At 71.2% G+C, this 115,343-nt stretch carries 86 protein-coding genes and 8 pseudogenes (1 of these 94 running past the window's edge); 53 read left to right on the plus strand and 41 right to left on the minus strand.

The genetic code is table 11. The features are described 5' to 3' along the window. The first annotated feature begins 266 nt into the window (after window positions 1-266). Together ACZ3IG_RS07690 and ACZ3IG_RS07695 are read left to right on the plus strand one after the other, a co-directional pair. Complete coding sequence (locus ACZ3IG_RS07690) at window positions 267-890, plus strand: hypothetical protein (protein ID WP_467429923.1); 624 nt, start codon at window positions 267-269, stop codon at window positions 888-890. 438 nt (window positions 891-1,328) lie between these two features. Further along, window positions 1,329-1,994, plus strand: a pseudogene (locus tag ACZ3IG_RS07695) (transposase); the annotation flags it as partial. On the opposite strand, the gene ACZ3IG_RS07700 reads toward ACZ3IG_RS07695, so the two are convergent. Continuing rightward, window positions 1,885-3,243 carry a tyrosine-type recombinase/integrase gene (locus ACZ3IG_RS07700; RefSeq protein WP_467430544.1) on the minus strand — a complete coding sequence of 453 codons (1,359 nt, stop codon included), beginning with the start codon at window positions 3,241-3,243 and terminating at the stop codon, window positions 1,885-1,887. The pseudogene ACZ3IG_RS07695 and the gene ACZ3IG_RS07700 sit on opposite strands and share 110 nt — an antisense overlap. Before the next feature lie 301 nt (window positions 3,244-3,544). Between ACZ3IG_RS07700 and ACZ3IG_RS07705 the strand changes: the two are divergent. Beyond that, a pseudogene (locus ACZ3IG_RS07705) lies at window positions 3,545-3,787 on the plus strand (VOC family protein); the annotation flags it as partial. Window positions 3,788-3,820: 33 nt separating this feature from the next. After that, window positions 3,821-5,117 (plus strand): annotated as a pseudogene (locus ACZ3IG_RS07710) (IS256 family transposase). A 96-nt stretch (window positions 5,118-5,213) separates the two neighbouring features. Here ACZ3IG_RS07710 and ACZ3IG_RS07715 read toward each other — a convergent pair. Then, entirely contained in the window at window positions 5,214-6,107 is an 894-nt protein-coding gene (locus ACZ3IG_RS07715) for a helix-turn-helix transcriptional regulator (RefSeq protein WP_123627074.1), read from the minus strand. Window positions 6,108-6,328: 221 nt separating this feature from the next. On the opposite strand from ACZ3IG_RS07715, the gene ACZ3IG_RS07720 reads away from it, so the two are divergent. From ACZ3IG_RS07720 to ACZ3IG_RS07770, 11 genes are all read left to right on the plus strand, one after another. Beyond that, window positions 6,329-7,345, plus strand: a complete 1,017-nt coding sequence (locus tag ACZ3IG_RS07720; protein ID WP_467429925.1) for a zinc-dependent alcohol dehydrogenase family protein — start codon at window positions 6,329-6,331, stop codon at window positions 7,343-7,345. A 39-nt stretch (window positions 7,346-7,384) separates the two neighbouring features. Further along, complete coding sequence (locus ACZ3IG_RS07725) at window positions 7,385-7,795, plus strand: (R)-mandelonitrile lyase (RefSeq protein WP_123627072.1); 411 nt, start codon at window positions 7,385-7,387, stop codon at window positions 7,793-7,795. A gap of 146 nt (window positions 7,796-7,941) precedes the next feature. Continuing rightward, window positions 7,942-8,625 (plus strand): SDR family NAD(P)-dependent oxidoreductase, encoded by a 684-nt coding sequence (locus ACZ3IG_RS07730; RefSeq protein ID WP_136236415.1) that lies wholly within the window; start codon window positions 7,942-7,944, stop codon window positions 8,623-8,625. Between the two features lie 185 nt (window positions 8,626-8,810). Then, a complete protein-coding gene (locus tag ACZ3IG_RS07735) occupies window positions 8,811-9,161 on the plus strand; it encodes a cyclophilin-like fold protein (protein WP_073730451.1) in 351 nt (116 codons plus the stop codon). 60 nt (window positions 9,162-9,221) lie between these two features. Beyond that, window positions 9,222-10,472 carry an MFS transporter gene (locus ACZ3IG_RS07740; RefSeq protein WP_467429927.1) on the plus strand — a complete coding sequence of 417 codons (1,251 nt, stop codon included), beginning with the start codon at window positions 9,222-9,224 and terminating at the stop codon, window positions 10,470-10,472. Between the two features lie 46 nt (window positions 10,473-10,518). Further along, window positions 10,519-11,286: an SDR family NAD(P)-dependent oxidoreductase gene (locus ACZ3IG_RS07745; protein WP_467429928.1), complete on the plus strand. Its 768-nt coding sequence runs from the start codon at window positions 10,519-10,521 to the stop codon at window positions 11,284-11,286. Between the two features lie 58 nt (window positions 11,287-11,344). Further along, window positions 11,345-12,112 carry an SDR family NAD(P)-dependent oxidoreductase gene (locus ACZ3IG_RS07750; protein WP_383274933.1) on the plus strand — a complete coding sequence of 256 codons (768 nt, stop codon included), beginning with the start codon at window positions 11,345-11,347 and terminating at the stop codon, window positions 12,110-12,112. Window positions 12,113-12,274: 162 nt separating this feature from the next. Beyond that, window positions 12,275-12,922, plus strand: a complete 648-nt coding sequence (locus ACZ3IG_RS07755) for a (2Fe-2S)-binding protein (RefSeq protein ID WP_073730447.1) — start codon at window positions 12,275-12,277, stop codon at window positions 12,920-12,922. Window positions 12,923-12,934: 12 nt separating this feature from the next. Beyond that, a complete protein-coding gene (locus ACZ3IG_RS07760) occupies window positions 12,935-13,915 on the plus strand; it encodes an FAD binding domain-containing protein (protein WP_467429932.1) in 981 nt (326 codons plus the stop codon). After that, window positions 13,912-16,110, plus strand: coding sequence for a xanthine dehydrogenase family protein molybdopterin-binding subunit (locus tag ACZ3IG_RS07765; RefSeq protein ID WP_123627068.1), 2,199 nt, complete (start codon window positions 13,912-13,914; stop codon window positions 16,108-16,110). The genes ACZ3IG_RS07760 and ACZ3IG_RS07765 overlap by 4 nt, the downstream gene beginning before the upstream one ends. Window positions 16,111-16,264: 154 nt before the next feature. Then, window positions 16,265-17,593: an XdhC family protein gene (locus ACZ3IG_RS07770; RefSeq protein WP_361208734.1), complete on the plus strand. Its 1,329-nt coding sequence runs from the start codon at window positions 16,265-16,267 to the stop codon at window positions 17,591-17,593. A 70-nt stretch (window positions 17,594-17,663) separates the two neighbouring features. Here the strand turns inward: ACZ3IG_RS07770 and ACZ3IG_RS07775 are convergent, their stop codons facing one another. The 3 genes from ACZ3IG_RS07775 to ACZ3IG_RS07785 all read right to left on the minus strand — a co-directional run bounded on the left by ACZ3IG_RS07775 (window position 17,664) and on the right by ACZ3IG_RS07785 (window position 20,529). Continuing rightward, window positions 17,664-17,975: a transposase gene (locus tag ACZ3IG_RS07775; protein WP_467430546.1), complete on the minus strand. Its 312-nt coding sequence runs from the start codon at window positions 17,973-17,975 to the stop codon at window positions 17,664-17,666. 98 nt (window positions 17,976-18,073) lie between these two features. After that, entirely contained in the window at window positions 18,074-18,763 is a 690-nt protein-coding gene (locus ACZ3IG_RS07780) for an IS110 family transposase (RefSeq protein WP_467429934.1), read from the minus strand. Between the two features lie 488 nt (window positions 18,764-19,251). Next, a complete protein-coding gene (locus ACZ3IG_RS07785; RefSeq protein ID WP_123627067.1) occupies window positions 19,252-20,529 on the minus strand; it encodes a cellulase family glycosylhydrolase in 1,278 nt (425 codons plus the stop codon). 496 nt (window positions 20,530-21,025) lie between these two features. On the opposite strand from ACZ3IG_RS07785, the gene ACZ3IG_RS07790 reads away from it, so the two are divergent. The 3 genes from ACZ3IG_RS07790 to ACZ3IG_RS07800 all read left to right on the plus strand — a co-directional run bounded on the left by ACZ3IG_RS07790 (window position 21,026) and on the right by ACZ3IG_RS07800 (window position 25,036). Continuing rightward, window positions 21,026-22,639: a cellulose binding domain-containing protein gene (locus tag ACZ3IG_RS07790; protein WP_467429936.1), complete on the plus strand. Its 1,614-nt coding sequence runs from the start codon at window positions 21,026-21,028 to the stop codon at window positions 22,637-22,639. Window positions 22,640-22,727: 88 nt separating this feature from the next. Next, window positions 22,728-23,975: a mannose-6-phosphate isomerase, class I gene (gene manA / locus ACZ3IG_RS07795; RefSeq protein WP_467429937.1), complete on the plus strand. Its 1,248-nt coding sequence runs from the start codon at window positions 22,728-22,730 to the stop codon at window positions 23,973-23,975. Between the two features lie 86 nt (window positions 23,976-24,061). Next, window positions 24,062-25,036, plus strand: a complete 975-nt coding sequence (locus ACZ3IG_RS07800; protein ID WP_467429938.1) for an ROK family protein — start codon at window positions 24,062-24,064, stop codon at window positions 25,034-25,036. A gap of 189 nt (window positions 25,037-25,225) precedes the next feature. On the opposite strand, the gene ACZ3IG_RS07805 is transcribed toward ACZ3IG_RS07800, so the two are convergent. Then, window positions 25,226-26,254 (minus strand): LacI family DNA-binding transcriptional regulator, encoded by a 1,029-nt coding sequence (locus tag ACZ3IG_RS07805; RefSeq protein ID WP_467429940.1) that lies wholly within the window; start codon window positions 26,252-26,254, stop codon window positions 25,226-25,228. After that, a complete protein-coding gene (locus ACZ3IG_RS07810) occupies window positions 26,251-28,701 on the minus strand; it encodes a glycoside hydrolase family 2 protein (RefSeq protein WP_467429941.1) in 2,451 nt (816 codons plus the stop codon). The genes ACZ3IG_RS07805 and ACZ3IG_RS07810 overlap by 4 nt, the downstream gene beginning before the upstream one ends. Window positions 28,702-28,972: 271 nt before the next feature. Here ACZ3IG_RS07810 and ACZ3IG_RS07815 point away from each other — a divergent pair, with 271 nt between their 5' ends. The 4 genes and pseudogenes from ACZ3IG_RS07815 to ACZ3IG_RS07830 form a co-directional block, all read left to right on the plus strand. After that, entirely contained in the window at window positions 28,973-30,295 is a 1,323-nt protein-coding gene (locus tag ACZ3IG_RS07815) for an ABC transporter substrate-binding protein (RefSeq protein ID WP_467429943.1), read from the plus strand. Window positions 30,296-30,405: 110 nt separating this feature from the next. Then, window positions 30,406-31,380 (plus strand): carbohydrate ABC transporter permease, encoded by a 975-nt coding sequence (locus ACZ3IG_RS07820; RefSeq protein ID WP_467429944.1) that lies wholly within the window; start codon window positions 30,406-30,408, stop codon window positions 31,378-31,380. Beyond that, the gene (locus ACZ3IG_RS07825; RefSeq protein ID WP_467429946.1) at window positions 31,377-32,249 is read left to right on the plus strand and encodes a carbohydrate ABC transporter permease; all 873 of its coding nucleotides are present in this window, start codon (window positions 31,377-31,379) and stop codon (window positions 32,247-32,249) included. The genes ACZ3IG_RS07820 and ACZ3IG_RS07825 overlap by 4 nt, the downstream gene beginning before the upstream one ends. Window positions 32,250-32,959: 710 nt before the next feature. Then, a pseudogene (locus ACZ3IG_RS07830) lies at window positions 32,960-33,273 on the plus strand (alpha/beta fold hydrolase); the annotation flags it as partial. Between the two features lie 608 nt (window positions 33,274-33,881). Here ACZ3IG_RS07830 and ACZ3IG_RS07835 read toward each other — a convergent pair. The 10 genes from ACZ3IG_RS07835 to ACZ3IG_RS07880 all read right to left on the minus strand — a co-directional run bounded on the left by ACZ3IG_RS07835 (window position 33,882) and on the right by ACZ3IG_RS07880 (window position 53,084). Then, on the minus strand, window positions 33,882-34,955 hold the full coding sequence (locus ACZ3IG_RS07835) for a tyrosine-type recombinase/integrase (RefSeq protein ID WP_467429949.1): 1,074 nt from the start codon (window positions 34,953-34,955) through the stop codon (window positions 33,882-33,884). A gap of 603 nt (window positions 34,956-35,558) precedes the next feature. Further along, entirely contained in the window at window positions 35,559-35,849 is a 291-nt protein-coding gene (locus tag ACZ3IG_RS07840) for an alpha-amylase (protein WP_467429951.1), read from the minus strand. A 461-nt stretch (window positions 35,850-36,310) separates the two neighbouring features. Then, entirely contained in the window at window positions 36,311-41,614 is a 5,304-nt protein-coding gene (pulA, locus tag ACZ3IG_RS07845) for a pullulanase-type alpha-1,6-glucosidase (RefSeq protein ID WP_467430549.1), read from the minus strand. Window positions 41,615-41,715: 101 nt separating this feature from the next. Next, window positions 41,716-44,856 carry an alpha-amylase family glycosyl hydrolase gene (locus tag ACZ3IG_RS07850; RefSeq protein WP_467429952.1) on the minus strand — a complete coding sequence of 1,047 codons (3,141 nt, stop codon included), beginning with the start codon at window positions 44,854-44,856 and terminating at the stop codon, window positions 41,716-41,718. Window positions 44,857-45,006: 150 nt separating this feature from the next. Continuing rightward, complete coding sequence (locus ACZ3IG_RS07855) at window positions 45,007-46,707, minus strand: carbohydrate-binding module family 20 domain-containing protein (protein WP_467429953.1); 1,701 nt, start codon at window positions 46,705-46,707, stop codon at window positions 45,007-45,009. A 413-nt stretch (window positions 46,708-47,120) separates the two neighbouring features. Continuing rightward, window positions 47,121-48,179: a LacI family DNA-binding transcriptional regulator gene (locus ACZ3IG_RS07860; protein WP_467429955.1), complete on the minus strand. Its 1,059-nt coding sequence runs from the start codon at window positions 48,177-48,179 to the stop codon at window positions 47,121-47,123. Then, on the minus strand, window positions 48,167-49,852 hold the full coding sequence (locus ACZ3IG_RS07865) for a glycoside hydrolase family 13 protein (protein ID WP_467429956.1): 1,686 nt from the start codon (window positions 49,850-49,852) through the stop codon (window positions 48,167-48,169). The genes ACZ3IG_RS07860 and ACZ3IG_RS07865 overlap by 13 nt, the downstream gene beginning before the upstream one ends. A gap of 27 nt (window positions 49,853-49,879) precedes the next feature. Continuing rightward, entirely contained in the window at window positions 49,880-50,752 is an 873-nt protein-coding gene (locus ACZ3IG_RS07870; protein WP_467430550.1) for a sugar ABC transporter permease, read from the minus strand. An 8-nt stretch (window positions 50,753-50,760) separates the two neighbouring features. Continuing rightward, window positions 50,761-51,783 (minus strand): carbohydrate ABC transporter permease, encoded by a 1,023-nt coding sequence (locus ACZ3IG_RS07875; RefSeq protein ID WP_467429958.1) that lies wholly within the window; start codon window positions 51,781-51,783, stop codon window positions 50,761-50,763. A 26-nt stretch (window positions 51,784-51,809) separates the two neighbouring features. Next, window positions 51,810-53,084: an extracellular solute-binding protein gene (locus ACZ3IG_RS07880; protein WP_467429960.1), complete on the minus strand. Its 1,275-nt coding sequence runs from the start codon at window positions 53,082-53,084 to the stop codon at window positions 51,810-51,812. Window positions 53,085-53,326: 242 nt separating this feature from the next. Between ACZ3IG_RS07880 and ACZ3IG_RS07885 the strand changes: the two genes are divergently transcribed. Beyond that, complete coding sequence (locus tag ACZ3IG_RS07885; RefSeq protein WP_467429962.1) at window positions 53,327-54,364, plus strand: LacI family DNA-binding transcriptional regulator; 1,038 nt, start codon at window positions 53,327-53,329, stop codon at window positions 54,362-54,364. A 59-nt stretch (window positions 54,365-54,423) separates the two neighbouring features. Here the strand turns inward: ACZ3IG_RS07885 and rfbB are convergent, their stop codons facing one another. After that, on the minus strand, window positions 54,424-55,401 hold the full coding sequence (rfbB, locus tag ACZ3IG_RS07890; protein WP_467429964.1) for a dTDP-glucose 4,6-dehydratase: 978 nt from the start codon (window positions 55,399-55,401) through the stop codon (window positions 54,424-54,426). Next, complete coding sequence (locus ACZ3IG_RS07895) at window positions 55,398-56,465, minus strand: glucose-1-phosphate thymidylyltransferase (protein WP_467429966.1); 1,068 nt, start codon at window positions 56,463-56,465, stop codon at window positions 55,398-55,400. The genes rfbB and ACZ3IG_RS07895 overlap by 4 nt, the downstream gene beginning before the upstream one ends. Window positions 56,466-56,724: 259 nt before the next feature. Here ACZ3IG_RS07895 and ACZ3IG_RS07900 point away from each other — a divergent pair, with 259 nt between their 5' ends. The 15 genes from ACZ3IG_RS07900 to ACZ3IG_RS07970 all read left to right on the plus strand — a co-directional run bounded on the left by ACZ3IG_RS07900 (window position 56,725) and on the right by ACZ3IG_RS07970 (window position 76,189). After that, window positions 56,725-58,017, plus strand: coding sequence for an aspartate aminotransferase family protein (locus ACZ3IG_RS07900; protein ID WP_467429968.1), 1,293 nt, complete (start codon window positions 56,725-56,727; stop codon window positions 58,015-58,017). Next, complete coding sequence (locus ACZ3IG_RS07905; RefSeq protein ID WP_467429970.1) at window positions 58,014-59,060, plus strand: ABC transporter ATP-binding protein; 1,047 nt, start codon at window positions 58,014-58,016, stop codon at window positions 59,058-59,060. Before ACZ3IG_RS07900 ends, ACZ3IG_RS07905 begins: the two co-directional genes overlap by 4 nt. Next, on the plus strand, window positions 59,057-59,866 hold the full coding sequence (locus ACZ3IG_RS07910; RefSeq protein ID WP_467429972.1) for an ABC transporter permease: 810 nt from the start codon (window positions 59,057-59,059) through the stop codon (window positions 59,864-59,866). Before ACZ3IG_RS07905 ends, ACZ3IG_RS07910 begins: the two co-directional genes overlap by 4 nt. Next, window positions 59,863-60,663, plus strand: coding sequence for an ABC transporter permease (locus ACZ3IG_RS07915; protein WP_398791360.1), 801 nt, complete (start codon window positions 59,863-59,865; stop codon window positions 60,661-60,663). The genes ACZ3IG_RS07910 and ACZ3IG_RS07915 overlap by 4 nt, the downstream gene beginning before the upstream one ends. Window positions 60,664-60,673: 10 nt before the next feature. After that, entirely contained in the window at window positions 60,674-62,140 is a 1,467-nt protein-coding gene (locus tag ACZ3IG_RS07920; protein ID WP_467429973.1) for a phosphotransferase, read from the plus strand. Between the two features lie 2 nt (window positions 62,141-62,142). Next, a complete protein-coding gene (locus ACZ3IG_RS07925; protein WP_467429975.1) occupies window positions 62,143-64,236 on the plus strand; it encodes a glycogen/starch synthase in 2,094 nt (697 codons plus the stop codon). Next, on the plus strand, window positions 64,229-65,362 hold the full coding sequence (locus tag ACZ3IG_RS07930) for a sugar phosphate nucleotidyltransferase (protein WP_467429976.1): 1,134 nt from the start codon (window positions 64,229-64,231) through the stop codon (window positions 65,360-65,362). The genes ACZ3IG_RS07925 and ACZ3IG_RS07930 overlap by 8 nt, the downstream gene beginning before the upstream one ends. Continuing rightward, window positions 65,359-66,282, plus strand: coding sequence for a carbohydrate kinase family protein (locus ACZ3IG_RS07935; protein ID WP_467429979.1), 924 nt, complete (start codon window positions 65,359-65,361; stop codon window positions 66,280-66,282). Before ACZ3IG_RS07930 ends, ACZ3IG_RS07935 begins: the two co-directional genes overlap by 4 nt. Window positions 66,283-66,295: 13 nt before the next feature. Continuing rightward, entirely contained in the window at window positions 66,296-69,562 is a 3,267-nt protein-coding gene (locus ACZ3IG_RS07940) for a Cof-type HAD-IIB family hydrolase (RefSeq protein WP_467429980.1), read from the plus strand. Beyond that, entirely contained in the window at window positions 69,559-71,649 is a 2,091-nt protein-coding gene (gene malQ / locus ACZ3IG_RS07945) for a 4-alpha-glucanotransferase (protein WP_467429981.1), read from the plus strand. The genes ACZ3IG_RS07940 and malQ overlap by 4 nt, the downstream gene beginning before the upstream one ends. Next, window positions 71,630-72,796: a sedoheptulose 7-phosphate cyclase gene (locus tag ACZ3IG_RS07950; protein ID WP_467429984.1), complete on the plus strand. Its 1,167-nt coding sequence runs from the start codon at window positions 71,630-71,632 to the stop codon at window positions 72,794-72,796. The genes malQ and ACZ3IG_RS07950 overlap by 20 nt, the downstream gene beginning before the upstream one ends. After that, window positions 72,793-73,167: a cupin domain-containing protein gene (locus ACZ3IG_RS07955; protein ID WP_467429985.1), complete on the plus strand. Its 375-nt coding sequence runs from the start codon at window positions 72,793-72,795 to the stop codon at window positions 73,165-73,167. Before ACZ3IG_RS07950 ends, ACZ3IG_RS07955 begins: the two co-directional genes overlap by 4 nt. After that, window positions 73,148-74,236 (plus strand): ROK family protein, encoded by a 1,089-nt coding sequence (locus ACZ3IG_RS07960; protein WP_467429987.1) that lies wholly within the window; start codon window positions 73,148-73,150, stop codon window positions 74,234-74,236. Before ACZ3IG_RS07955 ends, ACZ3IG_RS07960 begins: the two co-directional genes overlap by 20 nt. After that, window positions 74,233-75,156, plus strand: a complete 924-nt coding sequence (locus tag ACZ3IG_RS07965; protein ID WP_467429988.1) for an SDR family oxidoreductase — start codon at window positions 74,233-74,235, stop codon at window positions 75,154-75,156. Before ACZ3IG_RS07960 ends, ACZ3IG_RS07965 begins: the two co-directional genes overlap by 4 nt. Window positions 75,157-75,556: 400 nt before the next feature. Next, window positions 75,557-76,189, plus strand: coding sequence for a GMC oxidoreductase (locus ACZ3IG_RS07970; protein ID WP_467430551.1), 633 nt, complete (start codon window positions 75,557-75,559; stop codon window positions 76,187-76,189). Between the two features lie 165 nt (window positions 76,190-76,354). On the opposite strand, the gene ACZ3IG_RS07975 is transcribed toward ACZ3IG_RS07970, so the two are convergent. Continuing rightward, on the minus strand, window positions 76,355-77,392 hold the full coding sequence (locus ACZ3IG_RS07975) for an amidohydrolase family protein (RefSeq protein WP_467429990.1): 1,038 nt from the start codon (window positions 77,390-77,392) through the stop codon (window positions 76,355-76,357). A gap of 126 nt (window positions 77,393-77,518) precedes the next feature. Here ACZ3IG_RS07975 and ACZ3IG_RS07980 point away from each other — a divergent pair. Next, window positions 77,519-77,674, plus strand: a pseudogene (locus ACZ3IG_RS07980) (TetR family transcriptional regulator); the annotation flags it as partial. Between the two features lie 200 nt (window positions 77,675-77,874). On the opposite strand, the gene ACZ3IG_RS07985 reads toward ACZ3IG_RS07980, so the two are convergent. Then, on the minus strand, window positions 77,875-78,207 hold the full coding sequence (locus ACZ3IG_RS07985) for a hypothetical protein (RefSeq protein WP_467430586.1): 333 nt from the start codon (window positions 78,205-78,207) through the stop codon (window positions 77,875-77,877). A 232-nt stretch (window positions 78,208-78,439) separates the two neighbouring features. Between ACZ3IG_RS07985 and ACZ3IG_RS07990 the strand changes: the two genes are divergently transcribed. Continuing rightward, window positions 78,440-80,215, plus strand: a complete 1,776-nt coding sequence (locus ACZ3IG_RS07990) for an endo-1,4-beta-xylanase (protein ID WP_467429991.1) — start codon at window positions 78,440-78,442, stop codon at window positions 80,213-80,215. A gap of 75 nt (window positions 80,216-80,290) precedes the next feature. Here the strand turns inward: ACZ3IG_RS07990 and ACZ3IG_RS07995 are convergent. From ACZ3IG_RS07995 to ACZ3IG_RS08005, 3 genes and pseudogenes are all read right to left on the minus strand, one after another. After that, a pseudogene (locus tag ACZ3IG_RS07995) lies at window positions 80,291-80,536 on the minus strand (transposase family protein); the annotation flags it as partial. A gap of 47 nt (window positions 80,537-80,583) precedes the next feature. Beyond that, window positions 80,584-80,778: a hypothetical protein gene (locus ACZ3IG_RS08000; RefSeq protein ID WP_467429993.1), complete on the minus strand. Its 195-nt coding sequence runs from the start codon at window positions 80,776-80,778 to the stop codon at window positions 80,584-80,586. A gap of 29 nt (window positions 80,779-80,807) precedes the next feature. Continuing rightward, a complete protein-coding gene (locus tag ACZ3IG_RS08005) occupies window positions 80,808-81,791 on the minus strand; it encodes a quinone oxidoreductase family protein (protein ID WP_467429995.1) in 984 nt (327 codons plus the stop codon). 112 nt (window positions 81,792-81,903) lie between these two features. On the opposite strand from ACZ3IG_RS08005, the gene ACZ3IG_RS08010 reads away from it, so the two are divergent. Beyond that, window positions 81,904-82,563 (plus strand): TetR/AcrR family transcriptional regulator, encoded by a 660-nt coding sequence (locus ACZ3IG_RS08010; protein WP_467429996.1) that lies wholly within the window; start codon window positions 81,904-81,906, stop codon window positions 82,561-82,563. A 40-nt stretch (window positions 82,564-82,603) separates the two neighbouring features. On the opposite strand, the gene ACZ3IG_RS08015 is transcribed toward ACZ3IG_RS08010, so the two are convergent. The 3 genes from ACZ3IG_RS08015 to ACZ3IG_RS08025 all read right to left on the minus strand — a co-directional run bounded on the left by ACZ3IG_RS08015 (window position 82,604) and on the right by ACZ3IG_RS08025 (window position 85,068). Next, window positions 82,604-82,837, minus strand: a complete 234-nt coding sequence (locus tag ACZ3IG_RS08015) for a hypothetical protein (protein ID WP_467429998.1) — start codon at window positions 82,835-82,837, stop codon at window positions 82,604-82,606. A gap of 1,074 nt (window positions 82,838-83,911) precedes the next feature. Continuing rightward, entirely contained in the window at window positions 83,912-84,355 is a 444-nt protein-coding gene (locus tag ACZ3IG_RS08020; protein WP_467429999.1) for a hypothetical protein, read from the minus strand. A gap of 470 nt (window positions 84,356-84,825) precedes the next feature. Continuing rightward, window positions 84,826-85,068, minus strand: coding sequence for a hypothetical protein (locus tag ACZ3IG_RS08025; protein WP_467430002.1), 243 nt, complete (start codon window positions 85,066-85,068; stop codon window positions 84,826-84,828). A gap of 480 nt (window positions 85,069-85,548) precedes the next feature. Between ACZ3IG_RS08025 and ACZ3IG_RS08030 the strand changes: the two genes are divergently transcribed. Genes ACZ3IG_RS08030 through ACZ3IG_RS08040 form a run of 3 tightly spaced genes read left to right on the plus strand, consistent with a single transcriptional unit; the run spans window position 85,549 to window position 89,313 of the window. After that, the gene (locus ACZ3IG_RS08030; RefSeq protein ID WP_467430003.1) at window positions 85,549-87,042 is read left to right on the plus strand and encodes an ABC1 kinase family protein; all 1,494 of its coding nucleotides are present in this window, start codon (window positions 85,549-85,551) and stop codon (window positions 87,040-87,042) included. Window positions 87,043-87,099: 57 nt separating this feature from the next. Next, window positions 87,100-88,176 (plus strand): polyprenyl synthetase family protein, encoded by a 1,077-nt coding sequence (locus tag ACZ3IG_RS08035; RefSeq protein WP_467430005.1) that lies wholly within the window; start codon window positions 87,100-87,102, stop codon window positions 88,174-88,176. Between the two features lie 51 nt (window positions 88,177-88,227). Next, window positions 88,228-89,313, plus strand: coding sequence for a terpene synthase family protein (locus ACZ3IG_RS08040; RefSeq protein WP_467430007.1), 1,086 nt, complete (start codon window positions 88,228-88,230; stop codon window positions 89,311-89,313). 123 nt (window positions 89,314-89,436) lie between these two features. Here ACZ3IG_RS08040 and ACZ3IG_RS08045 read toward each other — a convergent pair. Then, window positions 89,437-89,700: pseudogene (locus ACZ3IG_RS08045) on the minus strand (SAM-dependent methyltransferase); the annotation flags it as partial. A gap of 163 nt (window positions 89,701-89,863) precedes the next feature. Then, the gene (locus ACZ3IG_RS08050) at window positions 89,864-91,762 is read right to left on the minus strand and encodes a CASTOR/POLLUX-related putative ion channel (protein WP_467430009.1); all 1,899 of its coding nucleotides are present in this window, start codon (window positions 91,760-91,762) and stop codon (window positions 89,864-89,866) included. A gap of 257 nt (window positions 91,763-92,019) precedes the next feature. On the opposite strand from ACZ3IG_RS08050, the gene ACZ3IG_RS08055 reads away from it, so the two are divergent. Next, window positions 92,020-94,029: a flavin monoamine oxidase family protein gene (locus ACZ3IG_RS08055; RefSeq protein ID WP_467430010.1), complete on the plus strand. Its 2,010-nt coding sequence runs from the start codon at window positions 92,020-92,022 to the stop codon at window positions 94,027-94,029. A 289-nt stretch (window positions 94,030-94,318) separates the two neighbouring features. Here the strand turns inward: ACZ3IG_RS08055 and ACZ3IG_RS08060 are convergent. Continuing rightward, window positions 94,319-94,555 (minus strand): annotated as a pseudogene (locus tag ACZ3IG_RS08060) (aa3-type cytochrome oxidase subunit I); the annotation flags it as partial. A 264-nt stretch (window positions 94,556-94,819) separates the two neighbouring features. Between ACZ3IG_RS08060 and ACZ3IG_RS08065 the strand changes: the two are divergent. After that, window positions 94,820-96,109 carry a cytochrome P450 family protein gene (locus ACZ3IG_RS08065; RefSeq protein WP_467430012.1) on the plus strand — a complete coding sequence of 430 codons (1,290 nt, stop codon included), beginning with the start codon at window positions 94,820-94,822 and terminating at the stop codon, window positions 96,107-96,109. Here ACZ3IG_RS08065 and ACZ3IG_RS08070 read toward each other — a convergent pair. Beyond that, on the minus strand, window positions 96,050-97,423 hold the full coding sequence (locus tag ACZ3IG_RS08070; RefSeq protein ID WP_467430014.1) for an MFS transporter: 1,374 nt from the start codon (window positions 97,421-97,423) through the stop codon (window positions 96,050-96,052). The genes ACZ3IG_RS08065 and ACZ3IG_RS08070 overlap by 60 nt on opposite strands. A 97-nt stretch (window positions 97,424-97,520) precedes the next feature. Here ACZ3IG_RS08070 and ACZ3IG_RS08075 point away from each other — a divergent pair, with 97 nt between their 5' ends. After that, a complete protein-coding gene (locus tag ACZ3IG_RS08075) occupies window positions 97,521-98,051 on the plus strand; it encodes a MarR family winged helix-turn-helix transcriptional regulator (protein ID WP_467430015.1) in 531 nt (176 codons plus the stop codon). A gap of 30 nt (window positions 98,052-98,081) precedes the next feature. Here ACZ3IG_RS08075 and ACZ3IG_RS08080 read toward each other — a convergent pair whose 3' ends face one another. From ACZ3IG_RS08080 to ACZ3IG_RS08090, 3 genes are read right to left on the minus strand one after another with little or no spacing between them, the layout of a single operon-like run. Then, a complete protein-coding gene (locus tag ACZ3IG_RS08080; protein WP_467430017.1) occupies window positions 98,082-98,972 on the minus strand; it encodes an alpha/beta fold hydrolase in 891 nt (296 codons plus the stop codon). Window positions 98,973-98,986: 14 nt separating this feature from the next. After that, a complete protein-coding gene (locus ACZ3IG_RS08085; protein ID WP_467430019.1) occupies window positions 98,987-99,949 on the minus strand; it encodes an amidohydrolase family protein in 963 nt (320 codons plus the stop codon). Between the two features lie 11 nt (window positions 99,950-99,960). Beyond that, window positions 99,961-100,521 carry a quercetin 2,3-dioxygenase gene (locus tag ACZ3IG_RS08090; RefSeq protein WP_467430021.1) on the minus strand — a complete coding sequence of 187 codons (561 nt, stop codon included), beginning with the start codon at window positions 100,519-100,521 and terminating at the stop codon, window positions 99,961-99,963. A gap of 88 nt (window positions 100,522-100,609) precedes the next feature. Here ACZ3IG_RS08090 and ACZ3IG_RS08095 point away from each other — a divergent pair, with 88 nt between their 5' ends. Further along, the gene (locus ACZ3IG_RS08095) at window positions 100,610-101,515 is read left to right on the plus strand and encodes a helix-turn-helix transcriptional regulator (RefSeq protein ID WP_467430022.1); all 906 of its coding nucleotides are present in this window, start codon (window positions 100,610-100,612) and stop codon (window positions 101,513-101,515) included. Here ACZ3IG_RS08095 and ACZ3IG_RS08100 read toward each other — a convergent pair. Then, window positions 101,502-103,394 (minus strand): ABC transporter ATP-binding protein, encoded by a 1,893-nt coding sequence (locus ACZ3IG_RS08100; RefSeq protein ID WP_467430553.1) that lies wholly within the window; start codon window positions 103,392-103,394, stop codon window positions 101,502-101,504. The two genes, ACZ3IG_RS08095 and ACZ3IG_RS08100, sit on opposite strands and share 14 nt — an antisense overlap. A 126-nt stretch (window positions 103,395-103,520) precedes the next feature. Between ACZ3IG_RS08100 and ACZ3IG_RS08105 the strand changes: the two genes are divergently transcribed. Then, the gene (locus ACZ3IG_RS08105; protein WP_467430025.1) at window positions 103,521-104,513 is read left to right on the plus strand and encodes a lysylphosphatidylglycerol synthase transmembrane domain-containing protein; all 993 of its coding nucleotides are present in this window, start codon (window positions 103,521-103,523) and stop codon (window positions 104,511-104,513) included. A gap of 32 nt (window positions 104,514-104,545) precedes the next feature. On the opposite strand, the gene ACZ3IG_RS08110 is transcribed toward ACZ3IG_RS08105, so the two are convergent. After that, window positions 104,546-106,165, minus strand: a complete 1,620-nt coding sequence (locus ACZ3IG_RS08110; protein ID WP_467430026.1) for a VWA domain-containing protein — start codon at window positions 106,163-106,165, stop codon at window positions 104,546-104,548. A gap of 23 nt (window positions 106,166-106,188) precedes the next feature. Then, window positions 106,189-107,331, minus strand: coding sequence for an AAA family ATPase (locus ACZ3IG_RS08115; protein WP_467430554.1), 1,143 nt, complete (start codon window positions 107,329-107,331; stop codon window positions 106,189-106,191). Between the two features lie 557 nt (window positions 107,332-107,888). Between ACZ3IG_RS08115 and ACZ3IG_RS08120 the strand changes: the two genes are divergently transcribed. Further along, complete coding sequence (locus ACZ3IG_RS08120; RefSeq protein WP_467430027.1) at window positions 107,889-108,974, plus strand: mechanosensitive ion channel family protein; 1,086 nt, start codon at window positions 107,889-107,891, stop codon at window positions 108,972-108,974. Window positions 108,975-109,147: 173 nt separating this feature from the next. After that, window positions 109,148-111,367 carry an NADP-dependent isocitrate dehydrogenase gene (locus ACZ3IG_RS08125; protein WP_467430028.1) on the plus strand — a complete coding sequence of 740 codons (2,220 nt, stop codon included), beginning with the start codon at window positions 109,148-109,150 and terminating at the stop codon, window positions 111,365-111,367. A 67-nt stretch (window positions 111,368-111,434) separates the two neighbouring features. Here ACZ3IG_RS08125 and ACZ3IG_RS08130 read toward each other — a convergent pair whose 3' ends face one another. Then, window positions 111,435-111,776: a DUF5713 family protein gene (locus tag ACZ3IG_RS08130; protein WP_467430029.1), complete on the minus strand. Its 342-nt coding sequence runs from the start codon at window positions 111,774-111,776 to the stop codon at window positions 111,435-111,437. A gap of 83 nt (window positions 111,777-111,859) precedes the next feature. Here ACZ3IG_RS08130 and ACZ3IG_RS08135 point away from each other — a divergent pair, with 83 nt between their 5' ends. Together ACZ3IG_RS08135 and ACZ3IG_RS08140 are read left to right on the plus strand one after the other, a co-directional pair. Beyond that, complete coding sequence (locus tag ACZ3IG_RS08135; protein ID WP_467430030.1) at window positions 111,860-112,657, plus strand: N-formylglutamate amidohydrolase; 798 nt, start codon at window positions 111,860-111,862, stop codon at window positions 112,655-112,657. Window positions 112,658-112,742: 85 nt separating this feature from the next. Further along, on the plus strand, window positions 112,743-113,966 hold the full coding sequence (locus ACZ3IG_RS08140; protein WP_467430032.1) for a cytochrome P450: 1,224 nt from the start codon (window positions 112,743-112,745) through the stop codon (window positions 113,964-113,966). A gap of 77 nt (window positions 113,967-114,043) precedes the next feature. On the opposite strand, the gene ACZ3IG_RS08145 is transcribed toward ACZ3IG_RS08140, so the two are convergent. The 3 genes in view from ACZ3IG_RS08145 to ACZ3IG_RS08155 are tightly spaced (at most 59 nt apart) and all read right to left on the minus strand, a layout consistent with a single transcriptional unit that may run on beyond the window. Continuing rightward, window positions 114,044-114,511 (minus strand): hypothetical protein, encoded by a 468-nt coding sequence (locus ACZ3IG_RS08145; RefSeq protein ID WP_467430033.1) that lies wholly within the window; start codon window positions 114,509-114,511, stop codon window positions 114,044-114,046. Then, the gene (locus ACZ3IG_RS08150) at window positions 114,508-115,083 is read right to left on the minus strand and encodes an RNA polymerase sigma factor (RefSeq protein ID WP_467430034.1); all 576 of its coding nucleotides are present in this window, start codon (window positions 115,081-115,083) and stop codon (window positions 114,508-114,510) included. The genes ACZ3IG_RS08145 and ACZ3IG_RS08150 overlap by 4 nt, the downstream gene beginning before the upstream one ends. Window positions 115,084-115,142: 59 nt before the next feature. Then, a protein-coding gene (locus ACZ3IG_RS08155; protein WP_467430036.1) for a S8/S53 family peptidase crosses the window boundary here: on the minus strand, window positions 115,143-115,343 show its final stretch. It continues 1,233 nt past the right edge of the window; only the last 201 of its 1,434 coding nucleotides appear in the window; the start codon falls outside the window, past its right edge; it ends in the stop codon at window positions 115,143-115,145.

The raw sequence follows: 115,343 nt of genomic DNA on the forward strand, positions 1-115,343 counted from the left end.
TCCGTTCTGGTGCGCGGGTTTTTGTTTCTGGCCCCCCCCCGCGCGCGTTTCCGTTATTATTTTTTTTTTTGAAACCGCCCCCGCGGGCGTTAAACACACGACATGGCAACCCAGCAAGCCAGCGGCCCGCGATCTGTCAGCTGCACTGCGACAGGACAGCAACGAAGGCTTCGCCGCACCACACGGCATGAACGACCGGCCTGTGGGCCTGAGGTGCGCCCCGGCCGTGTGGAACCGGGCGCTCGAGGCCGCACGTCCCCCCGTACATGCTGATCGTCCTAGGGGTACTCTTCGCCGTCGCGCCAGCCGTCGTCTGGACGACGATCGCCCGCACCCGCCGTGTCGGCTTCGCGATCGGCGGCACGCTGCTTGCCGGAGCCAGTCTGCTGATCAGTGTCCAGCAGGGCTGGATCGACGCCCCCAGGCCCGATGCGCATCTCGTGTTCACGGCCCTGGCGCCTGTGCTCATCGCCTGCGGCGCAGGACTGGAGGGCCGGCACGAGAACTCCCCTCCCCTGGAATGGATTCCCCGCCGCAACGGAGCGATCGGCTTCCTGGGGATGCAGTTCACCCTCACCCTCGTGGCCGGCCTCCTGTACGCGCTGATCATCAGCGACGGCTCGGAAGCCCCGCCGTCCAGGGCCCTCCCCTCATTGCCGCCGGGCATCAGCCTGGTCAACGAAGGCACCAGCTGCGGCTCCGGCGGCTGCTGGCGCGTCGCGACGGTCACCAGCCGGGACGGCCTGTCCCGCCCGGAGATCATCCGCGAACTGGGTCTCCAGCAGGAGAGCTGCCGCTCCAACGGCTGGCTGCTCGACCGGCGTGACCTGTGCGTCGGAGCCAGGGACAACGGCAAGAACGTCACCATCTACGCCGGCTTGGGATACTGAGAGGCCGTTCCCGGTCGGGTCACGGTGGTCCTCAACGAGGACCTGTGACAAACAGCGTGCCTCACTGGTGACAACCAGGCTGCTTCGACCGGTCTCCTACATCAGCTCGACCAGCTCCGCCTGTGACAACTGCCGTGCTTCGGCTCATCGCGTCTGGTTACCTCAGCTGGGCGCCGTGCAGAGAGTCCGTAGCCGCTGATTCTCGGGTCGGCTGTGTTGTCAGCGGCTCAAGATACGATCGCGGCTCGATGGGCCGGACGGAGATCGTGAGGGACTCGCGGCCATGGGGGGGTGGGTCGCACAGGCCCCGGCATCCAGCTCGGGACTGGAGGTACCTTGCCGTAACCCCGCCCCCTTTCTCTCCCTGCAACGTCCGGGCCGTATCGGGAAGGCAGTCTGCCGACGGATGCAGGAAGCCACCGATGACATGATCTTGATGTGACTGGTGTGATCACGGCGTCGGAGCCCTCCTGGATAGCCCCGTTCACCGGGCTGAGCCCGCGACAGTTCGCCAAGCTGGTCACCGCACTGCGGCGCGAGGGTGCCGACCCAGTCCGGAAGGGCCGGCCCTGGAGCCTGCCGCTGGAGGACCGGGTCCTGCTGGTCGCCGCGTATTGGCGCACGAACCTCACCCTGCGACAGTTGGCACCGCTGCTCGGGGTGTCGAAGTCGGCCGCGGACCGCATCATCGACCACCTCGGCCCGAGGCTCGCGCTCCAGCAACGCAGGCGGTTCCGGAAGGACGCCGTGCTGATCGTGGACGGCACCCTGGTCCCCACTCGCGACCACACCGTCGCCGAGCAGTCGAAAAACTACCGGTACTCCACCAACCACCAGGTCGTCATCGATGCCGACACCCGGCGCGTCGTCGCCGTCGGTCGGCCGGTCACCGGCAATCGCAACGACTGCAAGGCATGGGAAATCTCGGGCGCGAAGGACGCCGTCGGCCGCACCACCGTGATCGCCGACGGCGGCTACAGGGGCACCGGCCTGATCATTCCGCACCGCCGCGCACCCGGCCAGGCTGGCCTTCCAGCGTGGAAAGAGGAACACAACCGCTCTCACCGCAAGGTCCGCGCCCGCGTCGAGCACGCCTTCGCCCAACGGGGGCGGAGCCACTCGCCAGACCTCCCCATGCGTCCGCAGCCGGCCGCAGATCGTCCACATCCGGCTTCACGTACCAGCGCTTCGTGGTCCGGACGTCAGAGTGGCCGGCCCACCGGGCGAGGAGGTGGTCCGGGACCCCGTGGTTCGCCAGGTACGTCAGGCAGCTCGCACGGGCGTCGTACAGACGGACCCGACGCAGCCCGCTGCGGTCTATGACCTTGTAGGCCCGCTCACGCAGCTGGCGTCCGTTGAGCGCCCTGCCCCGGGCGTCTACGAGAACGTAGCCGCTGCCTTCGTACCCCTGCCCGGCCGCCGCCCTCTCGTCTGCCTGAGCATCCCGGAACGCGCTCAAGGCAGCCGCAACCGGACCTGGCAGAGGAAGTTTCCGCTCACCGGCGGGCGACTTGGTGGCCTTCTCCACCACGATGTCGTTCCCCATGACCGTCCGGGTGTTGGTGATGGACACGGTGGCTTCGTCCAGGTCGACGTCTGCCCAGCGCATGCCACAGATCTCCGCCGGCCGAAGACCCATCAGAGCAAGAAGGAACGGTGCCTGCAGGCGGTCACCTGCAATCGCACGAACGAAAGCGCGCACTTCCGCGACGCTCCACGGCGGCACTGCGGCCCTGGCCCTGCGCTCTGCCTTGCGTGCCTTACGGGGAACGGCCACCTCCCGAACAACGTTGACCCGGACCAGGCCCCGTGTCACTGCCCGGTCAAGCGCCTCCTTCAGCCGGGCCAACGACATCTCGACCGAGGTTGCCCCCAGGCCGGTGCCCGGCTTCCCTCCCCGCCCACGCCCTTCCTGGAGCGCCCATCGCATCCATGCCTCGACGTGGTCCTCGGTGAGGTCCTGGAGCCTGATGTGCCCGAGCCTTCCGCGGACGCGGGCCAGGATCATGGTGTAGCTGTAGGCAGTGCTCTCTTCCAGATCCTCGGCCTTCATGGCCAGCCACTGATCGAGCCACTCGTCCACCGTGACCTGACTGAAAGGTGCCCGCTCTGCCTCGTAGCGACGATGCACGATGCTCGCGTACTCCGCCTTCGCCTCCCTCAGCGTGGCGAAGGTACGTGTCAGCTGCTTACGCTTCCCCGTGACCGGGTCGGGGCCTGCGTCGACCACGAACCGGTACCGGACCTTCCCCTTGGCATTGGGGGCAAGCTTCTTGATCGGATAAGACAGGACTACTCGCTTTCCTTGGAGTGTGGGAGCCCCAGCGCAGCCTTCTGTGTTCATGTCGAACACCAAGCCCGGGGGGCTGACGAGCTCCTCCAAGGATTGCCGTGATCGCCGGTTTGGCCAACCGGCGATCACGGTCTATGTTTCGCTCGTCGCCAACCAGGGCCGGGCCTCAGTAGCCTCATGAGAGTGGCCATCCCATCGATGCTGTGCGGGTACGGCCCCTCCCGGGAGACCGGTGTCCACCCGCCATCTCGGCTGGGACGGCCACGTCGCTGTGAAAGTCCCGCGCGGCGAGGTGGGGCCGATGGGTTCACCCTTCCCGGACGGTCTACCCAGCAACGTGACCGTTCGCGACAGGAGCAACATGTCCACTGTCCAGCCAGTGATCCTGACAGCCGACCAGAAGGCTCTGGCCGACTCTTACACACAGTTGTGCGGTGCCGAGGAGATTCTTTCGGGTACCCGAAGAAGGCCCGGTCTTCTACCTCGGCCTGCGCATCGGCGACACCGACCTCGGTCTAGTGGCCAAAGCAGACGCGGAACCGAGGCAGCGCCGCGGATCCTGCTGAGCATCGACGTCGACAGCGTCGACGGGACTGTAAATCGTTCGGTGTAACTCCCGATCATGGAAGATGCATCGATGACCAGTGAGAACGTAGCCGAGCAGGACGCTGCCGAGTCGGCAGCGGCTGTGTCGGCGAAGGCCGTGGACGACCAGCTGATCGACGATTTGGTGAGCCGGGCCCAGGCCGAGGGCCTGCAGCTGACCGGCGAGGGCGGGCTGCTGCAGCAGCTGACCAAGCGATTGCTGGAGTCCGCCCTGTAAGGCGAGATCACCGACCACCTCGGCTATGACAAGCACGATGCGACGGGCAAGAACGGCGGCAACTCCCGCAACGGCAAACGCTCCAAGACGGTGCTGACCGATGTCGGCCCGGTGGAGATCGTCGTGTCCCGCGACCGCGACGGCTCCTTCGAGCCGAAGATCGTCAAGAAGCGGCAGAAGCGCCTGACCGGGGTCGACGAGATGGTCATCTCGCTGGCCGCGAAGGGCCTGACCACCGGCGAGGTGCAGGCCCACCTGGCCGAGGTCTATGGCGCCGACGTCTCCCGCCAGATCTCCACCATCACCGACAAGGTCCTCGAGGGCATGGCCGAATGGCAGAGCAGGCCCCTCGACCCGGTCTATCCGGTCGTCTTCATCGACGCCATCCACGTGAAGATCCGAGATCCGCGACGGCGCGGTCGCCAACCGGCCGATCTACGTGGCCCTCGCGGTCACGGTCGAGGGCCGGCGGGAGATCCTGGGCTTGTGGGCCGGCGACGGTGGCGAGGGTGCCAAGCACTGGCTGCACATCCTCACCGAGATCAAGAATCGCGGCGTCAGCGACGTACTCATGCTGGTCTGCGGCGGGCTCAAGGGGCTGCCCGAGGCGGTGGAGACCGTATGGCCGAGGACGATCGTGCAGACCTGCGTGGTGCACCTGCTGCGGAGCTCCTTCCGCTATGCCGCCCGCCAGGACTGGGACAAGATCGCCCGCCTCCTCAAGCCCGTCCACACGGCTCCGACGGTGGAGGCCGCCCTGGAGCGGTTCGCGGAGTTCGCCGGCGCCTGGGGCCGGAAGTATCCGGCGATCGTGAAGCTGTGGGAGAACGCCTGGGAAGAGTTCACCCCCTTCCTGCGGTTCGACACCGTGATCCGCCGGATCGTCTGCACAACGAACGCGATCGAGTCGGTGAACGCGCGGATCCGCCGTGCGGTCAAGGCCCGCGGCCACTTCCCCAACGAGCAGGCCGCCCTCAAGTGCGTCTACATGGCGATCACGTCCCTCGACCCCACCGGCAAGGGCCAGACCCGCTGGACCATGCGCTGGAAGACCGCACTGAACGCCTTCGACATCACCTTCGACGGCCGCCTGTCAGCCGCCCGCCAGTAACCCCAACCACCCTAGTTACACCGCTCGTTTGACAGACCCGCAGCAGGCTGCACACCCGAGATTACCGAGCCCCCATGGGGCCAGCCCAGTCGACGGTCAGCTAGTCGCCGACCGTTTCGTGTCCGGGGCGGCTTCCTGGGTGGCGGCCCAGGTGGCGAGCAGACGCAGTCCCTCCTCGGAAGGTGAGCCGGGCTCGGCGGTGTAGATGGTGAGGGTGAGACCGGGGGCGGCGGCCATCTCCAGGCCCTCGAAAGCGAGCGAGAGGGCGCCGACGGCGTGGTGGTGGAAGTGCTTGGTGCCGGTGCCATGATGGCGGACGTTGTGCGCACCCCACCGGGTACGGAACTCATCACTGCGGGTACACAGCTCACCGACCAGATCGTGCAGCTCCTTGTCGTGCGGGTTACGGCCGGCTTCCGCACGCACGATGGCGACGGTGATGTCGGCGAAGGCGTCCCAGTCCGGATAGAAGCGGCGGGCGGCGGGATCGAGGAAGGTGAAGCGGGCCAGGTTCTGCTGGTTGCCGGACGTGGCGTAGACGTCGGTGTAGAAGGCGCGGAAGAGCTGGTTGGCGGCGAGGATGTCCATGCGGCCGTTGCGGACAAAGGCGGGTCCGGCGGTGATCGCGTCCAGGGTCCATTGCAGGCTGCGGTGCGGCTTCCACTGCTCCTTGGTACGCCGGCGGCGGGGGCGGGTGAGCGCGTCGGAGCCGTCGGCGGCCTGGGCAAGGTTCACCAGGTGGGCGCGCTCGGCGTCATCGAGCTGGAGGGCGCGGGCGAGGGCTTCGAGGACGGCCGGGGAGACTCCGGCGAGGTTGCCGCGTTCCAGTTTGGAGTAGTACTCGACGCTCATGTCGGAGAGGGCCGCGACCTCGCTGCGGCGTAGGCCCGGCACCCGGCGGCGGGATCCGGAGGGCAGTCCGGCCTGGTCGGGGGTGATCTTCGCGCGCCGCGAGGTGAGGAACTCGCGGACCTCCTCACGGTTGTCCATGTCTTCGACGGTACGTCCCGCACGCCGCCATAGGGATGTACTGCCGGTACACCCCTTGTCAGTGACTCGCTGCGCGCGTGAAGAGGGGGTTACCTGGAAGGCGTGGTGCATCTCCTTGGGGCCACCAAGGCAGCGAAGACGCAGCTCCACGCCCCTCTCGGGCGGTCCGCCGCCCGAGGCTCCGGGGCCGCACCTGCAACCCGTAGGCAAAGGAACCTCTCATGCGCGGCGCAGTGATCCACTCCCCTGGCGACATCCGCTTCGAGACTCTGGAGGACCCGAAGATCGAGCATCCGACCGACGCGGTCATCCGCACGGCGGTGACCTGTGTCTGCGGGTCGGATCTGTGGCCGTACCGGGGGGCAGAGCCGACCGAGCAGGCACATCCGATGGGCCACGAGTACGTCGGCTTCGTGGAGGAGGTCGGCTCCGAGGTCACCTCGGTCCGGCCCGGCCAGTTCGTCGTCGGCTCGTTCGCCACCTCGGACAACACCTGTGCGAACTGCCGCAACGGTTTCCAGTCGAACTGCCTGAACCGCGAGTTCATGTCCACCTGCCAGGCAGACTACGTCCGGATCCCCAACGCGCAGGGCACTCTCGTGGCCACCGACGGTGTGCCGGACGAGCGGTTCTGGCCGGGGCTTCTGGCCGTCTCGGACGTGCTGGGCACCGGCTGGTGGGCCGCCGACGCCGCCGAGGTCAAGCCCGGTGCGACCGCCGTTGTGGTCGGCGACGGCGCGGTCGGCCTGTGCGGCGTGATCGCGGCCAAGGAGATGGGTGCGGAGCGCATCATCGCCATGTCCCGCCACGAGTCCCGGCAGAAGCTCGCCCGTGCGTTCGGCGCCACCGACATCGTCACTGAGCGCGGCGAGGAAGGTGTCGCCCGGATCAAGGAGATGACCGGCGGGATCGGCGTGGACTCCGTGCTGGAGTGCGTCGGCACCGCCCAGGCCATGCAGCAGGCCCTGCACTCCGCCCGCCCCGGCGGCAACGTCGGCTTCGTCGGCGTCCCGCACGAGGTGGCCGTCGACGGCCAGGAGCTGTTCTTCTCCCACGTCGGCCTGCGCGGCGGGCCCGCCCCGGTACGCCGCTACCTGCCCGACCTGATCGATCGCGTCCTGTCGGGTCGGATCGACCCGGGCAAGGTCTTCGACCTCACTCTACCCCTGGACCAGGTCGCCGAAGGCTACAAGGCCATGGACGAGCGCCGCGCCATCAAGACGCTCCTCAAGCCCTGATCCCCCTGTCCCCCGTACCCCCCGTACAAGGAGCTTTCCGTGCAGATCACCCGCAGCTCGATCGACACCGTCAAGGGTCCGGCGGACTGGTTCACCGGCGACGTCTACATCGACGCCGTGGCCGCGGCCCCCTCACCGTCCCGGGTCACCGCGTCGCTGGTGCACTTCATGCCCGGTGCCCGCACCCACTGGCACCGCCACCCGCTGGGCCAGACCGTCTTCGTCACCGAAGGCGTCGGCCTGTGCCAGCGCCGTGGCGGACCGGTGGAAGTCATCCGGCCTGGCGACCGCGTCCTGTTCGAGGCCGATGAGGAGCACTGGCACGGTGCCGCGCCGAACCGGCTGATGGTCCACCTGGCCATCAACGAGGGCGACGACGATCACGATGTCGTGCACTGGCTGAACCCTGTCACCGACGAGGAGTACGCCGCAGCTCCGGCCACCGGCTGAACACGGGCCCCTGGTTCAGGTCGTCAAGGGCTGCGCGGCGTCGACGAACGCGCGCCATCCAGAACCACCCCTCGCGAATCGCACCGCTCTTTCCGCGGGCTCCCTGATGCGGCCCGCCCGCCCCCACGTTGTTGAGGAGAACTACCGTGACCACCTTCGCCCTCGTCGGTGCCGGCCCCGGCCTGGGGCTGGCTGCCGCCCGTCGCTTCGGCAAAGCGGGCCACAGCGTCGCCCTCCTCTCGCGCAGCGCCCAGCACCAGGACAACCTGGCAGCCGAACTGGCGAGGGAGAACGTCCACGCCCGCGGCTTCACCGCCGACGTCCTCGACCCCGCCTCCCTCACCGCTGCCCTGCGTGAAGCTGCGGACACGCTGGGCACCGTCGAGATCCTGCAGTTCAGCCCGGTGCCCCGGGGCGACTTCATGAAGCCGGTCCTGGAGACCACCGCGGCCGACCTGGACGACCCGTTGGCCTTCTCCGTCAAGGGCCCGCTCACCTGCGTGAACACGGTCCTGCCCGGCATGCGGGAGCTCGGGCGGGGCACGCTGCTGTTCGTCAACGGCGGCAGCGCGGTACGCCCGCACCCCGACCGGGCCGGCACCTCGATCGCGTTCGCCGCCGAGAGCGCCTACGCGGCGATGCTCCACACCGCGCTCGCCCCGGAGAACATTCACGCCGCGCAGCTCATCGTCCCCGGCGCGATCAGCCCCGACTCCGCGACCTCCAGCCCCGAGGCGCTTGCCGAGCTGCTGTACGGCCTGCACACCGACCGCAAGGGTTTTCGCCACTACGCCGAGCCCATGCCCGACCCGCAGGCCAGCACCCCATGACCCACACCTTTCGCCAGGCCCTGACCACCACCGCCATCACCGGCGTTCTACTGCTGGCCGCGACCGCCTGCTCCGACGACCCACCTGCAGGGTCGACCCCCGCCACAACAACCTCCGCCGCGTCGTCCGGGCAGCCCCCGACCTCGGCGTCAGCAGCCGCGTCCGGATCGGACAGGAGCACTGCGATGGATATCCGCCTCACCATCGACGGCCGACCCGTCGACGCCACCCTGAACGACAGCCCTCCCGCCCGCGACTTCGCCGAGCTACTCCCGCTCACCCTGGAACTGGAGGACTTCCATCAGGCCGAGAAAATCGTCGACCTTCCTCGTCGGCTGTCCACCTCCGGTGTCCCGGAGGGAGCCGCCCCGAAGGCCGGTGACCTCGGCTACTACGCACCCTGGGGCCAGCTGGTCCTCTACTACCGCGATGTCCCCTACGCCGACGGCATCGTCATCCTCGGCCATCTCGCCGACGACGGTGACATCGGCCGGCTGGCCACCGCCTCCAAAGTGACCGTCGACGTGGTCCGCTGACCGGCCCGTACCGCCGCTGCCTCGCCCGCCCCCCCCCGTATCTCGAACAAGGACCCCCGCATGCCCCCCGCCTCCGGTACCGCAGCCGGCAAGCTGCCCTTCGTCGTCTGGGTGCTCGCCGCCGGCACGTTCCTGATGGGTACCACCGAGTTCGTCATCGCCGGATTGCTGCCCGAGATGGCCGCCGACCTGAACGTGAGCGTGTCGCACGCCGGCCTGCTGATCACCGCGTTCGCCGTCGGCATGATCGTCGGCGGGCCCGCGATGGCCATGGCCACCCTGCGCCTGCCGCAGCGCCACACCCTCATCGGTGCCCTCGCCGTCTTCGCCCTCGGGCACGCCGTCGCCGCCCTGAGTATCTCATTCACCGTCGTGCTCACCGCCCGCGTGGTGACCGCCCTGGCCACCGGAGCGTTCTGGGCCGTCGGCTTCGTCATCGCCACCACCACCGCCGGGCCCGCCGGTGCCACGCGCGCGGTCGGGGTCATGATGGGCGGCCTCACGCTGGCCAACGTGATCGGTGTGCCGATCGGCTCGTTCGTCGGCCACTACACCGGGTGGCGGGGCCCGTTCTGGGCGCTGGCCGTCCTCGCCGCGCTGGCCGCCGCGTTCGTCGGCCGGTTCATCCCCCGCACCGAGCAGCGGGCCGAGGTGTCGGTGCGGGCCGAGGTCCGGGCCCTCAAGCAGGGGCGGCTGTGGCTGGCGCTCGGCGCAGCCGTGCTGATCATGGGCGGAGTCCTGGCGACGTACACCTACATCACCCCGCTGCTGACCGACCGGGCGGGCATCCCGGCCGGGGCCGTGCCGCTGGTGCTGATCGCCTTCGGTATCGGGGCGCTGGGCGGCACCGCCATCGGAGGACGTCTCGGGGACCGCCGCCCGATGGTCACGACGATCACCGCGTCGGCGGCCACCGCCCTCATCCTCCTGGCTCTGATCCCGGCCTCCAGCAGCCCGGTGGCCGCCGTGGTCCTGGTCTTCGGCATGGCCGCGGCCGGGTTCACCGTCAACCCGGTCGTCACCTCCCTGGCCGTCCGCTTCGCCGGGGATGCCCCCACCCTCACCTCGGCGCTGACCACCTCCGGCTACAACACCGGCATTGCCGCCGGCTCCCTCGTCGCGGGCCGGGCCCTGGACTCCTCACTCGGCCTGACCGGGCCGGCCCTTGTCGGCGCTGTCTTCGCCGCGCTCACCCTGCTGCCGCTCATCGCGCTCGCGCTCAGCGGCACCGGCCACCGCACACGGATTGTCGCCCAGCGCGCTGCTGCGGACCCCGTGCGGGACGACGCGTCCACACCGGCACACCACTGACATCCGCCCGACGAGCCACCGTTCCGCCATCGAGGGAGAGACTCCCATGACCGTCACCTACGACTTTCGCGGCAAGAGCGCGTTCGTCACCGGCGCAGCCTCAGGCATCGGCCGCACGACCGCCCTGGCCTTCGCCCGCGCCGGCGCGCAGGTCGCCCTCGTCGACCGGTCCGCCGAGGGCCTGCGCGAGACCGCCCGCCTCATCGAGGCCGACGGCGGCAAGGCAATCGCCCTGACCTGTGATGTCACCAGCGAGACAGACGTCCAGACTGCTGTCGAGCGGACAGTCGAACGTTTCGGGAGCCTGGACGCCGCGTTCAACAACGCCGGGGTAGAGCAGCCCGTCCAGACGGCCGCCGATACCGCCAAGGACGACTGGGACCGCATCCTCGCTGTCAGCCTCACCGGTGCGTTCCTGTGCACCCGGGCGCAGGTCCGCCAGATGCTCCGGCAGGACGGCGGCGGGGCGATCGTCAACGTCTCCTCCGGAGCCGGCGTCAAGGGGTTCAAGGGCCAGGCCGCCTACGCCGCCGCCAAACACGGGATCATCGGCTTCACCCGCTCCGCGGCCCTCGACCACGCCGCCGAGGGCATCCGCATCAACGCTGTCTGCCCCGGCATCATCGACACCGAGATGATCCGCCGCTTCGGCGACACCCGACCCGGCGGGCGCGAAGGACTCATCGCCGACGAACCCGTCGGCCGCCTGGGCAAACCCGAGGAGATCGCCTCCGCCGTGCTGTGGCTGTGCTCCGACGACGCCGCCTTCACCACCGGCACCGCCCTCGTCGTCGACGGCGGCCAGACCGTCTGACCCGCCGGAACCCCCAGGGAACACCAGTCGCCGAAACCCGACGTGAGGAGTCCACTCCATGAACCCCACCTACGACTTCACCGGCCAGGTCGCCTTCATCACCGGCGCCTCCTCCGGCATGGGCCTGGCCACCGCCCGCGCCTTCGCCGCCTCGGGAGCCGCCGTCGCCCTCGCCGACATCAACGAAGACGCCGTCAACGATGCTGCCAAGCAGCTCGCCGAGGAGGGCCACCGAATCCTCGCGCTGGTCTGCGATGTCACCGACGAGGACCAGGTCGCCGCCGCCGTCGACCGCACGGTCGAAGCCTTCGGCCGGCTCGACATGGCCTACAACAACGCCGGGATCATGCCCCCGCCCACCGACGCCGCAGACGAGAGCGCCGAGCAGTTCGACCGTGTCCAAGGCATCAACCTGCGGGGCATCTGGGCGAGCGTGAAGCACGAACTGCGCCACATGCGGGCCCAGGGCAGCGGCGCGATCGTCAACTGCTCCTCCCTCGGCGGTCTCGTCGGCAACCCCGGCCGCGCCGCCTACCACGCCACCAAGCACGGCGTGATCGGTCTGACCAAAAGCGCCGCCCTCGAATACGGCTCCCGCGGCGTCCGGATCAACGCCGTCTGCCCCGGCACGATCAGCACCCCGATGGTCGACGCCATGGTCGAAGGCGGAGAACTCGACCGTAGCCAGGCCGAAGCGGGCCAGGCCATCGACCGGCTCGGCACCGCCGACGAGATCGCCCAGGCCGTCCTGTGGCTGTGCAGCGACGGCGCCAGCTACGTCACCGGCATCGCCCTGCCCGTCGACGGCGGCTACACCGCCCAGTAACCCGCTCCCGGGCCGGATACGACACGACGTCCGGACCCAGCTCTCCTACGAACCGAACCCGCGTGAGCCTCCTTGCCGCCAGGAGGCCATCGGGCCATGCCCTCCCGCACGGGCGCCACCGCTGTGCTGTTGACCCTGTCCACGACGCGAAGGTCTCCCCACATGCCCACCGAACCCGTACCGCAAGAACCCGTCGCCATACCCGCCGACCCGCAGTCGCGCATAGCGCCGACCCGGCGCGCCTTCATCGCCACCGGCACGGCCGTCGGGACCGCCGTGGTCGCCGGTACCGTCCTCGGCACCGACCTGCTGTCCGAGTCCGAAGCGGCAGCCGTCCCCTCGGCGCCCTCCAGCCGCCTCACCGTGACCGTCAATGGCACCCGCCACACGGTCACGGTCGACAACCGCACCTCCCTGCTGGACCTGCTGCGCGAGCACCTCGATCTGACCGGGGCGAAGAAGGGCTGCGACGCCGGTGCCTGCGGGGCCTGCACCGTCCTGGTCGACGGACACCGGCAGAACGCCTGCCTGACCCTCGCGGTCCGTCTGGAGGGGGCCGAGGTCACCACGGTCGAGGGCCTGGCCGACGGCGACCAACTCCACCCCTTGCAGCAGGCGTTCATCGACGAGGATGCCTTCCAGTGCGGCTACTGCACCCCCGGCCAGATCCTCTCCGGCGTCGGCTGCATCAAGGAGGGCCATACCGACTCCCCGGAGGAGATCCGGGAATGGATGAGCGGCAACATCTGCCGCTGCGGCTGCTACGTCAAGATCGTGCGCGCGGTGGAACACGCCGCGGGCCGGAAGTGAGGGCCCCGCATCATGTATCCCTTTGACTACACCCGTGTCTCCGACACGGAAGAGGCCCTCGCCGCGGGCCGTCGCGGAGGCCGCTACATCGCCGGCGGCACCACCCTGGTCGACCTGATGCGCGAGACCGTCGAGCGCCCCGAGATGCTGGTTGACATACGCGGCCTGCCGCTGGACGAGGTCACCGCCACCGAACGCGGCGGCCTGCGCATCGGCGCCCTGGTCACCATGTCCGCAGCGGCCGCCCACCCCAAGGTGCGCAGCCTCTTCCCGGTCGTCTCCCAGGCGCTGGAGCTGAGCGCGTCGGCGCAGCTGCGGAACATGGCCACCATCGGCGGGAACATCATGCAGCGCACCCGCTGCACCTACTTCCGAGACGTGACCGCCAACTGCAACAAGCGCGACCCGGCTTCGGGCTGCGCCGCCCGCGAGGGCTACAACCGCTCCCATGCCATCCTCGGCACCTCGGATGCCTGCGTGGCGACCCATCCCTCCGACGTGGCGGTGGCGTTCGCCGCCCTGGAAGCCCAGGTTCATGTGCTGGGCGCTGACGGGCAACGGCAGATCCCGTTCGCCGACTTCCTGCTGCGCCCCGGCTCGACCCCGAACCGGGAACAGGCACTCGAGAGCGGCGAGTTGATCACCGCAGTGGAGATACCCGCTCTGCCCCGCCCGCTCAGGTCCGGGTATCTGAAGGTCCGTGACCGGCAGTCCTACGAGTTCGCCCTGACGTCGGCCGCCGTCGCCCTGCACGTGCGCGGCGGAGTGATCCGCGAGGCCAAGGTCGCGGCCGGCGGCGTGGGCACCGTCCCATGGAAACTGCCCGCCGTCGAACAGCACCTCCTCGGCGAACGCCCCTCCCCCTCACTGTGGGCCGCCGCCGCCGAGAAGGCCGCGGACGGGGCCCGCCCACTGGCCCACAACCGGTTCAAGACCGACCTGCTGAAGCGGACCGTCGAACGCCAGCTGCGCATCGTAGGAGGTACGAAGTGAGCCCCCAGCCACAGGCAGCCGTCGGCGCCCCGCTCTCCCGCGTGGAGGGACGGCTCAAGGTCACCGGCAAAGCCCCCTACGCCGCCGAGCACGACATCAAGGGCGTCGTCCACGCGGTCATCGTCGACGCGAGCATCGGCCGTGGCCGCATCACCTCCATCGACACCCGTGACGCCCTGGCCCAGCCGGGCATGCTGGCGGTGATCCACCACGGCAACGCGCCGAAACTCCCCTACAAGGACAACCCCGCCTCGAACAACCCGCCCGGCGGGCGCAGACTGCGGGTCTTCCAGGACGACAAGGTCCTCTTCCACGGCCAGCCCATCGCCGTCGTCGTCGCCACCACCCTGGAGGCCGCGCAGCACGGCGCAAGCCTGGTCAAGGTCGCCTACGACGCCCAGAAGCCGTCCACCGACCTGACGAAGGCGAAGGCGGACAAGCCGACCAAGTACGCACGCGGTGACGCGGCGGCGGCCCTGCGCTCGGCGCCCGTGCGGATCGATGCGACCTATCAGATGGCGCGCAACCACCACAACGCGATGGAGCCGCACGCAACCATCGCCCACTGGAGCGGCAACAATCTGACCGTGTGGGACAAGACCCAGTGGGTGGTCGGCACGCAGACCGAACTGTCCACCGTCTTCGGCCTGCCCGCCGACTCCGTGCGCGTGATCTCCCCGTACGTCGGCGGCGCGTTCGGCAGCGGACTGCGCTGCTGGCCCCACACCATCATCGCCGCCCTGGCCGCCCGGGAAACACGACGCCCGGTCAAACTCGTCCTCAAGCGCAAGCAGCAGTACTTCAACACCGGCTTCCGCCCCTCCTACGAATACCGGCTGAAGCTGGGCAGCAACCGGCAGGGCCGCCTGACAGCGATGGCCCACGAGATGGACGCCGAGACCTCCTCGTACGAGACGTTCACCGAATCCATCCTGATGCCAGGACAGATGCTCTACAGCACCCCGAACGTCAGCCAGGCGTACCGGACGGTGCCGCTGGATGTGAACACCCCGCTCTACATGCGCGGCCCCGGCTTCGCCACCGCCTCGTTCGTCATCGAATCGGCCATGGACGAACTCGCCGCCAAGCTCGGCATCGACCCGATCGAGCTGCGCCGCCGCAACGAACCATCCGAGGACGAGTCCAAGAACCTGCCCTTCTCCACCCGCCGGCTGCGCGAGTGCTACACCACCGGCGCCCGCCAGTTCGGCTGGGACCAGCGCCGAGCCAAGCCCCGCTCGCGCCGCGAGGGTGACTGGCTGATCGGCATGGGCATGGCCGCCGGCGTCTACGACACCGCCCGCATGCCCGCCCAGGCCCGCATCCGTCTGAACGCGGACGGCACCGCGGTGGTCGACGCCGCCGCCAGCGACATGGGACCGGGCACCTACACCTCCCAGACCCAGGTCGCCGCCGACGCCCTCGGCCTGACCATGCGCACCGTCACCTTCCGCCTCGGCGACTCCCTCTTCCCGCCGACCCCACCGCACGGCGGATCGATGACCATGGCGAGCGTCGGTTCCGCCGTCCTCGACGGCTGCAACCAGGTCCGCCGCCAGGCCATCAAACTGGCCGTCGAAGACCGCCAGTCACCCCTCTACGGAGTGGATGCCGAGGACATCGTCGTACGGGGCGGGCGGCTGCACACCAAGGACAACCCGGCGCGCGGCGAGACGTACAAGAGTCTGCTGACCCGGAACAGGCGTTCCCACCTGGAAGCAGACGGCGCGTACGCCGGGCCCGCGGCGAAGGAGCGGCACTCCTTCTACGCCTACAACGCCACCTTCGCCGAAGTCGCCGTCGACGCCACCCTCGGACTGGTGCGGGTGCGGCGCATGCTCGGCGTGTACGACGCGGGCCGCATCATCAGCCCCAAGCTCGCCGAGAGCCAGGCGATCGGTGGCATCACCGGTGGCATCGGCACCGCCCTGCTGGAACACACCGTCACCGACCACCGCGATGGCCGGATCGTGAACGCGAACCTGGCCGACTACCTCGTGCCCGTCAACGCCGACGTCCCCGACATCCAAGCCATCTACCTCGACGGCGAGGACCGCGAAGCCGACCCGCTCGGCGTCAAGGGCCTCGGCGAAGTCGTCCACGTCGGCGTCGCGCCTGCCATCGCCAACGCCGTTTTCAACGCCACCGGCCACCGTGTACGCCAACTCCCCATCACCGCCGAAGCACTCCTGTAACCCGTGCACCCCGCGGTGCACGCCGATCCGTCCGGCAGACACCCAGTCACACAGCGTCTGCCGGATCGCCGGGCGCCGCCGCTCCGTCCCCCGTCGGACGGCGGCGGCCTACCCACCTCGTCCAATCACCGTGCTTCACCTGCGGAGAGAGCCCATGCTGAACATCGCGGCCCCACTGCACCACTGGTGCCGTGAGCACCGCCCCTTCGCCCTGGCCACGATCGTCGGTGTCACCGGCAGCGCGCCCCTGCCCGTCGGAACCTCGGTCGCGGTCGGCGAAGACGGCACGGCCGTCGGCAGCATCTCCGGCGGATGCGTCGAAGGCGCCGTGTACGAGCTGTGCCGACAGATCCTCGAGGACCGCACGGCTCCGCAGCAGGCCCGGTTCGGCTACTCCGACGAGGACGCCTTCGCCGTCGGCCTGACCTGCGGCGGTCAACTCGACGTCCACGTGCAGCGCATCGACCCGGCCGCACAGCCGTACCTAGCCACCGCCCTCGCCGACGCGGCGAACGGTGGACCCACCGCCGTGGCACAGGTCGTGAACGGCCCCGCGCACATCCTCGGCGGCCTCCTCGTTCTGGACAGCGACGGCCGCCTGACCGGCACCGACCTGGACGCGGACACCAGCCGCGTCGTGACCGACCACGCCCGGGCGCTGCTGCGGGCCGGGCGTACGGCTGCCGACCGTCTCGGCGGTGACGCCGCGACCTGCCCCGAGCAGCTGACCGTCCTGGTGCACGTGGCGGCCGCCCGGCCGCGCCTGCTCATCTTCGGCGCCGTCGACTTCGCCGCCGCCCTCGCCCAGGCCGGCCGTTTCCTCGGATACCGGGTCACCGTTTGCGATGCCCGGCCCATGTTCGCCACTGCCGCCCGGTTCCCGCACGCGGACGAGGTCGTCGTCGACTGGCCCCACCGCTACCTGGCGCAGACCGCCGTCGACACCCGCACCGCCATCTGCGTCCTCACCCACGACGCCAAGTTCGACATCCCCCTGCTGCGACTGGCTCTCGCCCTGCCCGCCGGCTACGTCGGCGCCATGGGCTCCCGCCACACCCACAGCGAGCGCCTGCGCCTCCTGGACGAGGCTGGCATCACGGCAGAACAGCTGACCGCACTCCACTCGCCGATCGGTCTCGACCTCGGGGCGCGTACCCCCGAGGAGACCGCCGTGTCCATCACCGCGGAGATCATCGCCCACACCAACGGCACCAGCGGCCTGCCCCTGTCCCAACGCCCCGGCCCCATCCACCGGACTGCACCACACCACGGACCCGACAATCGGCCCACCCGACACGACGCGGCGGCCCGAGCAGTCGCCTACCGCTCCGCCTCATTGCCCACGCCACTCCCCGCAGGGCGCGCCGCCACTGCAGCGCCCCATTCTCGACGCGGAGCGCCTAGTGGCGCCAACTCCGAGGTAGACCACTACGGTTTGGCATCCGACCTAGTCGGCCCAGGTCAGAAGGCCACACACGACTAACTTCGCTGTCAAAGGACACGAACTACGGCGGCCCACCCCTGTTGTGGGATCTCAAGTTTCACGGACGCCCCTATAACGCAGGGGTGTAGGAAACCGGTCTGACCAGGTTGAAGTCCTCTCGGGCTGTATATCGCTTGAGGCATCGGATGATCTCACGTCGGGTCTTGCCCTCCTGGGTGCGGCGTTCGTAATACGCCTGGGTGCGCGGGTCGTGGCGCAGGCGGGTGAAGACGATGCGGTGCAGGGCGGCGTTGGCCTGCCGGTCGCCGCCGTAGTTGAGCCGGCGCGTTCTCCGACGCCCGGAGGAGTACTCGATGGGGCTGACTCCGCAAAGGGCAGCAAAGGACGCCTCCGTGTTCAGCCGCTCGGGATTGTCCCCCAGTGATCAGGAGAGTGACGGCGCTGTCCGGACCGATGCCTACCGGCACGAGCAGCTGTGGGGCGTGACGTTCGACGAGCCGGGTCAGGCGTTGGTTGAGCTCATTGATCTGGCCGGTGAGCTGTTCGATGCGTTCGGCGAGCATGCGCAGCGTCATGTGGGTGGCCTGGGCTACCGCGTCCTCGTCTCCCCCTCCGGCGGTCGCGCCGAGGGTCGCGCAGGTGCGGAACAGCTCGGCGTTGCCCAGGCTGGACAGCCGTTCCCGGAGGGTGGGGGTCGGCGATGACCAGGACGGCCTTGAGCTGGTTGATCGCCTGGGTGCGGGCCTTGACCGCGGAGTCCTTGGCAAGTTTGTAGATCCGGGCGCTGTGCACCGGACCGTCGCCGGATTTCGCCCAGGCCCGGGCGCGACCACTGAGCACGGCCCGTGCGGCAGCCTGCGCATCGAGCGGGTTCGACTTCCCCAGCAGACGGCGGGCTGTGCGGTCGGGCCGATTCACTTCAAACACCTGGACGTGCTGGGCCAGCAGGTAGCGGGACAGACCCGCACCGAAGGTGCCGGTGCCCTCCACGCCGGCCCGGCGCACCGTGCCCCGCTTGCGGGCCCAGACGAGCAGCTGACGGTAGCCGGCCGCCGTCGCCGGGAAGGACTCGGTGCCCAGGATCGTGGCAGCGTCAAGGTCGATGTCCGGCCACCGCAGGCAGCAGACCCCCGCCGGACGGAGCCCCATCACGGACAGCAGCAGCGCGATCAGGCGGTCGCCCTTCATCGCAGCTTCGAAGGCACCCACCTCCGAGGCGTTCCAACTGAATGGCGTCTGAGGCGGACAGCCTGGCCGTGGTGCAGTGGCTAAGAGGCGCCGGCGGACCGCACGGCCCCACATGCGCCGTCCATGCACCCGTCGCCGCGAAGGCGCTCCGCTCGCCCGAGCCCGGTTCGGGTGCTCACGTCGGACTGCGAGGACTGGTTGAAACCGTGCGGCGCCCCCATGCAGGCGGAGATGTCTGAGCAAGATGTTCACGCGCCGGAGGGTGTCGGCCCGCGCATCGCGCACCATCCCCGACGCTCTGCGCTGAGTGAAGGTAGACGACGAGATCACTGCCGGAGTCGTCACCTGACTCAAGGGATGCCGAGGCTCCTGGTCGCGCTGGACGAAGCGACACCCAGGCGGCCCGAATTCGGATCCTCACGTCCGTGGCCAACGCCTGGCGTCGCCGTACGGCCGAATGCCCCGCCCCCTGGGACTTCCCCTGGGCGGGGCACTACCGCATCCGCCGGTCAGCGATCCGCCGCGCCGCCCCGGACGACACAGGACCGGTTGTTCTCCCAGCCCCACCCGTCACCGTCGGGGTCCGAGGCGCTGCCGTTGGCGCAGTACGAGTACCCGTTGGGCGCGAGCCCGCCCGGGACCACGCACGAGCGGCTGTTCTCCCAGCCCCACCCGTCACCGTCCGGGTCGGAGGCGCTGCCGTTCACGCAGTACGGGTAGCCGTTGGGAGCGGTGCCGCCCGTGCTGCCGTCGTCACCGCCACCGTCGTCACCACCGCCGTAGACGGTGGCCGTCTTGGACGTGGCAGTGATGCCGTTGCTGCCGTTGAAGAAGCGGTCGCCCCAGCCGGTCAGCGAGTTCGGGTCGAAGCCGTTGACCATGTCGAGGTACTCGACCCCGCTGCCGTTGCCGCTCCAGGACCAGCCGATGTAGCCGACGCCGAGGGACTGGGCCGTCGCCATGATGGCGTCCTCGTCGGGGTTGCCGTCGCTGTGCTGGTCGCCGAACTCGCCGACGACGATGGGCAGTCCGTTGCCGACGAAGGCGTTGAGATAGTCCTGCACCTCGGCGGCGGTGTCGTAGACCCCGTACATGTGGATGGAGAAGATGGTGTTGCGGTCGGGGTCGGAGGCGAAGACCGAGGCCGCGTTGGACCGCATCGTGCCGGACCAGTCCTGGCCCCAGTTGGGTGCGTCGACCATGAGGGCGTGGTCGATGCCGGCGCCGCGGAGCTTGGTGATGGCCGCCTTGGTGGCGTCGGTCCACGCGGTGTAGTTGGTGTTGCCGAAGGGTTCGTTGCCGATGTTGACGACGACGTAGTCCTCCTGGCCCTCAAGGGCGCTCTTCACGCTGATCCAGTAGTCGGCCGCCTGGTCCAGGCTGGTCGCGGCACCGTCCTCGCCGTAGCCGGTGGTGTCGTGCACCTCCAAGACGCAGATGACCTTGTTCGCCTTGCACTGCTCGATGAGCGTGGAGACCTGGGACGCGTTCGTCTTCGTCCAGCGGCCGCCACTGCCGAGCACGACGCGGACGGTGTTGGCACCCTTGGCCGCGATGTCGGCGATGGAGCTGGTCTGCTCGGGGTACCAGGTGTAGGCGTGGTTGACGCCGCGCATGACGAATGCGTTGCCGTTGCCCTCGACGACGCGTCCGTCGCTGACGTGGATACCGCCGTCCGCCGCCTCCGCCTTGCCGGTTGACGGCCCGGCGAGTGAGAGCAGCAGGCCGAGGACGGCGGCGAACGCCATCCCCGCCGTCGTGATGAGTGTGCTTCCTGGCTTTCGCATGTGTCTCCTCGGGGGTGAGTGGGACGGGGTGACGGCACCTGACCGGGTGCGCTGAACGCGCGGTGCCGGCGCATGCGGATGACAACGATGTCAGACGGCGGGAGGGGCCGCCCGACACAGGCCCTCACAGGCGTCGGGGGTTGCGGAGCAGGCGCCGGACTAGCGGTGTGACGGGGACGACGAGGCAGCCGGAGGGGCTGCGGACCACCCAGCGCCACACCATGAGGCACCGGATGTTCCATCCATGTCAATAGACGGTTCAAGATTCGCCTCAGCAAGTCCAGAAGCCCTGGCGTACTAAACCGCTAAACGCGCTGCCCAGCACCAAGAGACGGTCACGAGTGGGCAGTTACCAGCAAGAACGCACTCTGCGCGATTGATTGACAGTCGAAGTAGACGCCCCTACGTTCCTCCCCGGTTAACCGGTACATGCAAGTCACCTCCGAACGAGAGAGCCGCTATGCATGCTCGCCCCCTCCCCTCATCCAGACGGTATGTGACGCCTCTGGTGCTCCTGCTCGTGGCCGCATTGGCGGGCGCGTGTCTGTCGCTCATGCGCCCGCCCCCGGCCTCGGCCGCAGCCGAGGACTCCTTCGTCACGCGCTGCGGGATCCGCTTCTGCCTCGACGGCGAGGAGTACTACGTCGCCGGCGCCAACGCCTACGACCTGTTCACCTTCGGCTCGGGCTCCGGCGACACCGAGACGCAGTACATGGACAAGGAACGCATCGACGCCCACATGGCACGCATGCGCGACGACGGTGTCGACGTCGTCAGGCTGTGGATGTTCAGCCACGAGAGCTGGCACGGCTTCGAGAAGTCCGAAGGCGTCTACGACGAGCAGCAGTTCGCGCTCTTCGACTACGTCATCGAGTCCGCCAGGACGCACGGGCTGCGCCTCATGCCGGTCTTCGAGAACTACTGGGAGGCATACGGCGGCATCGACACGCGCCTGGGCTGGGAGGGACTGTCCGGTGGGCAGCCCGCCCGTGCCGCGTTCTTCGACAAGGACCGCTGCCCGGGATGCTTCACGTCCTACAAGAACTACGTGAGCCACGCCCTCAACCGGACGAACCACTACAGCGGTGTCAAGTACAAGGACGACCCGACCATCTTCGCCTGGGACCTGATGAACGAGCCGCGTTACGAAGGCCAGAGCGACGAGGAGAACGTCGAGGGGACCACACTGCGAGCCTGGGTCGACGAGATGGGGGCCTTCGTCAAGGAGATCGACCCCAACCACCTGCTCGGCGCCGGCATCGAGGGACACGGCACGCAGTACGGCTTCGGCGGCGACGAGGGCAACCCCTTCGTCCACCTCCAGCAGTCGCCCTACCTGGACTTCACCTCGGCGCATCCCTACCCGACCGAATACTGGGCCGACCTGACCCTGGACGACACGAAGGAACTGGTCCGGGCCTGGATCACCGACTCGCACGAGAAGGTCGGCAAGCCCTTCTTCATGGGTGAGTTCAACGTCCACAACGTCGACCGGGCGGCCTGGTGGAGCGAGATCTACGCCGACTTCGAGGCGGCCGGCGGTGACGGCAGCGCCTTCTGGTGGTACCAGGACCGCGAGATCGACGGGAAGTTCGGCGTCACCCAGGGCGATCCGGAACTCGACGTGTTCCGTGCCCACTCCGCCCGCATGGCCGCCAAGAGCGGTCACACCTCCCCGACCGGCACCCCGACCTCCTCGCCCTCCACCGGAGAGCCGACGACGACCCCCGAGCCGACCACCACACCGGACCCGACCGGCACACCCACCGCGTCCCCCACGGCCGGTACACCGTGCCGGGTCGACTACCGGCTGTCGGACTGGGGAACCACCTTCAACGCGGACGTCACGATCCACAACACCGGCAGCACGGCGGTCGACCGGTGGGAGCTGTCGTTCACCTTCCCCGGCGGCCAGTCGGTCACGCAGATCTGGAACGCCACCCGCGTCCAGGACGGTCGCAGCGTGACCGTGACCCACCCCTCGGGCTACAACACGTCCATCGCCCCCGGAGCGACTGTGAACTTCGGGTTCAGCGGCGCCTCGCAAGTCGGCACGAACGGCGTTCCGGACTCCTTCACGCTGAATGGAACATCCTGCTCGTCAGCGTGACGGAAAGCGAACCGTACTGACTATACCGGTTCAATAACGGGACCCAGGCAGCTCACGGAATCTGTTCAGACACGGTTAACGTACGACCGTGGATCTACTTCAACCGATCATCAAGCCATACGCATGGGGTTCACGCGACGCGCTGGCCCGGCTGCAGGGGAGGGACACCCCGTCGGCCGGGCCGGAGGCAGAGTTGTGGATGGGCGCGCATCCGTCCGGCCCTGCGGGGTTGACCCGCGACGGACGGGCCACGACACTCCTGGACGCCGTGGCCGGCGATCCGGACGGGGAGCTGGGGAGCGCCTGCGCCCGGACGTTCGGAGGCAGGCTGCCGTTCCTGCTGAAGGTGCTGGCCGCCGAGCAGCCGCTGTCCATCCAGGTGCATCCGGACCGGGACCAGGCCCGCTCGGCGTTCGCCGCCCAGCAGGCCCGCGGCGGTCACGGCCCCTACGCGGACGACTGGCCCAAGCCCGAACTGCTCTACGCGCTCAGCCGCTTCGAGGTCCTGGCCGGATTCCGCGACCGCGAGGAGGCCGCACACCTCCTGGAGAACCTCGGGATAGACGGCCTTCGCCCGGTGATCGGACTGCTGCGAGCCGGCACCGGTGAGCAAGCCCTCTCCGAGGCCCTGCGCGCCCTGCTCGAACGGGCACCGGACGATCGCGCGCCGCTGGTGTCCGCCGTCGTGGCGTCGAGCCGGCGCCTGGCGCGGTCCGCGCACCCTCATGCGGCCGCGTACGCGGCGGTGGAACGCATGTCAGGGCATCACCCCGAAGACCTCGGCCTGGTGGCTTCCCTGTTGCTGGACCACCGGGTTCTGGAGCCGGGTACCGCCCTGTTCATGCCGGCAGGCGGACTGCACGCCTACGTGCACGGGGTCGGCCTGGAGCTGCTCGCCAACTCGGACAACGTGCTGCGCGCGGGACTGACGAGCAAGGAGGTGAACGTGCCGGAGCTGCTACGGATCACCGACCCGACGGTGCGCGTGCCGGTGGTCGTGCCGAGGAGCGTCCCGGGGCCGGGTCCAACCTGGCTGTACGACTGCCCGGTGGCGGAGTTCGCGCTCTACAGGACCGAACTCGACGGCTCCGGCGGGCCCCTCGTTCCCGCGTCCGGCCCCCGTATCGTCTTCTGTGCGGACGGATCGGCCCGACTGAGCGCGAGGACCGGTAACACCGAGCCGCTGCGCCTCGGCCCCGGCGCCTCCTGCTTCCTTCCCGCCTCGGACGAGGAAGTCCTGGTCGAGGGCGAAGGAACGCTGTTCGTGGCCGCCGTGGGCCTGCGCCCGGACGAGCACGGCGCGGTCGCCCGGAATTCCTTCACTTCTCTGCAATGACAACGTTGTCGCATCACCGGTTTCCTCGTCGCGTCCACATCACGCTTCGAGGTCTCCGGTGACCGACTGGAGAAAGGACCACATCGGTGTACGCCGCCCTGGACATCGGAGGGACCAAGATCGCGGGAGCGCTGGTGGACGAAGGGGGGTCCGTCGTCCACCGAGCCGAACTCCCCACACCCGCGAGGGAGTCCGCCCAACGTATGGCACGGACGATCGACGCCGTGATCGACACCCTGTCGGCCGCCCCGGCCTGGGGCACCGTGCGTGGTGTGGGCGTCGCCAGCGCGGGCCCCGTCGACACAGCGGCCGGCACGGTCAGCCCCGTGAACATTCCCGCCTGGCGGGACTTCCCCCTCGTCGAGAGCGTGCGCGCCCATCCACTGCTCCTCACCGGCCTCGAACCGGTCCTGCTCGGGGACGCCGTGGCCATGGCCGCTGCCGAACACTGGCTGGGGGCTGCTCGGGGCGTGGACAACGCCCTGTGCATGGTCGTCTCGACCGGCGTCGGAGGCGGATACGTCCTGGGCGGCCGACTGCATCCCGGCCCTTCGGGCAACGCCGGGCACATAGGCCACATCTCCGTCGGCATCGACGGACCGCCCTGCGCCTGCGGGGCGCGGGGATGTGTCGAGGGGTACGCCAGCGGTACCGCCATCACCCGTTACGCCGTGCAGACGGGCTGGTCGCCGGGGCCAGGTTCGCAGCCCTCGGCCGCCGCGGTCGCCGCGTCCGCACTCGAGGGCGACAAGCGCGCCCTGGCTGCCTACGACCGTTCGGCCCGGGCGCTGGCCGCCGCGATCGCGGGCAGCGCGGCGCTGCTGGAGATCGAGGTCGCGGTCATCGGAGGCGGTGTCGCACAGGCGGGCGAGACGCTGTTCACGCCCCTGCGCCGCCATCTGCGCGCATTCGCGGTCCTCGACTTCGTGCGTGATCTCGAGGTGCGTCCCGCCGCTCTGGCACGGGACGCCGGGCTCATCGGCGCGGCGGCGGCGGCCCGGCAACAGTTCGCAGAACGGAGCGGGGCGGCAGCGCCCGTCGTTCACGAAACCAATGCTTAACCGGTTTCGTGACACTGCTGCGGCCGTGCGGCTCACGGGGCAGCTCTTCGCTCTCATTTGCAGTACCCCTGGGTGAAACTTCCGCTGCAATTGCCGCGGTCCGGGTGGCATTTCCTCAGCGAAGCTCTCGGTGACACGCGAAGGGGCGCGGCATGACGCCGCGCCCCTGGACCGTCCCTGCCCGCCCCTCTACGACGGGGGCGGCGCGGTCGACGCCCGCGGTACCAGCGAGGGCGTCGCGACGGGCCCGGAGGTCACGTCGTGGCCCGCCAGCACCTCGAACAGCACCCGCGCGACCTGCGCACCGAAGCCGTGCACGTCGTGGCTCATCGCCGAGAGCGTCGGATGGGTGAGCCGGCACAACTGGGAGTCGTCCCAAGCCAGCAGTGACAGGTCGTCCGGCACGGAGACGCCCATCTCGGCGGCGACACCGAGTCCGGCGACCGCCATGATGTCGTTGTCGTAGAGGATCGCCGTGGGCCGCTCGGCGGACAGCAGCAGGGAGCGGGTGGCCCGCGCACCGTCCTCGCCCGAGAAGGCCGTCTCGACGTGCGGACCGCCCTCGAGGCCGAGTGCGCCCATGGTCCGTTCGAACGCGCTCGTCCGGATGGCGCTGTGACCGAGCCCTCGGGGACCGCCCACGTGCGCGATGCGCCGGTGCCCCAGCACCGCCAGGTAACGCACCGCCTCGGCGACGGCCGCCTCGTCGTCGGTCCACACCGACGGGAACCCGCCGGTGAGGGTGGGGTGGCCGACCGCCACGGCGGGGAGACCGATGCGCCGCAGCGGGGCGATCCGCGGATCCTCCTGGTGGAAGTCGACCAGGATCGAGCCCCCTATCTGCCGCTCCCGCCACCAGCGTTCCTGCAGCCCGATCTCCTCCTCCAGCGAGCCGACCAGGCGCAGCAGCAACGAGCAGTCACGCTCGGCCAGCACGCTCTCGATGCCGGAGACGAACTCCATGTAGAACGGCTCCAGGCCGAGCAGCCGGGCGGGCCGGCAGATCGCCAGGCCGACGGTGTCGACGGACTGGCGCGACAGGCTGCGGGCCGAGGAGTTCGGGGCCCAGCCCAGTTGCCGGGCCGCAGCGAAGATCCGCTCCCGGGTGGCGTCGGACACCCCCGGCTTGTCGTTGAACGCCAGGGACACGGCCCCCTTGGAGACGCCGGCGGCCGCGGCGACGTCCTTGATGGTGACGCGTACGGACGGTGCGCTCACGCCGGTTCCACGCAGAACAGCGCCGCCCGGACGGCATTGGCCCCGGTGTCGGTCGCGCCCGTGACCCGCAGGCGGAGTTGTTCGCCGGGGAGGAGGGTGCGCAGTCCGGTGTCGCAGACCGCGTCCGGTCCGAGCCGGTCGGCCTGCAGGAGGAGGTCGCGTACGAGGGTGTGTGCGGTTACCACGACTTCGACATTACCCGTCCCAGCACCCATCGGGGACTCCACGGCCACGTCGTAGTGCGGGACCGGGTAGGCGAACTCGCGGTCCGTCACGGGCAGGTGCACGCTGCGCAGATCCTCGCTGTCCGCGACGAGGAACTCCTTGGCGGACCCCTGGGCGGGGGTTAGGTCCTGCGGGACGGTCCGGCGGTGCACCGCGCGGGCGGCGACGGTCACGTCGAGCACGTGCTCGGCCACCTCGGTGCCGTCCGCCCGCAGGCGTCGCAGTCTGATGTGTGCCTGCCAGGGCTCGGCGGACTGGTTGACGACGGCGAGCACGGGGAGGCCGTCGTCGCCGTCGCCCGGCTGGAGCGTGAGGAGGCGGTCCGCGTAGACGCGGCGCAGCTCGTGGTAGAGCGGCTTGAACCGGCCGTCGCCGTCGATGGCCGCCCAGGAGCTGACCGGCCAGCAGTCGTTGATCTGCCAGACGATGGTCCCGGCGCACACGGGCCAGTGCGAGCGCCAGTGCTCGATCCCGGTGGCGATCGCGCGGGCCTGCACGACCTGGGTGAGGTAGTGCCAGCGGTCGAAGTCGTCCTCGGGCAGCACGAAGTGGCGTTCCACGCCCCGGTTCAGCTTGCCGTTGCCGTCCTCAGCCTTCTGGTGGTGCAGCATGCCGGGCGAGTCGGGGGCAAGCCGTTCGCCGGGCAGCGCCCGTCGCAGGGTCGCCACGGCGGGCGGGGCCTGCCAGCCGAACTCCGACACGAAGCGGGGCACCGAGTCGCGGTACTCGGTGTAGTCCCGGCGGTTCCAGACCTCCCAGGAGTGGTGGGTGCCGTGGGCCGGGTCGTTGGGGTGGTGCTCCCAGGAGCCCGACCAGGGGCTGCCGGCGGTGTACGGGCGGGTGGGGTCGAGTTCGGCGACGATCCGCGGGAGCAGGTCCAGGTAGTAGCCGCCGCCCCAGGAGTCGCCGCGCAGCTCGGGCTCCCAGTCCCAGTCGCGGAAGCCCCACAGGTTCTCGTTGTTGCCGTTCCACAGCACGAGCGAGGGGTGCGGCATCAGCCGGACAACGTTATCGCGCGCCTCGGCCTCGACCTCCCCGCGCAGTGGCTGCTCCTCGGGATAGGCGGCGCAGGCGAAGAGGAAGTCCTGCCAGACCATGAGGCCCATCTCGTCGCAGGCGTCGTAGAAGGCGTCGTCCTCATAGATGCCGCCGCCCCAGATCCGCACCAGGTCCACACCCGCGTCGGCCGTCTGACGCAGCCGCGTGCGGTAGCGGTCCGGGGTGATCCGGGAGGGGAAGACGTCGTCGGGGATCCAGTTGACCCCGCGCGCGAAGATCCGTTCGCCGTTGACGACGAGGGTGAAACCGGTGCCGTGCTCGTCCGCCGAGCGGTCCAGTTGCACCGTCCGGAAGCCGATGCGTCGGTGCCAGGAGTCGAGGGGCCGCTCTTCGGCGCCCGGACCCGCGGCTTCCTCGGTGAGCTCGAGTTCCAGGTCGTACAGGGGCTGGTCACCGTAGCCACGAGGCCACCACAGGGAGACGTCGGGCACCTCCAGCGTCAGCACGGCGTGCGTCCCTTCCACCACGCCGCGCGCCTCGGCCAGGCCGTCCCCGACGGTGGCACGTACGGTGAGCGGGCGGGCCGTCCCCTGCGCGGTTCGCTCGATCTCGACGCGTATCTCGACGCGGCCCGTGCCGCCCTCGACCGTCACCAGCGGGCGTACGTCGGCCAGCCGGGCCGTCGACCAGCGTTCCAGCCGGACCGGGCGCCAGATGCCCGCGGTCACCAGGGTCGGGCCCCAGTCCCAGCCGAAGCTGCTGGCCATCTTGCGGATGTACTGGAACGGCTCCGGGTAGACGTTCGGTCGCTCCCCCGTCAGCGCCCGCACCGAGGCCGCCTCGTCGTAGGCGGAGGCGAAGTCCACCTCTAGGCGCCCGTGGCGGCCGGTGACGTCGAAGCGGTAGCGCCGGTGCATGTTCCGGGTGCGGCCCACCTCCCGGCCGTCCAGCGTGATGGTCGCGGCGGTGTCGAGTCCGTCGAAGACCAGGTCGGTCCGCTCGTGCCCCTCCCCTGCGGTGTCGGAGCCCGGCAGGTCGCGGGCGTAGGTCCAGGCCCGCTGTCCGACCCAGGCAACAGCGGGTTCGTTGACGCCGAGGAAGGGGTCCGGGATCAGCCCGGCCGCGAGCAGATCGGTGTGGACGCAGCCGGGGACCTGGGCGTGCAGCAGGTTGTCGCTGTAGCTCAGGCTCCAGCCCTCGGTGAGCGGGAGGACTTCCTTCATGTACGGCTCCTTCGGCGGGACGGGCCCGGTGTCGTATGAACGCGGCTCAACCTAACCCCACAGAAGTGAACCGGTCTAGCCTTCCTTCCTTGCCAGGAGTCCACGCCGAAGCACAGTTGGCGCTTCAATAGCCCGACTCGGCCTCTCACCTCAGGTAACGATTGAGTATCGCGAAGGTTTGGGAAGCTTTACCGGTTCACGAGTGGCTGACATAGTCGCCGTCAACCACCACCGGAGCCCGAGCCGTAATCCTTGGAAAGGAGCTGGGCACATGGGGAAGAGGACGCTGAGCGTCGCACTGCTTGCCACCGCGATGCTGACCGTTGCGGGGTGCAGCGGAGGGGGCAGCGCGGACGCCGGCGAGACCGCCGCCGCGCCGGTGAACCCGGACGGCGTCTCGGGGGACATCACCGTGCTCACCAATCGCACCGACCTCGTCGAGGACGGGACGATGAAGAAGTACGCCGCCGAGTTCAACAAGACCTACCCCGACGTGAAGGTCGAGTTCGAGGGCCTCACCGACTACGAGGGGGAGGTGAAGATCCGTATGAACACGGAGGACTACGGCGACGTCCTGCTGATCCCGTCGGCGGTCGCCAAGGGCGACTATCCCAAGTTCTTCGCGCCGCTCGGCGAGACCTCGTCGATGAAGCCCACCTACCGCTTCACGGACAAGACCGACGTCGGCGGCAAGACCTACGGCATCGCCACCTTCGGCACCGCCAACGGTCTGGTCTACAACAAGGCGCTGTTCAAGAAGGCCGGGATCACCGACTGGCCGACGACGCCCGAGCAGTTCCTCGACGACCTCAAGGCCGTCAAGGACAAGACCGGCGCGACCCCGTACTACACCAACTTCAAGGACGGCTGGCCGCTGGAGAGCCCCTGGACCAACAGTGTCGGCTCCGTCAGCTGCGACACCCAGGGCCACGACAAGCTCGCCGACATGGACAAGCCGTGGGCCGAGGGCAACGACCTCAACGCCCTCGACACCCTGCTCTACGACATCGTCCACGAGAAGCTGTCGGAGAAGGACCCGGCCACCACCAACTGGGAGAGCTCCAAGACCCTCCTGGCCAAGGGCAAGGTGGGCAGCATGGTGCTCGGCTCCTGGGCCATTAACCAGATGCGGGACGCGGCCGAGAAGGCCGGCCAGAACCCTGACGACATCGGCTTCATGCCCCTCCCGTACCAGAAGGACGGCAAGTTCTGCTCCACCCTGGTCTCCGACTACCAGCAGGCCGTCAACATCCACTCCGACCACAAGGAAGCCGCGCGGGCGTGGATCGACTGGTTCACCGAGAAGTCCGGGTACGCGGCCAAGGAGGGCGCTGTCTCGGCCCTGAAGGCCGAGGGAATGCCGCAGACCCTCAAGGACTACGTTGACAACGATGTCAAGATGATTGAGCGTTCCGCAGCACGGACGGCCGAGGTCGACGCCATCGACAACGCCTCCGAGATCGGACTCAACAAGCCCGACTACCGCAAGAAGCTCATCGACATCGCCCGCGGCGCCACGGACGGGAGCCTCGACGGCTACTTCGAGGACCTGAACAAGCGCTGGTCCGAGGCCAGGCAGACCGTCGCCTCCTGACCCCGGCACCCGTCTGAACCCCGCACCCGCCAGGTCCCCTCCCCGCCTCCCCGGAGAACGGGACCCGGCGCACGGTGCCTCAGCGGACGACGAAAGGCCCTGGCTCCGCAATGACCCGAACCGCTTCCACCGCTTCACCGCCCGCCCCGGCCGCCGGGACGGGCCCGACCGGCAAGCAACCCACCTGGCATCGCGTGCGGCCCGGCGCCTCGTGGCGCGACCGGCCGATGCGCAAGCTCACGCCGTGGCTGTTCCTGCTGGCCCCCCTCGCCCTGCTGATCACGTTCACCTACGTGCCGGTGGGCAACATGATCTACTACAGCTTCACCGACTGGGACGGCATCAGCCCCGACCGCAATTACGTCGGGGCTGACAACTACACCGAGATTTTCACCCGGCCCGAACTGTTCCGGGTGTTCGCGGTGAGCTTCTACTACCTCGCGGCATCCGTCGTACAGATCGTTATCGCCCTGTACTTCGCGGCCGTCCTCAGCTTCGACCTGCGCTTCAGGAACCTGTTCAAGGGAATCCTGTTCTTCCCGTACCTGATCAACGGTGTCGCGATCGGCTTCGTCTTCCTGTACTTCTTCCAGGACGGCGGCACGCTCGACTCGGTCCTGTCCTGGTTCGGCGTCGGCACCGACCACGCCTGGCTGGGCTCGCCGGAGTCGGCCAACACCTCCATGGCCGGGGTGTCCGTGTGGCGTTTCACGGGCCTGAACTTCGTGCTGTTCCTCGGCGCGATCCAGTCGATCCCCGGCGAGTTGTACGAGGCCGCCCAGTTGGACGGCGCCGGCCGTTGGAAGCAGTTCCGGCACATCATCGCGCCGAGCATCCGGCCGGTGCTGAGCCTGAGCGTCATCCTGGCGATCTCCGGCTCGCTCTCCGTCTTCGAGATCCCGTACATCATGACCGGCGGTGCGACGGAGACCTCGACGTTCGTCATCCAGACGGTGAAGTTCGCCTTCCAGTTCAACAAGACCGGCCTGGCCTCGGCATGCGCTGTGGTGCTGCTGGCGATCATCCTGCTGATCACCTGGATCCAGCGCCGCCTCGTACCCGACGAGAAGGTGGACCTCGTATGACCCTCGCCGCCCCGACCCGCCGCGCGCAGGAGCAGACGCGCCGTCGTCCGCGCGTCAGCACCGCCCTGACGTACCTGTCGCTGGTCGTCGCCTCACTCGTGGTGCTGCTGCCGCTCGCCGTGGTCTTCCTGACCTCGCTGAAGTCCTACGGGGAGATCTCCGACGGCCAGGGCGCGCTGGCCCTGCCGGACGACTGGCTCAACTTCTCCAACTACGCCACGGCCTTCAACGACGGCCACATGCTGCAGGCTTTCGGCAACACGGCCTTCATCCTGCTGTTCTCCATCACCGGCACGGTGATCATCGGCTCGATGACCGCGTACGCCATCGACCGCTTCGATTTCCGCCTCAAGAAGCTCGTCATGGCTCTCTTCCTGATCGCCACGCTGGTGCCGGCCGTGACGACCCAGGTCGCCACCTTCCAGGTCGTCAACAGCTTCGGGCTGTTCAACACCCGGTGGGCCCCGATCCTGTTGTACATGGGCACGGACATCGTGGCCATCTACATCTTCCTGCAGTTCATCCGCGGCATCCCCCGGTCCCTCGACGAGGCCGCACGGCTCGACGGCGCCAACTCCTTCACCATCTACCGGAAAATTATCTTCCCGCTGCTCAAACCGGCCATCGCGACCGTAGTCATCATCAAGGGCATCACCACGTACAACGACTTCTACATCCCGTTCCTTTACATGCCCAAAGAGGATCTCGGAACCATGTCGACGGCTCTGTTCCGGTTCAAGGGGCCGTTCGGGGCGCACTGGGAGAACATCTCCGCGGGAGCCGTTCTCGTCATCGTGCCGACGCTGGTGGTCTTCCTGTTCCTCCAGCGCTACATCTACAACGGCTTCGCCCAGGGGGCCACAAAATAGCGAAGCCCCGCTGCGTCGGATCTGCCGGACGAGGCGTTCGGGCGTACTGAAGGCGACGTCGGAGCCGCCCCGCGCCGCAAGGCGACCAGAAACCTTCGAAGAGGCGCAGCCGGCTCCCGCAGGGGACGGCCGTGGCATGAAGTCGTCGGCTGTACAGACCAGCCGTCTCAACGGGACCTGGTCAGCGACCGTTGCCCCTGACCGGTCGCAGACCAGGCACTCGTGCGTGGCAAGTGATCGGTTCTCGTTCCGAGGGGAATCGATCCGGCCAAGATACGGCGGAACCTCGGACAGGCAACGGTTGGACGGCGGGCGGAGCCGGCCAGGATCGGCTGGAAGTGGCCGTTGTTTCACACGCGGTGGCATGCCGGGGGGAGGCACTCCGCCGGGCGTCTCGCCCTCCCCCACCGCTTGAGCACCGGGGATGTGACGCGCTGACGACCGCCGGGCCCACGATGGTCGGGGGCCTCGCCGAACTCAAGTACGTCCGCTGGGTGAAGGCCCGGCCGCTCCGGACACCACCAGGTGGCACCACCGGACACCCGTGTACGCCGGAACCGAACCGCGCTGCGAAGACGGAAACGCTGTCGGCCCGACGCCGGAACGGGCCCGGGCCAACTGGTAGCGACCTCGTCGTCCAAGCCGGGTGCCGCAAGGCTCTCTCCGGACTCCGCCGGGCCCGCTCGCACAGGAATGGGGCAATGGCCGGAATGGACATGCCCCGCAGAAACGACGTCACGGTCGTCGGACAGGGCGACGGAGTGGCGCTCTTGCTGCCGCGCGATTTCGAGTGTGACCAGAACATGTGGCGCCTGGCCGTGCCGGCCTCGCGAAGCGGCACCGCGTGGTGCTGTTCGACTACGTCGGCTCCGACGGATCGGACCTGTCGGCCTGGAGCCGCGAGCGGTACTCGTCCCTGGAGGGTTACGCCCGCGACGCAGCGGAGGTCTGCGAGGCACTCGACCTGGAACGGGCCGTGTTCGTCGGGCACTCGGTCAGCGCCATGGCCGGGGCGCTGGCGGCACGCGCCGGCAGAGCCACTCCCAACTCCTCACCAGGACCGGGCGGTGTGGCCGGGGAGGGCGGCGCGTGGGCATCCGGCATACCGCTTGGCCTGCCCGAGCAGGGCACAGTGCATCAACCCTCCAGCCGACAGAGCCCGCCCAGTTGCCTGGCGAGCCACGTCGTCCGTCATGTCTGCGATCGCAAATCTAGCGCCCCCGAGAACAGCGCTGGAAGACCAGACTGCATGACGAGCCGAACGCGTCACGCGTGCACGCACAGTCAACTCCACGGTGATGCCCCACCGGAGCGCTCCGGTGGGGCACCGTCTCATGGCTTCAGGAAGAGGCCCGCCAAGGATGCTCCCCGGCGGGGCCTCGATCTATCACCGGCGCTGTCACGCGTCTGTCACCAACTACGCCGACGCCCCCGGACCGCAACGCGCTGACCTGCCACAACTCGCCCAGTCTGGACTGACGTGGACGCCCAAAGACGGTCTCTACAACCTGTGCCAAGTGGTGCCGGTGCAGCCCAACCGGAGAGCAGCACGACAGGTTTCGCCACAGTGTCAAGCCGCGTCCCAGAGTCCCGCCTCAAGGACACGCGCTGCCTTGGTGATGCTGCCCGGCATCAGGTGCCGGTAGGTGCGGTACGTCTCTCGATCGACTTGTGCCCCATCCACTCGGCCACGTCCGTGATCGGGATGCCACTGCCCAGCGCGTTGGAGGCAAAGTAGTGCCGGAAGCCGTACATCCCCATCCCGTCCAACACGGGCAGCTTCTCGAAGAGCGTGCGGACGCGCCGGCGTTCCATCGGCTCCGTGTAGTACCCGCTCGGTCCCCGCAGCAGATACCCCTCCCTCGTCGTGCCGTGCTTCTTCTCATGGCGTTCGATCGCCTCCCGTACGGATCGGGGCAGCGGCACCTCCCGGAACGCCCCCGCCTTGCGGTGCTTGAGCTTCGCCGGCCGGTGCGTATTGGAGTGGATCTGCTCGTGCACCCGGTACACGTCGTCCGCCACCACGTTGTTGACGTTCACGGCCCGGGCTTCGCCGTTACGCAGTCCGCACCCCGCCATCATCACGATCTCCAGAGCAAGGTCGTCACCCGCAACAGCCAGAGCCTGCTTCAGATGGGCCAGGTCCGGAATGATCACCGTCTGGCGAACGTACTCCGGCTCCTGCACTCCCTTGACCGGGTCATCCGCCATCGCCCCTTTGTCGTAGGCGTCCCTCAGAATCGCCTTGAGGGTGCGCAGGATGTTGACCTGATTGCCCCGGCCGACGCCGTCGGCCTCCAACTCGTCCAGGAAACGCTCCACCACGATGGGAGTTACGGATATCAGCTTCCGAGAACCCAGGCGCGGAATGATATGGACGTTGATGGAGCTGCTGACGTGCTCACCCGTGGAGTATGCGGTCATCCGGCGCTGACGGGGCAGCCACTGCTTCGCGTATTCCGCGACCGTCTTCTGCCCCAGCTCCCGCCGCGCTTCCGCGACAGACGGCGCCGTGCGCTTCTTCTCCGCATAGATCTGCGTGAGGCGTTCGATCGCATCGTCCTGCGTGCCGAACCCACCCTCCTCGACCTGCTTCCCCAGACCGTTGCGGAAACGGATCGTGTACGGATGCGGGCACCGCGTCGGCCGGGCACAGCCGCAGTCCTTGAGGAACGACCCCATACCGCGAGCGAGTTGACGAACCACGTGACGCACCTTCCGAACGGGAGCCAGGCATTCACGCCCAGGCACCCCGCCCCCACGGTCACCAGGTCAGCAAGCCAGGACGCCCTCGCACCCGATGCTGACCATTTGCTGACCTGAGCGGCCCGACTACGCCTCTGACCTGCGCAAACACCCAGATGCTAGATCTTGGACTTGAACATGGTGCGCAGCATGTCGGACTCCTGGAAGACGGCTCCCTGCCAGCTTTCTGCAGGTCAGGGGCGTCCTTCACTGTACACCGGCGTGTCTTCGACTCGAAGACTTCCCAGAACATCGGGCGCCGCGGAGCTCAGAAGCTTCTCACCTGGGCGATCTGCGCGAAGCAAGCTGCCGCGAAGCCGTCGACCGGGCGCACGTACCGAAGTCCGCCCCGGTCCGATGCCGATCGGATGCCGACTTGTCTGATGAGTCGTCAGATAGGAGGTGTGCTCCGGTGGAAGTGGCAGGCCCCCTCCCTGTCGCGAGCTCACTGCCGTCCACGCACTGCGGAGTACGCCCAGTGATCGGGGCCGCTGCGGCGAGCGCAGAAGCGTGCGCTCCCGACAAGCCGGGAGCGCACGCCCGTTCCGCCGTGCGATCCCCCGGTCAGGCACCGTCGGCGTGGTCGCACAGGACGATGCCCTCGATCGTGTTCCCCTCGGTTCCGTAGCCCGGGAAGGTGAACCAGTTCCGCGGGGTCACCTCCTGGCAGGGGACGTCCGTTCCGTCGCCGTACAGGACCTTCACCCGGTAGGCGGTCGAGCAGTCGTTGGTCACGAACGTGTAGCGCCATCCCGGGCTGTACGTCAGGCACGCGGGTGCGGGGGTCTGGCTCTCCGCACTCTCCTGGGACTCGGCGTGGGCCACCGTGGCGGGCGTCGCCAGGGCCAGAGCCATCGCGCATGTCACGAAAGTTGAATGCACAAACCGCTTCATCAGAGTGCTCCCCTTCACTTGCTGAACGGACACCCTCAGAGTACGGGGGTGCGGCAGGGGCATGAAAAACATTGCGGCAAGTTCCAGCAACTTGTGGCGTCGGTTTCAATGGTTCCGGGAGACGCGGCTCCTCATGAACACGCAGCTCAGAGGCGAGAGCCGACATCACACCGCAGGATGACAGGACACAGCCGGACGGATGAACCCGCGAAGCCAGTGAGGTTACTGCCGGATGAAGCGGCATGTCTTACTCCTGCCACCAGGCCGCGCCGCCGTCGACAAACGAACACATGGCCGCGCTCAGTGAGGCAGCCGCGACAAGACCGAAAGCTGTCGTCCCTTCCCCGTTCCGGGTGCTGGCCCTCACATACGGAAGTGCCCGTACCGGCTGCCGGTACGGGCACTTCGTGGGCCGTTTCCTGTCAGCGCGTGAAGACCGCCACGGTGCGGCCCGGCACCTCGAAGGTACTGGTGCTCTTCGTGTAGGTGGCCGTCCTCACCACGCGGTCAGCACCGGCGGCCTGCACCGGATGCAGCCGGTAGGTGCCTCCGCCCGGTTCCGTCAGCCGCTGGGATTGCCGGTCGGGCGTGGCGTTGAAGACGATGACCAGGTCACCCAGTCTCATGGTGATCACACCGGGTGTCTCGTCCTTGCCCGAGAGCGGGAAGGAGAGCGCCGACTGCACCTGGGCGGCCGTGTCCAGGGAAAAGGCACTCTCCGTGGTACGGATCCTCAGCAGGTCCCGGTAGGCGCCCGAGGCGCCCTGGATCTGCGGGCAGCCGACCTTCACCGCACCGAGCAGGGGCTTGGCGTAGGGCCACTTGGCCTCGTTGTCGGCGGCCGACGGCAGCCCGCGGCCGAAGCCGTTGCCGTCCGCGCAGTTCCAGTGGATCGCGTTGAACCAGTCACCGCTCTCGAAGGAGTTGCGGTCCAGGGATTTCGAACGCAGCAGGTCGGTGCCCGCCTGGGAGAGCGCCGGGCCCTGCGAGAGGGTGGCCGTGGCCATCGCCAGGATCTGCATGCGGGCTCGGTCGTCGGCGGACGTGTCCGCCGGGAGCTTGTACGCGATCGCGTCGAACAGGGTCTCGTTGTCGTGCGCGTCGGTGTAGGCGAGGGCGTCGCCCGGGGCGTCGGCGTATCCGGCGGGAGCGCCGTTGTAGTCGACCTGGGAGCCGGTGACCTCCTTGCCGCTGGAGTCGGTGAAACGGTACTGCCGGAGGTTGCCCGTCAGCCCCACCTTGATCAGGTCCTGGTAGTGCAGCAGGCGGGCCTTCTGCTCGGCCTCGGTGCCGTTGTCCGCCGAGGAGTTGGGGTCGGTGTAGAGGCCGGAGGCGAAGCCCTGCACGCCGGGGTCGGCGTCGAAGGGCGAGCCGCCGCGCACGGCGTCACGGGCCCGGTCGGAGAAGGTGGCGATGCCGGTCCCGGCCATGTTCTTCTGCGTGGCCTGCTCGAAGCGGGCGTCGTCGGCCACCTCGCCGAAGTTCCAGCCCTCGCCGTACAGGATGATCTTCTTGCCGTCGACGCCGTCCTTCGTGAGGGTCAGCTCGTCGAGGGCCTTGCGCACGGCGAGGACGCTGTCCTTCGGGTGGTGACCCATGAGGTCGAAGCGGAACCCGTCGACCTTGTACTCCTTGGCCCAGGTGACGACCGAGTCGACGACCAGCTTGCCCATCATGGTGTTCTCGGGAGCCGTGTTGGCGCAGCAGGTCGAAGTGGCCACCGGACCGTCGGCGAGCAGCCGGTGGTAGTAGCCGGGCACCACCTTGTCGAGGACCGAGGCGTCGGCCTGACCGCTCGCGACGGTGTGGTTGTAGACCACGTCCATCACGACCCGCAGGCCGTCCTCGTTGAGCGCCTTGACCATCCTGCGGAACTCGACCGTGCGCCGCGTCCCGTCCGGGTCACTGGAGTAGGAGCCCTCGGGGACGGTGAAGTGGTAGGGGTCGTAGCCCCAGTTGTAGGCGTCCTCGGCGGCGGCCTTCGCCACGCACTCCTGCTGCTCGGCGGAGTCGGCCGGGTAGGAGGCCAGGTCGCACCCGGGGACGGTCCGGTCGGCGGCCTTCTCCGGAACGGTCGAGAAGTCGAAGACCGGGAGCAGGTGCACGTACGAGGTGCCGGCCTCGGCCAGCGCACGGAGGTGCCTGCTGCCCGCCGAGTTCTTCTCGGTGAAGGCGGTGTACGTGCCCCGCTCGGCCGCCGGGACGGTCGAGTCCTCCACGGAGTGGTCACGTACGTGCAGTTCCTGGGCCTGCGCGTCCTTGAGCGGAACGGCCGGGGGTTTGTCCAGCCCGGACCACCCCGCGGGCGCCAGGGACCTGTCTTTCAGATCGACGACGAGGCTGCGTGCGGAGTCGGCCGTCAGCGCCACGGAGTACGGGTCGGTGACCTTGTTGGTGACGGTCCTGCGGACCGTCGGGGCCCACACCGTGACGGCGTACCGGTACGGCTTGCCCTTCCAGGCGCGGGTTCCGGTCACCGACCAGACACCCGTGCCGCCGTCCCTGCGCATGGGTACGCGCCGGCCGTCCAGCTCGAGGGACACGCTCTTGGCGGTCGGGGCCCAGACGGACAGGGTGGGCCTGCCCCGGTGGTCGAAGACGGGCCCGAGGCGGGCCTTGCGCGCCGCGCCGTAGAGGTCGTCCAGCACGCCGGGGATCTGGACACCGGTCGCCGCGAGCAACGCGCCGTTGGCCGCCCGCTGCGTGGCGATGAGCTGGCCGCGCAGCGCCTCCCGCACCCGGTCCCGGTCACGCGGGTCGACGGACCAGGCGGTGTCGTCCTTCAGGTGCCGGAACTTCGCCTTCTGGGCGTGGCTGAGGGTGGTCGGCACCAGACGCAGCCAGTGCCCCTCGTGGGAGAGGGCGCCGTCCTTGACGGTGATGTCGCCCTCGGGGGCGTACACGAGCTGCTGGCTGGTGGCGTCGGTGGCCTTGACGTTCCACACCACCGTGTCCGCGTCGATCCACTGGGCCTTCGAGGCGCCCAGGTCGAGGTCGGGGGCCGAGCCCACGGTCGGCAGCAGGTAGTCGGCGGCTCCGCCGATCAGCCAGACGTCCTTGCCGTGGGTGGCGAAGTCCAGGGACCGATCGCTGGCGATGTCCTTCTCGTCACCGTTGTGGATGATGTAACTGAGGGACGTGGCGCCGTCGGCGAGGGGTATCTCGAAGGTCACGCCGAAGCTGTCCCTGTCGACCGGCTGCAGCGGCTTGGACCAGTCCGTCGGGTTCGCCGCACCGGTCCAGGTGTGCAGGCCCCAGCCGTCGTAGTCGCCGTCGGCGCGATGGTAGTGCAGGACGGCCTTCTTCTCGTCCTGCGGCGGGTACACGCCCTCGGGCGCGGTCACCGCCTGTCCGTCCTCGCCCTGCTCGATCCAGACCTCACCCGTCTTCGCCGCCTCGAGCGTACGCCGCGGACCGTCCGCGTCGCCGTTCTTCTCGACGGTGTAGGTCACGTCGCCGGCACCGTCGTCCAGCTTCACCCAGGCGAAGGCTCCGTAGGCGTCGCGGCCGGTGAAGTCCGCGGTGCCCGCGGACGACTTGAGCTGCCAGCCGTCGTAGTCGCCGTCCGTCCGCCGGTAGTGCACCACGGCGTAGGGACGGTCCACCGCGGTCGGTTTCTCGGGGGCGGGGGGTTGTCCGGCGGTGGTGGCGGCGGTGTCGCTCGCGGTGCGTCCCGCACGGTCGACGACGACGGCCTTGTAGCGCAGCGGCGTCCCGGCACGCACCGTGTCCGGCAGGTTCTGGGTCACCCTGTACGGGGCGTGGTCGGCGGAACCCAGCGTGCGCCAGGGCCCGTCGCCGACCTGGGCGGCGAACACCACCCGGTCCAGCCCGCCACCGTCCACCTCGGCGGAGACCTCCACGTCACCGGTCGCACCGGCCGCCGGAGCCCGCACCGACACCGACGGCTTCACCGACGGGGACCTCAGCGCTTTGGCCGCCTTCAGCACCACCGCGGACAGCGGCGGCACCTCCACCCGCACCTTCCCGTCCGCACCACTGCGCGTCCGCGCCGACGACCCGTACACCCCACGGAAGCCCATCCCCGCCGAATACGTCGGCACCCCGACCGTCCGGGCCTCCGCCGCGTTGTTCACCGCGACGACGTACTCGACCCGCTGCCTCGCGTCCGTGCGCGAGAACGCGTACACACCCGGACCGTCGTCGGCGTACCGCTCCTCCTGCACACCGTCACGCAACGCCGGATGACGCTTCGACAGCCGTGACAGAGAAGCGATCGCCTCGTACAGAGGATGCGCCGGGTCGTACGCGTCCGAGGCATGCGTACGCTCCGTACCGATCTGGTCGTCGTCCAGATACTCCGGGACCTTCGACGCGAACAGCGTCTGCCGGGCACCCTTGTCCCCGCCCGGTCCGGTGAAGCCCTGCTCGTCACCCGCGTAGATCACCGGATTGCCCCGCGACAGGAACATCAACTCGTGCGCGAACCGGTCCCGGCGCAGCAGCTCGGCATCGCCCGCGCCCGGGTTGTCCTGGCTGATGAAACTGCCGATGCGGCCCATGTCGTGGTTGCCGAGGAAGGTGACCTGCTCGTAGGCGTTGGCCTTGTCGCTGGTGTAGCGGTAGTCCTGGGCCAGGACGCCGGAGAGGGTGCTCGCAGGCTTGTCCTGGGAGGCGTAGCCGCGGATGGCGTTCTGCAGCGGGAAGTCGAGCGTGGCGTCGAGCCGGCCTTCGGTCACGTAGGGCGCCGTGACGGCCGGGTCGGAGGAGAGTGTCTCGCCGAAGACGAAGAAGTCCTCGCGTCCCCTCTTCGCGGCGTAGGCGTCGATCGCGGTCGCCCACTGCGTCCAGAACGGCATGTCGACGTTGCGGACCGTGTCGACGCGGAAGCCGTCCACGTCGAAGTCCCTGACCCACCTCTGGTAGATCTTCTCCAGGCCCTCGACCACCTCGGGCCGTTCGGTCCACAGGTCGTCGAGACCGGTGTGGTCGCCGTAGAGGCCGCTCTCGCCGACGAACGTCGAGTCGCCCCGGTTGTGGTACATCGTGGGGTCGTTCAGCCACGCCGGGACCTTGGCGTCGGCCTCGCCCTCGTTCACCACGGGCGTGTAGGGGAAACTGTCCCGGTCGACCTTGCCCGTACCGGAACTGTCGTCGAACGGGCGTCCTTGGGTGTCGAGGTAGGGATAGGAACCCTTGGAGCGGTAGGCGTACTTCTTCTCGACGTTCGTGACGGTGTCGGCGGTGTGGTTGGTGATGACGTCGAAGAAGACCTTCATGCCCTTGGCGTGGGCCTTGCCGATGAGTTCAGCCAGCTCGGCGTTGGTGCCGAAGTGCGGGTCGACCTGGGTGAAGTCGGTGATCCAGTAGCCGTGGTAGCCGGCGGACTCGCCACCGCCCTGCACCGGCTTGTTCTTGAAGATCGGCGCCATCCAGATCGCGGTGGTGCCCAGGCCCTTGATGTAGTCGAGCTTCTCGATCAGGCCCCTCAGGTCACCCCCCTGGTAGAAGCCCTTGTCCGTCGGGTCGAATCCCGTCGCGGCCCGGTCGCCGCTGAGCCCTCCGCGGTCGTTGGCACGGGATCCGTCGGCGAACCGGTCGGGCAGCACGAAGTACGCCTGTTCCCGGGTCAGGTCATGGCGGGCCGGCTCGGCGGCGAGCCGGGCGTCGGACGGCGGAGCGGGAGGCCGCGGTGCCGCGGCTGCCTGCTGGGGTGTGCCCAGCGCCGTGGCGAGCAGTGCGGCCACGACGACCGCGGTGGCCATGGTCGTGGGGCCGCCCGTGGGTCCCGGCACGGTTCCGTGGTTCGTGCCGCCGGGGCGGCCTCTTCGTCTTCTTCGGCCTCTTCGGTCTGGGAGCGATCCGATCACTTGCCGGTTCCTTCCGGTCGGGTGTCTTCGATGCGCACGCCGGTGGCGCCCAGCAGGGCCCCGTTGTCGGCGCGTTGGGTGGCGATCAGCCGGGCGCGGAGTGCCTGGCCGACGCGGTCGCGGTCCCGCGGGTCCACGCGGAACGCCGAGACCTGTGCGTACTGGGGGTGGCGGGACCTCTGGGCCTCGGTCAGCTCGGTCGGTACGAGCCGCAGCCACTGTCCCTCGTCGGTCAGTGCGCCGTTCTCGATCGTGAGGTCGCCCTCGGTGGCGTACACCAGTTGCTGACTGGCCACGCCGCTGCCCTCGCCCGCCCACACGACGGTGTCGTCACCGATCCAGGTGGCCTCCGCCGCGCGCAGGTCGAGGCCGAAGGCGCCACCGGGAGAGGGCGTCAGATAGGTGGCGTCGCCCGCCAGGCGCCAGACCTCGTGCCCGTAGAGGGAGAAGTCGAGGGCCTCGTCGTCGGGGATGTCCTTCTCCTGCCCCTTGTGCAGGACGTAGCTGAGGGAGGCGGCTCCGTCGTTCAGCGGCACCTCGAAGACGAGCCCGAAGGGGTCCTCGCGCACCGGCAGGATGGGGTCGTTCCACTCGGGCGGGTCGGCGGACCCCGTCCAGGTGTGCAGGCCCCACCCCTCGTAGTCGCCGTCGGGCCGGTGGTAGTGCAGCACGGCCTTGGTGCCGTCCTGGGGCGGGTAGGCGGACTTGGGTCTGGCCTTCAGGACCGTCGTGTTGTTCTGCTCGGTCCACACCTCGCCGGATACGGCGACGTCGAGGACGCGCTCGGGTCCGTCGGGGACTCCGTCCTTCTCGATGGTGAACCGGATGGCGCCGGTACCGGAGCCGGGGGTGATCCACGCGAAGGCCCCGTAGGCGTCGCGGCCGGTGAACCGGGCCGTCGTACCGTCGGCGGTCCGCAGCAGCAGGCCGTCGTAGTCGCCGTCCGCGCGCCGGTGGTGGACGACCACGTGGTGTCGCTTCGCGGTCGGTTTCTCGGGGGCGGGGGGTTGTCCGGCGGTGGTGGTGGCGGTGTCGCTCGCGGTGCGTCCCGCACGGTCGACGACGACGGCCTTGTAGCGCAGCGGCGTCCCGGCACGCACCGTGTCCGGCAGGTGCTGGGTCACCCTGTACGGGGCGTGGTCGGCGGAACCCAGCGTGCGCCAGGGCCCGTCGCCGACCTGGGCGGCGAACACCACCCGGTCCAGCCCGCCACCGTCCACCTCGGCGGAGACCTCCACGTCACCGGTCGCACCGGCCGCCGGAGCCCGCACCGACACTGACGGCTTCACCGACGGGGGCCTCAGCGCTTTGGCCGCCTTCAGCACCACCGCGGACAGCGGCGGCACCTCCACCCGCACCTTCCCGTCCGCACCACTGCGCGTCCGCGCCGACGACCCGTACACCCCATGGAAGTCCATCCCCGCCGAATACGTCGGCACCCCAACCGTTCGGGCCTCCGCCGCGTTGTTCACCGCGACGACGTACTCGACCCGCTGCCTCGCGTCCGTGCGCGAGAACGCGTACACACCCGGACCGTCGTCGGCGTACCGCTCCTCCTGCACACCGTCACGCAACGCCGGATGACGCTTCGTGAGCTCCGACAGCTTCGCGATCGACCGGTACAGCGGATGCGCCGGGTCGTACGCGTCCGAGGCATGCGTACGCTCCGTACCGATCTGGTCGTCGTCCAGATACTCCGGGACCTTCGACGCGAACAGCGTCTGCCGGGCGTACACATCGTCCGCCGATCCGGTGAAGCCCTGCTCGTCACCCGCGTAGATCACCGGATTGCCCCGCGACAGGAACATCAACTCGTGCGCGAACCGGTCCCGGCGCAGCAGCTCGGCATCGCCCGCGCCCGGGTTGTCCTGGCTGACGAAGCCGCCGATGCGGCCCATGTCGTGACTGCCGAGGAAGGTCACCTCGCCGTAGGCGTTGGCCTTGTCCGTGGTGTAGCGGTGGTCCTGGGCCAGGACGTGCGCGAGGTCGCGCGGGGGACCACCGCGCGACGCGTAGTTGCGGAGCGCGGCCTGCAGCGGGAAGTCGAGCGTGGCGTCGAGCCTGCCCTCGGTCACGTAGGGCGCCATGACGACGGGGTCGGCCGAGAAGGCCTCCGCGAAGATGAAGAAGTCCCGCTTCCCCCGCCGGGCCGCGTAGGTGTCCAGCGCCGTGGCCCACTGGGTCCAGAAGGCCATGTTGACGTTCTTCGCCGTGTCGACGCGAAAGCCGTCGATGCCGAAGTCCTTGACCCACGTCTCGTAGATCCGCCGCATGCCCTCGACGACCTCGGGCCGTTCGGTCCACAGGTCGTCGTTGCCCTTGAAGTCGCCGTACAGGGCGCTCTCGCCGGCGAAGGTGGAGTCACCCCGGTTGTGGTACATCGTGGGGTCGTTGAGCCACGCCGGCACCTTGGTGTCGTGTTCGCCGGGGCGGGGGCGCGGCGTGTACGGGAAGCCGTCCTCGTCGACCTCGCGCATGCCGGAGCTGTCGTCAAAGGGGCGGCCCTCGGCGTCCAGGTAGGGGAACGCTCCCTTGGAGCGGTAGCCGTACGTCTTCTCCGCGTAGTCGACGGTGTCGGCGGTGTGGTTGGTGATGACGTCGAAGAAGACCTTCATACCCTTGGCGTGGGCCTTGTCGACGAGTTCCGCCAGTTCGGCGTTGGTGCCGAAGTGCGGGTCGACCCGGGTGAAGTCGGTGATGGAGTAGCCGTGGTAGCTGGCCATCTCGGTGCCGCTCATGGTCTGCACGGGCCGGTTCTTGAAGACCGGCGCCATCCAGAGGGCGGTGGTGCCCAGGCCCTTGACGTAGTCGAGCTTCTCGATCAGGCCCCTCAGGTCACCGCCCTGGTAGAAGTCCTTGTCGGTCGGGTCGTGGCCGGTCTGCGAGCGGCCGCCGGTCATGCCTCCCTCGTCGTTGGAAGTGGTCCCGTTGGCGAAGCGGTCGGGCAGCACCAGGTAGAACTGCTCGCGCGACGGGGAGGGGCGCGCCGGTGTGCGGGCGAGCGCGTGATCGGACGGCGGTCGCGGGGTCGCGGCGTCCGCGGACGGGGTGGTGGGTGGAAGGGCCGGCAGTACGGACAGGGTCAGTGCGACGGCCGACAGTCGGACGGTTCTGCGCCGGGACGGTAAACCGGTCATGGGGCCTCTCTTCTCCTCACCGGTCGAACGGGACGGGTCGCCCGGTCCGCCGGCGGCGGGAGCCGGCGCGGACAAGGCGGGCCGCCCGGTACGCCTTGGGGAGGCGGACCGGGCGGCCCTTCGGTCGACGAGACGGAGCGCTTGCCTGGTTCAGCCGCGCCAGGAGTCGCTCAGGAGCGTCTTGCCGCTGGACGGGACGGTGGCGGTGCGGTTGGCGCCGCTCTCCCAGGTGACGTTGCCGGAGGCGTCCTTGCGCAGGTACTTGTACGCGAAGGAGGTGCCGGCCGGGAGGGCGACGTCGAGCTTCCACACGGGGTAGGCCGCCGGGTCGAGCTTGAGGGCGGCGGCGGGATTCCAGCTGCCGAGCGCGGCGTTGTCGCCGGTGACGTAGATGTTCTCGCCCCAGGCGGTGGTGGCGTCGACGCTGAACGAGGCACCGGCCTTGGTCTCAGGGTCCGGGCCGGAGCCGGTGTCGGAGCAGCTGGTCGCCCCCGTGTGCAGGGCGAGCGCCGTGTTGCCGCCGAGGGTCGCGGTGAACTGCCCGGAGCCGTTCACGGTGACGGCCTTGCCGCTCTGGACGTCGCAGTAGGTGCCGGCGGGCAGCGACGTCTGGAAGGTGTGGGTCAGCGAGCCGGACTCGTGGTTGATCGCGACGTAGGCCTTGCTGCCCCGGCCGAAGGCGATGGCGTTGTTTCCGTTGTCCCACCAGTTGGTCACGCCCGCGCTGCCGGCGGTGTTGCGGAACTCGACCATGCTCGCGATCTCGCGCCAGGCGTGCTGGCACTGCCACCCGTCGGTGTAGCAGGCGTCGACCTGGCCGTTGTTGGGGCTGCCCGCATCGTTGCTGAACTCGTAGCCGGAGTGGACGTCCGGTGAGCCGTACGGCCAGGCCAGCATGAAGACGTGGGCGAGAGTGTAGTCGGCCCCGTCCTTGTAGGTCAGCGTCGTGTTGTGGCGCTCGGTGTCGTGGTTGGTCACGAAGGTGGCGGCCTTGCCGCTGGGGACGTAGCCCCAGGCCTCCCCGAAGTTCTTCAGGTACGCCAGCCTCTCGCCGGAGAAGATGCGCTTCAGGTCCTTGGCGAAGGAGAATTCCTGGACGTCACCGGTGCCGGTGTACTGGCCGGGCTGCACGGCCTCGCCGGGCGCCCCGATGGTCTCCTGCTTCCAGTAGACACCCGGGTTGCTGAGCCGGCCCTTGATGTCGGCGAGGTCACCCGGTGGGATGTGCTTGGCCGCGTCGACGCGGAAGCCGTCCGCCCCGAGGGACAGCAGGTCGTTCAGGTACCCGGCGATCGTCTTGCGGACGTGCTCCTCGCCGGTGTCCAGGTCGGGCAGGCCGGACAGTTCGCAGTGGTGGACGTTCCAGCTGTCCCCGTAGTTGTCGATGTCCCTCGTGCAGTCGTCCAGGTCGGACGACGAGTACAGGCCGGGATAGTTGTACTTGCTGTAGGAGGAACCCGCGGTTCCGGTGCCGGCGCTGTTGGCCATGTGGTTGATGACCGTGTCGACGACGACCTTGACGCCGGCGGCGTGGCAGGTGTCGATCATGTTCTTGAAGGCGGCGCGGTCGCCCAGTTTCGTGCCGATCTTGTAGCTGACGGGCTGGTACGCGGTCCACCACTGCGGCCCCTGGACCCGCTCGTTCGGCGGTGACACCTGCACGTACCCGTACCCGGCCGGCCCGAGGTCGTCGGTACAGGCATGGGCGACGGAGTTGAAGTTCCACTCGAACATCACCGCGGTGACGTCCTTGTCGCCGGGCGGGTCCGCCTGCGCGGTCCCGGGTGCCGTGACGACCACAGCGGCTCCCGCCACGAGGGCGAGTGCAGTGGCCACGGTCTTGTTGGCCATAGTTCCTCCTGATCCACCTGATGCGGATGAGAGGCCTTCACGCAGCAACGCGCCTTGCCCGGCAGGCCTGTGGGGGGACTTGCTGAAACACGTCAGCAAGTTGTTGCGATCGAGACCGTACGAGCCCCCACATCATCGGTCAACCCTTCACGACGGGACTCTTGGTTCTCCCTCCGGAAACCTCAACATCGCTGGCACAGAGGCAAACTGGCGCCCTGCAAAGACTTTCGCAAGCGTTTCAGAGGTGTTACGTTCAATCACCGTCCGGTCCGGCGGTCCGGCGGCCTCGGCAGTCGTCCGGGCCCACGCGCCCGGCCCGCCGGACCGGACTCCAGCCGGGGCTCCGCAGCCTTCATGCCGCCCCGCAGCCCCGACCGGGGCCGGCTGCGGAGCCTCTTCCCGGGCCGGTGCGCTCAGCCGCCCCGCCGCGCCGTGGAACCGCGCACGACCAGCTCCGGCTGGAAGACGAACTCGGTCCGCCGCACGGGGGTTCCGCCGACCTCCTCCAGCAGCGCCCCCACCGCCGCTGTCGCCATCGCCTGCACCGGCTGACGCACGGTGGTGAGCGGTGGGTCGGTGAACGGGATCAGCGGCGAGTCGTCGAACCCGGTCACCGAGACGTCGTGCGGAACCGACAGGCCCCGTTCGCGCACCGCGCGGATCGCCCCCAGGGCCATCAGATCACTGCCGCAGACCAGGCCGGTGCACCCCCTGTCCAGCAGCGCCGCCGCGGCCGCGTGGCCTCCCTCCACCGTGAACAGGGTGCGCTCGATGTGCGCTTCGGCCTCTTCCGCCCGCATCCCGCAGAAGGAGCGCACGGCCGCGAGGAAGCCCTCGGCCTTGCGCCGCGACGGCACGAAACGGGTGGGGCCGACGGCCAGTCCGATCCGCGTGTGCCCCAGGTCGGCCAGGTGCCGCACCGCCATCCGTACCGCGGACCGGTCGTCGGACGACACGAAGGACGCCGTGATGCGCTCGTTGTAGCCGTTCACCAGGACGAACGGCACTCCCCGGGAGGCGAGTTTCTGGTACCGGACCGGATCGGCCGTCGTGTCCGCGTGCAGCCCGGACAGGAAGACGATGCCCGTGACGCCCCGGTCCTCCATCTGCTCCACCAGTTCGTCCTCGGTGGACCCGCCGGGCATCTGCGTGCACAGCACGGGCGTGTATCCGTGCCCGGCCAGCACCTGCTCGATGACCTGGGCGAAAGCCGGGAAGATCGGGTTCGTGAGTTCCGGGATCACCAGCCCGATCAGGCCGGCGCTGCGCTGACGCAGCCGTACGGGCCGCTCGTAGCCGAGTACGTCGAGTGCGGCCACCACCCGCCGCCGGGTGGCGGGGGCGACTCCGGGTTTCCCGTTGAGCACGCGGCTCGCCGTGGCCTCACTCACCCCGGCCTGCGCGGCGATGTCGGTGAGCCGTGGGGTGCCGTGCTCGGCACCCCACGTCAGGGAGAGGGTCACACCGCCCACCAGACGGTGCTGTCCGCGGGGAGCACGGCCGCGTCGCCCTCGGTCACCGGCTCGCAGCTGCTGAGCAGCGGCCGCCCTCGCGGGGCCCACCGCACCGGTGCGCCGGACAGGTTGACGGTGCAGACCAGGTCGCCGTCCCAGGCCCGGTCGCCCGGGCCCCGCGCGGTGCGGCGGAAGGCGAGGACGCCCTCGGGGGCCTCCAGCCACTCGACGCCGTCGCCGGCACCCAGGGCGGGGTGCTCCCGGCGCAGTGCCAGGGCACTGCGGTAGAGCTCCAGCGTCGAGCCCGGGTCGCCGGACTGCGCCTCGACCGACAAGTGCCTCCAGCTCTCCGGCTGCGGCAGCCAGCTCGGTCCGCCCTCGACGGGTCCGAAGCCGTACGGCGCCTCGGTCCCCGACCACGGGATCGGCACCCGGCAGCCGTCCCGCAGCCCGTCCTGCCCGTTGTCCCGGAAGAACGAGGGGTCTCGCCGCACCTCGTCCGGCAGGTCGGTCACCTCCGGCAGGCCGAGTTCCTCACCCTGGTAGAGGTAGGCGGACCCGGGCAGGGCCAGCATCAGCAGCGTCGCCGCGCGGGCCCGGCGCACCCCCTGCTCGGGACCGTCCACGGCGAGGCGGGTGGTGTGCCGGACGACGTCGTGGTTGGACAGCACCCAGGTGCTGGGCGCGCCCACCGGGCGCATGGCGTCGAGGCATTCGTCGATGGCCCGGCGCAGGGCGCCGGCGTCCCAGCCGGCTCCCAGGTAGGGGAAGTTGAACGCCTGGTGCAGCTCGTCCGCCCGCAGGTAGTTGGCCGTGCGCTCGGCGCTCGGTGTCCACGCCTCGGCGACGCCGATGCGCTCTCCCGGGTACTCGTCCAGGATTCCGCGCCAGGACCGGTAGATCTCGTGCACGCCGTCCTGGTCGAAGAAGGGCAGGGGCTGGGTGCCCAGCAGGCGCAGCTGCCCGGTGCGCCCCATGTCGGGCAGCCCCGCGGCCTTGACCAGGCCGTGGGCGACGTCGACGCGGAAGCCGTCGACGCCCATGTCGAGCCAGTAGCGCAGGACGGAGCGGAACTCGTCCCGCACGGCCGGGTTGTCCCAGTCGAAGTCGGGCTGCTCGGGAGCGAAGAGGTGGAGGTACCACTCCCCCGGTGTGCCGTCCGGGTTCTTCGTGCGCGTCCAGGCGGGGCCGCCGAAGATGGACTCCCAGTCGTTGGGCGGAGCCTCACCGGCTGTCCCGCGTCCCGGCCGGAAGTGGAAGCGGTCGCGCAGCGGGGAGCCGGGGCCCTCACGTAAGGCGCGCTGGAACCAGTCGTGCTGGTCCGAACAGTGGTTGGGGACCACGTCGACGATCACGCGCAGCCCCACGGCGTGCGCGTCGCGGATCAGTTCGTCCGCGTCGAGCAGCGTACCGAACACGGGGTCGACGGCCCGGTAGTCGGCGACGTCGTAACCGCCGTCGGCCTGGGGCGAGACGTAGAAGGGGCTGAGCCAGACGGCGTCGACGCCGAGGTCCCTCAGGTACGGCAGCCGGGAGCGGATGCCCTGGAGGTCGCCCACCCCGTCGCCGTCGCTGTCGGCGAAGCTGCGGGGATAGACCTGGTAGATCACGGCCTCCCGCCACCAGCCCGGACGCTCGCCGGGACCGGAGGGTCGGGTACGGGTGCCGGGTTCGGCAAGGTACTGGGTCATGGTTCTCCTGCCTGCGTTGGGGGACGGTCAGGACTTGGTGGCGCCTGCGGTCAGGCCGGAGACGAGATGCCGCTGGACGAGTCCGAAGACGATCGCGGCGGGGACCGCGATGATCACGGCGGCCGCGGTCAGCGCGCCCCAGTCGCTCGTGTACTGGTTGACGAACGTCTGGAGGCCCCCGGCGAGCGTGAGGTTCTCCTCGCCGGTCATGAAGGCGGACGCGTAGGCCACTTCGCCCCAGCCGGTGATGAAGGTGTAGAAGGCGGTGACGGCGAGCCCCGGCTTGGCCAGGGGCAGCACCAGCCGCCAGAACGTACCGAACGGGGTGAGCCCGTCGACCCGGCCGGCTTCGTCGATCTCGACCGGGATGCCGTCGAAGTAGCCCTTCATCATCCAGGCGCAGAACGGCACGGCGACGGTGAGATAGGTGACGACCAGTCCGATCGGCTGGTTGAGCAGCCCGAGGTTGGCGAGCAGGTTGTACAGCGGCACGATGAGCACCGCGACCGGGAACATCTGGGTGAGCAGGAGCATCCACATCAGGGGGCGCATGCCGGGGAAGCGGAAACGGCTCACCGCGTAGCCGGTGGTGGCGGAGATGAAGACGCCGATCAGCGTGGTCAGTCCGACGACGACCAGCGAGTTCTGCAGCCAGGACAGGAAGTCGGTGTCACGTACGACATGGCTGTAGTTGCCGAACGTGAAGTCCTTGACGAGCGAGGTGTCGAACGCGTCGGTCTTCGGTTTGAAGGAGGTGGCCAGCAGCCACAGCGGGGGGAAGACCGCGGCGACGGAGGCGGTCAGCAGGGTCAGGTGCAGTCCGAGCGAGGCCAGCGGGCCGCGCTCGCCGCGCTTGCGCGCGGAGGCCGACGGCTCGGTGCGTACGGGGGTGCGCGTGATCGTGTCGGTCACCAGGTGTCTCCCTGCTTGCGCAGTGCGCGGCGGTAGGCCGCGGTGACGAGGGCCAGGAGGAGCAGGATCAGCACGCCCCAGGCGGCGGACGTGGAGTAGTCCCGCGGGCTGATGACGAAGGACAGGCGGTAGGCGTACGTCACCAGGATCTCGGTGGCGTCGCCCGGGCCGCCCCGGGTCAGCAGGAAGATCACCGGGAACATGTTGAAGGTCCAGATGGTGCTGAGCAGGACGACCGTGCTCGAGACGGACCGCAGTCCGGGCAGGGTGATGTGGCGGAAGCGCTGCCAGGGGTTCGCCCCGTCCATCTCCGCGGCCTCGTAGAGGTCTCCGGGGATGGACTGCAGGCCGCCGAGGAGGGCGATGAGCATGAACGGCACGCCCACCCAGACGTTCACCGCGATGACGGAGATCTTCGCCCACGTGGGGTCGTTCAGCCAGGAGATCCGGTCGAACCCGGCGCCGGTGAGCAGTTCGTTGAACAGGCCGCTGCGTTCGTTGAACAGCAGGCGCCAGGTGAACACGGAGACGAACGCCGGCACCGCCCAGGGCAGGACCAGGGCCGTGCGGTACAGGGTGCGGCCCTTGAAGGTGCGGTTGAGCATGACGGCCAGGGCCAGCCCGAGGGCGAAGGAGAGCGCCACGCAGCTGACCGTCCACACCACGGTCCAGCCGAGCCGGTCCCAGAAGACCCCGTCACCGAGGATCGCCCGGTAGTTGGCGAGTCCGACGTGCTCGTACGTCGCGGGGATGTGGTTGACGCCGATGGTGCGCTCGACGTTGGCCTCGTTGGCGTCGGTGAAGGACAGCCAGACGCCGCGCGCCAGGGGGTATCCGATGATCACGCCGATCACGGCCACCACGGGGGCGACCATGCTCCAGGCGTACCAGTGGGTGGCCAGGGCCCTGCGCAGACGCCCCGGGGTCCTGGGATTCTTGTGGCCGGTGCGGTGGGTCCGGCCGCGGGCCCCCTGTGTGCCCGCGGCCTTCGTCGCCGACTGGCCGGTCTCGACAGCCATGGGTCGTCGGTCCACCTTCCCGTGGCCTACTTGTAGTCCTTGAGCAGCTTGCGGTAGGCGTCGCCGGTGCTCGACGCCGCCTTGTCCGGGCTGGTCTTGCCGGCCAGCACGTTGGCCATCTGCAGCCGGACGGGCTCGAAGAGGGCGTTGCCCTGGGCGATCCACGGTCGCTCCACGGCCTTGTCGACCGCCGGCTTGAAGAACCTCACCATCTCGTTGTCCGCGACGGCCGGCACCTCGTAGACGGAGGCGCGGGTGGGGAGCAGGCTCAGCTTCTCGGTGGTCTCCTGCTGCACCTCGGCGGAGCTCATGTACTTCACGAAGGCGTAGGAGGCGTCGAGGTTCTTCGAGCCGGCGTACACCGACAGGTTCCACCCGCCCTGAGGTGATCCCTGACCGGCGCTGCCGGCCGGGACGGGGGCCACTCCGAGGCTGGCGGAGTCCTTGAACCGGGCTCCCGCCTTGACGTCCTCGATGGCCCACGGACCGTTGAGCATCATGGCGACCTTGCCCGACTTGAAGGCGTTCTGCATGTTGTTCCAGCCGTCGGACGCGTCCGTGATGGCCGCTTCACTGTCCACCAGGTCCTTGAGGATCCGGTACGCCTTCACACCGGGTCCGTCGTCGATGGTGACGGTCCTGTTCTTCTCGTCGACCAGGTCGCCGCCCTCGCCGTAGAGGTAGGGCAGGAACCAGTACGGGTCGTCGCCCCGCAGGTAGAGGCCGGTCGCGCCGGTCTTCTCCTTGATCCTGGCGGCGGCCGTCTTCAGCTCGGCGACGGAGGCGGGTGCCTGGACGCCGGCCTTCTTCAGCAACTCCTTGTTGTAGAAGAGCGCCAGGGTGTCGATCACCTGCGGGACCGCGTAGGTCTTCCCCTCGTACTTCGTGCTGGCCGCGGCCTGCGGGAGGTAATCCGACGTGTCGTCGAGGGCGGCCGTGCCGTCGAGCGGGGCGAGGTAACCGATGCTGGCGAAGTCCGCGACCCAGGCCACCTCCGTGCGCATCACGTCCGGGGCACCGGAGTTGCCGCCCGCCGCGTTCTTGAACTTGGCGTTCGCCTCGCCGAACGGCACGTTGACGTACTTGACGTCGACCTTCGGGTGTTCCTTCTCGAAACGCTCCGCGAGGGCCTGGTACGTCGCCTTCTCCGCCTCGTTGGAGGTGTCCCAGAAGGTGACGGTTCCCGACAGCTCCCCGCTGCCCCCGCCGGCACCGTTCCGGCCGTCGTCGTCCCCGCCACATGCCGAAGCCGTCATGGCCAGAGCCGCGACCAGCGCGGTGGCCGCAATGCCACGCCGCATTATGAACTCCCCTGTTTCTTCCCGGACTTGGGCGGAGGCGCCGAGGCCTCACGCCAACCGCTCCTGCGCGGCGCCGGGGTTGCCAGGAACGTAACAGGGACGAAAGGCCGCCGAAAGAAGTTGCGGCAATTTGCTGCAAGCAGTTTCAGCCATTGTGCGGACGACGGACAGGCGTACTGCGCGGCCCCGTCGTCTTCCCACGCAGTGGGCACAGCGGCGGCCGGCGGGTAAAGTGCCATGCCATGACCATGCGGCTCGCCGACATCGCAGCCCAGGCGGGCGTCAGCAAGGCCACGGTCAGCCGCGTGCTCAACGGCGCGCGCGGTGTGGCCACGGACACCCGCGACTCCGTGCTCGCCGCACTCGACACGCTGGGGTACGAGTACCCGTCACGGCAGCGGCGTGCGGAGCTGGTCGGCCTGATCACACCGGAGCTGGACAATCCCGTCTTCCCCGCGCTGGCCGAAGTGATGGGGCAGGCGCTCACGCGCCGGGGGTACACGCCCGTCCTGGCCACGCAGACGCCGGGGGGTTCGACCGAGGACGAACTCACCGAGATGCTCGTGGGCCGCGGGGTGGCCGGCATCGTCTTCGTCTCCGGGCTGCACGCCGACACCACCGCGGACACCGGACGCTACGACCGGCTGCACCGGCAGCGGGTGCCCTTCGTGCTCGTCAACGGGTTCTCCCCCCGGATCGAGGCGCCCTTCGTCTCTCCGGACGACCGGGCCGCCATGCGTCTGGCCGTGGCACATCTGGCCGAGTTGGGGCACGAGCGCATCGGGCTCGCGCTCGGGCCGGAGCGCTTCGTGCCGGTCCAGCGCAAGATCGAGGGCTTCCTCATCGGTGTGCACGAGCACCTGGGGCTGTCTGCGCAGGAGGCCGGGGAGCTGATCCAGCACTCACTGTTCTCTCTGGAAGGGGGCCAGGCAGCGGCGTCCGCGCTGATCGACAGGGGATGCACGGCTGTCGTGTGCGCCAGCGACATGATGGCCCTCGGCGCTGTCCGGGCCGCGCGCCAGAGGGGCCTCGCGGTTCCCGGCGACCTCTCGGTCGTCGGCTTCGACGACTCGCCGCTCATCGCCTTCACCGACCCTCCGCTGACCACGATCAGACAGCCCGTCAAGGCGATGGGGCAGATCGCCGTGGACGCGCTGCTGGAGGAGATGTCCGGAACGCCGCCGCCGCGCACCGAGTTCGTCCTCATGCCGGAACTGGTGGTCCGGGGGTCCACCGCCGCCACTCCGCGGGACGGCCAGCACCCGCCGGGCCGGCACTGATCCGCCGGACACCACACGCCGGGGCGGCCGAGGTCCCGTGGTCCCGGTCCGGCCCGGCGTCACGCGGACGCGAGCAGCGGACGCCACCAGTCCGCGTGGCGCTCGTACCACCGGGCGGTCTCGGCCAGGGCGGCCGCGAAGTCGGTGCGGGGCCGGTATCCGAGTTCGGTGGTGATCTTGCTGTGGTCGACCGCGTAACGCCGGTCGTGCCCCTTGCGGTCCTGGACGTGTTCGATCCGCTCCGGGCCCGCGCCGCACAGGGCGAGCAGCCGGTGCGTGAGCTCCAGGTTGGGCAGCGAGGTGCCGCCCCCGATGTTGTAGACCTCCCCCGGCCGGCCCGACACGCGGACGAGTTCGACGGCCCGGACGTGGTCGTCGACGTACAGCCAGTCGCGCTCGTACCGTCCGTCGCCGTAGAGCGGGACGGTGCCGCCGGACAGCAGGCGGGCCAGGAAGCGCGGGATGAGCTTCTCCGGGTGCTGGTGGGGCCCGAAGTTGTTCGAGCAGCGGGTCACCCGGACGTCCAGTCCGTGCGTGCGGTGATGGGCCAGGGCGATCAGGTCCGAGGCCGCCTTCGACGCCGCGTACGGCGAGGTGGGCCGCAGAGGATCGCTCTCCTTGGCGGCCCCCTGGGGGAGGGAGCCGTACACCTCGTCGGTGGAGACGTGCACGAAGGTGCGCACGCCGTGGCGGAGCGCGGCGTCGAGCAGCACCTGGGTGCCCAGCACATTGGTGCGGGTGAAGGCGCCGCCGTCGGCGATGGAACGGTCGACGTGCGACTCGGCGGCGAAGTGCACGATCTGGTCGTGGCGTCGGGCCAGCGCGTCCACCAGGGACGCGTCGCACACGTCGCCCTGGACGAAGGTGAGGCCGGGGTGGTCGCGCACCGCGTGGAGGCGTGCGAGGCTGCCGGCGTAGGTGAGTCTGTCGAGGACGGTCACCGCCGTGCCACCGGGCCCTCGGGGCGACAGGAGGTGGCGGACGTAGGCGGAGCCGATGAAACCCGCCCCGCCGGTGACGAGGATCGCTGCGTTCATGGGGTGAGGTACACCTTGCTGTGGTCGCCGATCACCAGACGGTGAGCTTGCGGAAGACGGGGGGCCGGGCCCACGACGGCGCCGCGGCCGATGAGGGACGCCTCGATGCGGGACACCCCCTCGACCTGCGCGCCGCGCAGCAGGACGGAGTACTCGACGGCACTGTCCTCGACCCGGCAGTCCTCCCCGATGGAGGTGTACGGACCGACACTGGAGTTGCTGACGACGGCGCCCGCGCCGATGACCACCGGGCCGACGACGCGTGACCCGCGCACCACCGCGCCCTCGGCCACCCGGACCCGGCCGATCAGCGTGCTGTGCGCGTCGACCTTGCCCTCGATCCGGCCCTCCAGCCCGTCGAGGACGTGGCGGTTGACCTCCAGCATGTCCTCCGCGCTGCCGGTGTCGCGCCAGGGCCGGGTGGTGGTCTCGGCGCGCACGCGCAGCCCTTGGTCGACCATCCACTGCACGGCGTGGGTGATCTCCAGCTCGCCGCGTGCCGAGGGGGCGATGGCGCGCACCGCCTCGTGCACGACCGGGCTGAAGGCGTACACGCCGATGAGGGCGAGCGCGCTGCGCGGAGTGTCGGGCTTCTCCTCCAGGCGCAGCACGTTCCCTTCGGCGTCGACCTCCGCGACTCCGAACGCGGAGGGGTCCGCTACGGGGGTCAGCAGCAGCCGGGCCGCCGCGGCATCGGCGGCGGCGAGACGCACGAAGTCGGTGACCCCCTGCGAGAGGTAGTTGTCGCCCAGGTACAGCAGGAAGTCGTCGTCACCGAGGAAGTCGCGGGCGATGCGCACCGCGTGCGCGAGGCCGAGCGGGCGGGACTGTCGCAGGTAAGTGATGCGTAATCCGAACTCCGTGCCGTCACCGGTCAGTTCGCGGATCTCGCGGCCGTGCGACCCCACGACGACGCCGACTTCCCGGATGCCCGCCGCGGCGAGGGAGTCCAGCGCGTGGAACAGCACGGGTCTGTTGGCGATGGGGAGCAGCTGCTTGGCGCCGGTGTGCGTGAACGGCCTCAGTCTGCTGCCGGTTCCGCCTGCCAGGACCAGGGCCTTCACCTCGACCTCCGCGGGGGCGGACCGGTCGGGGGGCGTTTTCTCACAGGTCTCTCCTCGCATGAGAGGCGTGGCGTCGCCGTGGGCACATCGACTCAAGCAGACTGCCGCGCCCCCTCGCAACAACTTTCTGAAACGATCCGCAAAGCCTTGCAGTCATCTGCGTTCAAGTGTTTGACTCAAGTCGAACCGCCAACCGTGGTGTGTCACACCGCAGTTCGCCGGTGAGCGCGTACAGCCGGTCCGACGAGCAGGGACAGCGATGACAGGTTTACGGCAGACCCAGTACCTGGCACGGGAGGCCCGGCATCTGGCGCCGGGCGCTTCCGAGGAAGCCGTTCACGGACGCCGGGTGTTCGCCGAGGGGCACGGTCCCGTGCTGACCGACCTCGACGGCAACCAGTACCTCGACTTCGCCGCCGGCACCCTCACCCAGTCCCTGGGCCACGGGCACCCGGAGGTGGTCGAGGCGCTCACCGCCCAGGCCCGCCGTCTGTGGAACGTCCACGACAGCGCCACTCCGGACCGCGCCGGCCTGCTGGACCTGCTCGCCAGGCTGCTGCCCGAGCGGCTCGACACCTACGCGTTCTTCTCCACCGGCGCGGAGGTGGTCGAGGCCGCACTGCGGGTCGTCCAGGCGACCGCGCCGCCGGGACGCAACCGGATCGGGGCCCTGCGGCACGGCTTCCACGGCAAGACCATGGGGGCCAGGATGCTCGTGCACTGGGACATCGGCCACCAGGCGTTCAGCGGCAACAGCGTGCTGGGCTACAGCCCTTACTGCTACCGCTGCCCCCTGGGGCTGGAGTACCCGTCGTGCGACGTGCGCTGCGCGACGCTGGTGCGCCGGCACATCGCCGAGAAGCCCAACGTCTCCGCGCTGGTCTTCGAACCCGTCCTCGGCGCGGCGGGGGTCATCGTGCCGCCGCCGGGTTACTGGGAACGCATCGCGGACGCCTGCCGGGAGGGCGGCGTCCTGCTCGTCGCGGACGAGGTGCTCACCGGCGGCGGACGCACCGGGGCCTTCCTCGCCAGTGACCTCTTCGGCGTCGAACCGGACCTGGCGATGCTGTCCAAGGGCACCGCGAGCGGGTTCCCCTTCGCCGTTCTCGCCGGCCGTGCGGAGCTGCTGCGCAGCCCGGAAGCGGCCACCTCGGGGGCGTACGCCTCGACGTACGCGAGCAATCCACTGGGCATCGCCGCCGCCCGCGCCACGCTCGAGGTCGTCGAGCGCGACCGGCTGATCGACCGCGTACGCGTCCTCGGCGAGATCATGGAGGACCGGCTGCGCGTCCTGGAGTCCCGCTTCGACCGGCTGGGCCAGGTGCGCGGCCTGGGACTGCTGTGGGGTCTGGAGTTCGTCACCGATCCCACCAGCCGCGCCCCCGCACCCGAGGCGGCCCGGGCCGTCTACACCACGGCCCTCGACCTGGGACTGCGCACCTCCCTCGGAGGCCACATCCTGCGCCTGGCCCCGCCGTTCACCCTCGACGAGGCCCGGCTCGAGGAGGGTCTGCGGCTGCTGGAGAAGGCCCTCGAACGGGTGATCGCGTGATCGTGGCGGAGCGCCTCGTCAAGGAGTTCCGGCTGGCCGAACGCAAACCCGGCCTGCTCGGCAGCCTCTCCACCCTCCTCACCCGCCGCCACCGCGTGGTGCGCGCGGTCGACGACGTCTCCTTCGAGATACCGGCCAGCACCAAGACGGCCTACATCGGCGCCAACGGGGCCGGCAAGTCGACCACGATCAAGATGCTGACCGGCATCATGACCCCCACCTCCGGCCGCTGCACGGTCGCCGGCCTGGAGCCGTACCGCCACCGGCAGCGCAACGCCCGCACCATCGGTGTCGTCTTCGGCCAGCGCAGCCAGCTGTGGTGGGACCTGTCGGTGCCGGACTCCTTCCGCATCCTGCGCCGCGTCTACGACATCCCCGAGCCGGTCTACCGGCGCAACCTCGGCCTGTTCCGCGAGCTCCTCGACATCGACGCGCTGGGTTCGACCCCCGTACGGCAGCTGAGCCTCGGCCAGCGCATGCGCGCCGAGATCGCGGCGAGCCTGCTGCACGACCCCGCCGTCCTGTTCTGGGACGAGCCCACCATCGGCCTCGACATGGTGCTCAAGGACGCGGTGCGCCACCTGGTCAACCGCGCCCACCGGGAGCTGGGCACCACCGTGGTGCTCACCAGCCACGACATCGCCGACATCGGCGCGATCTGCGACAGCGCCCTGGTCGTCGACCACGGCCGGGTCGTCCACCAGGGGACCCTGAAGGACCTGCTGCGCACCGCCGACCACCGCTCGGTCGTCTTCGACCACCGGGACGGCACCGCGGCCGGTACCGTCCGCGCCCGCGTCGAGGCCGGTCTGCCGGGCGTGCGCGCCACACCGGACGACGGCGGCCGCATCCGCGTCGACTACCCGGCCGGCCGCTACACCTCCCGGCAGGTCCTCACCTTCCTCCTGGACCACTTCGACCTCGCCGACTGGTACGCCCCCGAACCCGGCCTGGAGGACGTGCTCCGCAAGATCTACGGCCGCGCACGCGTTCCCGCCGGCACCCCCGACGAGGCCGGCCGTACACCTGACGGTGCCGCATGACCGCCCGTCTGCGCCGCTACACGCCGTTCGCCACCAGCGGCCTGCAGTCCCTGCTGCAGTACCGCTCGATGTTCGCGATGACCGCGATGACCGCGGCCGCCGGGGCGGCGGTGACCGTCTTCCTGTGGCGCGCCGTGTACGCGGGCACACCCGGCCGCGGACCCGGCGGCTTCACCGTGGAGGACATCACCACCTACCTGCTGGTGGCCCAGATCCTGCAGGTGCTGCACACCAACCGGGTGGACGACGAGGTCGCGGCCGAGGTGTACCGGGGTGACGTCGCGGTCATGCTGGTGCGCCCCGTCAGCTACCCGGTGACGCGGTTCTTCGCCTGCCTGCCCGTGGTGGGGGCCAACGCCGTCCTGGTCGGCCTGCCGGTCCTCGGCCTGTTCGCGCTGCTCGTCCCGCTCACCGCGCCCCGGCCGGCGGATCTGCTGCTGTTCGCCTTCTCCACCGCCCTGTCGGTGCTGCTGGCGTTCTGCGTGAACCTGCTGACCGGCATGACCGGTTTCCTCACCACCAACACCTGGGGCGTGCGGATGGTCAAGCAGAGCGTCGTCGCCTTCTTCGCCGGACAGCTCGTGCCGCTCGCGCTGATGCCGGGCCCGCTGTCCGCGCTCGCGAGGGTCCTGCCCTTCCGCGGCATGGTCGACGGTCCGCTGACCCTGCTGCTCGGCCGCTACGACGGCTGGACGGACGCCGCCGGGGTGCTCGTCCAGCAGGCGGCCTGGGCGGCCGGGCTGTCGCTGCTGTGCGCCGCGCTGTGGCGTGCCGCCCTGGGACGGCTGGAGGTGCTCGGCGGATGACGCGCACCATGACGCGGTACCTGCGGCTGGCCTGGTTCCTGGGCGGGGTGGGCCTGCACCGGCTGGCCGCGTACCGCATGGACTTCGTGCTCGGCGCGGGCGCTTTCCTGGTGCGGGTCGGCATCCAGACGGCGGTCGTCGGCCTCGTCTTCCGGCAGGTCCCCGCCGTGGGTGGCTGGTCGTACCACGAGGTGCTGTTCCTGCTGGGGTTCTCCCTGCTGCCGCGCGGGCTCGACCACCTCTTCACCGACCAGTTGTGGGAACTGGGCCGCAAGCTGGTCCAGCGCGGGGAGTTCTACCGCTACCTCGTCCGGCCGGTCGACCCGCTGTTCTCCCTGCTGTCGGAGCGCTTCTTCCACCCCGACGGGCTCGGCGAACTCGTCGTCGGCGCCGTCCTGGTGGGATACGCGGGGAGCGAGCTCGGCCTGTCGCTCAGCCCCGTGCAGTGGGTGCTGGCGCCCGTGCTGGTGCTGTGCGGGGCGCTGCTGCACACCTCGGTGAAGCTGCTCTTCGCCTCCCTGTCCTTCTGGACGGTGACGAGCATGCCCGCGATGTACGCGGCCAACCAGGTGTCGGAGTTCTCCGCCTACCCCCTGGACATCTACCACCCCTCGCTGAAGGCCCTGCTCACCTGGGTCCTGCCCTTCGCCTTCACCGCCTACGTGCCCTGCGTCTACCTGCTGAGCGGCGGGACCGGCCTGCTCGGCTGGCTGCCCGTGGTGACCGCCGGCGCCCTGGCCCTCGCGCTGACCGTCTGGCGCCGCGGCGTCAACCGCTACGAAATGACCGGGAGTTGAGCCTGGCATGATGAGAAACGACGATCTGGGCCCCTTACTGCGCACCGCCCCGTGGATGCCCGAGGACGGCCGGCGGGCCGAGCGCTTCGAGTGCGTCGACCACGCGGACCTCGGCGCCACCGCCCGCCTGCTGGTCGTGGCCGCCGTCGGCGGGCCGGCGTCGGGCCGGCGCTACTTCGTGCCGGTGCGGCCCGCGCCCACGGGGCACCGCGCCGAAGAGGCGCACGGCAGCGTCGAGTTCGACTCCGCCGTGCTGGACGCGGTCTGCGCCGGCCGCCGGCTGCCCACCGCCCGCGGCGGCCGGGTGCTCTTCCGCGGTGCGGGACTCACCACGCGCTCGGTGCGCCGGCTGCCGTTCGAGCGGGGCTGGTCCTCCAACGTGCTGTCCCTGGTGGAGAACGACGGGACCGCCTACGTCCACAAGACCTACCGGCGGCTGGACGAGACCGTCCGGGAGCCGGAACTCCTGCGGCTGATGAACGGGACCGGCCGCACCCCCGACTGGGCGGGCGACTACGCCTACGTCGACCCGGCCGACGGCACCCACCGCCCGCTGGGCGTGTTCTACCGGTACGCCCCCGGAGACGGGATCGACCTGCCGCTGAGGCACAGCATGCGGTCCCTGTGGCCGAAGGTGACCGGCGGACGGGCCCCCGGCTCACTCGACGACGTCGTGCGGGCACACCTGCGCCCGCTCGCGGACAACCTGCGCGACGCCGGGCGCTTCCTGGCCGGCTTCCACCGCGATCTGGCCGGCCGGCTCGGCCGGGGTCCCGTGCCGCCGTACCCGGTACGGGAGATGCTGGCCCGGGCCACCGCCCGCACGGACGCACTGGCCTCGGCGGACATCGACCTGCCCGAGGCCCCGCGCGCCGCCGCCTTCACGGCTCTGCGGCAGGAGGCCGCCGCGCTGCGGAGCGCCTTCGACGCCGCCCCGGCGGGGTTCCCCTCGGGGCCGTGCCACGGCGACCTGCACCTGTCCCACCTGCTGTGCCGGCCGCGCGACGACGGAGGCTGGTCGATGAACGTCATCGACATGTCCACCCCCGCCCTCGGCCCCGGCGAGGCGGGCTGGGCCGCGCAGTCGCCGGTCCAGGACCTGGTCGCCGTCCAGCGCGCCCTGGAGTACTTCACCGCCGACGAGGCGGCCTTCGAGAGCGCACGGCGCCTCGGCGTCGACTCCATGGAGACGATGCGGGACGCGCTGGACGGCGCCGGCGACCGGCCGCCCGGGCAGCGCTCCGTACTGCGCCCGGTCTTCCACGCCGCCGACGTCTGGCGGGCGCACGTGCTGCGGCTGCTCCTCGGACGCACGGTGGACGACCCCCTGCGCCGGCTGCTGTACCTGGACCGGCTGCTGCACGAACTCGCCTACAACACCGACCACGCCCGCCCCTACCACGCCGCGATCGACCTGCGCCACGCCCTCGCGCTCGGCGCCCGCACCCCGGCCCCGGCCCTCCCAGCAAGGACGTGAACGTGACCGAGCCCCCGATGCACATCATCGAGACCTACTTCGAATGCTGCGGCTTCGACCACACCTTCCTGCAGGGCGGCACCTCGGTGTACCTGTGGAACCTCTCCCGGGAGTTCGCCGCCCGCGGGCACCGGGTCTCCCTCGTCACCCCCGCGCACGGCAGACTCGACGACCTGCGCGGCAGGTACGAGGTGGAGGACCTCGGCTACTCGGACGAGTACGTGCTGCCGCTGGTCCTCGACCCGGAGGTGTGGCACGGCTTCCCCGCCGAGACCGGACTGCCCGTGCGCACCACCGCGCACCGCATCCGCCTCGACGGCGTGGACCTGTACTTCCTGTCCAACGAGCACCTCGACCGGCTCCCGGACACCTTCTACCCGCCGTACTCCGCCAAGGGCCGGGACCTGGTCTTCTTCAAGCCGCTGGTCTTCCAGGTGGACAGCGTGCGCTTCCTGCGCCACTGGTTCGGCGGGGAACGGGCGATCGTCCACGCCCACGAGCCCTTCTACCACTACCTGCTGCCGGCCGCGCTGCGCGACGACCCGACGAAGCACGTCGTCAGCACGGTGCAGAGCAACATGCCGATCACCAAGAAGGTCTACGCGCCCGAGGTCCGGCGCCTGCTCGAGCTCCTGGGCACACCGGACGGCCTGCCGCAGGAGCACCCGCCGGCCGGGCCGGACCTCGAAGCGGTGCGCCAGTACCAGCAACTGACCCATCTGCACTACGAGTACCCGCCGGACCACGTGGCCGTCTACCAGTTGGTCCTGGAGAACGCCGACCTGATCGACTTCCTCTCGCCCGGCCAGCTCGACTTCTACGCCTCCTTCCGGGACACGCCCTTCGAGGCGCTCTTCGCGCACCTGCCCCTGGCGCGGGCCGTGAAGGAGAACGCGCACAAGATGTTCGTCGGGGGCTGCGCCCTATCCGACCGGTGGCTCGCCTGGGACCCGGGCGAGGTGGACCGGTCGGCGGTACTCGAAGGGCTGGGACTGGATCCCGCGCTGCCGACGTTCTTCCACAACGCCCGCTACGCCCTGCACCACAAGGGCCAGCTGGAGCTGATGCGCGCCGTCGACCGGGTGCTGGGCGACGGCCTGGCCGCGAACTTCGTCGTGCGCTGCATCTCCGGCGCCCCGCTCGACGACCCCTGCTTCCGCGAGGTCGCCGAGCGGCACCGGGGCCGGCTGCACCTGGAGTCGGAGCGGGTGGACGAGCGGCGGGTGTTCGAGTACGCGTCGGCCGCCGACTTCTGCCTGTTCCCCTCCAAGTTCGAGATGGACACCTTCCTCATCGCCCAGGGCGAGGCGATGGTGTGCGGGGCGGTGCCCATCGCGACGGCGCAGGAGGGCATGGCGCACTTCCGGCACGCCCGGCCCGAGCCGGAGACCACCGGCCTCGCCGTCAACCGCTCCTTCGCCGAGGACGACCCGCTGCTCACCGCCGCGCTCGCCGCGCGCGTCCGGGAGGCGGTGGAGCTGTGGTCCGACGACCCGGCCCGCTACCGCGAGCTGTCCCAGCGCGCGGCGGCGGTCGCCCGGCAGTTCACCTGGGAACACTGCGCGGACCTGCATCTCGCCGCGTTCGGCCGCCTGTGGCGGGGCGAGCCGGCCGAGCTGCCCGCCGAACGCGCCCTGCGGCACGGCTGGTTCGACCTGCTGAAGGACGAGGAGATCACCGAGGAGGCGGCCCTCGCCCACGGCGACCCGGCGGCGTACGCGCGCCGCGCCCCCGTCGACGCCCCGGTCGCCCGTCGGTTCTTCCACGCGGCCTGGGAGCGGGCCGACTTCCGTACCTGCGAACGGATCGTGGACCGCCACCCGGCCGCGGTGACCGCCGAGGAGGTGCGCGCCCTGCGGGAGCGGTGCTCGGTCGGCGGCGACGGCGGGCTGGTGTACCGGCTGCCGCACGCCGAGCGGGTGGAGCTGGTGACCCCGGCCCCGCGCGGCCCGGCGGTCCGGGCGCTGCCCGGGGTGCGGGAGCTGCGCCGCACCGCGCCCGGCGTGTTCGAGGGACCGCCGCCGCGGCCGGGGGCGCGGCTGCTGCTGACGCTGTCCTCCGGCCGGGTCACCTGGGACGAGGCCCGTCATGGCTGAGCGTGGAGGGGTGCGCGCGGTGCTGCTGGCGGGCGGTGAGGGACGGCGCATGGGGCCGCTGGGCGAGGGGCGTCTGAAGCCGCTCGTCCCGTACGGAGGCGCCTGCCGCCTGGTCGACTTCAGCCTCGCCAACGCGCGCGACTCGGGACTGGGGGAAGTACTGCTGCTGTCCCAGTACGAGGAACGCCGGCTGATGGACGACCTGTACCGGGTGTGGAACCGCGACCCGGGCTTCCGAGTGCACTTCGGGCCGTACGACGACGCCTACCGGGCCGCGGGCGCCGGGCTTCCCCGCGAGCTGCCCGCACGTACCTGGCCGGCCGAGCGCGGTACCGCGGACGCCCTGATCCGCAAGGCCGGGCACGTCTTCGGCGGTGACCGCGAGCAGGTCCTGGTGCTGCACGCGGACCACGTCTACCGCTTCGACTACCGGCCGCTGATCGCGGAGCACCGGGCCTCCGGCGCCGCTCTGACCGTCGCCTACCAGCGGATCGAGCGGCGCTGGGTCCACCTGTTCGGGATGGTCCGCTTCGACCGGGCGGGCCGGCTCACCGAGTTCACGGAGAAGCCGGCCGAACCGACCAGCGACCTGGTGTTCGCCGCGTTCTGCGTCTTCGACGCCGCGGTGCTGCACCGCTACCTGGAGAAGCTGGACGGCACCGACTGGCAGCACGACATCAGCCGGGACGTCATCCCCGCGATGCTCGCGGGCGGCGAGGACATCCGCGGCCACGAGGTAGCCGGCCACTGGGAGGACATCGGCACCGTCGAGCGCTACCACCGGGCGCACCTGATGCTCGCGGCCGGCGGGCCGCGGGCCGGGCTCCCGGTCGAACGGATGCCCATGACCGTCCGGCCCGGGGTGGACCGGGGCTGGGTGGCCGACTCCCTGGGCGTGGTCGCCTCGTTGGTCCCGGCGGACCTCGTCAACGAAGGCCGGGTGGAGCACAGCGTGCTCTTCCCCGGAGTCACCGTCGGGGCGGGCGCCCGGGTCCGGCGCAGCGTACTGCTGCCCGGTGCCGCGGTCGGCCCCGGTCAGGACATCGACTCGGCGGTGGTCCTGGAGAACGGACAGGTGCAGCGGGTCGAGGACCCCGCGGCCGTCGCGGAAGGAGCCCGTACATGAGCCCGTCCCCCTACGACGTCCTGGTGGTCGGCGGAGCCGGCGTGGACACCGTCGTCCGCGTCGAGAAACTGGAGGTCCCCCCGGGCGACTCGCTGCACGTGCCTCCGGTGTACGACTACGTCGCGCACACCGGCAACGGCGTGGCGCTCGGCTGGCACGCCCTGGGCCTCACCACCAAGTTCATCGACTTCCTCGGCGACGATCCCCAGGGTCACGCGGTGCTCGCCGCGTACGCCGGGCACGGTCTGGACTTCAGCCACGTGGTGTCCCCGCACGGCACCCCGCGCGGCGTCAACCTGGTCGACGCGCAGGGCCGCCGCTTCTCCTTCTACGACTCCCGGCACCCCGCGGACCTGCGGCTGCCGCGCGCCTTCTACCTGCCCCACCTGGAGCGGGCGCGCCATGTCCACCTCTCCATCGTGGGCCACAACCGCGACCTGTACGAGGACGTCCACCGGCTCGGGGTGACCAGCTCCACCGACCTGCACGACTGGGACGGTGTCAACCCCCACCACCGCACCTACGCCCTCGCCTCCGACTACGTCTTCATGAGCGCCGCGGCCGTCCACGACCGGCTTGCGGAGGTCCTGCACGGCATCGTCGACGAGGGCCGGGCCCGCCTCGTCGTGGCCACCGACGGAGCGGACGGCTGCCACGTGCTCGTGCGGGGCGAGGCCGGGGTGCGCCACTTCCCGGCCGTGCGGCCGGAGCGGCCCGTCGTCGATTCCAACGGGGCCGGCGACGCCTTCGTCACCGCGTTCCTCCACACCCACTTCGAAGGGCGGCCGGTGGAGGAGTGCGTCCTGGCCGGATCGGTGTCCGGGGCCTTCGCCTGCGGTGCCGCCGGCACCCACACCGAGTTCATCGACCTGCCCGGCCTGCGCGCGGCCTGCGCCCGCGCGCGGGCCGCGGCGGAGTGAAGGAGCCCCACGCGTGCACATCGTCACCTTCTCCTTCGAGTGCGGCGGCTTCGACAACCGGCTGATGCGCGGCGGGCTGTCCCCGCTCGTGTGGAACCTGTCCCGTGAGTACGCCGCACGCGGCCACCGCGTCTCGCTGGTCACACCCGCGCACGGTCACCTTCAGGCCCTGCGGGAGCGGTTCGACGTCCGGGAGCTCGACTACCGCGACGAGCACACGGTGCCGCTGGTGCTCGACCCCAAGGTGTGGCCCGGCCGGCCCGCCGAGACCGGTCTCGCCCTCGACACCCGCGCCCACCTGTTACGCCTGGACGGCGTGGACGTCTATCTGCTGTCCGACGCCTTCCTGGACCTGCTGCCGGACCGGCTCTACCCGCCTCCGGCCCTCGAGGGCCGGGACCTGGCGTACCTCAAGCCGCTGGTCTTCCAGGTCGGCGGCCTGCGCTTCGTCCAGCGCCACCTGGCGGACGGCCCGGCGGTCGTGCACGGCTTCGAGCCCTACTACCACTACCTGCTGCCGACGGTCCTCGCCGACGACGACCGGTTCCGGACGGTGAGCACGGTCGCCGCGAACGCCCCCGTCACGCAGAAGGTGTACCGGCCGCAGGTGGAACGGCTGCTGGAGCTCTTCGGGGTCCGCGGACCGGACCTCGACGCCCTGGACGGGTCACCGCCCGCCGAGGACTCCCCCCTGGCCACCATGGCCCGGGCGCTGGCCGGCACCCGTATGCACGTCGAGTACGGGCCGGACCACGTGGGTGTGTTCCCGCTGATCGCCGACCGCGCGGATCTGATCGACTTCGTGTCCCCCGGTCAGCGCGACCACTACGTCACCTGGCAGGACACGCCGTTCGAAACCCTGTTCCGGTCGCTGCCCGTGGCGCGGCGGCTGCGGGAACGGCCGGACCGGCTGCTGGCCGGCGGCTGCGGCATCGCGGACAGCTGGCTGGCGCGCGACCCGGAGGCCGTGGACCGGGCCGCGGTGCGCCGGTCGCTCGGTCTGACGGGCACCGGTCCGGTCTTCTACCACGCCGCCCGCTACGCGGTGCACCACAAGGGCCAGCTGGAGCTGATGCGGGCCGTGGAGGAGGTGCTGGCCGGAGATCCGGAGGTGGGTTTCGTGATCCGCTGCTCGACCGGGGGCGGCGGTGACGCGCCGGCGGCGGTCGCGAACGCCGCGTTCCAGCGGCTAGCCGACCGCTTTCCGGGACAACTCCGCCTGGAGTGGCGGCTCGCCGACGAGGACACGTTGTTCGAGCAGGCGGCGAGCGCCGACTTCTGCGTGTATCCGTCCAAGTTCGAACTGGACGGTTTCCTCATCGCCCAGGCCGAGGCGATGGCCTGCGGGGCGGTGCCGATCGCCACCGCCCAGCGGGTGACCTCCCACTTCGGGCACGGGCGGCCCCTCGACGACCCGGACGCGACGGGCTTCTCCGTGCCCGGTTCCTTCCGCGACGACGACCCGGGGCTGGCCCGGGTCCTCGCCGGGCGAATACGCGAGGCCGTGACGCTCTTCCGCACGGCACCCGGCACCTACGCCCGGCTCTCGGGCAACGCCCGGCGTCTGGGCCGCTCGTTCACCTGGGCCCGCAGCGCGGACCTGCGTCTGGCCGCCTACGAACGTCTGCTGCGCGGCGAGCGCGCGCAGCCGTCGGCCGGCGAACTGGTCGAGCGGGGCTGGCTGGAGGCGCTGCCGCCCGCCGCCCGTACCGAGCACCGTGAGCTGATCGCGCGGGCGGCGACGGAACGCGGTGACGCCACCGCCCTCGCCCGCGTTCTCGGGTGCGGCGTCGACGAACTCGCAGCGGACGACTGGGAGCGGTTGTTCACCTCGGCCCACCGCCGGGGGGACTTCACCCGCTGTGCCGAACTGGCCCGGCGGGCGGGCCGGCCGGACCTGTGGGCCCGGCAGGCGGACCGCTTCCGGCTCACCGCCGCTCCGGACGGCACGTGGCGCGTGCGGTACGCGCACGCCGAGGCGGAACGGGTCGAGCTGGTGGTCGAGGCAGCCGCGACGACGGGCGCGGCCCCCGGCCGGGCCCTGACGGCCGCCGCCCCCGCCACGCCCGCTGCCCGGGCCCCGAGCACGGCCACCGTGTCCGGGGCACCCGTGGTCACGGTTGTCGCGGACACGACTGCCGCCGGCACGGCCCGCTCGGACGTGGCTGCCCCGGACACGGGCTCCGCGGACGTCCCCTCCTCAGACCCAGCTGCCGCGGACACGACTGCCGCGGACGGTGAAGCGCGGGAAGCCGGCGCTCCGCGCCCCCCGCTGGAGTCGGTCACCGAGGTCCTCGCCTCCGACGAGCCGGCTCCCGCCTCCGGCGGTGCCGTGCTGCGGCCGCTCGCCGCCGGCGGCGACGGCGTGTTCACGGGGACACTGGACGGACCGCCCGTCGGAGGTCACGCCGTCGCCATGGTGACCCTGCGCTCCGGCCGGGTGGTCTGGGACACCGTGCCGACCCGCGCACCCGCGTTCCGGCTGGTGGCGACCGATCTCGACGGCACGCTGCTGCGCAGCGACCTGACCGTGTCGGCGCGCACCCGCCGGGCGCTGGAACGGGTGGCCGCCTCCGGCGCCCACCACCTGGTGGTCACCGGACGCCCCGCGGTGGCCTGCAGGCAGCTCCTGAACGCCCTCGACTACCGAGGGCTGGCCGTCTGCGGCCAGGGCGCGCAACTGTACGACGCCGGTGCGGACCGCCTGCTGTCCTCGGTGTCCCTGGACCGTGATCTCGCCCGCGGCGTCGTCGCGAAGGTCGAGGCCGAACTGGGCCGGGTCGAGCTCGGCGTCGTCACCTCGCCGCCGGAGAGCCGGTTCAAGGTGACCCCCGGCTTCGGGGAACGGGTCCGCCACGGCTGGGACGTGACCACCGACCCGGGCCGGCTGTGGGCGACGCCCATCGACAAACTGATCCTGCACCACCCGCACGTCGACGAGGACCGGCTGGCCGCCGTCGCACAACGGCTGACGGACGGTGAGGTGACCGTCGTGCACTCGGTCAAGGGCATGGTGGAGGTCCTGCCCGCGGGTACCGACAAGGGCACCGGTGTGGCCCGGGCCGCCGAACTGCTGGGCCTCACCGGGGCCGACACCGTCGCCTTCGGCGACATGCCCAACGACATCCCGCTGCTGGCCTGGGCCGCTCACGGCGTGGCGGTCGCCAACGCCCACCACGATCTGCGGGCCATGGCCGACGAGGTCGCCCCGGGCAACGACGAGGACGGGGTCGCCGCCGTCCTTGAACGCCTCTTCGCGCCGGAAGGGGGCCGTCCGTGACCGGCACCGCGCCCGGTTCGTCCCTGCGGGACCTGGCCCGCGCGCACGGCGTGAGCACCGAGTACGTCACCGACCGCGGTGACCGCGTCACCGTCGCCGCGGACACCCTGGTCGCGGTCCTGGCCGCGTGCGGCGTGGACGCGAGCACCCCGGACGCCGCCCGGCGGGCCCTGGCCGCCCGGCGCGCGGCGGACGCGGACAGGCTGCTTCCGCCCTGCGTGGTCGTCCGTGCCGGATCGGCCGCGGGGCTGCGGCTGCCGCCCGGCGCCGAGGCCCGCGTCGCCCTGGAGGACGGTGGCGAGAAAGCTCCGGAGGACCCGCTGCCGCCGGGCGCGCACGTCCTGCACGCCGTGGCGGGCCGGCGGCGGGCGTCCGCTCCGCTGCTGTCGGTGCCCGAGCGCATCCCCGTGCCCGAGCGGCGCGGCTGGGGCTTCCTGGTCCAGCTGTACTCGGTGCTCTCCCGCAGGTCCTGGGGCATGGGCGACCTGGCCGACCTCGCGGAGCTGGCCTCCTGGTCCGGCCGAGCGCTGGGCGCCGGCTTCGTCCAGCTGGGGCCGCTGCACGCGGTGGAGCCGGGTCCGCTGCCCGATCCGTCGCCGTACCGGCCCAGTTCGCGGCGGTTCGCGGACCCGATGCACGTCCGGGTGGAGGAGGTGCCGGAGTACCGGTACCTGGACCGGGAGGCCCGCCGCGCGGTGGACTCCTGCGCCGCCCGGGCGCGGGCCCTCAACGAGCGCGTGCTGAGCGGTGGGACGCTGATCGACCGGGAGGTGGTGCGCGCCCTCAAGTTCGAGGCGCTGCGCCATGTGTACCGGGTGCCGGCCCCGCCCGGCCGCCGTGCGGCCCTGGAGGCGTTCACCGCCCGCGAGGGCGAGGATCTGACGGACTTCGCCACCTGGTCCGCGCTGGCCGAGGTGCACGGCGGCGCCTGGCGGTCCTGGCCCGAGGGGTTGCGCGACCCGCGGTCGCCGCGGGTGGCCGAGGCGCGCGAGGAACTGGCGGAAGCCGTCGCGTTCCACCGCTGGCTGGCGTGGATCACCGACGAGCAGCTCGCCGCCGCGCAGCGCGGGGCGAAGGACGCGGGCATGGACATCGGCCTGGTGCACGACCTGGCGGTGGGCGTCGCCCCCGAGGGGGCCGACGCCTGGACGCTGCAGCACTGCCTGGCCGGCGGGATGAGCGTCGGGGCCCCACCGGACGACTTCAATCCGCTCGGTCAGGACTGGGGCCAGCCGCCCTGGCGGCCGGACGCGCTGGCCGCCGAGGGGTACCGGCCGCTGGCCGGGCTGCTGCGCGCCGGCATGCGGCACGCGGGGGCCCTGCGGGTCGACCACGTCATGGGGCTGTTCCGGTTGTGGTGGGTGCCCGAGGGCCGGCCCCCGTCCGAGGGGACCTACGTCCGCTACGACGCCGAGGCCATGCTCGGCGTGCTGCTCCTGGAGGCCCACCGGGCCGGGGTGGCGGTGATCGGCGAGGACCTCGGCACGGTGGAGCGCGGTGTCCGCGAGGAGCTGGCCGCGCGCGGCGTACTCGGCACGTCGGTACAGCGCTTCGAGTACCTGGGCGGTTCCGAGGGACGGCACGGTCCGCTGCCGCCGCGGCAGTGGCGCAGGAACTGCCTGGCCACGCTGACCACCCACGACCTGCCGACGACCACCGCATGGCTGAGCGGCGAACACGTCGACCTGCGGGCCCGGCTGGGGCTGCTGACCCGCCCGGAACCGGAGGAGAAGGCGCAGGCGGCGGCCGAGCGGGACGGCTGGCTGGCGGAGCTGCGCCGGCAGGGCCTGCTGCCCGACGCCGACGGCGAGCTGGTCGCCCTGCACCGTTTCCTGACCCGCACCCCGTCCACCCTGCTCGGGGTCTGGCTGCCGGACGCCACCGGCGACCGCAGGCCCCAGAACCTGCCCGGTACCGCTGACCTGCACCCCAACTGGAGGCTGCCGGTGGCGGACGGGCAGGGCCGGCCGGTGCCCTTGGAGGACCTGCCCGGCCATCCCCGTGTACAGGCCGTCGCCCGCGTGTTCGCCGACGGTGAACCGCACGGAACGAAGACCGAGGAGAGAGATGTCAGGCCAGGCCCTTGATCGGCTCCAGGGGGTCCGCGAGGACTCCGGAGGCTTCGACCTGCTGGCGCCGGACGGCACGCGCTACCGTGTGGACGTCACCGACGGGGTGTTCGGCCCCGGCAACCCGCTCCTCGCGGGCTATGTGGCGGGACGGCGTGTGGTGGCCTTCACCGGCCCCACGGTGGACCGTCTCTACGGCGACCGGCTGCGCGCCTACCTGGACGCCCGGCTGGAGCCGGGCAGCTGGAGCGTCCACACCATCGACAGCGGTGAACGGAACAAGACCCTCACGTCGGTGGAGCGGGTGTGCGCCGTCGCCAAGGCGTCCGGCCTGGACCGGCACGGGGTGATGCTCGCCGTGGGCGGCGGGATCGTCGCGGACGTCGTGGGCTTCGCGGCCTCGATGTACGCCCGCGGCATCCGCTACATCAAGGTCAACACCACCCTGGTGGGACAGGTGGACGTGGGCGTCGGGGTGAAGACCGGCGTCAACGCCCTGGACTCCAAGAACATGTTCGGCGCCTACCACCCCGCGCACGCCTCGCTCAACGACCCGGCCCTGCTGGCCACGCTGCCGGCGCGGGAGATCCGCTGCGGCCTCGCGGAGATCGTGAAGATGGCCGTGATCCTCGACTCCGACCTCTTCCGGGCGCTGGAGGAGCACCCGGACGCCTTCCTGCGTTCCTCCGACGGCGCGCTGGAGACGTACGTGCTGCGCACCTCGATGCGGCTGATGATGGAGGAGCTCTGCCCCAACCTCCGCGAGCACGACCTCGCCCGGCTCGTCGACTTCGGGCACACCTTCAGCCCGGTGATCGAGACGGCCGGCGGCCACCGCCTGGAACACGGCGAGGCGGTCGCCGTCGACATGGCCCTGTCGGCACATGTGGCCCGGCTGCTGGGGCTCGTCGACGCGGAGAGCTGCGCGCGCGTGGTGACGCTGCTGCGCCGCATCGGCCTCCCCGTGTTCGACCCGGCCACCTGCACGCCGGAGCTGATGACGCAGGCCCTGCACGCCTCCTGGCAGCGACGGGGACGCAAGCTGCACCTCGTCGTGCCGACCGGCATCGGCAAAGCGAGCTTCGTGGAGCGGCTGGAGGACCTGCCCGCCGACGTGCTGCGGGCCGCCCTGGACGCGCTGGCGCGCGACGGGGGCACGAAGTGACCGCCCGCGACGTGGTGAACCTCGACACGCTCCTGCGCGGCAAGGAACACGACCACGGCGGGCTGGGCACGATTCTCGCGCACCGCCTGTTCGCCCGCGCCGAAGGCGGCGTGGGAGCGGAGTTCGTCGACATCGCCGTGCTGCCGCCCGGCACGTCCATAGGGCGCCATCGGCACGCCCTGGACCGTGAGACGTACGTCGTGCTCAGCGGCAGCGGGCTGATGTACCGGGACGGAGCCGAGTTCCGCGTCGGCGCCGGGGACGTCGTCGTCAACCGCCCGTACGGCGAGCACGGCCTCGTCAACGACTCGGCCGCCGATCTGTGGCTTCTGGTCTTCGAGGAGGAGCTCCGTGACCGTCCCGCGGTCTGACCGTCTCTCCGCCGGTCCGGCGCACCGCGCGGACTCCTGGCGGCCCCACGACGTGTTCACCGTGCTCGACGTGGGAGGCACGACGCTGCGGACCGGGAGCTACGACCCGGTGACGGCGGCCGTCTCCCGCGTGCGCCGGGTGCCGGTCGAGGGCATGGCCCGCCATCCGGAGGACTCGGTGGCCGGTCTGCAGCGCCGCGTCGTGGACCAGATCGTCCACGAGGTCGGCCGGCACACCGCGGGGACGGCGCCGCGCGCCGTCGGCGTGGCCTTCGCCGGGCCGATCTCCGCCGGCGGTCTGGTGCTGGCCGCTCCCACGGTGTGGGGGCGCCGCGGTGACCCGCTGCCGCTGGGGCAGCTCCTGACGGAGCGGACCGGCGTACCGGTCGTGGTGGTCAACGACCTGACCGCCGCCGCCTGGCGCTACGCGGCGACCGAGACCGAGCCGTTCTGTCTGATCACCGTCAGTTCCGGCATCGGCAACAAGGTCTTCCGGGGCGGGGAGGTGCTGCTGGACGCGGACGGGCACGGGGGCGAACTCGGGCACTGGGTGTGCGATCCGTCCCCGGGGGCGCCGCTGTGCGACTGCGGTGCGCGCGGCCATCTCGGTGCCGTCGCCTCCGGGCGGGGGGTGCTCGCCGCGGTCCGCCGTGCGGCGGACGCCGACCCGGCTGGTTTCGCCCGGTCCCGGCTGGCCGCGCGCTGCGGCGGCCGCGCGCCCGGCATCGACAACCCGGCCGTCGCGGCCGCGGTGCGGGAGGGCGACGAGTTCACCACGCAGGTGCTGCGCGGCACCCTCACGCATCTCGCGCAGGCGATCGGGGCCGTCTTCACCTCCGTCGGGGTGTGCCGGTACATCGTGATGGGCGGCTTCGCGCTGGCGGTCGGCGAACGCTACCGGGAGCTGTTGGTGGGCGAGCTGGTGAGACTGGGGTGTTTCGGTCTGGACGCGGACGCGGTCGACGCCATGGTGTCGCTCGGCGAACCGGACGACGACCACGGCCTGATCGGTGCCGGCAGACTGCTGGCCGACCGGATGTCCCGGCCGTCCCCGGCGGGTGCACGGTGAGCGCCGGGGGCACCCTCGTCGTCGGCAGCGGTTTCGTCGGCATGGGCATCGCGCGACGGCTGGCGGCGGCCGGTGAGCCGGTCACCGTCACCTCGCGTCACCGCCCGGAGCACCTTCCGGACCTCCCGGGGTTCCGGTGGCACGCCCTGGACGCCACCGATTCCGCGGCGTGCGGCCGGCTCGTGGCCCGGCTGGACCCGCGGCGCATCGTCCTCGTGCACGGCCCGTCCGACGTCACGTGGTGCGAGGAGCACCCGGACCTGGCCGTCGCGGCGCACACCGCCGCGGCCGCCCACTTCGCCGCGCTGGCCGGGGACGCGAGGCTGCTGATGATCTCCACCGACAACGTCTTCGACGGATCCCGGCCCGACAACCCCGAGGACGCCCCGGTCTCCCCGGCCAACGCCTACGGCCGCGCGAAACTGCGGGCGGAACGGACCGTGCTCGACGCGGCGGCGGACGCGGTGGTGCTGCGGGTCAGCCTGGTCTACGGGCACGAGCCCGCGGACGCCGGCAAATGGCTCAACTTCTTCGCCGCGTGCGCGCACCGGCTGCGGCGCGGCGAGCAGGTCAGGGTGCCGCGGGACCAGTGGACGACGCCGGTCCTGGTGGACGACGTCGCGGAGGTGGCGGCGGCTCTGCTGGGCGCCGGCGCGCCCCTGCCGCCGGTCCTCCATCTGGGCGGGCCGGACCGCGTGAGCCGTGCCGCCTGGGCCTCGGTCGTCGCCGAGACGCTGGGGGCGCCCGCGCACCTGGTCGTGCCGGTGCCGCGGGCGGCCACGCGGTACGCCTCCCGGCCGGAGAACGCGTGCCTGACCGGCTCCCGTCTCGCCCGGTTGCCGGCCACCGGGGCGGTCACCGTCCGGGGCGTGCGGGAGGGCGCCCGGTACTTGGCCCCGGCGTTCACGACGGCACGCTGAACACCCCGCCCGGCACCGCGGCTGACCGCACGTCCGACAGCGTGCCGGGACACCCGGCCCGCGCGCGGCCCCCGCACACCGTGCGACCGCGCGCGTCACCCCCGCCCGGCTCGCACGACCGCCGCCGTCCGGCGGTGAGATGGTGGAGCAGACGTATGTCACGTACAGGATCGGTGAAGCGCCACGACGTCGTCGTACTCGGCGGAGGTGTGGCCGGGTGCGTACTCGCCGCCCGGCTGAGCGAGGACCCGGACCGGTCGGTCTGTCTGTCTGTCTGGTCGAGGCCGGCCGGGAGGCCCCCGCCCGTTCCCAGTCCGTGTGGTCCGCGTGGGCGGCGCCCCAGGTGTTCCAGCACCCGTTGACGCACGAGGAGCCGCCGATCGGGTTCTTCTCGGGCCCGGTGGGCCACGACCTGGCCGTGGTCCGGTGCGGGCTCGGCCTCGTCGCCAAGATGGCGGCGACGGCCGCGCTCGGGAAGCTGGTCCAGCCGCTCGGCAGCCGCCCCGCCGCTCTCACCGACGAGGAGATCAGGACCCGCACGGGCACCTACTGGCACCCGGTGGGGACCTGCGCCATGGGGCCCGCGGACGATCCGTACGCCGTGGTCGACGGGACGGGCCGGGTGCACGGGTTGTCCAACCCGCGGGTCGCCGACGCCTCCGTGCTGCCGATGGTGCCGGCGACCAACACCCAGTTGCCGGTCCTCGCCGTAGCCGAACTCCTGAGCGGCCCGGGCGGCGGAGGAGTGCCCGTACTCTGCTCGCGCTTGTCGTGCGCGAGTGATCTCCGGATGCCTGCACAATGCTGCTGCAACTCTCCGACAGGCAACGCATCGCGGACACGGACGCAGGAGACCTCAAGACGCGTCGAAATCTCCGCCGGCGTCCGCACGGCAGTCGGCCCTCCCCCGCCGCATCCCGGACGGGGCGGTGGGCAGCCTCGGTGCCGGGTTCCTCGGCAGCGCAGCCGCGAACCTCCGGATTGCACGGGTTCATTGGACGCGTCGACCGCATGTCGTCGAACGATCGTGTGACGACACGCGGGGGGCCTGCCCCAGAGCGCAGGAAGCCGCCAGGCGGGGATGGTGCGGACCGCGTTCGCCGCGGATCCGGCGTGCGCCGAGGTCCGCCCTGTTGGGGGCCGTGAGGGCCGGCAAGAGCGGGCGGTGCTGCTCCGGCCGGCCACTGTAGATGGCGCTTCAGACCGTCAGGCGCTTGGCGCGGGCGGTGAGGCGTTCCCAGTTGCGGTGGCCGATGTCGGCCTTTTGCTCGTCGGTGAAGGGCGAGTTCTCCAGGAAGGAGCGGGCTTCACCGTCGCTGGTGTCGACGTAGGGGAAGCCGCCGGGGCGGAAACCGTAGGTGAAGGGGTAGTCGGTGGAGTACAGCATCCGGTCGGTTCCCATCACTTCGGCGGTCCAGCGCAGGTAGCGGGGGCTGTTGGTGCCGCTGCCGGCGACCCAGAAGTTGTTCTTGAAGTAGTCCGCCAGGGGCTGGCGCAGGCGGCCTGCCTCGCCGAAGAAGCCGGTGTGGTCAAGGTAGAACAGCGCGACCTCGCCCCAGTGCCCGGCGATCACCTGCAGGTCTGGGAACCGGTCGAAGACCCCCGAGAAGATCATGCGCAGGTACTGGATGCCGAGGTCGTAGTACCAGCCGAGCCCGGCTCCGGCCAGCACGGGTCCCATGGGCTCGGGGAGGTAGGAGTAGTAGGCGTCAATGACGAGCTGGACCGGTGTCTGCGGGTGGAAGTGCAGCGGCACGGCCAGCCGCTCGGCCATGGCGTACAGCTCGTCGTTGTCCGGGTGGTCGGCCAGCTTGTCCCCCGTACGCCCGTAGAGCATGGCGCCGGGAAAGCCCAGCTCACACACGGCGCGCTCCAGTTCGGCCGCGGCCGCGGCCGGCGACTGGGTGGGAATCGCAGCGAACGCCTGGAAGCGGTCGGGGCGGGAGGCGACGATCTCGGCAAGCTGGTCGTTGGCCTCACGGGCCACCGCGACCGCGTCGGCCTCGGGCAGATCCTGCACACCCGGGGAGGACAAGGAGAGCACGGCGACATCGATGCCCTGGTCGTCCATGTGGGCCAGCCGCTGCTCGCCGACCTCGTGCAGATTCCTGGCGATGGGGCTGTCGCCGAAGCCGCGGGCGGGGATCTGCGGCGATCCGGCCCGCTGGTACGCGTCATAGACGGCCGGTACCACGACGGTCTCTTCCACCCCGATGATGCGCAAACGGTCGGACATGACGGTTCTCCTCATACTGATGTTTCCGCTGGAACTCTCTCCACGATACCATTGATACTATCGATGGAAACGTGATGGTGGTGCCAGTGATAGCATCCAGATTCAGGGATCGCTGTCGCTGCTTGCATGCCTGTTGAACCGACCCTCACCCAACGCGCCGCGGAGCCCAGCGCCGCCGCGCGAGGGCGGACGCGCCGCCGGATCATCGACGCCGCGACGGGCCCGCTGGAGCGCGGGGGCCGCGAGGCGGTCACCACGCGGGCGGTCGCCGATGCCGCCGGACTGCAGCCGCCGGCCCTCTACCGGCTGTTCGGCGACAAGAAGGGGCTGCTGGACGCGGTGGCCGAGCACGGATTCACCCCGTTCCTGGCAGCCAAGCAGCAGATCGGGACCCGTGGTCGAGTTCGGACTGACCAACCCCGCGCTGTACGCACTCACGTACAGCGAACCCGCCCGGTCCACGACCGTGTTCCGGACCGGCCTCACACCTCATGGACCAAATTCGCCGCATCGCCGGCGCGGGGCTCCTGCGCGTGGAAGAGGGACTCGCCGCCCAGATCGTCCACGCCACCGCCAGCCACACCGTCCTGCCCTGGCAGTCCGTCCCTGAGCCCGAGCGAGACCCCGCGCTCCTTGTCACCCCGCGCGATTCCGTGATCGTCACCATCACCACCCAGGAACCGGCTGCGGAAGAACCAGGAGCGAGCGAACCGGCTGATCAGCCGCGAACGCGCCGCCACCGAACGCGGGTTCGCCCACCCCGAGTCCTGGCGCATCCTGACCGACGTCCGCACGAACGCCCGCCACGCGACCACCCTCCTGCGGGCCCTCCTCGTCCTCGCGAACACCGGGTCCGGAGCTTTCCGGCCGTCGCTCCCGAACGGTCCTCGGCCGACGGTCCCTCACTCGCACCTGAGACACTGGCGATCAGTCACAGCGGGGCGGCGCGATCGGTTGCGCGCCGTTCTTGCCGCGGCTGGGGAGGACGCTCGGCGACGGTGTGGCTGAGGGCGGTGACGCCGTCGGAAGACGGGCCGAGGATACGGAGTGCTGCTGTTCATGCGGTTTCGAAAGAGCGCTGTCGTCGCCGTTGTGTGTGCCTTGGTCGCTGGCGTCTCGGGGGACCGTGTCGGCACCACCGCGCCCGCGGGGGGACCTGTGGAGGACCTCCTGAACGGCAGGGACTGGGCTCACTTCGCCGGCGGGAAGCCCACGCACGCGGGGGTACGGATCACACCCCTCGACCGGCGCATCACACGCCAGGACGGTACCGGCGGACAGCCCAACCCACCGGTGAACCTGCGCGGTCCTCACATGGTGTTCCGAGGGGATGTCCGGATCGAAGCCGGCCTGCGGCGCACGGATGACACGGATGCCTACCTGCATCTGTACGGTGAGACGCCGGTCATCTACGACGAATGGCGCTACGAACGGCGCGGCGTGCGCATCGGCGTGGTCGGCGGGAGGCTCCGGATCGACCGCTGGGACGGGGACTCCGACAGGCCCGCGATGACCCGGACCTTCGGGAGCGGCCTGGGGCTCGAAGTCCGCCTCGCCGTCGAAGTCCGCGCAAACAGGCTTGTGCTGGAGGCCGACGGCAGGGTCGTGGGGACCGTTCCAGCGCGGGACGTCTTCGGCAGTGGCCGCATCTGGTTCGGCGCGGATGCCGGAGTCCACGGGAAGGGCTGGACCCTCAGCGGTCTCCACGCGCGGTCACTGGGACGGGGCCGGATGTCCGTCGTGGACGCGCCTGGCCTGCGAGTGCCCCGGTCCAGCGATGCGATGCGCGATCTGGCGGCGATTCTCCCACGCCCGGTCCGTATGGGAACCGCCCTGGCCGCGGGCCCTTTGCTGACCGACAGCGCCTACCGCCGGACGGCGGGTGAGGAGTTCTCCATGCTTACGCCGGAGAACGACTTCAAGCCGCAGTTCGTCCAGCCTCGACGCGGCGTGTTCGCCTTCGCGGAAGGCGATACCTTGGTGGATTTCGCCGAGGCCAACAGGATGAAGGTGCACGGCCACACCCTCGTCTGGTTCGAAGCCCTGCCCGCGTGGATGCGCGCCGAGATGACGCACGAGCAACGCAGGCGCGTCATGGTGGAGCACATACGCGCGGTAGCGGGCCACTTCCGGGGGAAGGTCGCGGAATGGGACGTGGTGAACGAGCCCATGTCCGACGAGGATGAGGACTACTCCAACGGCAACCGGGGCGTGCGGCCACAGTTGTGGTTCGAAGCGATGGGTGAGCAGTACATCGACATCGCCTTCCGTACTGCCCGCGAGGCCGACCCGCATGCGGTGCTGTACCTCAACGAGTACGGGGTGGAGGAGGACGGTCCCCGCTGGGATGCCCTCTACGCGCTGCTGATCCGGTTGAAGGAGCGGGGCGTTCCGATCGATGGCGTCGGTTTCCAGGACCACGAGTACGCCGTCGGCGACCGTACCGACCCCGAGGTCTTCCGACGCAAGGTCCGGGCTTTGGCCGGGCTCGGCCTGAAGGCCCGGGTCTCGGAGGCGGACGTCCTCGTCGACGAGGACGAAGAGGACGTCCAGGCCCGCCAGTTGGCGGGGAAACTCGCGGTCTGCGGCGAAGAACCCAATTGCACCTCGTTCTCGACCTGGGGTTTCACCGACAAGTACGGCTCCACGGCTGACCTGCGACACTACCCACCGAGTCCGGGAAACGCTCTTCCCTGGGACGCGGCGTACGAGGCGAAACCCGCCTACTGGGCACTGCGTGACGTCCTGCACGACATTCGCCTCTCAGGTACTGGACAGGTACGGCGAACACCGCGAACGACCAGTGGAACCCTTTCATCCTGATTCCGCAGCTCGCGGAGCTGGGGGTGGGGCTGGTGCGGTCCGGGAGTGACGGACTCCTGCCGGTCAGCATCATGATCACTGCGGGGGTGGTCGTCGGTCACCCCTGGCCCCGGTGTTCGCGAGGACGAGGAGGGCCCGCAGGAGGGTGGTCGCGTGGCGGGCGTTCGTGCGGACCTTGGTCAGGGTGCGCCAGGACTTGAGGCGGGCGAACCCGTGTTCGCTGGCGGCGGGCTGGCGGCTGATCAGCCGGTTCGCTTCCTTCTCGGCATCGGTGAGTCGGTGGTTCCGGGTGGTCTTGCGGCCGGTGATGATCACGGGGTCGTGCGGCGGAAACTGGCCGGTCCGACTCCGGCACCGGACTGGAAGGTCTACCGGTCGACGAGGGCGGCGTGCGCTTCCTGGCGACGGGCCAGGACGTGCACGCCGTAACGGGACAGGCGGCCGACGGGGCCGGCTACGCGCGACCGCCGGTACAGCGGCTCGGGGTGTGCCGGGTACTCGGCGGCGAACGGGTCGGCGTCACTGATCGGTGGCGACGCGGGAACGGCTGCTGTCTGGGTCATGGCGGCTCCATGAGTAGGTCGTCGTCCGTCTACGGGACCAGAATGGCCTTGCCCACCGTCGTACGCTCCTCGAACGCCCGGTGCGCGGCAGCGGCCTCCGACAACGGCAGCACCTGGCCGATGACGGGCTTCAGCTCGCCCGCCAGCGCGAGGTCGAACGCCTCCTTCCGAAGCCGGACACCGTATTCCGGCTCGATGAAGAGGCGGGGTCCGAACCCGGTGACGGTCACACCGCGGGTGTAGAGGCTCTCCGGGTCGAACTGCGGAACCGCGCCGCTGGCCGTGCCGTAGACGACCATCCGGCCGAAGCCGAAGGCCAGCAGGTCGAAGACCTTGCGGGAGACCTCCCCACCGCTGGATTCGAAGGCCACCTGCACGCCGCCGCCCGCGATCTCGCGGACCTGCGCGTCCCAGCCCTCCTCGGTGTAGTCGAGGACGTGGTCCGCACCGAGCTCCTTGGCCAGCGCGAGCTTCCGCTCTCCGCTCGCCAGCCCGATCACCTCGGCGCCGGCCCGCTTGGCCAACTGCACCAGCAGGCTGCCGACACCGCCCGCCGCGGCGGTGACCAGGACCACGTCCTTCGGACGGATGCCGGCCACCTCCGCCACGCCGACGGCGACGACGCCCTGGCTCAGCAGCGCCAGCGCGGTCTGGCTGTCGAGCCCGTCGGGAACCGGGTTGGCCGCCGCGGCCGGCATGACGGCCAGCTCGGAGTAGCCACCGCCGGTCGCGGTGGGGCCCACGACGTTACGGCCGATCCACTCGTCGCCCACCTCGGAGCCGACCCCGATGACCTGCCCGGCGACCTCGAATCCGGGCGCGCACGGCATGGGCGGGTCGGGGAACCAGTCGAACTGCCGCATCAGGCCGGAACGGATCTGGACCTCGGAGTAACTGATCCCGGCTCCCGTGACACGGATCAGTAACTCGCCCTGGCCCGGGGCCGGATCGGGTACCTCGTCGACCTGCAGGACCTCCGGGGGTCCGTAGTCGTGAAATCGAACAGACCGCATCTGCTGTCTCCTTGAGGTGGCGGGGCCTGGCGACCGTAAGCGTACTGCCGGTCCGCTTACGGTTGCCATAGGGTACCGGCGGGGGTTCCCGATATGCCAAGGGGTGATCATCATGGGAGGCAGGGAGCGGGCGGACGCCGCGCGGAACCGCCGCACCATCCTGCTGACGGCGCGTCGGCTGATCTCCGAGAGCGGCGTCGACTACGTCTCGATGGACCACATCGCCGAGGCGGCCGGTGTCGGCAAGGCGACACTCTTCCGGCGTTTCGGCGACCGCAAGGGGTTGATCGCTGCCCTGTTCCAGCAGCTCACCGAGGAGTGGGAACCGGGAGCGCTGGAGCGGCTGGCCGACGCGGAGGTACCCGCGCGCGAGCGCGTCCTGCGCTTCGTGAGCGAGTTGTTCGACATGGTCGTGGTCCCCGGGCGGCCACTACTGCGCGCCATGGACGGGTGCGTAGGCGCCGCCGGCATGGAGCGGTACGCCACCTGGCAGGCCCAGCTCACCGACGCGATCCGCGCGGCCCGGCCGGACATCGATGCCCGGTTCATGGCGCATGTCCTGCTGAACATTCCCCGCGCGGACATGGTCGACATGCTCGTCGACACGGCAGGCATGAGTCTGGCGCAGGTGCGTGCCGGAATCCTCGCGTTGGCCGACGCTGTGCTCACCGGGGAAGTGTCGCCGGACGACGCCCGGCCGCCCATGGCCGCGGTCGCCGGCAGCGGGATGCCGGACCGCCCAGGGGTCCGCACCGACGCCGTGACCCGGTGAGCACCGCGCTCTGTGGCTCTCGGTCTGCCGGAGCGCCCGGTCAGGGTGCGGCATGCACGGTCGGGTCCCGGTACAGCGAGGTCATCACCTGACCCGGTACCAGGAATCTCGCCGCCTGAGCACCGTCCAGGCTCCGCACGGCGGCCAGCGTGGCGGGGAGGTCGTCGGTCTCGAAATCAATCAGGGGAGAGTGCTTGGTCTCGTACCACTCGTTGCATGCGCGCTCCGCGTCGGCGTGCACGTTGCAGAGCGCCGCGATGACGTACGTGGCCATGTCCTCCAACTCTCCGTAGAGGGCGGGGAGTTATCGTAGTCACTTATTCCGGCCCAGCATGTCCGCGGCAGCGGCATAGGGGTTTTCAGGGGGGGCGACCAAGAGCCACCCAGATACCAATGCCCGGCCGAACAGAGGACGAGTAAGCCTCCGACACCACCGGGTGTCGTCGAAAACCAGTGGTCGGCACAAGGGGCATTTCAAGGCCGCGTTGACACGCAGACGTTTTACACTGGCCGGACCTGGTATCGCGACGGTCGACGTCGTTCACCGGAGGCGGGGCCGCGCCGGCCGGCCCGGCCCGGCCCGGGGCGACCGTAGCGGCGGATCAGACATCGACGGCCGGCACAGCGGTGTTCGGGCCGGTCAGTGTGATGCCGGGAGGATCTGCGGTATCAGGACCTGCTGCTCCGGGGACACGACCGCCGGTTCACAGAAGAGAGTCACTGTCCGCGGCGGAGGACACTGCCTGGAGAACTTCGTCGACGACCCGGACATGAGCATGGTCATCGACCTGTCCGGGATGCGTTCGGTGTACTTCGGCACGGACATGAACGCCTTCGCCGTCGGGACCGCCCGAGGGCGAGGCGGTCCTCTCCCAGGCATACCGCACCCTCGACCCCGGCTGGGGCGTGACGGTTCCGGGCGGCTCCTGCCCGGCCGCCGGGGTCGGCGGTCACATGACCGGTGGCGGCTACGGCGTCCTGTCCCGGCAGCACGGTCCGGTCGCGGACAACCTGTACGCCGTCGAGTTCGTCGTGGCCGACGCCAACGGCAAGGCGCGGGCCGTGATCGCCACCTCCACTGTGTGTGGCGGGCCGGAGCGAACTGCGGGCGAAGCCGGGATGAACACCACCGGCAGCTCAACACCAAGCTGCCGGCGCCCGTGCGGCCCGAACCGGCGGGCAGAACCTGACAGGCTTCGTCGCGGCCTCAAGCCGCGTCCACGGACCGGCGTCCACAAAGCGCGCCGCCTCGACCGGCATCGGCACGGTCACGCCTGGCCGGCGCTCGACCAGGTCCCGGCAGACCGCCACTTCACGAGAGGTGGCGGTCGTGCGGCGTCCAGCGCCGTCAGTTGTCGTACCGCTTGAGGTAGAGCTGCTTGCCGTACTCCTGGCCCAGCCACAGCCGGCGGTCCTCCCCGAAGTCGGCGAGGTCGGGGTTGTCGAAGGTGTGCGGGTGGTCGGTGTCGCCGTTGACATGGACGACGACGCGGTCCAGGCACCACGCGGGGTCGGGGCCCACGGGCTCGAACCTCACGTAGACGGGGTAGCGGTCGAGGTCGTCGGTGTCCAGTTGCGGCCTGCGCGGGTCGTTGTAGGCGGGGTTGCGGACGTTGGCGTCCTCGCCGAGCACGAAGGTCCAGTTGTCACCGGTCCGGGTGCCGTCGGCGGTCCCGCCGGCGTCGAGTACGAACTCGCGGCCGGCGACACCCAGATAGACCCACCCCTGTGTACCCCCGTGCGGTACGTCAGCGGTACGCACATGCGCCTCGATTCTCGTGATCCTCGCCACGGGATGCCCTCCTTTTTCCCGCCGGGTTTCCCCGGCGGGCAACCTCCGGATCTTTTCGGGATTGATTCCCTGGCGCACCGAGGCGAATCCATGCCGACGTGATGATTTTCTCGTTTTCGAGCCGTTGTCGAGCTGCCGGGATACTTCTCCGCCGCCGAGACGGCGCCTTTTACGGCGTGTGACGTCAAGGGCAAGGATGAGATTATCTCCATTTGGACAGTCGGCCATGATGCGATCGTGCGACCGTAACCGCCTCGCCACGCCAGCGCGCCCCTCACGAACGCACGGCGTGCGACGGCGCGCGGATACGGTGAGGAAGGGCGCTTCGCTCGATTGAATGAAATGGATAAGGGGAGCGTTTTCAGCCGACTCCACCGGCCAGGATGAGAGAGGTCGGAAACCTGCCTGATTCCCCCTCGCCTCACCTCGCGGAAAGGGCACATCGCATGTCCCGTCGCCATTCCCGTACGTCATTCAGTCACGCGCTGCGCAATATCGTGCGCGCCACGGAGGATCTCGTGGACGACGCCCTGGACAGAGCAGGTGATTTCGAGTGCGGCCTGCGGAGTTCGGTCAGCCGGGCGCTGGACGACGACGATGATCGTGACCGTGGCCGCCGTGGCCACGACGACCGCCGCGACCGCCATGACCGCCACTGCGACGACTACGACGGCTGTGACGACGACCACGACGATGACGACGATGACGACCACGACCGGGACAGACGCCGCCGCCGTCGGCACGGACGCGGTGACGGGCGTCGGCGCGGTGACGGATCGCGGAGCCGGCTCCGACCGGACGAGGGAGAGCCCTACGCGTCCGGCCCCCGGCGGGAACCGCGGACCCGGCCGGACGACGGCCACCCGGACGAGGACCCGGACGAACTGACGGCGTTGAGGGACCAGCTGGAACTGCTCCGGGGGCGGATGGACCGGCGCTGGAGCGAGGGGGACGATCATCCGGGAGGCCGGGGCAGGGTGCCGAGGGCACGCGGGGCGGAGGACGCGGAGGCCCTGAGGGACGAGGTGGCGCGCCTGGCCGACCGTATCGACCGTATCCGCGATGCGCGCTGACCCCCCGCTCGCCCGCCCGCTGCGGTCCGGACCCGAACGGTACGAACCCGGACGGGGCGGGGCCGGACGGGGCGGGGCCGGACCGGCGAACGCGGACCGCCCGGCACGGGAGCGCGGCAGGTGAGTGCGGGCCGGGGACGCGTGCTGATGCGCGTGCTCGCCCACCTGGTCCGGCAGGAAGCGATGCCCGCCGGCCGGGCGGAGGAGGGGGCCGTACGCCGGGCCCGCAACGTCCGCCGCGCGCTGGAGAGCCTCGGGCCCTTCTATGTGAAGGTCGGCCAGATGCTGGCCACCCGGCCCGACATCGTGACCCCGCAGATGATCGACGAGTTCGAGAAACTGCAGGACGGGGCGTCGCCCGCCCCGTTCGGTGACTTCGAGCCGGTGCTCCGCGGGGAGCTGGGGCCGGGGTGGGCCCGGCGGTTCCGCGACTTCGACACCGAGCATCCCCTGGGCACCGCGTCCCTGGCCCAGGTGTACCGGGCGGAACTGCCCGGCGGCCGGCCGGTCGCGGTGAAGATCCAGCGTCCCGGTGTGCGCGAGACGGTGGAGGCGGACATGAAGCTCATGGGCTCACTGTCCCGTTTCGCCTCCCGGCGGACCTGGCGTTTCAACGAGGTCATCGACGTCGAGGCCATGCTCAACGTGGTCTTCGACGCGATGCGGCCCGAGCTGGACTTCGTGATGGAAGCCCGGAACATGACGGAGGCGGCCAAGGCGGCGGAGGACTTCGAGTACGTGGCGGTGCCCGAGGTCGTCGAGGCCACCGGACGGGTCCTGGTGCAGGGGCTCGCCCCCGGGACGCCGATCCGGGAAGCCGACAAGGACCGGTTCGACGCCGAGGAGCGCAGGGCCATCGGTCAGGACCTGCTGGCCTTCATGTACCGGGGCTACTTCGTCGACCGCATCTTCCACGCGGACCCGCACCCGGGGAACATCTTCGTGGAACCCGGCCACCCGGCCACCATGATCGACTGGGGCATGGTCGGGCGCATCGACCGGCCCATGAGCACCAGCATCCTGCTGCTCCTCCTCAACCTGGCGATGAACGACGGGGCCGGGACGGCCCGGGCCTGGGTCGACATGGGGAGCGCCACCTCGTGGGCGAACACGGCGGCGTTCGCCGGTGACATGGCCTCGCTGGTTCCGCAGATCGCCACGGCCTCCCTGGAGGAGCTGAACTTCGGGGTGACCCTCACCGCCGTGCTGCAGCACTCCACCCGCCGGGGCATCCGTACCAGCCCCATGGTCTCCATCCTGGGCAAGTCCTTCGCCAACATCGAGGGGTCCATCCGGCACCTGTGCCCGGAGCTCTCCCTCATCGACGTCTTCTCCCAGGAACTGGTCGGCATCGTCACCGACCTGGTCAAGGAGTCGCTCTCCCCGCAACAGGCGGTCCGTACGGCCCTGGAAGTGATCACGGCCGGTGCCTCCGCCCCCCAGCAACTGCGGGGAATCACCAAGGACCTGTCCAACCAGGACCTGACCATGCGCATGAACCTCAACGGCTCCCGCTCGTCCACCCGCTCCTCCGGCCTGCGCAAAGGTGCGGCGGAGGTGTCCCTCGCGCTCGCCACCACGATGCTCTGGAACCACTACGCGAAGGACCGGTGACCGGCGTGTCACCGCTCCCCGCCTGCCGGCCTGTCCGCAGGGAGGAAGCCCGCCCCCATGAGTACCGACCTAGTCCCCGCCCTCGACCTCGACGCCCTGCGCGACCGTATCGACACCGTCCTGGCGCAGAGCCTGCGCCGCCCGCCCGCCCCGGTCCCCTCCCTGCGGGGCCGGGCCGGCGAACTGACCCGGGCTCTGACCGATTTCGTCCTCGCACCCGGCAAACGCGTCCGTCCCCTGCTGTGTGTCCTCGGCTGGCACGCCGCCGGCGGCCACGGAGACGGCGAGGAGGCCCTGTGGCGCACGGCGGCGAGCCTGGAAGTCTTCCACGCCTTCGCCCTGATCCACGACGACCTCATCGACGGCAGCCCCACTCGGCGGGGCCGCCCCAGCGTGCACCGGGACTTCGCCGGCCGACACCGGTCCAGGCCGGACGCCGACACGTTCGGCACCAACGCCGCCCTCCTCCTCGGCGACCTGGCCCTGGTCTGCTCCAACGCCTTCGTCAACACCGCCGGACTGAGCGCCCGGCAGCGCGACACCGTGCTGCCGTTGCTCGACGCGATGCGCGGCGAGGTGCTCCTGGGCCAGTACATGGACCTGATGGCCACCGGACGGCCCACCGAAGACGTGGAGGAGGCGCTGACCATCGCCCGCCTGAAGACCGCCAAGTACACCGTGGAACGGCCCCTGCACCTGGGGGCCGCCCTCGCCGGTGCCGACCGGGACCTGCTCTCCCTGTGCTCCGCCTACGCGCTTCCCCTCGGGGAGGCGTTCCAGCTGCGGGACGACCTCCTCGGGGTCTTCGGCGACCCCGCCGTGACCGGTAAACCCGTCTTCGAGGACCTCCGTTCGGGCAAGGCCACCGTGCTCATGGCCCTCGCCACCCGGCGCGCCACGCCGGAGCAGCGCGGGACGCTCGACGCGCTGGTCGGCCGAGCGGACCTCGGCGAGGACGATGCCGCACGCGTCCGGCACATCCTCCAGCACACCGGCGCCCGCGCCACCGTCGAAGACATGATCACCGAACGGTACGAGCAGGCGCTGCGTGCCCTGGACGACGGTCCGCTCGCGCCCCGGATCGCCGCCGCGCTGCGGCAGATCGCGGCCCGCGTCACCGTCCGCACCGCCTGACCGCGTCCGCCGTACGGCACCGCGGCCGTCGCCGCGGCGAAAGGAGAAACGGTGGCCGGTACCGCCGTCGACACCCCGCCCTTCTACTGTCCCATCGCGTCCGCCGTCCATCCCGAGGCCGAGGAAGCCGAGCGACGCGCCCTGGCCTGGCTCGGCCGAAGCGGTCTGTGCCGCGACGACACCGACCTCGCCCGGTACGCCGGCAGCCGCAGCGCCGACTTCTACGCCCGGTTCGCCCCGGACGCCGACCTGGACCGGCTGTGGCCGGCCGCCCTGTGGGTCTACTGGGGGTTCGCCTTCGACGACGCCCGCTGCGACGAAGGCGACTACGCCGCCGACCCCGCCGCCTTCGCCACCATGGCCTTCTCGGTGCAGCGCGCCCTGGAGCTGCCCGGCCGCCTGCACTGCGCCGACCCGTACGCCGCCGTCCTGCACGAGATCGGGGAACTGTTCCGCGCGGTCGCCGGGCCCGTACAGAACCGCCGTTTCGAGCACGCCCATCGCGCCTGGCTCACCGGTGTCCAGTGGCAGATCGGCAACCGGGCCACCGGCCGCATGCCCGACCTCGACGAGTACCTCGCCATGCGTCTGCACTCGGCCGGCGGTGAACCCACCTACGCGATGCTGGAGATCGCCAACGGCCTCGACGTACCCGACCGCGAGATGGACTCGCCCGCGGTCCGCGCCCTGACCGAGATGGCCATCCTGGTCGCCTCCCTCGACAACGACCGCCACTCCCACACCAGGGAGGCCGCGCGCCACCAGACCGAGCAGAACATCGTCAACGTCCTCAGGGTCCACCACCGTTACTCGCTCCACCAGGCCGTCGACGAGGCCATCGCCCTGCGCGACGCCGTGCTGGAGCGGTTCCTCGCCCTGCGCGACCAGGTCGCCCCCCGCGCCGGCACGTCCCTGCGCCACTACCTCACCGGCCTCGGGCTCGGCATCCGCGGCAACATCGAATGGGCACTGCGCGTACCGCGCTACCTCGCTGCGGACGGCGTCACCCCCGCCGCCCGGGCCCGTGTCCCGGCCCAGGCAGCCGCCGGCCGTTGGACCGACGCGCCCCGCCCCGGCCGCCAGGACCCCAGGCGGCTGCCGTCCATCGCGTGGTGGTGGAACGACCTCCTCTTCTGACGGAACCGGGCACCCGAGCCCCACCAGTCTCGGCGCTGTCACGGCAGGGGCCTGTCCGCGGACACCCGCCGGTTGCCCGCCAAGGGCGTCGTCCGGCTCGGGCAGCGGGCCGCGTCCGTGCCGGCCGGTGAAAAGCCACCCACTCGGCGCGGTCGCGTCGAAGCCGGCGTCGGCCAGTGCTCCGGCCCAGTCCTCGCGGAGATCGGTCGGAACGGGTACGCGCGCTGCCTTCGGGGTGGCCGACAGCCCGCCGAGCACCTGCTGGTCGAACGCCGGCACTCCTTCCCTGCCGATCTCGAAGACCACCCACCCGGGCGGCCGGTCGAGCCGGAAGGCCCGCGAGTCCAGCCCCACGCCCAGCAGCACCGCTTGACGGGCGTCACCCGACAAGGGCGGCGTCCCCGCGGACCTGCCGGCACCCTCTCCGGCAGCCTGGTCCGTCCCGGCCCGGCGGCTCGCTCCGCAGGGGGCGGGCGGGCCGCCGGGCTCCGCGCGACGGGTGAACGAGACCAGCGCCTGCTCGCCTCCCCCACGCTGTCCTGGTTTCGGCTCAGTCCCTGCCGACGACGACCACTTCGTCCTCGGCCGTCCAGCGGCGTCGCTCGTCCTTGGGCGGATTGATCCGCACGCCGTAGCCGGGGCTCGTCGACGCCTCGTCGTGGCTCCGGTAGCCGATGGCGCACTCGCCGCGGTGGCGGGCCGCGGCGACGACCGTGGCGAAGGGCGTCTCGCTCCCCGGCCGCACGTAGTCGGCGGCCGGCCGCAGGCGGATCCCGGCGCCGTCGGCGGAGAACAGTTCCTCGAACACCGCCGCCAGGTGCCGGTTCTGGGAGATCTGGGCCATGAGCAGGCCGATCAGCTTGCCGCTGATGATCACGTCGGCTCCGGGACCGATGGGGGCCAGCGCCCGGTTCCGGTCGTCGATCAGTTCGGTGACGACCGGCAGTTCGCGCCCGGTCTCCTCCTCCAGCTGGCGCAGCAGCAGGAGGGTGACGAGCGTACGGGTGTCGGAGTCGGCCGACGGCCGGCCGGGAACGGGGTCCCGGCCGAGCACGATCACGCTGTCGTAGGAGTGGACGTCCAGCCGTCGCAGGGTCTCCGGACGGGTGACGTCCCCGTGGTGCAGTGTCAGGCGGAGACGGGTGTCGCTGGGTGCGCCGGCCTCGCCGACCTGGCGGACCGTCGCCTCCCCCTGGTCGGCCACCACGTCGACGGCTGATCCGGGCCGGGCGCGGCGGCGCAGCTGGTCGACTATGAGCGGAGCCCGGCGGTTCCAGCCCAGCAGGAGGACCCGCTCCGCCCGCGCGGGCGTCGCGGGGCCGGACGCCATCGCCGCCTCCTCGACCGACTCCGCGCAGTCCTCCAGGCGGACGGTGTCGTCGTCACGGGAGATGACGAGCAGCAGGTCGTCGGCGGCGATGAGCGTCTCGGGCGGCGGGCCGAGCAGCGGGGTGCCGTCCCGGACCATGCCGACGACACTCGACGTCCGGTAGGACAGCAGCGCCTCGCCGAACGGGCGGCCGGTCAGCGCGACCTCGGTGACCAGGTAGAACTCGTCGCCGGCGAAGTCGAGGAGTTCCTGGTGGACGAGGGAGAGCCCGGGGCGGCGGGCGGCCTGGACGATCAGCCGGGCGGTGACGGTGTCGCTCTCCAGGACGACACCGCCCGGTCCGGCGGCGAGCCGTGCGGCCAGACGGTACCCCTCGTCCCGGACGGCGGCGACGACGGGAGGACGGTGGTCCGCCCCGGCCAGCGCCGCCCTGAGCGCCAGCAGTGTCCTGACCACCTCGGCGTCGGCGTCGGGTTCGTCGTGGGGCAGGACGAGTACGACCCCGGCCGTGGCCGGGCTGGCCAGGGGGAGCACCGACGGGTCGGTGGTGGGGCCGCTGCGGCAGATCAGCCGCGTACGGCCGCCCGGGCCCACCCGGGTGGCCAGCGCCTCCTCCATGAGGGTCTTGTCCCGGTCGGCCAGTACCGCCACCGCCGCGCCCCGCTGGTTGGCGCCCGCGGCCACCAGCTCGCCCACCACCGTGAAGACCTGCTCCGACCACCCCAGGATCACGGCGTGGCCCTGTTCGAGCACGGTGGAGCGGCCCCGCCGCAACGCGGTGAGCCGCTCCGTGAGCGCCGTCGTGATCAGGCCGACGAGCGCCGAGACGTACAGCAGCGTGACCAGCGCGAGCAGCACCGACACCAGTACCCGCGGCGGCGTCCCCGTGGCACCGCCCAGCCGCAGTGTCTCCCCGGTGAGCTGCCAGACCCTCACCAGCCGGTCCGCCAGGGGCGCCGGCGCGTCCGGGTCGGTCCACACCAGCACCGCGCTGGCCGGGACGACGACGGCCAGGCACAGCAGCGCCATCCAGCCGACGAGCACGGCGGCACCGCGGGCCAGCGTACTGTCGAACCAGTAACGGGCCCTGTCGCCGAACGGAGTACGCCGCTGCGCCACTCTTCCCCCCTCCCCTCTCCCGCTCCTCACCCGTGACAGGCAGGCATCTCACCTGTGACGGGCAGGCATGTCGCAGTGTGGGTGACCGGCCGCCGCGGCAGACGGGGTTCGCCCGGCGTTCATCCCTTCGGGTCCCCGAGCCGTTGGCGCCGGTCCACCCGCCGGGACGTCAAGACCGGTCCCCGCGTTAACTCCTTCGGGTAGGCGCCGGAGTGAAAGGCGGGCACCCGGTCAGGGCCGTCGGTACAAAGTCCGCCATGACTGAAGATCACGCGGTGACGCGTGCGGACGGTGGTTTCTCCCGCAGGGGTTTCGCGGCGGCGGTCGGTACGGCCACGGTGGCCACAGCCCTGACCCCCGGTGTCGCCACGGCCCTGACCCCCGGTGTCCCCGCGGCGCCGGCCGCCCCGAGCGCCGGCCGCGGCACCGACTCCGCCCGGAGCCTCGCCGTCGCTCGCGCGCTGCTCGTACTCGACTCCGACGACCGCCCCCTCGTACCGCGCTACCAGAACGTCCTCCAGAAGGGCCTGCCGGACCAGCGCCGGGCCCGCCCCAGGAAAGTCCTGGTCATCGGCGCCGGCCCGGCCGGTCTGGTGGCCGCCTGGCTGCTGAAGCGGGCGGGGCACCGGGTGACGGTACTGGAGGCCAACGGCAACCGGGCGGGCGGACGCGTCAAGACCTTCCGCACCGGCGGCCACGAGCGCGCCGAGCAGCCCTTCGCCGACCCCCGCCAGTACGCCGAGGCCGGCGCGATGCGCATCCCGGGCAGCCATCCCCTGGTGATGGAGCTGATCGACCAGTTCGGCCTGAAGAAGCGGCCTTTCCACTACGTCGACGTCGACGGCGAGGGACGTCCCGCCAACCGCACCTGGATCCACGTCAACGGCATCCGTGTGCGGCGCGCCGACTATGCCCGCGCGCCCCGGCGCGTGAACCGGTCGTTCGGCGTGCCCCGGGCCCACTGGGACACACCCGCCGCCGCCATCCTGCGCTCCGCGCTGGACCCGGTGCGCGACGAGTTCAGTTACGTGGACCGGACCGGCAAGCGGGTCGACAAGCCCCTCCCGGAGCGGCTGAAGGGCTGGGCCCGGGTGGTGGAGCGGTTCGGCGACTGGTCGATGTTCCGCTTCCTCACCGAGCACGCCGGCTTCGACGAACGGACCGTCGACCTGATCGGCACCCTGGAGAACCTCACCTCACGCCTCCCGCTGTCCTTCATCCACAGCTTTATCGGCTCCTCCCTGATCAGCCCCGACACGCCCTTCTACGAACTGGAGGGCGGCACCGCCGTACTGCCGGACGCCCTGCTGGAACGCGTACGCGAGGAGGTGCGGTTCGACCGCCGGGTCACGCGCGTCCAGTACCACCACCCCGACCGCCCTTCCACGGACACCGAGCACGTCCGGGACAAGGGGCCGCACGTGTGGGTGGACACCGTGTCGGAGGGCCGCGACGGCCCGGTCGTGCGGGAGCAGTTCACCGCCGACGTCGCCGTGGTCACGGTGCCGTTCTCCGGGCTGCGCCACGTGCAGATCACCCCGCCGCTGTCGTACCGCAAACGCCGGGCGGTCTGCGAACTGCACTACGACTGCGCGACCAAGGTGCTGCTGGAGTTCAGCCGCCGCTGGTGGGAGTTCGACGAGGCCGACTGGAAGCGGGAGCTGGGCGCGATCGACCCGGGCCTGTACGACGCCTACCGCACCGGCCGCGCCACCGCCGACGGCAGCCTGCTGGGGGCCCACCCCTCCGTGCCCGACGGGCACATCACGGAGGGTCAGCGCACCCACTACGCCGCCAACCGCGCGGTCGCCCGTGATCAGCCGGAGGCGGTCGACGTCGTGGGCGGCGGCTCGGTGTCGGACAACGCCAACCGGTTCATGTTCCACCCCTCCCACCCGGTTCCGGGCAGCGCGGGCGGTGTGGTGCTGGCCTCCTACAGCTGGGCGGACGACGCGCTGCGCTGGGACTCCCTGGACGACGAGGCGCGGTACCCGCACGCCCTGTGCGGCCTCCAGCAGGTCTACGGCCAGCGCATCGAGGTCTTCTACACCGGCGCGGGCCGCACCCAGAGCTGGCTGCGCGACCCCTACGCCTACGGGGAGGCGTCCGTGCTGCTGCCCGGGCAGCACACGGAGCTGCTGCCCGCCATCCCCGTGGCCGAGGGGCCGTTGCACTTCGCCGGGGACCACACGTCCGTCAAGCCGGCCTGGATCGAGGGGGCCGTGGAGTCGGCCGTACGGACCGCCCTGGAGGTCCACACCGCGTGAGCCGCGCGGCCGGCGCGGTGCGCCCGGTCACGGCGTAACCGATGGCCCCGGGGCACCGGGGCCATCGGCTCTCCCCGCGCGACGGGCGCCGAACCGTCGCAGCAGCCCGGCGCCCCGTCATGGCCGGGCGGCATCGAGCGGGAGCCGGGGGCCACAGGATCTGAGCGCCAGGGACGGCCGTGCCTCGTTCGCCTGTTCGCGCGCCGGCAAGGCCGTCCCGCACGAGGGGGGGGGGACGTCAGGGGCGCCTTCCCGGAGGGAGCGGGAATGGCGGAGAGTCCGGCTCGGACTGCTCGCCCGACATGATCTGGAGCCCGGGCCGGGCGGGTTCGGCCCGCGTCATCAGCGCCATCACCCCGCCGACGACGAAGAACGCGAAGACGGAGACCAGGTACAGCGTCCCGATCCTCTTGTGGTCGGTGGTCGTCAGCCACTCCGCCCACGACGGCCCGCGTTCGCTCCGCACGGCCGGGCGTACCGGCACCTTCGCCGCCGGCTCCGGCTGGTCCACCTGTGTTCCGTCCACGGGACGACGTCCTCCCCATCCGTTCGAGTCGCACACGGACCGGGAGACACCGCGCGACGGGGGATGACCGCGGCGCCTCCCGGCCGCCGCCCCATGAGCCGCGGAGCGGCCCCCCGGCCGGACAGGGCCGAACGTCCCCCGCCGCGGCCGCCGTCAGGGCCCGACGTCCCTGATCGGCTGGAACCGCCCTTGTGCGCGGGACGCCCGGTGGGTGAACAAAAGGTGGGGTACGTCACGACCTGTGCGCCCGCAGAAGGAGAAGCCGTGTCCGAGCAGAACCTGTTCGTTCTCGACCCCACCGCCTCCGACCACCACGCCGAGGACCGGGCGCTGCGCGCCCGCGGGCCGGCCACCCGGGTGGACATCCTCGGGGTGACCGCCTGGTCGGTCAGCGACCCCCGGTTGCTCAAACAGCTCCTGACCAGTTCTCAGGTCTCCAAGGACGGGCGGGCGCACTGGCCCGGCTTCGCCGAGACCGTCTCCACCTGGCCCCTCGCCCTGTGGGTCGCGGTGAACAACATGTTCACCGCGTACGGCGGTGATCACCGCAGGCTGCGCCGGATGGTCGCGCCGGCCTTCGGCGCCCGGCGGATCCAGGCCATGCGCCCGGCCGTGGAGGCCATCGTCACCTCGCTCCTCGACGACCTCGGCTCGCGGCCCGCCGGACAGATCGTGGATCTGCGCGAGCGGCTCGCCCTCCCCCTGCCGATCGCGGTGATCGGCCGGCTCATGGGCGTCCCCGAGGATCAGCGCACGGGCTTCCGCGCCCTGGTCGACGGGGTCTTCGCCACCACGCTCAGCGCCGAGGAGGCCGCCGCCAACACCGCCTCGCTGTACGCGGCGATGGAACGGCTGGTCGCGGCCAAGCGCACCGAGCCGGGCGACGACATGACCTCGCTGCTCATCGCCGCCCGGGACGACGAGGGCGACGGCGGCGGGTTCACGGACGAGGAGCTGCTCGGCACGCTGATCCTGATGATCAGCGCCGGGTACGAGACGACGGTCAACGTCATCGACCAGGCCGTCACCGCCCTGCTGACCGACGCCGCGCAGCTCGGTCACCTCCGGGCCGGCCGGGCGAGCTGGGAGGACCTCGTCGAGGAGACCCTGCGGCACGAACCGGCGGTCAAACACCTCCCCCTCCGGTTCGCCCTCGCGGACATCCCGCTGCCCGACGGGCAGGTGATCGCGCGGGGCGAGGCGATCCTCGCGTCGTACGGCGCCGCCAACCGGCACCCGGGCTGGCACGGGCCGACCGCCGACCGTTTCGACGTCACCCGGCCGGCCAAGGACCACCTGGCGCTCGGCCACGGCGTGCACTTCTGCCTCGGCGCGCCGCTCGCCCGTCTGGAGCTGGTCACCGTGCTGCGGCAGCTCTTCGAGCGGTTCCCCGACATCGAACTCGCCGTTCCGGCCGGGGAGTTGGTCCCGCTAGCATCGCTGATCAGCAACGGCCACCAGTCGCTGCCGGTGCGCCTGCGGCCGCCCGGCCGCTCAGGCGCCGGGGCCGGAGCGGCCGTGGAGGCGGACACCGAGGAGCACCACGGCCAGTGAGACGACGCCGACCGCCGCCGCGCTCCAGACGCCCGCCCGCACCCCGAGCGGCAGGAGCACGGCGGCGGCGAGCGCGGCGCCCAGTTCCCGGCCGCCCGCGGTGACGCCCGAGGCGACGCCCTCCTTGCCCCGCTGGGCGCGGGCCAGTCCGGCCGCGGAGGTGGTGGGGACGAGCAGGCCCCAGCCTGCGCCCATCAGGACGAGTGGGGCGACCAGCGCGCCGTAGTGGTCGAAGGCCGGCGGGATGACGGCCAGGGCGGCGATCAGCAGGGCCGAGCCGAGGATCATCGCGCCCCGGACGCCGAGGCGGCCGATGACCCGGCCGGCCGCGAGCGCCGCGACGATGTTGCCGCCGGCCAGCGGCAGCAGGGCCACACCGGCGACGAAGGGGGTCATGCCCAGTTCGTCCTGGAAGCCCATGCTGGTGATGTACAGGGTGCCGAAGAAGGCGGCGGTGCCCACGACCGTGACGACGGCGTTGGCGCTGAACGGCACGTCCCGCAACTGGCTCAGCGGCAGCATGGGCGCCGGCACACGCCGCTCGACCCGGCCGAAGAGCCAGACCGCCGCGCACGCGACGACGACACCGGCGGCCAGTACGGCGGGCGGCAGCGCCCGCCAGTCGTGCGCGAGGAAGGCCACGAGGCCGAGCAGCACCACCATGACGAGCAGCCCGGGCAGGTCCAGCCGCGCTCCGCCGCCGCGCAGCAGCGGCAGTACGGGCCGTCCCACCAGGGCGAAAACGACGGCGAGGACGGCGACGGCCAGGAACATGGCGCGCCAGGAGGAGACCGACACCAGGGCGCCGCACAGCACCGGCCCCAGGGCGGCCCCCAGGGCGTTGGCGCCGGCCCAGATGCCGATGGCCCAGGACAGGCGGTCGGGGACGTCCTGGTACACGAACTGGATCAGGGCCAGCGCGGACGGCAGGACGAGCGCCGCCCCCACCCCCTCGCCGAAGGTGCCGACGACCACGAGGCTCACGGTGGGGGCGGCGGCGGCCACGAGGCTGAAGACGGTGAAGATCCCCAGCCCCACCAGGAAGATCCGCCGCGCCCCGAACCGGTCGGTCAGCGCGCCGCCGGTCAGCGACAGCATGGCGAAGGCCAGGGTGTAGCCGGAGAGGACCCAGCCGATGGCCGTGTCCCCCGCGTCGAAGGCGGAGCGGATCTCGGGGGAGGCGATGTTGAGGCCGGAGGTCAGCAGGATCACCAGCAGGGTGCCCAGGCTGGTGCTCGCCAGCACGGTGCCCGGCGAGCGGCGCCGGGGGGCCAGCGCGTCGCGGGCGGCCGGTGAGACGACTTCACGTTGCATGCCACCGAGCGTATAGGTAGTTCGCGAGCGAAACAAATGGCGGAATGGTCGTGCTTGGTAAGCTCGAAACCAGTACAAAGAAGGGCGCGAACGAAACATGACCGGAACCGACGCCGTCGACACCGCGGCCCAGGAGTGGGCGGCGGCCTGTCCGCGCCTGGACGTCTCGCCGGGCGAGGTCCTCGCCCGTGTCCAGCGCCTCGCCCAGTTGATCGAGGAGGCGCAGAGCCGGCGGCTGCGCCGGCGTCCGGGCATGGTTGTCAACAACCTCGGGGACTTCGACGTCCTGCGGGCGCTGCGCCGGGCCGGTCCTCCGTACGCCCTGACCCCGACGCGGCTGCGGGAGGCCATGCTGGTCTCCGGCGCCGGGCTGAGCGGCCGGCTGAAGCGGCTGGAGCAGGAAGGGTGGATCGCCCGTACGGCCTCCCCGGACGACGGGCGGTCCTCCCTCGTGAGTCTCACCCCGGAGGGCGTGGCGGACCTGGACCGGGACCTGGAGGGCCACTACTCCTTCGAGTCGGATCTGCTGCGCGCCCTGGACGTCGAGGGGCGCGACCGGCTGGCCGGTGACCTGCGCACCCTGCTCCTCGATCTGGAGGCCCGCCAGTCCCGCCGGTCCCGCCCCTGACGCGCCCCGACGGCCCGCTCAGGCACCCCCTCAGGCGCCCGTGCAGCGGCGGGCGAAGGTGAGGACGCGGGCGTAGCAGTCCTTGACGTCCGCGTCGGACAGGCCCACCCAGAGATGGTCGCCCCCGGTGACCAGGCGCAGGTCGGGGTGGTGTCCGGCGGCGCGCAGGGCCTCGGCGAGGCGGACGGACTGCCGGGCCGGGACCAGGGAGTCGTCGGTGCCGTGCAGCAGGAGGAAGGGCGGCGCGTCGGGTCCGGCGTGGCTGACCGGACTGGCGTCACGGGCCGCCCCGGGCCGGTCGGCCGGCGGCCCGCCGAGCAGCAGCGCCTCGTAGGAGGACGGGTCGTGGGCGTCGTACGTGCCCTCGGGGCGGTCCTCGGCGAGGCCGGGCAGGTCGGTGGGGGCGTACCAGGTGACGCACCCGGCGACGGTGCCCGGCGGCTGGGTCAGGGCGGTCAGCGCGGCGAGGTGTCCGCCGGCCGACTCGCCCCACAGGACGGTGCGCGCGGGGTCGAGGCCGAGGTCGCCCGCGCGGGCGCGCAGCCAGGCCAGTACGGCGGCCAGGTCGCCCTGCTGGGCGGGGTGCGGGGCCTCGCCGCTGAGCCGGTAGTCGGGGCAGACGACGGCGAACCCGGCCCGGGCGAGCCGGGCGAAGGGGCCCGGCGTCCAGTCGCGGAAGCGGGGGCCGAGGTCGTCGCGCAGCCCCGCCCGCCAGCCGCCGCCGTGCACGAAGACGACGACCGGCACCGGGCCGGTGGCGTCCTCGGGCAGCCACAGGTCGGCGGCGAGCGGGCGGCTCCCCTCGGGGAGGGCGTACACGGCGCCGCGCAGCAGCGTCACGCCCTCGGCGGGGCGGGCCGGGTGCGGCAGCGGCAGGGCGGCCGGGTCGGGCGGGGCCAGCAGGTGGAAGGGGAAGGTCACGGCGGTGCCTTACGTCAGGCGGTACGGGGCAGGATGCGGCGGGCGTTGGCCGTGGTGAGGGTGCGCCAGTCGGGATGGCCCTCGGGGGCGGGGGCCGCGTCCAGGCCCGCGACGTGCGCCTCGACACCGGCGGCCGGGGTCCAGCAGTGGTCGCTTCCGTACAGGAGGCGGTCGGCGCCGACCAGGTTCAGCAGCGCGGGGAGCTGGCGGGGCAGGGCGGGACCGGCCAGGTCGTAGTACAGGCGCTGAAGCTGGGCGACCGCGTCCGGGGCGTCGGTGCCGGCCGGCATGAACATCTTCATGAACCCGTTGATGCGGTCGGCGAGGACCGGCAGGGCGCCGCCGCAGTGCGGCACGATCACCGTGAGGTTCCGGTACCGGTCGAGGGTGCCGGACATCAGCAGGTCGGTGACGGTGCGGGCGGTGTCGAAGATGAACTCGACCATCGGGCGGGGGCGGCCGAGGGCGGACTGCTCCCAGCACACGGGCGAGGTCGGGTGCAGGAAGACGACCGCGCCGCGCCGGTCCAGCTCGGCCCAGACCGGCTCCAGGTCCGGGTTGCCGAGGTAGGTGCCGTGGGTGTTGGTCTCCAGGACCACGCCGTCGGCGCCGAGGGTGCCGTAGGCGTACGCGATCTCCTCCAGCGAGCCGTCGACGTCCGGCAGCGGCAGGGAGGCGAACAGGCCGAAGCGGCCGGGGTGGGCGCGTACGGTCTCGGCGCCGTCCTCGTTGACCTCGCGGGCCAGCCGGCGGGCGGCGGTGTCGTCGCCGAAGTGGACGCCCGGGGAGGAGACCGACAGCATCGACGTCCCGATGGAGCAGCGGTCCATCAGCTCCAGGTGCGCCTGCGCCGACCAGGTGGGCCAGGCGGGCACGCCGTCGGGCAGTTCGTGCCCGGCCGCGCGGGCCTGGCGGACGTAGGAGTCGGTGACGAAGTGGGCGTGGACGTCGAGGTATCCGGGGGTGCGGGTGGTCATGTGCTGCTCCCTCACTCGCCGGTGCGCCACTGGTGGTCGGGCAGGAAGTTCACGTCGTACTGCTGCGGCACGGTGCCGAACTTGTGCGGCTCGGGCACGAACGGCCGCTGCGGCGGGGAGAGTTCGTCGGTGGGCGTGCCGAGGTTCTCGAAGAACCGCTCGAAGGTGCCGCCCGGTCCGGCCGCGACGCCGACGATGCGGCTGTGGTGGCGCTCGATGCGGTAGGCGTGCGGGCAGTTCTTCGGTACGAAGCCGAAGTCGCCCACGGTCAGCAGCTTCTCGTACTGCTCACCCTCCAGGTCCTCCACGAACAGCCGCACGGCGCCGTCGGTGATGTAGAAGACCTCGTAGGTGTCGGGGTGGGAGTGGGCGGGGATGATGTCGCCCTTGGGGCCCTCGCAGGTGAAGAAGTTGAACGTGTTCTCGGTCTGCTCGCCGCCGGCGTAGATCGTGAACATGTCGGTGAAGAGGTGGGCGCGGTCCCCCATGCCCTTCTCGATGAAGTACGGCTTGCCCGGCTCCGGCGGGATGTGGGAGCGCCGGCGGTAGCGGGTGGCGAACTCGATGGTCATGGGGGGGTCGGTCCTCTCTGCGGCTCGGACGGCTCCCGCCAACCTAGAACCGGCCCCGGCGGGTGGTCGGCATACACTCGGGCACGCGATGAAGAAAAACGGACAGTTCGCGGGCGGCCGTCCGACGGGCGGTGTTCCGACGGTGTCCTACCACCCGACACCGGGCCGGCCACCGGGGCTGGAAGTGCTCGGCCTGCCGGGCCTCGCCGCCCGCGCCGCCCAGCGGGAACGCCCGCTCACCGGGGCCGTGCGCCCGGCCTTCCACCTGGTCGTCGCGGTACGGGGCGGGCGGCTGGCGTGCGCGGTGGACTTCACCTCGTACACGCTGGGCGCGGGCGACTGGCTGTGGGTGTGGCCGGGGCAGGTGCTCCAGTTCCCGTCCGGGCCCGGGGACGCCGAGGCCACCGTACTGGTGTTCCCCTCCGGTTTCCCGAGCGCCGCGACGGACGCCCTGATCCGGGACGGCGAGCACGTCCCGTACCGGCTGATCACCCCGGACCCGGCGCGGCAGGCGGCCCTGCTGCGGCTGCTCGACGCCCTCGTCGAGGAGCACGCCGGGCTCGGCGACCTGACGCTGGAGGCGTACGTCGAGACGCTGCGCGATCTGCTCTCGGTGATCCTCGTGCGGCTGGTCCACCTCGCCGACCCGCGCCGCCGGACGCGTACCGGTGGCAGCGAGCCGTTCCACCGGTTCCGGCGGGCGGTCGAGGAGGACTTCGGGCGGACCCACCGGGTGGAGGACTACGCCGCCCGGCTGGGCTACAGCCCGCGCACGCTCACCCGGGCGACCCGGGCGGCGCTCGGTGTCGGCGCCAAACGCTTCATCGACGACCGGGTGCTGCTGGAGGCCAAACGCCTGCTGATCCACACCTCGCTGGCACCGGCCACCATCGGGGAGCGGATCGGGTTCGGCTATCCGACCGCCTTCAGCGCGTTCTTCCGGCAGCGCACCGGGATGACGCCCACCGAGTTCCGGACCCTCACGAAGCCCTGAGGGCGGTGTCGTCCCGCCGGTTCCCGAACTGGCTTCGGTACAGCTCGGCGTACCGGCCGCCTGCGACCAGGAGGCCGTCGTGGGTGCCGCGTTCCACGACGCGGCCGGCCTCGATCACCAGGATCTGGTCCGCGGCGCGGACCGTGGACAGACGGTGGGCGATGACGACGGCGGTCCGGTCGGCCAGGGCCTCGGTGAGCGCCTCCTGGACGGCCGCCTCCGAGGTGTTGTCGAGGTGGGCGGTGGCCTCGTCGAGGATGACGACGCGCTGGCGGGCGAGCAGCAGCCGGGCGATCGTCATGCGCTGCCGCTCCCCGCCGGAGAGCCGGTAGCCGCGTTCGCCGACCACCGTGTCCAGGCCGTCGGGCAGGGACCGTACGAGGCCGTCGAGGCGGGCGCGGCCGAGCGCGTCCCACAGGTCGGCCTCGGCGGCGTCGGGGCGGGCGAGCAGGAGGTTGGCGCGGATCGTGTCGTGGAAGAGGTGGCCGTCCTGGGTGACCATGCCGACGGTGGCGCGCAGCGACGCGGCGGTCAGTTGCCGGACGTCGGTGCCGCCGACGCGTACGGTGCCCGAGTCGGCGTCGTACAGGCGCGGCAGCAACTGGGCGACGGTGGACTTGCCGGCGCCGGAGGAGCCGACGAGGGCGACGGTCTGTCCGGGCTCGGCGCGGAAGGAGATGCCGTGCAGGACCTCGGCTCCGCCCCGGTCGTCCAGGCCGGCGACCTCCTCCAGGGAGGCGAGGGAGACCTTGCCGGCCGAGGGGTAGGCGAAGCGGACGTCGTCGAACTCGACGGCGACGGGGCCGTCGGGGACCGGGCGGGCGTCCGGCCGCTCCTCGATCAGCGGCCTGAGGTCGAGCACCTCGAAGACCCGCTCGAAACTGACCAGGGCGCTCATCACCTCCACCCGGGCCCCGGCGAGCGCGGTGAGCGGCGCGTACATGCGGGTCAGCAGCAGTGCCAGGGCGACGACGGCGCCCGGCTCCAGGGTGCCGCGCAGGGCGAGCCGGCCACCGAGGCCGTAGACCAGGGCGAGGGCGAGCGCGGAGACCAGGGTGAGGGCGGTGATGAACGCGGCCTGCGCGGTCGCGGTGCGCACCCCGATGTCCGCGACCCGGCGGGCCCGCTCGGCGAACTGCGCGGACTCCTCCTCGGGCCGGCCGAACAGTTTGACCAGGGTGGCGCCGGGCGCGGAGAACCGCTCGGTCATCCGGGTGCCCATCGCGGCGTTCAGGGCGGCGGCCTCGCGCTGCATCCGGGCCATCCGGCGGCCCATGCGGCGGGCCGGGACCACGAAGACGGGCAGCAGCACCAGCGCGAGCAGGGTGATCTGCCAGGACAGGGTGAGCATGACGGCGAGGGTGAGCAGCAGCGTCACCAGGTTGCTGACGACTCCGGAGAGGGTGTTGCTGAACGCCCGCTGGGCGCCGATGACGTCGTTGTTGAGACGGGAGACCAGCGCTCCCGTACGGGTCCGGGTGAAGAACGCGACCGGCATGCGCTGCACGTGGTCGAAGACGGCCGTCCGCAGATCGAGGATGAGCCCCTCGCCGAGCAGCGCCGACAGTCTCCGGGAGAGGATGCCGAGCGCCGCCTCCACGACGGCGATCGCGGCGATCAGCAGGGCGAGGCGTACGACGGTGTGCTCGTCGCCGCCGGACACGAGCGCGTCGACGACGCGGCCGGCCAGGACGGGGGTGGCGACCGCGAGCAGCGCGGTGGCCACGCCGAGCAGCACGAACCAGGTGATGCGGCGGCGGTGCGGGCGGGCGAAGGCGCCGATGCGGCGCAGGGTGGCGCGGGTGAAGGGGCGGCGGTCCCGCACAGCGTCCTCGGCGCCGAGGACGCTGTGCAGCTGGGTCCAGGCGGTGGTCTCCATGCTCATGCCGCGGACACTAGGACCTCAAGCAATGTTGAGGTCAACGGCGGGCCGCTGCCCGCCCGTAAGCCGCCGTCCCCGCTGCTGCCACCGGGAGTTGGCGCGATGCGGGAACGCTCTGCCGGTGTGACAGCCGTACACCTCCCCGAAGCTCCCCCGGGACGGACCCCCCGGCGTCCGCGCCGCGTCCCGGCCCACCGGATCCGCCAGGTCCTGTGCCTGCTTCCGCTCGTCCTCGTCGCGGTGGTCGCCGTGCGGCAGCGGTCGGTGCTCGCCGAGGGCGTCAGGCACCTCGCCACGGCCAGCTGGCCCTGGCTGCTGGCCGCCGGCGCCGCCACCTGTCTGACCTGGGTCGCCGCCGCCTGCACCCGGCAGGGCGCGGTGGTGCAGCGGCTGCCCGGCGGGCGGCTGCTGGCCACCCAGTTCGCGGCCGGCGCCGCCAACCACCTGCTGCCCAGCGGCCTGGGCGCGGGCGCGGTCAACCTGCGGTTCATGACGGTGTGCGGGCTGCCGCTCGCCCGCTCCTCGGCCGCGCTCGCCCTGTACCTCCTGGCCGAGAGCGTCGGCCGGGTGGCGCTGCTCGGGGCGCTGCTGCTCGCCTTCCCCGGCGCGCTGCGGCTCGGGGCGCTGCTGCCCGAGGGGTTCGCCGGCCCGCTGCTGCTCGGGACGGTGGCGGTGCTGGTGGTGGCGGCGGGCGTGCTGGCGCTGGTGCGGCGGGTGCGCGCGGTCGTGACCGGCTTCGTGCGCACCGCGCTCGGCGAGGCCCGTTCGGTGCACACGCGTCCGGCGCGGGCGCTGGCGCTGTGGGGCGGTTCGCTGGCCTTCCCCGCGCTGCAGGCGACCGCCCTGGTGCTGACGGGACGGGCCCTCGGGCTGCCGGTCCCGGCCGCGCACATGGCGCTGGCGTACCTGGCGGCGACGGTCGCGGTGGCACTGGTGCCCACGCCGGGCGGCCTGGGGTCGGTCGAGGCCGCGCTGGTCGTGGCGCTGGTGGCGGCGGGCGGCCCGGCGGCCGTGGCGACGGCGGTGGTGCTGGCCTACCGGATCATCACCGTCTGGCTGCCGTTGCTGCCGGGGGCGCTGACGCTGGGGGCGCTGGTACGGCTGAAGGTCATCTGAGCGGGCGGCCGGCCCCGGACCGGACCGCGCGGTCAGATCACCCGGAAGAGGTCGGCGGCGGCGTGCACGTCCGTGAGGTCGTCGACGGTACGCAGGTTGTCGCACAGGGCCTCCAGGACCGAGCCGGTCCCGGCCGCGTCCGGGACGCCGATGGCCACGCCGAAGAGGCGGAAGCCCAGCCGGCGTCTGGCCTCGTTCCAGCCGCGGGTCCACGCCTCGGTGACCTCGCACGCGTCGTCGGTGATCAGCACGATGTCACCGCGCCCGCGGGCCGCGTCGTCGAACTCCGCAGTCAGGATGTCGACGGCGGCCGACAGCGGACGCTGGAAGTCGGTGCCGCCGCCGAGGAAGGTCTCCGCGAACTCGACGACCTCGGCGGCCGGGGCGGGCCGGTCGGCGGGGAAGCGGAAGACGCGGAGTTTGCCGGCGGCGGAGAACAGGATGCCGACGAAGTCGCGCCGCGCCGCGCGGGCCTGGTCGAGGAGCGCCAGCGCGCAGGCCTTGGACCACGCTTCCCGGGTGATGCCGCCGGGCCCTTCCGCGTACATGGAGTGCGAGGTGTCGACGCACGCGATGACGGCGCCCCGGCCGGTGTCCTGCTCGCCCTGGCTGTCGTAGAGCATCAGTTCGCCGGCGGCGTAGCGGGCGGCGAAGACCGCGCGCAGGCCGGGCAGGCCGAGGTGGGCCAGTTCGGAGGGGATGACACGGGAGAGGTCGTCGCCGAGGGTGACGCCGACCAGTTCCCCGGTGGTGTTCTCCACCTTGCGGGCGCGTTCGCCGCCGGCCATCTGCCGGAAGCGGCCGATCAGTTCGGCCCACCGGGCGAGCCGGCCGGTGCGCAGCCGTTCGGCGAGCCGGGCCCGCTGGTCGAACGGCAGCCGCTCCAGCTCGCCGGGGCCGACGCCCCACGCGCGCGTCAGCGCGGCCTCCTCCCGGACGGTCCGGGCCGCCCGTGCCACCGCGGTGCCCGCGACGGCACGGACCTCGCCGGCCACCGCCGCGAGCGCCTCTGCGGCGGCCCGGTCAGCCTGCCGGGCGGCGGCGTCGGCGGTCTCGGCGGCCCGGATCGCCCGCTGGACGGCGTCCGCGGCCCGGTCCGGCACGGTGCCGTCCGCCCCGGCCTCCTCGGCGGCCTGCCGGAGCGCCTCGCCGACGGCGCCCGCCGCGCCGTCGGCGGCCCGCCGGGCCCCGCTCACCCGCTCGGCCTGTTCCTGGGCCGCCCGCGAACCGGCCAGCATCCGGCGCACTTCGGCGGCCTGGGCGAGTACGGCCATGGCGGCGGCGTAGGGGTCGCCGGCCGTCTCCCGGCGCAGCTCGGCGAAGTCCGCCGACTCGGTCAGCGCGGTGACGACCTGGTGGTTCACCAGCCGGGAGGGGGCCATCTCCGCGCGCTCGCGCAGCAGCGGGACGGGCTGGTAGGCGGCCAGGAACACATCGGCCAGCAGGTCGGTGGCGTGCTCGTGGTGCTCGTTCAGCTCGTCGGCCAGCTCGCGCAGGCCCGCCGACTGGTGGTAGGTGTCGCGCCAGGCGAACCGTTCGAAGGCGTCCGCGACCACGGCCGCGGTGTGCCGCCCGGGGGCGTGGGCCGAGCGGCCCAGCCAGGTCGCGGCCCGGGCCGCCAGCGCGTCGAGCCTGCCGGGTGTCGCGTCCATGTCCTGTTCGTCCTCGCCGCCGTTCAGAACTGGGCCTGCACCATGCTCGCGTCCACGCCGAGGGCTTCGGTGAGGACCCGGGCGCGGACCGCGCGCTGCCGGCCGGTGACCCGGTCGATGGCGGCGGTGGAACGGCCGGCGCCCGCCGCCTCCGCGCGCAGTTTCTCCAGCCGTTTGCCCGCCGTGGCGAGCTTGTTGTGGGCGTGCTTGATGACCCACTCGCTCAGGGCCTCGCGGGACTGCCCGGCCATGGCGTCGAGCTGGGCCTCCAGTTCGTCGAGGGCGTCGGCCAGGTCGAGCGCCTCCTTGGCGTCCGGGTTGACCAGGTGCAGCACCTCGCGCTCGACGGTCGGACGCTGGGCGGGCGAGTCCCACAGCACATGCGTCAGCACCGACAGGTCGGTCTCGGCGACCGCCGGGCGGCCGTCGAGGTACGCGGACGCCTGGAGCAGCCGCACCGCCTGCCGCCAGCGGCGGTCGGAGGTGACGAGTTCCTTGCGGCGCAGGGCGGCCCGCAGCGCGCACACCGCGTCCACGATCGTGTCGGGGACGGCCACCTCCGGCACGGCCCCGGTCACGGCCCGCTCCAGCGCCGCCAGCGAAACGGTGGTCCTGACCGGTGCCTTCGGGCGGCTGACGGCGGAGCGGACCAGCGCGGCGAAGTTCGAGGGGTCGGCCAGGTAGCCGACCTCGATCCGGACCAGCAGCCGGTCGTAGATCGCGGCCGAGTCCTCGCCGGTGGGCAGTTCGTTGCTCGCCGTGATGGCGCCGATCAGGGGGCAGCGGACCGGCTCGCCGCCGTTCTCGGGGTGGTAGATCCGCTCGTTGAGATAGCCCAGCGTCTCGTTGAGCGCGGCCGTGGAGCACTTGAAGATCTCGTCGATGAACGCCACGTGCGCGGTGGTGGCGCGGCCCTCGTAGACCTGCCGGTACTCGCCGCGGGCGAGCGCGGCCACGTCGATGGGGCCGAACATCCTGGTCGGCGCGGTGAACTTGGACAGCAGGATCTCCCAGTAGGAGGCCCCCTCGATGCGGCCCGTGAGTTCCCGCGCCAGCTCGGACTTGGCCGTGCCGGGCGGGCCGAGCAGCAGCGAGTGCTGTCCGGCCAGCAGCGTCACCACCAGCGTCCGCACCACGTCGTCCCGCTCCAGGAAGCGGTCCGACAGCTCACCGCAGACCGCCCGCAGCCGCGCGGCCGTGTCCGGCGCGGGCGCCTCCGGTACGGCGCTCGCCTCCTGTACGGCGGTCCCCTCCTCTACGGCGCTCCCGTCCCGTACGGCGCACGCGTCCCTTGCGGCGCCGGCCCCCCGCCCGGTCGTGTCGCGCGGTCCGTCCGTGCCCCGCACGCCCGTGTCCCGCGCGTCCTGTGCCCCCACGTACGACTCCTCGAAATGAACGACGCCTGAACCCTCGCTTCGCGCCCGAGCAAGATAACGCGGACGGTCCGGACCTCGACCGCCGCCGTCGTACCCGGGCCGGGCCCGGTGCGGTGGTGCGGCACCCGTCGTCCGTACGGCCCGGTGGCCGAAGCCCCGCCCCCGGCCGGCGGACGCGGTACGGTCCACCGGCCGGGATGCGGCAGGATGAGCGGTCGCGCCGCTCGAACAGATCACCGAGCGGTGTGATCGCCCTTCCGGAATCGAGCAGGTGACGACGTGACGAGACTTCACATCCGGCCGTCGGCGAGCCCCCTCGCCGCCGCTTCCCTCCCCGGAGGTGACCGGTGACCCGCGACCTCACCGTGGACGACCTGGTGGTGGCCGGCATCGCCCTGGCCGCCGGGCTGCTGGTCGCCTTCCTGCTGCGCGCGCTGCTGCGCTGGCTGGCCGGGCACGCCGGCCGCACCCGCTGGAGCGGGGACGACGTGATCGTGGCCGCGCTGCGCACGGTGGCCCCGTGGGCGGCGGTCTCGGGCGGGGTCGCGGGAGCCGCGGCGGCACTGCCGCTGAACCGCACGATCCAGCACACCGTCAACCAGACGCTGACGGTCCTCCTCATCTTCGTCGTGACCGTGTCCGCGGCCCGGGTGATCGCCGGACTGGTGCGCACGGTCACGACCTCCCGCTCCGGGGTCGCCGGGTCGGCCACGATCTTCGTCAACATCACCCGGGTACTGGTGCTGGCCATCGGCTTCCTGGTGGTACTGCAGACCCTGGGCATCTCCATCGCCCCGCTGCTCACCGCCCTGGGCGTGGGCGGTCTGGCGGTCGCCCTGGCCCTGCAGGACACCCTCGCGAACCTCTTCGCGGGCATCCACATCCTCGCCTCGAAGACCGTGCAGCCCGGCGACTACATCCGGCTCAGCAGCGGTGAGGAGGGGTACGTCGAGGACATCAACTGGCGCCAGACCACCGTCCGCGACCTGTCCAACAACCTGGTGGTGATCCCCAACGGGCAGCTCGCCAAGACGAACATGACCAACTTCATGCGGCCCGAGCAGCAGCTGACCATCACCGTCCAGGTCGGCGTCGCCTACGACAGCGATCTGGAGCAGGTGGAACGGGTGACGGCCGAGATCGTCACCGAGGTCATGACGGAGATCACCGGCGCCGTGCCGGAGCACGAGCCGGCGATCCGCTTCCACACCTTCGGCGACTCCCGGATCGGCTTCACCGTCATCCTGGGCGTCGGCGAGTTCAGCGACCAGTACCGGATCAAGCACGAGTTCATCAAGCGCCTGCACCGGCGCTACCGCGAGGAGGGCATCCGCATCCCCTCCCCCGCCCGGACGGTCGCCCTCCAGCAGGGAGCGGTGGTCTTCCCCCAGCAGCGCACGGGCGAGGACGCCGCGCTGCCGCTGCCCGACTGACGCCCGCGGCCGGAGCGGGCGGGCGCCCGTCCGCTCCGGCCCGCAAGCCCGGCGGCCCGCAGCCCGGCCCGGAAGCCCGCCCGGAAACTCCGCGGCGGACCCCTGTCGAGACCAGGCCCGTCACGAGATATCTTGATGTCGAGCAATGTTGCAGACGTGGAGCGGAGCACCCGGTGACTGACTCGACCATCATCTATACGCACACTGACGAGGCCCCGGCCCTGGCAACGTATTCCTTCCTGCCGGTGGTCCGGGCGTACGCCTCGCAGGCGGGTGTCCCCGTGGAGACCCGGGACATCTCGCTGGCCGGACGCATCATCGCCGTGTTCCCGGAGTACCTCACCGAGGACCAGCGCATCCCGGACGCCCTCGCCGAGCTGGGCGAGCTGGCCAAGACCCCCGCGGCCAACATCATCAAGCTGCCGAACATCTCGGCGTCGATCCCGCAGCTCAAGGCCGCCGTCGCCGAGCTGCAGGCCCAGGGCTACGCGCTGCCCGACTACCCGGACGACCCGAAGACCGACGAGGAGCGCGACATCCGCGCCCGCTACGACAAGGTCAAGGGCTCCGCGGTCAACCCGGTCCTGCGCGAGGGCAACTCCGACCGCCGCGCCCCCGCCTCGGTCAAGAACTACGCCAAGACCCACCCGCACCGCATGGGCGCCTGGACCGCCGAGTCCAAGACCAACGTGGCGACCATGGGCGAGAACGACTTCCGCTCCACCGAGAAGTCCGTGGTGATCGCCGAGGACGGCGCGCTGCGCATCGAGCTGGCCGGCGACGACGGCACCACCACCGTGCTGCGCGAGTCCGTCCCGGTGAAGAAGGGCGAGGTCGTCGACGCCTCCGTGCTGCGCGTCGCCGCGCTGCGCGAGTTCCTCACCGCGCAGGTCGCCCGCGCCAAGGCCGAGGGCATCCTGTACTCGGTGCACCTGAAGGCCACGATGATGAAGGTCTCCGACCCGATCATCTTCGGCCACGTGGTGCGCGCCTTCTTCCCGAAGACCTTCGCGCGGTACGGCGAGACGCTCGCCGCGGCCGGCCTGACCCCGAACGACGGTCTGGGCGGCATCTACAAGGGCCTGGAGTCCCTGCCCGAGGGCGCCGAGATCAAGGCGTCCTTCGACGCGGAGCTGGCCGAGGGCCCCGAGCTGGCGATGGTCGACTCCGACAAGGGCATCACCAACCTGCACGTGCCCTCCGACGTCATCATCGACGCCTCCATGCCGGCCATGATCCGCACCTCCGGCCACATGTGGGGCCCCGACGGCCAGGAGCACGACGCCCTCGCCGTCATCCCGGACTCCTCCTACGCCGGCGTGTACCAGGCCGTCATCGACGACTGCCGCGCCAACGGCGCCTACGACCCGTCCACCATGGGCTCGGTCCCGAACGTCGGCCTGATGGCGCAGAAGGCCGAGGAGTACGGCAGCCACGACAAGACCTTCGAGATCCCCACCACGGGCACGGTCCGCCTGGTCGACGCCGACGGCAACGCCGTCCTGGAGCAGACGGTCTCCGCCGGGGACGTCTTCCGCGCCTGCCAGACCAAGGACGCCCCGATCCGCGACTGGGTGAAGCTCGCCGTCACCCGCGCCCGCGCCACCGGCGACCCGGCCGTCTTCTGGCTGGACGAGGGCCGCGCCCACGACGCCAACCTGATCGCGAAGGTCAAGGAGTACCTGCCGGAGCACGACACCGAGGGCCTGGACATCCGGATCCTCGACCCGGTCGAGGCCACCAAGCTGTCGGTGGAGCGCATCCGCCGCGGCGAGAACACCATCTCGGTCACCGGAAACGTGCTGCGCGACTACCTCACCGACCTGTTCCCCATCCTGGAGCTGGGCACCAGCGCCAAGATGCTGTCGGTGGTCCCGCTGATGGCGGGCGGCGGCCTGTTCGAGACGGGCGCCGGCGGCAGCGCGCCGAAGCACGTCCAGCAGCTGGTCAAGGAGAACTACCTGCGCTGGGACTCGCTGGGCGAGTTCTTCGCGCTGGTGCCGTCCCTGGAGCAGTTCGCCGAGGCCACGGGCAACACCCGCGCCAAGGTCCTCGCGGACACCCTGGACCGCGCGACGGCGACCTTCCTCAACGAGGACAAGTCCCCGACCCGTCGCGTCGGCGGCATCGACAACCGCGGCAGCCACTTCTACCTGTCCCTGTACTGGGCCCAGGAGCTGGCCGCGCAGACCGACGACGCGGAGCTGGCCAAGGCCTTCGCCCCGCTCGCCGAGACGCTCACCGCCAACGAGGCGAAGATCGTCGAGGAGCTGAACGCCGTGCAGGGCGAGCCCGCGGAGATCGGCGGCTACTACCAGCCCGACCCGGCCAAGGCCGCCGAGGTCATGCGCCCGTCGGCGACCTGGAACGAGGCGCTGGCGTCCCTCGCCTGATCCCGTCACCCGGGTGAGCCCCGCGGGCACCCCGTCTCCGCAGCGGCGGAGGCGGGGTGCCCGTCTCTCACCACGCGCGCGGCGCGATCAGCTCCTCGGCATCGGCGTCCGGGAAGCCGTACGCCTGGGCGACGAACCAGAAGTCCTCGGCTATCGACTCCCGGGCGACGGTCTCGATCTCGCTGCCGGCCTCGGCGAACGCCTCCTCCAGCACGTTGAACTCCTCGGTGGCCGCGTGGGTCAGCGCGTACAGCGCGGTGACGTCGACGGGGCGCTCGGCCTCGATGCGCTCGCACAGCCGGCGCAGGACGTCCCTGCCCCGGTCCACCACGTGGTCCGGGTAGTACCCGTCCTCGTACATCCCCTCCAGGAACGGGTGTGCGGCCACCCGCTGCTCGGTGATCGGCATGATGCCCCCTCGGTCGTCCCGGTCTTCCGGTCCCGCACACCCGATCTTGCCGCACCCCACTGACAACGCCCCCGGAGCAGCCCGTGACCGACGCCCCGCCCGCCTTCGACCTGCTGCCCGGCGCCGGCGCCTCCCCGGTCGTCCTGCATGTGCCGCACGCCGCCCGGCGCATCCCGCCGCACGTCCGCGCCGGCCTCGTCCCGGACGACGAGCGGCTGGCGCGGGAGTTGGACCACATCACGGACGCGCACACGGACGCGCTCGCCGAAGCGGCGGCCGGGCTGGCCGCCGTCCCACCGTGGCGGTTCGTCAACCGGCTCTCCCGGCTGGTCGTCGACCCCGAGCGGTTCCCGGACGAACGAGAGGAGATGACGGCCGTCGGGATGGGCGCCGTGTACACGCGGACCTCGCACCGCGAGGTGCTGCGGGCCGACGGCGGCGACCCTGAGCCGCTGATCGAGCGGTACTTCCGGCCGTACGCGCGGGCGATGACCGAGGCGGTCGCGGACCGGCTCGCCGCCACCGGCCGGGCGGTGGTCATCGACGTGCACTCGTACCCCGCCGAGCCGCTCCCCTACGAGCTGCACGGTGCGGGTCCACGCCCGCCGGTCTGCCTGGGCACGGACGCCTTCCACACCTCGCCCGAGCTGCTCGCCGCGGCCCGGGAGGCGTTCGCGCCGTGCGGGGAGACGGGGCTGGACAGCCCGTTCAGCGGGACGTACGTACCGCTGGACTTCTACGGGAAGCGGGCCGAGGTCGGCGCGCTGATGGTGGAGATCCGCCGGGACACGTACATGACCGAGCCCGGCGGTCCGGCCGGCCCGGGGCTGTCCCGGCTGGCCGCGTCCCTGGCCGCCCTCGTCGACGCGGTCTCCGGCTGACCGGCCGGCCTCGCCCCGCCCCGGCCGAGCACCGCCTGGAGCACTCCCGCGCGACACCGGTCCCCCGCCCGGTGAAGGTGGGGGAATGACGCAGGAGACCAGCACGCTCACCGAACGGAACCCGCCCCCGGTGCGGGACTGGCCCGCGCTCGACCTGGACGGTACGGAGTTCGACCCGGTCCTCGCCGAGCTGATGCGCGAGGGCCCGCTGACCCGCATCCGGCTGCCGCACGGCGAGGGCTGGGCGTGGCTGGCCACCCGGCACGAGGACGTGAAGCTGATCACCAACGATCCGCGGTTCGAGCGGTCGGAGGTGACCCGCCGCCAGGTGACGCGGATGGCACCGCACTTCAAGCCCCGCCCCGGCTCGCTCGCCTTCGCCGACCAGCCCGACCACAACCGGCTGCGGCGGGCGGTGGCCGGGGCGTTCACCGTGGGCGCGATGAAGCGGCTGCGGCCCCGGGCGCAGCGGATGCTGGACGCCCTGGTGGACGGGGTGGTGCGGGACGGGCCGCCGGCGGACCTGGTCGAGCGGGTCCTCGAACCCTTCCCGATCGCCGTCGTCAGCGAGGTGATGGGGGTGCCGGCCGCCGACCGGGAGCGGGTGCACTCCTGGACCCGGGAGATCATCTCCACCTCCGGCGGGGTCGAGGGCGCCGAACGGGCCAAGAACAGTCTGTACGGCTGGATCACCGACACCGTCCGGGCTCGCGCGCACGAGCCCGGCGAGGACGTCTACTCCCTGCTCGGTGCCGCCGTCGCGCGCGGCGAGGTCGCCGAACAGGAGGCGATCGGGCTGGCCGGGCCGCTGCAGATCGGCGGCGAGGCCGTCACCCACAACTGCGGCCAGATGCTGTACCTGCTGCTCACCCGCCCCGAGCTGATGGTCCGGACACGGGAGCGGCCCGAGGAGCGGGGCGCCGTCCTGGACGAGCTGCTGCGCTGGATCCCGCACCGTTCCTCGGTGGGCCTGGCCCGGATCGCCCGTGCGGACGTCGTGCTGCGCGGCCACCGCATCCGCGCGGGCGACCCCGTCTACGTCTCCTACCTGGCCGCCAACCGCGACCCGGACGTCTTCCCCGACCCGGACCGGATCGACCCCGGCCGGGACGCGAGCCCGCACCTGGCCTTCGGCAACGGACCGCACTACTGCACCGGCGCCGTGCTCGCCCGGCTGCAGCTGGACCTCCTCGTCGGCACGCTGCTGGACCGGCTGCCCGGCCTGCGGCTGGCGGGCGGCCCCGAGCAGGTCGCCTGGCGGCGCCGGACCATGATCCGCGGCCCACGCACCCTGCCCTGCGCCTGGTGACGCGGACTCACGCGCCCCCGCCCCGCGCCTGATGACGCGGACTCACGCGCCCTGCTCCGCGCCTGATGACGCGAGGCTCAGGCGCGGAGCCACTCGGTGACGACGACCTCCCCGCCGGCCCGCAGCCGCAGCGCGAACGGGCCGGACGGCGGTGCCTCGCCGGTGAACCGTCCCATGTCGTCGGCCGCGAGCGACCGGGCCGTCCGCAGGCCGCTCAGCACCTCGATCCGGGCCGGCTGCGGCGGCATCACCTGTCCGAACAGGCCCTCGGTGCTCACCTCGATGTCCAGGCTCACCTCCCCGGCGCGGAAGGTCAGCATCCGCGGCGGGTCCGTCTCCCCCCGTACGGGCAGCGCGTCGACGAGCGAGTCGAACGTCAGCTCGGCGAGTCCGGCGTCCAGGTCGCGCAGCGCGAACGCCTCCACGGCGATCCGGCTCAGCTCGGCCGGTATCGGGTCCAGGATGGCGGCCGCCTGCCGCAGTTCCTCCTCCAGCAACGAGTCGTCGAACCCGTCGTCCACACTCTCGTCACGCATCTCGCTCATGCCGCCCCCCGGGCTTCCAGTCGCGCCCGCAGGCGCCTCAGACAGCGCTGACGCATCGGACCGATGCTGCCGACGGCGATACCGAGCGCCGCCGACACCTCCTGATAGCTGGGCGGCGGCGACGCCATCAGCACACGCAGCACCTGCCTGCACCGCTCGCCCAGTTCCTCGAACTCCTGCCACAGCCACCGGACCCGCTCGCTCTGCGCGGCGGCCTCCTCGGAGTCGAGCACCGACTCCTCCGGCGTGGGGTCCTCGCTCACCCGGTCGAGCAGCTGCGGATCGTCCGTCGGCGTCCACCGACGGGCCGCCTTGAGCACCTTCAGGCACTCGTTGCGCGCGGTGCTGGCCAGCCAGGAGCCCGCCTTATCCGGTTCCCGGATGCGCCCCAGGTGCTGGGCGAAGCGGAACCAGGCGGTCTGGTACACCTCGTGCGCGTCGGCGTCGGACAGCCGGTGCGCCCGCGCCACGGACCACACCAGTGGGCCCAGCCCTTCCACCAGCGCCTTCCAGGCCGCCGCGTCGCCGTCGGCGGCGGACTGGACGAGCGCCCCGACATCTGTACGGTCCACGGCCCCACCCCTCGTGTACGACACGCCATCGTACGCCGTGGAGGGGGCCGTTCCGCCCCTCATGCCCCGTCGGCCGGGGGTTCGACGGGGACCGGTCGCCAGGTGGGCGGCAGCAGCGCCGGCACGTGCGCGCCGCGCACCTCGGTGTACGCGATGTCCGACGCGAGGAGCTGTCCCCGGGCCGTGCGCGCGTCGGTCTCCTGGTGCGCCGTCATGTGCGCGGCGATCAGGCCGGCGACGACGGGGGTGGCGAACGAGGT

This window comes from Streptomyces sp. NPDC016677 (assembly GCF_055562815.1).

Bases quoted from the DNA above. Each gene is read 5' to 3' on its own strand.
- ACZ3IG_RS07690 (WP_467429923.1), top strand. From the start codon at position 267: ATGCTGATCGTCCTAGGGGTACTCTTCGCCGTCGCGCCAGCCGTCGTC.
- ACZ3IG_RS07715 (WP_123627074.1), bottom strand. From the start codon at position 6,107: ATGGACAACCGTGAGGAGGTCCGCGAGTTCCTCACCTCGCGGCGCGCG.
- ACZ3IG_RS07720 (WP_467429925.1), top strand. From the start codon at position 6,329: ATGCGCGGCGCAGTGATCCACTCCCCTGGCGACATCCGCTTCGAGACT.
- ACZ3IG_RS07735 (WP_073730451.1), top strand. From the start codon at position 8,811: ATGGATATCCGCCTCACCATCGACGGCCGACCCGTCGACGCCACCCTG.
- ACZ3IG_RS07740 (WP_467429927.1), top strand. From the start codon at position 9,222: ATGCCCCCCGCCTCCGGTACCGCAGCCGGCAAGCTGCCCTTCGTCGTC.
- ACZ3IG_RS07745 (WP_467429928.1), top strand. From the start codon at position 10,519: ATGACCGTCACCTACGACTTTCGCGGCAAGAGCGCGTTCGTCACCGGC.
- ACZ3IG_RS07750 (WP_383274933.1), top strand. From the start codon at position 11,345: ATGAACCCCACCTACGACTTCACCGGCCAGGTCGCCTTCATCACCGGC.
- ACZ3IG_RS07755 (WP_073730447.1), top strand. From the start codon at position 12,275: ATGCCCACCGAACCCGTACCGCAAGAACCCGTCGCCATACCCGCCGAC.
- ACZ3IG_RS07760 (WP_467429932.1), top strand. From the start codon at position 12,935: ATGTATCCCTTTGACTACACCCGTGTCTCCGACACGGAAGAGGCCCTC.
- ACZ3IG_RS07770 (WP_361208734.1), top strand. From the start codon at position 16,265: ATGCTGAACATCGCGGCCCCACTGCACCACTGGTGCCGTGAGCACCGC.
- ACZ3IG_RS07785 (WP_123627067.1), bottom strand. From the start codon at position 20,529: ATGCGAAAGCCAGGAAGCACACTCATCACGACGGCGGGGATGGCGTTC.
- ACZ3IG_RS07810 (WP_467429941.1), bottom strand. From the start codon at position 28,701: ATGAAGGAAGTCCTCCCGCTCACCGAGGGCTGGAGCCTGAGCTACAGC.
- ACZ3IG_RS07815 (WP_467429943.1), top strand. From the start codon at position 28,973: ATGGGGAAGAGGACGCTGAGCGTCGCACTGCTTGCCACCGCGATGCTG.
- ACZ3IG_RS07820 (WP_467429944.1), top strand. From the start codon at position 30,406: ATGACCCGAACCGCTTCCACCGCTTCACCGCCCGCCCCGGCCGCCGGG.
- ACZ3IG_RS07825 (WP_467429946.1), top strand. From the start codon at position 31,377: ATGACCCTCGCCGCCCCGACCCGCCGCGCGCAGGAGCAGACGCGCCGT.
- ACZ3IG_RS07840 (WP_467429951.1), bottom strand. From the start codon at position 35,849: ATGGCTCTGGCCCTGGCGACGCCCGCCACGGTGGCCCACGCCGAGTCC.
- pulA (WP_467430549.1), bottom strand. From the start codon at position 41,614: ATGGCCACCGCGGTCGTCGTGGCCGCACTGCTCGCCACGGCGCTGGGC.
- ACZ3IG_RS07850 (WP_467429952.1), bottom strand. From the start codon at position 44,856: ATGACCGGTTTACCGTCCCGGCGCAGAACCGTCCGACTGTCGGCCGTC.
- ACZ3IG_RS07855 (WP_467429953.1), bottom strand. From the start codon at position 46,707: ATGGCCAACAAGACCGTGGCCACTGCACTCGCCCTCGTGGCGGGAGCC.
- ACZ3IG_RS07865 (WP_467429956.1), bottom strand. From the start codon at position 49,852: ATGACCCAGTACCTTGCCGAACCCGGCACCCGTACCCGACCCTCCGGT.
- ACZ3IG_RS07875 (WP_467429958.1), bottom strand. From the start codon at position 51,783: ATGGCTGTCGAGACCGGCCAGTCGGCGACGAAGGCCGCGGGCACACAG.
- ACZ3IG_RS07880 (WP_467429960.1), bottom strand. From the start codon at position 53,084: ATGCGGCGTGGCATTGCGGCCACCGCGCTGGTCGCGGCTCTGGCCATG.
- ACZ3IG_RS07885 (WP_467429962.1), top strand. From the start codon at position 53,327: ATGACCATGCGGCTCGCCGACATCGCAGCCCAGGCGGGCGTCAGCAAG.
- rfbB (WP_467429964.1), bottom strand. From the start codon at position 55,401: ATGAACGCAGCGATCCTCGTCACCGGCGGGGCGGGTTTCATCGGCTCC.
- ACZ3IG_RS07900 (WP_467429968.1), top strand. From the start codon at position 56,725: ATGACAGGTTTACGGCAGACCCAGTACCTGGCACGGGAGGCCCGGCAT.
- ACZ3IG_RS07910 (WP_467429972.1), top strand. From the start codon at position 59,057: ATGACCGCCCGTCTGCGCCGCTACACGCCGTTCGCCACCAGCGGCCTG.
- ACZ3IG_RS07915 (WP_398791360.1), top strand. From the start codon at position 59,863: ATGACGCGCACCATGACGCGGTACCTGCGGCTGGCCTGGTTCCTGGGC.
- ACZ3IG_RS07920 (WP_467429973.1), top strand. From the start codon at position 60,674: ATGAGAAACGACGATCTGGGCCCCTTACTGCGCACCGCCCCGTGGATG.
- ACZ3IG_RS07930 (WP_467429976.1), top strand. From the start codon at position 64,229: ATGGCTGAGCGTGGAGGGGTGCGCGCGGTGCTGCTGGCGGGCGGTGAG.
- ACZ3IG_RS07935 (WP_467429979.1), top strand. From the start codon at position 65,359: ATGAGCCCGTCCCCCTACGACGTCCTGGTGGTCGGCGGAGCCGGCGTG.
- ACZ3IG_RS07950 (WP_467429984.1), top strand. From the start codon at position 71,630: ATGTCAGGCCAGGCCCTTGATCGGCTCCAGGGGGTCCGCGAGGACTCC.
- ACZ3IG_RS07975 (WP_467429990.1), bottom strand. From the start codon at position 77,392: ATGTCCGACCGTTTGCGCATCATCGGGGTGGAAGAGACCGTCGTGGTA.
- ACZ3IG_RS08000 (WP_467429993.1), bottom strand. From the start codon at position 80,778: ATGACCCAGACAGCAGCCGTTCCCGCGTCGCCACCGATCAGTGACGCC.
- ACZ3IG_RS08005 (WP_467429995.1), bottom strand. From the start codon at position 81,791: ATGCGGTCTGTTCGATTTCACGACTACGGACCCCCGGAGGTCCTGCAG.
- ACZ3IG_RS08010 (WP_467429996.1), top strand. From the start codon at position 81,904: ATGGGAGGCAGGGAGCGGGCGGACGCCGCGCGGAACCGCCGCACCATC.
- ACZ3IG_RS08015 (WP_467429998.1), bottom strand. From the start codon at position 82,837: ATGGCCACGTACGTCATCGCGGCGCTCTGCAACGTGCACGCCGACGCG.
- ACZ3IG_RS08035 (WP_467430005.1), top strand. From the start codon at position 87,100: ATGAGTACCGACCTAGTCCCCGCCCTCGACCTCGACGCCCTGCGCGAC.
- ACZ3IG_RS08055 (WP_467430010.1), top strand. From the start codon at position 92,020: ATGACTGAAGATCACGCGGTGACGCGTGCGGACGGTGGTTTCTCCCGC.
- ACZ3IG_RS08070 (WP_467430014.1), bottom strand. From the start codon at position 97,423: ATGCAACGTGAAGTCGTCTCACCGGCCGCCCGCGACGCGCTGGCCCCC.
- ACZ3IG_RS08075 (WP_467430015.1), top strand. From the start codon at position 97,521: ATGACCGGAACCGACGCCGTCGACACCGCGGCCCAGGAGTGGGCGGCG.
- ACZ3IG_RS08085 (WP_467430019.1), bottom strand. From the start codon at position 99,949: ATGACCACCCGCACCCCCGGATACCTCGACGTCCACGCCCACTTCGTC.
- ACZ3IG_RS08090 (WP_467430021.1), bottom strand. From the start codon at position 100,521: ATGACCATCGAGTTCGCCACCCGCTACCGCCGGCGCTCCCACATCCCG.
- ACZ3IG_RS08095 (WP_467430022.1), top strand. From the start codon at position 100,610: ATGAAGAAAAACGGACAGTTCGCGGGCGGCCGTCCGACGGGCGGTGTT.
- ACZ3IG_RS08100 (WP_467430553.1), bottom strand. From the start codon at position 103,394: ATGGAGACCACCGCCTGGACCCAGCTGCACAGCGTCCTCGGCGCCGAG.
- ACZ3IG_RS08110 (WP_467430026.1), bottom strand. From the start codon at position 106,165: ATGGACGCGACACCCGGCAGGCTCGACGCGCTGGCGGCCCGGGCCGCG.
- ACZ3IG_RS08130 (WP_467430029.1), bottom strand. From the start codon at position 111,776: ATGCCGATCACCGAGCAGCGGGTGGCCGCACACCCGTTCCTGGAGGGG.
- ACZ3IG_RS08140 (WP_467430032.1), top strand. From the start codon at position 112,743: ATGACGCAGGAGACCAGCACGCTCACCGAACGGAACCCGCCCCCGGTG.
- ACZ3IG_RS08145 (WP_467430033.1), bottom strand. From the start codon at position 114,511: ATGAGCGAGATGCGTGACGAGAGTGTGGACGACGGGTTCGACGACTCG.